The 110,583-nt window shown below is 72.9% G+C and carries 113 protein-coding genes and 3 pseudogenes; 64 read left to right on the top strand and 52 right to left on the bottom strand.

The features are described from left to right. Positions 1-56: 56 nt before the first annotated feature. The 3 genes from ABD249_RS15250 to ABD249_RS15240 form a co-directional block, all read right to left on the bottom strand. Complete coding sequence (locus tag ABD249_RS15250) at positions 57-1,244, bottom strand: ElyC/SanA/YdcF family protein (protein ID WP_344344899.1); 1,188 nt, start codon at positions 1,242-1,244, stop codon at positions 57-59. A gap of 49 nt (positions 1,245-1,293) precedes the next feature. Next, a complete protein-coding gene (nagE, locus tag ABD249_RS15245) occupies positions 1,294-3,216 on the bottom strand; it encodes an N-acetylglucosamine-specific PTS transporter subunit IIBC (protein WP_344344898.1) in 1,923 nt (640 codons plus the stop codon). A gap of 90 nt (positions 3,217-3,306) precedes the next feature. After that, the gene (locus ABD249_RS15240) at positions 3,307-4,023 is read right to left on the bottom strand and encodes a GntR family transcriptional regulator (RefSeq protein WP_344344897.1); all 717 of its coding nucleotides are present in this window, start codon (positions 4,021-4,023) and stop codon (positions 3,307-3,309) included. Between the two features lie 131 nt (positions 4,024-4,154). On the opposite strand from ABD249_RS15240, the gene ABD249_RS15235 reads away from it, so the two are divergent. Further along, positions 4,155-4,997 (top strand): HAD family hydrolase, encoded by an 843-nt coding sequence (locus ABD249_RS15235; RefSeq protein WP_344344896.1) that lies wholly within the window; start codon positions 4,155-4,157, stop codon positions 4,995-4,997. A gap of 275 nt (positions 4,998-5,272) precedes the next feature. Here the strand turns inward: ABD249_RS15235 and ABD249_RS15230 are convergent, their stop codons facing one another. Further along, on the bottom strand, positions 5,273-7,810 hold the full coding sequence (locus ABD249_RS15230) for an MMPL family transporter (protein WP_344344895.1): 2,538 nt from the start codon (positions 7,808-7,810) through the stop codon (positions 5,273-5,275). Positions 7,811-7,922: 112 nt separating this feature from the next. Between ABD249_RS15230 and ABD249_RS15225 the strand changes: the two genes are divergently transcribed. Beyond that, positions 7,923-8,540, top strand: a complete 618-nt coding sequence (locus ABD249_RS15225; protein WP_344344894.1) for a TetR/AcrR family transcriptional regulator — start codon at positions 7,923-7,925, stop codon at positions 8,538-8,540. 246 nt (positions 8,541-8,786) lie between these two features. Then, a pseudogene (dnaB, locus tag ABD249_RS15220) lies at positions 8,787-10,130 on the top strand (replicative DNA helicase); the annotation flags it as partial. A gap of 99 nt (positions 10,131-10,229) precedes the next feature. On the opposite strand, the gene ABD249_RS15215 reads toward dnaB, so the two are convergent. The 3 genes from ABD249_RS15215 to ABD249_RS15205 all read right to left on the bottom strand — a co-directional run bounded on the left by ABD249_RS15215 (position 10,230) and on the right by ABD249_RS15205 (position 12,570). Further along, positions 10,230-11,063: an aldo/keto reductase gene (locus ABD249_RS15215; protein ID WP_344344893.1), complete on the bottom strand. Its 834-nt coding sequence runs from the start codon at positions 11,061-11,063 to the stop codon at positions 10,230-10,232. 183 nt (positions 11,064-11,246) lie between these two features. Beyond that, entirely contained in the window at positions 11,247-11,525 is a 279-nt protein-coding gene (locus tag ABD249_RS15210; protein WP_344344892.1) for a hypothetical protein, read from the bottom strand. A gap of 100 nt (positions 11,526-11,625) precedes the next feature. Then, positions 11,626-12,570, bottom strand: a complete 945-nt coding sequence (locus ABD249_RS15205) for a DUF2510 domain-containing protein (RefSeq protein ID WP_344344891.1) — start codon at positions 12,568-12,570, stop codon at positions 11,626-11,628. Positions 12,571-12,749: 179 nt separating this feature from the next. On the opposite strand from ABD249_RS15205, the gene ABD249_RS15200 reads away from it, so the two are divergent. The 4 genes and pseudogenes from ABD249_RS15200 (at position 12,750) to ABD249_RS15185 (ending at position 16,675) form a co-directional block, all read left to right on the top strand. After that, positions 12,750-13,871: an NYN domain-containing protein gene (locus ABD249_RS15200; RefSeq protein ID WP_344344890.1), complete on the top strand. Its 1,122-nt coding sequence runs from the start codon at positions 12,750-12,752 to the stop codon at positions 13,869-13,871. Positions 13,872-13,954: 83 nt separating this feature from the next. Then, positions 13,955-14,635 (top strand): annotated as a pseudogene (locus ABD249_RS15195) (ABC transporter ATP-binding protein); the annotation flags it as partial. A 230-nt stretch (positions 14,636-14,865) separates the two neighbouring features. Beyond that, positions 14,866-16,182: an FtsX-like permease family protein gene (locus tag ABD249_RS15190; RefSeq protein ID WP_344344889.1), complete on the top strand. Its 1,317-nt coding sequence runs from the start codon at positions 14,866-14,868 to the stop codon at positions 16,180-16,182. Positions 16,183-16,246: 64 nt separating this feature from the next. Then, positions 16,247-16,675: a nitroreductase/quinone reductase family protein gene (locus tag ABD249_RS15185; protein WP_344344888.1), complete on the top strand. Its 429-nt coding sequence runs from the start codon at positions 16,247-16,249 to the stop codon at positions 16,673-16,675. Positions 16,676-16,699: 24 nt separating this feature from the next. Here the strand turns inward: ABD249_RS15185 and ABD249_RS15180 are convergent, their stop codons facing one another. The 7 genes from ABD249_RS15180 to ABD249_RS15150 form a co-directional block, all read right to left on the bottom strand. Then, positions 16,700-17,941, bottom strand: coding sequence for an amidohydrolase (locus ABD249_RS15180; RefSeq protein WP_344344887.1), 1,242 nt, complete (start codon positions 17,939-17,941; stop codon positions 16,700-16,702). A gap of 59 nt (positions 17,942-18,000) precedes the next feature. Further along, positions 18,001-18,273 (bottom strand): YciI family protein, encoded by a 273-nt coding sequence (locus ABD249_RS15175; protein WP_344344886.1) that lies wholly within the window; start codon positions 18,271-18,273, stop codon positions 18,001-18,003. Between the two features lie 58 nt (positions 18,274-18,331). Next, positions 18,332-19,144 (bottom strand): nitroreductase family protein, encoded by an 813-nt coding sequence (locus ABD249_RS15170; RefSeq protein WP_344344885.1) that lies wholly within the window; start codon positions 19,142-19,144, stop codon positions 18,332-18,334. Between the two features lie 2 nt (positions 19,145-19,146). After that, on the bottom strand, positions 19,147-19,479 hold the full coding sequence (locus ABD249_RS15165; RefSeq protein WP_344344884.1) for a hypothetical protein: 333 nt from the start codon (positions 19,477-19,479) through the stop codon (positions 19,147-19,149). After that, positions 19,476-20,171, bottom strand: a complete 696-nt coding sequence (locus ABD249_RS15160) for a methyltransferase domain-containing protein (RefSeq protein WP_344344883.1) — start codon at positions 20,169-20,171, stop codon at positions 19,476-19,478. Before ABD249_RS15160 ends, ABD249_RS15165 begins: the two co-directional genes overlap by 4 nt. Continuing rightward, positions 20,168-21,274, bottom strand: a complete 1,107-nt coding sequence (locus ABD249_RS15155) for a type III polyketide synthase (RefSeq protein ID WP_344344882.1) — start codon at positions 21,272-21,274, stop codon at positions 20,168-20,170. Before ABD249_RS15155 ends, ABD249_RS15160 begins: the two co-directional genes overlap by 4 nt. Positions 21,275-21,386: 112 nt before the next feature. Continuing rightward, the gene (locus ABD249_RS15150) at positions 21,387-21,956 is read right to left on the bottom strand and encodes a TetR/AcrR family transcriptional regulator (protein ID WP_344344881.1); all 570 of its coding nucleotides are present in this window, start codon (positions 21,954-21,956) and stop codon (positions 21,387-21,389) included. Positions 21,957-22,061: 105 nt separating this feature from the next. Here ABD249_RS15150 and ABD249_RS15145 point away from each other — a divergent pair, with 105 nt between their 5' ends. The 11 genes from ABD249_RS15145 to ABD249_RS15095 all read left to right on the top strand — a co-directional run bounded on the left by ABD249_RS15145 (position 22,062) and on the right by ABD249_RS15095 (position 31,268). Next, complete coding sequence (locus tag ABD249_RS15145; protein WP_344344880.1) at positions 22,062-22,889, top strand: alpha/beta fold hydrolase; 828 nt, start codon at positions 22,062-22,064, stop codon at positions 22,887-22,889. Between the two features lie 297 nt (positions 22,890-23,186). Next, on the top strand, positions 23,187-24,074 hold the full coding sequence (locus ABD249_RS15140) for a DNA-formamidopyrimidine glycosylase family protein (protein ID WP_344344879.1): 888 nt from the start codon (positions 23,187-23,189) through the stop codon (positions 24,072-24,074). Between the two features lie 15 nt (positions 24,075-24,089). Beyond that, on the top strand, positions 24,090-24,656 hold the full coding sequence (locus ABD249_RS15135) for an NUDIX domain-containing protein (RefSeq protein WP_344344878.1): 567 nt from the start codon (positions 24,090-24,092) through the stop codon (positions 24,654-24,656). Between the two features lie 145 nt (positions 24,657-24,801). Further along, on the top strand, positions 24,802-26,472 hold the full coding sequence (locus tag ABD249_RS15130) for an Ig-like domain-containing protein (protein ID WP_344344877.1): 1,671 nt from the start codon (positions 24,802-24,804) through the stop codon (positions 26,470-26,472). A gap of 94 nt (positions 26,473-26,566) precedes the next feature. Next, positions 26,567-27,409, top strand: a complete 843-nt coding sequence (locus tag ABD249_RS15125; protein WP_344344876.1) for a thioesterase family protein — start codon at positions 26,567-26,569, stop codon at positions 27,407-27,409. A gap of 97 nt (positions 27,410-27,506) precedes the next feature. Beyond that, positions 27,507-28,406 (top strand): pyridoxal 5'-phosphate synthase lyase subunit PdxS, encoded by a 900-nt coding sequence (pdxS, locus tag ABD249_RS15120; RefSeq protein ID WP_344344875.1) that lies wholly within the window; start codon positions 27,507-27,509, stop codon positions 28,404-28,406. Next, a complete protein-coding gene (gene pdxT / locus ABD249_RS15115) occupies positions 28,403-28,978 on the top strand; it encodes a pyridoxal 5'-phosphate synthase glutaminase subunit PdxT (protein WP_344344874.1) in 576 nt (191 codons plus the stop codon). Before pdxS ends, pdxT begins: the two co-directional genes overlap by 4 nt. 41 nt (positions 28,979-29,019) lie before the next feature. Then, positions 29,020-29,625, top strand: coding sequence for a hypothetical protein (locus ABD249_RS15110; RefSeq protein WP_344344873.1), 606 nt, complete (start codon positions 29,020-29,022; stop codon positions 29,623-29,625). Beyond that, entirely contained in the window at positions 29,622-29,858 is a 237-nt protein-coding gene (locus ABD249_RS15105) for a hypothetical protein (protein WP_344344872.1), read from the top strand. The genes ABD249_RS15110 and ABD249_RS15105 overlap by 4 nt, the downstream gene beginning before the upstream one ends. A gap of 4 nt (positions 29,859-29,862) precedes the next feature. Beyond that, the gene (locus ABD249_RS15100) at positions 29,863-30,456 is read left to right on the top strand and encodes a hypothetical protein (RefSeq protein ID WP_344344871.1); all 594 of its coding nucleotides are present in this window, start codon (positions 29,863-29,865) and stop codon (positions 30,454-30,456) included. Next, positions 30,453-31,268 carry a sulfurtransferase gene (locus tag ABD249_RS15095; RefSeq protein WP_344344870.1) on the top strand — a complete coding sequence of 272 codons (816 nt, stop codon included), beginning with the start codon at positions 30,453-30,455 and terminating at the stop codon, positions 31,266-31,268. Before ABD249_RS15100 ends, ABD249_RS15095 begins: the two co-directional genes overlap by 4 nt. A gap of 150 nt (positions 31,269-31,418) precedes the next feature. Here ABD249_RS15095 and ABD249_RS15090 read toward each other — a convergent pair whose 3' ends face one another. From ABD249_RS15090 to ABD249_RS15045, 10 genes are all read right to left on the bottom strand, one after another. Then, a complete protein-coding gene (locus ABD249_RS15090) occupies positions 31,419-31,637 on the bottom strand; it encodes a hypothetical protein (RefSeq protein WP_344344869.1) in 219 nt (72 codons plus the stop codon). A gap of 163 nt (positions 31,638-31,800) precedes the next feature. Continuing rightward, positions 31,801-31,947 (bottom strand): hypothetical protein, encoded by a 147-nt coding sequence (locus ABD249_RS15085; RefSeq protein WP_344344868.1) that lies wholly within the window; start codon positions 31,945-31,947, stop codon positions 31,801-31,803. Positions 31,948-32,287: 340 nt separating this feature from the next. Further along, entirely contained in the window at positions 32,288-32,848 is a 561-nt protein-coding gene (locus ABD249_RS15080; protein WP_344344867.1) for a GAD-like domain-containing protein, read from the bottom strand. Between the two features lie 288 nt (positions 32,849-33,136). Then, a complete protein-coding gene (locus ABD249_RS15075) occupies positions 33,137-33,568 on the bottom strand; it encodes a hypothetical protein (protein ID WP_344344866.1) in 432 nt (143 codons plus the stop codon). Between the two features lie 51 nt (positions 33,569-33,619). Next, a complete protein-coding gene (locus ABD249_RS15070; RefSeq protein ID WP_344344865.1) occupies positions 33,620-34,057 on the bottom strand; it encodes a hypothetical protein in 438 nt (145 codons plus the stop codon). Positions 34,058-34,095: 38 nt separating this feature from the next. Next, positions 34,096-34,533: a hypothetical protein gene (locus tag ABD249_RS15065; RefSeq protein WP_344344864.1), complete on the bottom strand. Its 438-nt coding sequence runs from the start codon at positions 34,531-34,533 to the stop codon at positions 34,096-34,098. Beyond that, complete coding sequence (locus ABD249_RS15060; RefSeq protein WP_344344863.1) at positions 34,530-34,961, bottom strand: hypothetical protein; 432 nt, start codon at positions 34,959-34,961, stop codon at positions 34,530-34,532. The genes ABD249_RS15065 and ABD249_RS15060 overlap by 4 nt, the downstream gene beginning before the upstream one ends. A gap of 57 nt (positions 34,962-35,018) precedes the next feature. Then, entirely contained in the window at positions 35,019-35,486 is a 468-nt protein-coding gene (locus ABD249_RS15055; RefSeq protein WP_344344862.1) for a hypothetical protein, read from the bottom strand. An 11-nt stretch (positions 35,487-35,497) separates the two neighbouring features. Continuing rightward, a complete protein-coding gene (locus ABD249_RS15050; RefSeq protein WP_344344861.1) occupies positions 35,498-36,070 on the bottom strand; it encodes a hypothetical protein in 573 nt (190 codons plus the stop codon). Positions 36,071-36,072: 2 nt separating this feature from the next. Then, positions 36,073-36,795 (bottom strand): WXG100-like domain-containing protein, encoded by a 723-nt coding sequence (locus tag ABD249_RS15045; protein WP_344344860.1) that lies wholly within the window; start codon positions 36,793-36,795, stop codon positions 36,073-36,075. Positions 36,796-36,942: 147 nt separating this feature from the next. On the opposite strand from ABD249_RS15045, the gene ABD249_RS15040 reads away from it, so the two are divergent. After that, complete coding sequence (locus ABD249_RS15040; protein WP_344344859.1) at positions 36,943-37,938, top strand: alpha/beta hydrolase; 996 nt, start codon at positions 36,943-36,945, stop codon at positions 37,936-37,938. Between the two features lie 13 nt (positions 37,939-37,951). Here ABD249_RS15040 and ABD249_RS15035 read toward each other — a convergent pair whose 3' ends face one another. From ABD249_RS15035 to ABD249_RS15020, 4 genes are read right to left on the bottom strand one after another with little or no spacing between them, the layout of a single operon-like run. After that, positions 37,952-38,749: an ABC transporter permease gene (locus tag ABD249_RS15035; protein ID WP_344344858.1), complete on the bottom strand. Its 798-nt coding sequence runs from the start codon at positions 38,747-38,749 to the stop codon at positions 37,952-37,954. An 8-nt stretch (positions 38,750-38,757) separates the two neighbouring features. Beyond that, positions 38,758-39,651 carry an ABC transporter permease gene (locus ABD249_RS15030; RefSeq protein WP_344344857.1) on the bottom strand — a complete coding sequence of 298 codons (894 nt, stop codon included), beginning with the start codon at positions 39,649-39,651 and terminating at the stop codon, positions 38,758-38,760. A 28-nt stretch (positions 39,652-39,679) separates the two neighbouring features. Beyond that, a complete protein-coding gene (locus ABD249_RS15025) occupies positions 39,680-40,855 on the bottom strand; it encodes an extracellular solute-binding protein (protein WP_344344856.1) in 1,176 nt (391 codons plus the stop codon). A 24-nt stretch (positions 40,856-40,879) separates the two neighbouring features. Next, on the bottom strand, positions 40,880-41,956 hold the full coding sequence (locus tag ABD249_RS15020; RefSeq protein ID WP_344344855.1) for an ABC transporter ATP-binding protein: 1,077 nt from the start codon (positions 41,954-41,956) through the stop codon (positions 40,880-40,882). A gap of 117 nt (positions 41,957-42,073) precedes the next feature. On the opposite strand from ABD249_RS15020, the gene ABD249_RS15015 reads away from it, so the two are divergent. The 5 genes from ABD249_RS15015 (at position 42,074) to ABD249_RS14995 (ending at position 44,852) form a co-directional block, all read left to right on the top strand. After that, the gene (locus tag ABD249_RS15015) at positions 42,074-42,808 is read left to right on the top strand and encodes a FadR/GntR family transcriptional regulator (protein ID WP_344344854.1); all 735 of its coding nucleotides are present in this window, start codon (positions 42,074-42,076) and stop codon (positions 42,806-42,808) included. Further along, a complete protein-coding gene (locus tag ABD249_RS15010; RefSeq protein ID WP_344344853.1) occupies positions 42,805-43,467 on the top strand; it encodes a cache domain-containing protein in 663 nt (220 codons plus the stop codon). Before ABD249_RS15015 ends, ABD249_RS15010 begins: the two co-directional genes overlap by 4 nt. Then, positions 43,464-43,901 (top strand): dihydrofolate reductase family protein, encoded by a 438-nt coding sequence (locus tag ABD249_RS15005; protein ID WP_344344852.1) that lies wholly within the window; start codon positions 43,464-43,466, stop codon positions 43,899-43,901. Before ABD249_RS15010 ends, ABD249_RS15005 begins: the two co-directional genes overlap by 4 nt. Next, on the top strand, positions 43,898-44,044 hold the full coding sequence (locus tag ABD249_RS15000) for a hypothetical protein (RefSeq protein ID WP_344344851.1): 147 nt from the start codon (positions 43,898-43,900) through the stop codon (positions 44,042-44,044). The genes ABD249_RS15005 and ABD249_RS15000 overlap by 4 nt, the downstream gene beginning before the upstream one ends. Positions 44,045-44,120: 76 nt before the next feature. Beyond that, positions 44,121-44,852 (top strand): hypothetical protein, encoded by a 732-nt coding sequence (locus ABD249_RS14995; protein WP_344344850.1) that lies wholly within the window; start codon positions 44,121-44,123, stop codon positions 44,850-44,852. Between the two features lie 21 nt (positions 44,853-44,873). On the opposite strand, the gene ABD249_RS14990 is transcribed toward ABD249_RS14995, so the two are convergent. Together ABD249_RS14990 and purB are read right to left on the bottom strand one after the other, a co-directional pair. After that, positions 44,874-45,458 carry a GNAT family N-acetyltransferase gene (locus ABD249_RS14990; RefSeq protein ID WP_344344849.1) on the bottom strand — a complete coding sequence of 195 codons (585 nt, stop codon included), beginning with the start codon at positions 45,456-45,458 and terminating at the stop codon, positions 44,874-44,876. 13 nt (positions 45,459-45,471) lie between these two features. Beyond that, positions 45,472-46,851 (bottom strand): adenylosuccinate lyase, encoded by a 1,380-nt coding sequence (purB, locus tag ABD249_RS14985; protein ID WP_344344848.1) that lies wholly within the window; start codon positions 46,849-46,851, stop codon positions 45,472-45,474. Positions 46,852-46,875: 24 nt separating this feature from the next. Here purB and ABD249_RS14980 point away from each other — a divergent pair, with 24 nt between their 5' ends. Both ABD249_RS14980 and ABD249_RS14975 read left to right on the top strand, forming a co-directional pair. After that, positions 46,876-47,019 (top strand): hypothetical protein, encoded by a 144-nt coding sequence (locus ABD249_RS14980; protein ID WP_344344847.1) that lies wholly within the window; start codon positions 46,876-46,878, stop codon positions 47,017-47,019. A 127-nt stretch (positions 47,020-47,146) separates the two neighbouring features. Continuing rightward, positions 47,147-47,686, top strand: coding sequence for a CGNR zinc finger domain-containing protein (locus ABD249_RS14975; protein WP_344344846.1), 540 nt, complete (start codon positions 47,147-47,149; stop codon positions 47,684-47,686). 4 nt (positions 47,687-47,690) lie between these two features. Here the strand turns inward: ABD249_RS14975 and ABD249_RS14970 are convergent, their stop codons facing one another. Then, entirely contained in the window at positions 47,691-48,215 is a 525-nt protein-coding gene (locus ABD249_RS14970) for a low molecular weight protein-tyrosine-phosphatase (RefSeq protein ID WP_344344845.1), read from the bottom strand. Positions 48,216-48,320: 105 nt separating this feature from the next. Between ABD249_RS14970 and ABD249_RS14965 the strand changes: the two genes are divergently transcribed. Continuing rightward, entirely contained in the window at positions 48,321-48,593 is a 273-nt protein-coding gene (locus tag ABD249_RS14965) for a hypothetical protein (protein ID WP_344344844.1), read from the top strand. Next, on the top strand, positions 48,590-50,056 hold the full coding sequence (locus tag ABD249_RS14960) for a hypothetical protein (protein WP_344344843.1): 1,467 nt from the start codon (positions 48,590-48,592) through the stop codon (positions 50,054-50,056). The genes ABD249_RS14965 and ABD249_RS14960 overlap by 4 nt, the downstream gene beginning before the upstream one ends. Positions 50,057-50,073: 17 nt before the next feature. Here ABD249_RS14960 and ABD249_RS14955 read toward each other — a convergent pair whose 3' ends face one another. After that, positions 50,074-51,009, bottom strand: coding sequence for an NADP-dependent oxidoreductase (locus ABD249_RS14955; RefSeq protein ID WP_344344842.1), 936 nt, complete (start codon positions 51,007-51,009; stop codon positions 50,074-50,076). Positions 51,010-51,068: 59 nt separating this feature from the next. Then, a complete protein-coding gene (locus tag ABD249_RS14950; RefSeq protein ID WP_344344841.1) occupies positions 51,069-51,476 on the bottom strand; it encodes a phage holin family protein in 408 nt (135 codons plus the stop codon). A 66-nt stretch (positions 51,477-51,542) separates the two neighbouring features. Here ABD249_RS14950 and ABD249_RS14945 point away from each other — a divergent pair, with 66 nt between their 5' ends. The 6 genes from ABD249_RS14945 to ABD249_RS14920 all read left to right on the top strand — a co-directional run bounded on the left by ABD249_RS14945 (position 51,543) and on the right by ABD249_RS14920 (position 58,214). Next, positions 51,543-52,601 carry a histidinol-phosphate transaminase gene (locus ABD249_RS14945; protein ID WP_344344840.1) on the top strand — a complete coding sequence of 353 codons (1,059 nt, stop codon included), beginning with the start codon at positions 51,543-51,545 and terminating at the stop codon, positions 52,599-52,601. Beyond that, a complete protein-coding gene (locus ABD249_RS14940; RefSeq protein ID WP_344344839.1) occupies positions 52,598-53,722 on the top strand; it encodes a thiamine pyrophosphate-dependent enzyme in 1,125 nt (374 codons plus the stop codon). Before ABD249_RS14945 ends, ABD249_RS14940 begins: the two co-directional genes overlap by 4 nt. 2 nt (positions 53,723-53,724) lie before the next feature. Then, positions 53,725-54,711 carry an alpha-ketoacid dehydrogenase subunit beta gene (locus ABD249_RS14935; RefSeq protein ID WP_344344838.1) on the top strand — a complete coding sequence of 329 codons (987 nt, stop codon included), beginning with the start codon at positions 53,725-53,727 and terminating at the stop codon, positions 54,709-54,711. Between the two features lie 10 nt (positions 54,712-54,721). Next, a complete protein-coding gene (locus ABD249_RS14930; RefSeq protein ID WP_344345132.1) occupies positions 54,722-56,047 on the top strand; it encodes a dihydrolipoamide acetyltransferase family protein in 1,326 nt (441 codons plus the stop codon). After that, positions 56,047-57,552, top strand: coding sequence for an alpha,alpha-trehalase TreF (gene treF / locus ABD249_RS14925; protein ID WP_344344837.1), 1,506 nt, complete (start codon positions 56,047-56,049; stop codon positions 57,550-57,552). Before ABD249_RS14930 ends, treF begins: the two co-directional genes overlap by 1 nt. A gap of 311 nt (positions 57,553-57,863) precedes the next feature. Further along, positions 57,864-58,214 carry a nuclear transport factor 2 family protein gene (locus ABD249_RS14920; RefSeq protein ID WP_344344836.1) on the top strand — a complete coding sequence of 117 codons (351 nt, stop codon included), beginning with the start codon at positions 57,864-57,866 and terminating at the stop codon, positions 58,212-58,214. 89 nt (positions 58,215-58,303) lie between these two features. Here the strand turns inward: ABD249_RS14920 and ABD249_RS14915 are convergent, their stop codons facing one another. Beyond that, positions 58,304-58,666: a hypothetical protein gene (locus tag ABD249_RS14915; RefSeq protein WP_344344835.1), complete on the bottom strand. Its 363-nt coding sequence runs from the start codon at positions 58,664-58,666 to the stop codon at positions 58,304-58,306. A 204-nt stretch (positions 58,667-58,870) separates the two neighbouring features. Here ABD249_RS14915 and ABD249_RS14910 point away from each other — a divergent pair, with 204 nt between their 5' ends. From ABD249_RS14910 to nhaA, 5 genes are all read left to right on the top strand, one after another. Beyond that, positions 58,871-59,086 (top strand): hypothetical protein, encoded by a 216-nt coding sequence (locus ABD249_RS14910; RefSeq protein WP_344344834.1) that lies wholly within the window; start codon positions 58,871-58,873, stop codon positions 59,084-59,086. A gap of 293 nt (positions 59,087-59,379) precedes the next feature. Further along, positions 59,380-60,456, top strand: a complete 1,077-nt coding sequence (locus ABD249_RS14905; protein WP_344344833.1) for an aldo/keto reductase — start codon at positions 59,380-59,382, stop codon at positions 60,454-60,456. A gap of 513 nt (positions 60,457-60,969) precedes the next feature. Then, positions 60,970-62,577 (top strand): serine/threonine-protein kinase, encoded by a 1,608-nt coding sequence (locus tag ABD249_RS14900; protein WP_344344832.1) that lies wholly within the window; start codon positions 60,970-60,972, stop codon positions 62,575-62,577. Between the two features lie 172 nt (positions 62,578-62,749). After that, positions 62,750-64,162, top strand: a complete 1,413-nt coding sequence (locus tag ABD249_RS14895; RefSeq protein WP_344344831.1) for a serine/threonine-protein kinase — start codon at positions 62,750-62,752, stop codon at positions 64,160-64,162. 117 nt (positions 64,163-64,279) lie between these two features. After that, positions 64,280-66,112 (top strand): Na+/H+ antiporter NhaA, encoded by a 1,833-nt coding sequence (nhaA, locus tag ABD249_RS14890; RefSeq protein ID WP_344344830.1) that lies wholly within the window; start codon positions 64,280-64,282, stop codon positions 66,110-66,112. A 24-nt stretch (positions 66,113-66,136) separates the two neighbouring features. On the opposite strand, the gene ABD249_RS14885 is transcribed toward nhaA, so the two are convergent. Further along, positions 66,137-67,825: an NAD(P)/FAD-dependent oxidoreductase gene (locus ABD249_RS14885; protein ID WP_344344829.1), complete on the bottom strand. Its 1,689-nt coding sequence runs from the start codon at positions 67,823-67,825 to the stop codon at positions 66,137-66,139. Positions 67,826-68,069: 244 nt separating this feature from the next. On the opposite strand from ABD249_RS14885, the gene ABD249_RS14880 reads away from it, so the two are divergent. After that, entirely contained in the window at positions 68,070-76,604 is an 8,535-nt protein-coding gene (locus tag ABD249_RS14880) for an SdrD B-like domain-containing protein (RefSeq protein ID WP_344344828.1), read from the top strand. A 68-nt stretch (positions 76,605-76,672) separates the two neighbouring features. On the opposite strand, the gene ABD249_RS14875 is transcribed toward ABD249_RS14880, so the two are convergent. From ABD249_RS14875 to ABD249_RS14845, 7 genes are all read right to left on the bottom strand, one after another. After that, complete coding sequence (locus tag ABD249_RS14875; RefSeq protein WP_344344827.1) at positions 76,673-77,650, bottom strand: zinc-binding dehydrogenase; 978 nt, start codon at positions 77,648-77,650, stop codon at positions 76,673-76,675. A gap of 35 nt (positions 77,651-77,685) precedes the next feature. Continuing rightward, entirely contained in the window at positions 77,686-78,138 is a 453-nt protein-coding gene (locus ABD249_RS14870) for a DoxX family protein (protein WP_344344826.1), read from the bottom strand. Position 78,139: 1 nt separating this feature from the next. Beyond that, positions 78,140-78,562 carry an organic hydroperoxide resistance protein gene (locus ABD249_RS14865; RefSeq protein WP_344344825.1) on the bottom strand — a complete coding sequence of 141 codons (423 nt, stop codon included), beginning with the start codon at positions 78,560-78,562 and terminating at the stop codon, positions 78,140-78,142. Between the two features lie 44 nt (positions 78,563-78,606). Beyond that, a complete protein-coding gene (locus tag ABD249_RS14860) occupies positions 78,607-79,038 on the bottom strand; it encodes a MarR family winged helix-turn-helix transcriptional regulator (protein WP_344344824.1) in 432 nt (143 codons plus the stop codon). Between the two features lie 101 nt (positions 79,039-79,139). Beyond that, positions 79,140-79,529: a hypothetical protein gene (locus ABD249_RS14855; RefSeq protein ID WP_344344823.1), complete on the bottom strand. Its 390-nt coding sequence runs from the start codon at positions 79,527-79,529 to the stop codon at positions 79,140-79,142. 86 nt (positions 79,530-79,615) lie between these two features. Then, entirely contained in the window at positions 79,616-79,981 is a 366-nt protein-coding gene (locus tag ABD249_RS14850; protein ID WP_344344822.1) for a hypothetical protein, read from the bottom strand. Positions 79,982-79,992: 11 nt separating this feature from the next. Then, positions 79,993-80,562 (bottom strand): DnaJ family domain-containing protein, encoded by a 570-nt coding sequence (locus ABD249_RS14845; protein WP_344344821.1) that lies wholly within the window; start codon positions 80,560-80,562, stop codon positions 79,993-79,995. A 237-nt stretch (positions 80,563-80,799) separates the two neighbouring features. Between ABD249_RS14845 and ABD249_RS14840 the strand changes: the two genes are divergently transcribed. Further along, the gene (locus ABD249_RS14840) at positions 80,800-82,146 is read left to right on the top strand and encodes an APC family permease (RefSeq protein WP_344344820.1); all 1,347 of its coding nucleotides are present in this window, start codon (positions 80,800-80,802) and stop codon (positions 82,144-82,146) included. Positions 82,147-82,216: 70 nt separating this feature from the next. Here ABD249_RS14840 and ABD249_RS14835 read toward each other — a convergent pair whose 3' ends face one another. Further along, on the bottom strand, positions 82,217-83,764 hold the full coding sequence (locus tag ABD249_RS14835) for an APC family permease (RefSeq protein ID WP_344344819.1): 1,548 nt from the start codon (positions 83,762-83,764) through the stop codon (positions 82,217-82,219). Positions 83,765-83,890: 126 nt separating this feature from the next. After that, on the bottom strand, positions 83,891-84,823 hold the full coding sequence (locus ABD249_RS14830) for a LysR family transcriptional regulator (RefSeq protein ID WP_344344818.1): 933 nt from the start codon (positions 84,821-84,823) through the stop codon (positions 83,891-83,893). A 139-nt stretch (positions 84,824-84,962) separates the two neighbouring features. Here ABD249_RS14830 and ABD249_RS14825 point away from each other — a divergent pair, with 139 nt between their 5' ends. The 17 genes from ABD249_RS14825 to rpsN all read left to right on the top strand — a co-directional run bounded on the left by ABD249_RS14825 (position 84,963) and on the right by rpsN (position 98,323). After that, positions 84,963-85,460, top strand: coding sequence for a YjbQ family protein (locus tag ABD249_RS14825; RefSeq protein WP_344344817.1), 498 nt, complete (start codon positions 84,963-84,965; stop codon positions 85,458-85,460). A gap of 1 nt (position 85,461) precedes the next feature. Beyond that, a complete protein-coding gene (locus ABD249_RS14820) occupies positions 85,462-86,934 on the top strand; it encodes an FGGY-family carbohydrate kinase (RefSeq protein WP_344344816.1) in 1,473 nt (490 codons plus the stop codon). Positions 86,935-86,991: 57 nt separating this feature from the next. Beyond that, positions 86,992-87,798, top strand: a complete 807-nt coding sequence (locus ABD249_RS14815; RefSeq protein WP_344344815.1) for a sugar phosphate isomerase/epimerase family protein — start codon at positions 86,992-86,994, stop codon at positions 87,796-87,798. Then, entirely contained in the window at positions 87,795-88,583 is a 789-nt protein-coding gene (locus ABD249_RS14810; RefSeq protein ID WP_344344814.1) for a triose-phosphate isomerase, read from the top strand. The genes ABD249_RS14815 and ABD249_RS14810 overlap by 4 nt, the downstream gene beginning before the upstream one ends. Further along, complete coding sequence (locus ABD249_RS14805) at positions 88,580-89,347, top strand: SDR family oxidoreductase (RefSeq protein WP_344344813.1); 768 nt, start codon at positions 88,580-88,582, stop codon at positions 89,345-89,347. Before ABD249_RS14810 ends, ABD249_RS14805 begins: the two co-directional genes overlap by 4 nt. 342 nt (positions 89,348-89,689) lie before the next feature. Further along, complete coding sequence (locus ABD249_RS14800; protein ID WP_344344812.1) at positions 89,690-90,838, top strand: metal ABC transporter substrate-binding protein; 1,149 nt, start codon at positions 89,690-89,692, stop codon at positions 90,836-90,838. Further along, the gene (locus tag ABD249_RS14795) at positions 90,835-91,653 is read left to right on the top strand and encodes a metal ABC transporter ATP-binding protein (protein WP_344344811.1); all 819 of its coding nucleotides are present in this window, start codon (positions 90,835-90,837) and stop codon (positions 91,651-91,653) included. The genes ABD249_RS14800 and ABD249_RS14795 overlap by 4 nt, the downstream gene beginning before the upstream one ends. A gap of 2 nt (positions 91,654-91,655) precedes the next feature. Beyond that, the gene (locus ABD249_RS14790; protein WP_344344810.1) at positions 91,656-92,510 is read left to right on the top strand and encodes a metal ABC transporter permease; all 855 of its coding nucleotides are present in this window, start codon (positions 91,656-91,658) and stop codon (positions 92,508-92,510) included. Next, positions 92,507-93,346, top strand: coding sequence for a metal ABC transporter permease (locus tag ABD249_RS14785; protein WP_344344809.1), 840 nt, complete (start codon positions 92,507-92,509; stop codon positions 93,344-93,346). The genes ABD249_RS14790 and ABD249_RS14785 overlap by 4 nt, the downstream gene beginning before the upstream one ends. 5 nt (positions 93,347-93,351) lie before the next feature. Further along, complete coding sequence (locus tag ABD249_RS14780) at positions 93,352-93,744, top strand: Fur family transcriptional regulator (RefSeq protein ID WP_425546350.1); 393 nt, start codon at positions 93,352-93,354, stop codon at positions 93,742-93,744. Further along, positions 93,741-94,544 (top strand): type I methionyl aminopeptidase, encoded by an 804-nt coding sequence (gene map / locus ABD249_RS14775; RefSeq protein ID WP_344344807.1) that lies wholly within the window; start codon positions 93,741-93,743, stop codon positions 94,542-94,544. Before ABD249_RS14780 ends, map begins: the two co-directional genes overlap by 4 nt. A gap of 9 nt (positions 94,545-94,553) precedes the next feature. Next, positions 94,554-95,180 carry a hypothetical protein gene (locus ABD249_RS14770; RefSeq protein ID WP_344344806.1) on the top strand — a complete coding sequence of 209 codons (627 nt, stop codon included), beginning with the start codon at positions 94,554-94,556 and terminating at the stop codon, positions 95,178-95,180. A gap of 58 nt (positions 95,181-95,238) precedes the next feature. Further along, complete coding sequence (locus ABD249_RS14765) at positions 95,239-96,237, top strand: magnesium and cobalt transport protein CorA (RefSeq protein ID WP_344344805.1); 999 nt, start codon at positions 95,239-95,241, stop codon at positions 96,235-96,237. A 117-nt stretch (positions 96,238-96,354) separates the two neighbouring features. Next, the gene (locus tag ABD249_RS14760; protein WP_344344804.1) at positions 96,355-97,431 is read left to right on the top strand and encodes a hypothetical protein; all 1,077 of its coding nucleotides are present in this window, start codon (positions 96,355-96,357) and stop codon (positions 97,429-97,431) included. Positions 97,432-97,609: 178 nt separating this feature from the next. Next, complete coding sequence (gene rpmB, locus ABD249_RS14755; protein ID WP_344344803.1) at positions 97,610-97,846, top strand: 50S ribosomal protein L28; 237 nt, start codon at positions 97,610-97,612, stop codon at positions 97,844-97,846. After that, complete coding sequence (gene rpmG, locus ABD249_RS14750; protein ID WP_092503806.1) at positions 97,846-98,016, top strand: 50S ribosomal protein L33; 171 nt, start codon at positions 97,846-97,848, stop codon at positions 98,014-98,016. The genes rpmB and rpmG overlap by 1 nt, the downstream gene beginning before the upstream one ends. Position 98,017: 1 nt before the next feature. Further along, positions 98,018-98,323: a 30S ribosomal protein S14 gene (gene rpsN, locus ABD249_RS14745; RefSeq protein ID WP_092503804.1), complete on the top strand. Its 306-nt coding sequence runs from the start codon at positions 98,018-98,020 to the stop codon at positions 98,321-98,323. Between the two features lie 257 nt (positions 98,324-98,580). Here rpsN and ABD249_RS14740 read toward each other — a convergent pair whose 3' ends face one another. The 3 genes from ABD249_RS14740 to yczR form a co-directional block, all read right to left on the bottom strand. After that, on the bottom strand, positions 98,581-99,120 hold the full coding sequence (locus ABD249_RS14740) for a YaeQ family protein (protein ID WP_344344802.1): 540 nt from the start codon (positions 99,118-99,120) through the stop codon (positions 98,581-98,583). A gap of 95 nt (positions 99,121-99,215) precedes the next feature. Next, on the bottom strand, positions 99,216-99,725 hold the full coding sequence (locus ABD249_RS14735; protein ID WP_344344801.1) for a hypothetical protein: 510 nt from the start codon (positions 99,723-99,725) through the stop codon (positions 99,216-99,218). Between the two features lie 45 nt (positions 99,726-99,770). Further along, complete coding sequence (gene yczR / locus ABD249_RS14730; protein WP_344344800.1) at positions 99,771-101,174, bottom strand: MocR-like transcription factor YczR; 1,404 nt, start codon at positions 101,172-101,174, stop codon at positions 99,771-99,773. Between the two features lie 96 nt (positions 101,175-101,270). On the opposite strand from yczR, the gene yczE reads away from it, so the two are divergent. Continuing rightward, complete coding sequence (yczE, locus tag ABD249_RS14725; protein ID WP_344344799.1) at positions 101,271-102,011, top strand: membrane protein YczE; 741 nt, start codon at positions 101,271-101,273, stop codon at positions 102,009-102,011. A 63-nt stretch (positions 102,012-102,074) separates the two neighbouring features. On the opposite strand, the gene ABD249_RS14720 is transcribed toward yczE, so the two are convergent. Continuing rightward, the gene (locus tag ABD249_RS14720; protein ID WP_344344798.1) at positions 102,075-102,353 is read right to left on the bottom strand and encodes a DUF7882 family protein; all 279 of its coding nucleotides are present in this window, start codon (positions 102,351-102,353) and stop codon (positions 102,075-102,077) included. A gap of 309 nt (positions 102,354-102,662) precedes the next feature. Here ABD249_RS14720 and ABD249_RS14715 point away from each other — a divergent pair, with 309 nt between their 5' ends. The 4 genes from ABD249_RS14715 to ABD249_RS14700 all read left to right on the top strand — a co-directional run bounded on the left by ABD249_RS14715 (position 102,663) and on the right by ABD249_RS14700 (position 106,501). After that, entirely contained in the window at positions 102,663-102,947 is a 285-nt protein-coding gene (locus ABD249_RS14715; protein WP_092503791.1) for an HU family DNA-binding protein, read from the top strand. A gap of 105 nt (positions 102,948-103,052) precedes the next feature. Then, a complete protein-coding gene (locus tag ABD249_RS14710) occupies positions 103,053-104,981 on the top strand; it encodes a bifunctional copper resistance protein CopD/cytochrome c oxidase assembly protein (RefSeq protein ID WP_344344797.1) in 1,929 nt (642 codons plus the stop codon). After that, positions 104,978-105,739, top strand: a complete 762-nt coding sequence (locus ABD249_RS14705) for a histidine phosphatase family protein (RefSeq protein ID WP_344344796.1) — start codon at positions 104,978-104,980, stop codon at positions 105,737-105,739. Before ABD249_RS14710 ends, ABD249_RS14705 begins: the two co-directional genes overlap by 4 nt. Before the next feature lie 129 nt (positions 105,740-105,868). After that, entirely contained in the window at positions 105,869-106,501 is a 633-nt protein-coding gene (locus ABD249_RS14700) for a TetR/AcrR family transcriptional regulator (RefSeq protein WP_344344795.1), read from the top strand. 46 nt (positions 106,502-106,547) lie between these two features. On the opposite strand, the gene ABD249_RS14695 is transcribed toward ABD249_RS14700, so the two are convergent. Beyond that, positions 106,548-107,360 (bottom strand): class II glutamine amidotransferase, encoded by an 813-nt coding sequence (locus ABD249_RS14695; protein WP_344344794.1) that lies wholly within the window; start codon positions 107,358-107,360, stop codon positions 106,548-106,550. A 241-nt stretch (positions 107,361-107,601) separates the two neighbouring features. Here ABD249_RS14695 and ABD249_RS14690 point away from each other — a divergent pair, with 241 nt between their 5' ends. Beyond that, complete coding sequence (locus tag ABD249_RS14690; protein ID WP_344344793.1) at positions 107,602-107,847, top strand: hypothetical protein; 246 nt, start codon at positions 107,602-107,604, stop codon at positions 107,845-107,847. Between the two features lie 33 nt (positions 107,848-107,880). Here ABD249_RS14690 and ABD249_RS14685 read toward each other — a convergent pair whose 3' ends face one another. The 3 genes and pseudogenes from ABD249_RS14685 to ABD249_RS14675 all read right to left on the bottom strand — a co-directional run bounded on the left by ABD249_RS14685 (position 107,881) and on the right by ABD249_RS14675 (position 110,522). Further along, positions 107,881-108,138, bottom strand: a complete 258-nt coding sequence (locus ABD249_RS14685) for a hypothetical protein (protein WP_344344792.1) — start codon at positions 108,136-108,138, stop codon at positions 107,881-107,883. Positions 108,139-108,200: 62 nt separating this feature from the next. Further along, positions 108,201-108,458, bottom strand: a pseudogene (locus tag ABD249_RS14680) (YihY/virulence factor BrkB family protein); the annotation flags it as partial. A 291-nt stretch (positions 108,459-108,749) separates the two neighbouring features. Then, positions 108,750-110,522 carry an Ig-like domain repeat protein gene (locus ABD249_RS14675; protein ID WP_344344791.1) on the bottom strand — a complete coding sequence of 591 codons (1,773 nt, stop codon included), beginning with the start codon at positions 110,520-110,522 and terminating at the stop codon, positions 108,750-108,752. Between the last annotated feature and the right edge of the window lie 61 nt (positions 110,523-110,583).

Below are 110,583 nucleotides of genomic sequence, written 5' to 3'. Positions count from 1 at the left end.
CACGTCTGACACTCCGCTGAGCCTTCCTCGACTGAGGCCCGGAGCGCCCCCCAGCGTCAGCGCTGCAGGCCGGGGAAGGCCCACACCCCCGAGGCGCGCAGCAGGTCGCGGTAGATGACGAGCTGCTCCTGCGGCGTGACCTCCGCGGCCTCCTCCGGCGAGTCGAAGTCCATCGCCACGACGTTCGTGAGCTCGTCGCCGTCGACCGCGAGGCCCATGGCCGGGCCGAGCGAGCCGGCGACCTCGTCGAAGATCGTGATCGCTCGTCGGATGTGCGAGGCGCTCGAGATGACCGTGACGGTCTCGACGTCGTGGTCGGCGGCGAGCTGCAGCGAGAAGAGCGCGTTCTCGACGGTGTCCGTCGCGAGGCCCTCCTGCAGGATGCGGTCCTCGTCGACGCCCTGCTCGACGAGCCACTCGGCCATGGCGCTCGACTCCGTGACGCCCTCCTGGGGCACGCCCCCGGAGACGATGAGGGTGGAGTCCGGGTACGCCTCCGCAGCCTCGAGCGCGACGTCCAGGCGATCGAGCAGGGTCTGCTCCATCGAGCCGTCCTCGGCGAGCGCGTAGCCGAGCACGACGAACGCGTGGTCCTGCTCGGGCAGGTCGGTCGGCACGTCCTCCGCCATGACGAGGCTCGAGGCGGCCGCTGCCGCGTCGAGGCTCGCGACGTCGTCGGCCGCCCGCTCCGGGTCGATGCGCTGCAGCTCCACCACGTGCTCGGCGTAGCCGGCCTCGTCGCCCGAGGCGCGGCTGTACGCGGCGGCACGCAGGTGGGCCTCGTAGGCGTCCGGCTCGATCGCGAGGATGCCGTCGAGCGTCTCGAGCGAGGCTGCGACGTCGTCCTGCAGCAGCTGCGCCGACGCGAGGCCGTAGCGCAGGTCGAGGTCGTGCGGATCGATCTCGACCGCCTGCGCCATCGCCTCTGCGACCACGTCGTAGTCGCCGTGCAGGGTCACGCCCTGGAAGAACTCCTCCTCGACCTCCGCGAGGTCGCCGCCGTCCCAGTAGTAGTGCATGGCGATGTCGGTGAGGGCCTGCACGCGCTCGGCGGTGGGCGAGGCGTTGTCGACGGCGTCGAACAGCTCCTCGACGGTCGGCTCGCCCTCCGCAGCCGGTGCGGCGTCGCCGCCGTCGTCGGTGCAGCCGACGAGCGCGACGGCCGTGACGGCCACGAGCGGGATCGCGAGCGACGCACGAAGGCCCCGCCTCCGGCGATCGGTTCGGATGATGGTCGAGCGCATGCGCTGTCCTCCTCGGATCGGTTCGGGGGCGGGGCCTCTCGGCACGCGGCTACCGGAGCCGCAGCTCGGTGTCTCCGCCGTTCAGCACGATGACGGGCGTCACCGTCGGGTGGCCGGCGGCGCGGATCGCGTCGAGGTCGAACCGCAGCAGCGGGGCGCCCTCGCGGACGGCGTCGCCGACCTCGACGAGCGTCTGGAAGCCGCGACCCTCCATCTCGACGGTGTCGATGCCGACGTGCACGAGGATCTCGACCCCATCGGCGAGCACGAGCGCCACGGCGTGACCGGTGGGGAACACGTGCGCGACGGTGCCGTCGGCGGGTGCGACGACCGTGTCGCCCGTGGGCTCGATCGCGACGCCGGGGCCCATGATGCCGTCGGCGAAGGTCGCGTCCGGCACCTGCGTGAGCGGCACGATGGTGCCCACCACGGGCTGACGGAGCGTGAGCACCGTCGCGGTCGCGGTGGCGGTGCCGCCGCCCATGCTCGACGGAGCGTCGACGACCGCCTGGACCTCCTCCGCCGACGGCGCCTCGACGCGACCGGCGATGAGATCCTCCATCGCGTCCTTCACGAACTGCACCTCGAGCCCGTAGATGACCTGCACCGACTTGCCGCCGGGCTTCATGACGCCGGCGGCGCCCGCCCGGCGGATCGCCGCGTCGTCGACCTTCGCGACGTCGGCGACCTGCATGCGCAGTCGCGTCGCGCAGTTGTCGAGCTCGACGACGTTCGACGAGCCGCCGAGGCCGTCGAGGATCGCCGACGCCTGGGCGTGGAACTTCGAGCCCTTCGAGCCGCTGCCGGCGACCTCGAGGTCCTCGTCCTCGCGACCGGGGGTCTTGAGGTCGAAGCGCTTGATGATGAAGTAGAAGGCCACGAAGTAGATGACGAACCAGAACACGCCCATGACGGGGATGAGCCAGGGGTTCTGCGCCAGCGGGTTCGCGAGGTTCACGACGAGGTCGATGAATCCGCCCGAGAAGCCGAAGCCCATGCGCACGGGCAGCATCGCGCTGATCGCCATCGAGATGCCCGTGAACACCGCGTGCAGCAGGTACAGCGGGGGAGCGAGGAACATGAACGCGAACTCGAGCGGCTCGGTGACGCCGACGAAGAAGGACGCGAACGCGGAGGCGATGAGGATGCCGGCCGTGACCTTGCGACGCGTGGTCTTCGCCGTGAGGTACATCGCGAGGGCTGCGCCCGGCAGGCCGAACATCATGATCGGGAAGAACCCGGTCATGTACTGGCCCGTGACGCCGAAGGTGCCGGTGTTGTTCAGGAAGTTGCCGAGGTCGTTGATGCCCGCGACGTCGAACCAGAACACCGAGTTCAGCGCGTGGTGCAGGCCGGTGGGGATCAGCAGGCGGTTGAGGAAGCCGTAGATGCCGGCGCCGACGGGGCCGAGGCCCAGCAGCAGCTCGCCGAACGCGACGAGGCCGCCGAAGACGAGGGGCCAGACGAAGAAGAGGACGAGCGCGACGACGAGCGATGCCCCGGCCGTGACGATCGCGACGGAGCGCTTGCCCGAGAAGAACGAGAGCGCGAGCGGCAGCTTGACGTCCTTGAAGCGGTCGTAGCAGAGCGCACCGATGAGGCCCGAGAGGATGCCGATGAAGGCGTTCTCGATGTTGCCGAACGCCGGGTTCACGGCCTCGACGTCGGCGGCGCCCGTGAGGCCCATGACGGTCTCGGGCGACAGCAGCCGCGTGATGACGAGGTAGGAGACGAGGCCGGCGAGCGCGGCCGTGCCGTCGGACTTCGATGCCATGCCGAACGCGACGCCGATGGCGAAGAGGAGCGGCAGGTTGTCGAGCAGCGCACCGCCGGCGGCTGCGAAGAACGCGGATGCGACGTTCGGGCCGGCGACGGACGAGATCCAGTAGCCGATGCCGGAGAGGATCGCCGCGACGGGCAGGACGGCGATCGGCAGCATGAGCGACTTGCCGAGCCTCTGGAAGAACTTCATGGTGCGACTCCATGGGGGTGCAGGGGAGGGATTGGGGGGACTCTACCCCTGCGCAGGGCGCCTGGTCTAGACCAGTGACCCGATCGTTGCTCAGCCGAGCGGCAGCGAGAGACGCTCGGCGAGCGGGAACGTGAGCTCGTACCGATCGGCCGGGAACGTGACGCGCGAGAACTCGACGGGCACCCCGTCCGACACCGCCGTGCGCGACAGGCGCAGCACGGGATACGTCGGCGCGATCTCGAGCAGCTCGATCTCCTCGAGCGTCGGCAGCGCGGCGGTCACGACCTCCACGCCCTCCGTCGGCAGCAGCCCGAGGCCCTCGAGCAGCTCGTACAGGCTGCCCTCCGCCGCCTCGCGATCGAGCTGCGGCACGAGCGCGACGGGCAGCCACGCGTCCTCGAGCGCCAGCGGCCGGTCGTCGCCGAGCCGCAGCCTGCGCAGGTGCACCGTCTCGGCGTCGTCGGCGAGCCGCAGGTGGTCCGAGACCTCCGCGGGCCGCTCGGTGCTGCGTGCGTACGACAGCACGCGCGTCTCGGGCCGCATCCCGTGCTCGCGGACGGCGCTCGCGAACGACCGCAGCCGCACCTGCAGCGACACCGGCGGCGTGAGGCGCTCGGTGCCGACGCCGCGGCGCGTGCGCACGAGGCCCTCGCGCTCGAGCACGTCGATCGCAGCGCGCACGGTCATGCGCGCGACGCCCAGCTCGGCGGCGAGCGCCCGCTCCGACGGCAGCAGCTCGCCGGGCGCGAGCGCCGTCGCCAGCGCACGCACGCCGTCGAGCGCCGTGGTCCCGCTGAGCCGTGCCATGGCACCAGCATCGCACCGACCCGATCCGCAAGACGGATGCGTGGGACCATGGACGACGACGACCACGGCTGCGACGGTGCAGACCATCCATCGGGCCACGCCCGCGACCGCACCCAGGAGCACCCCCTTCCATGACGTCGACCGACGCCCTCCCCACCGTCCACCCTCTCGACGGCGCCGACATCCGGCTCATCGTCACGGACATGGACGGCACGCTGCTCGACGAGCGCGGAGACGTGCCCGATCGGCTGTGGGGGCAGCTCGAGCGGCTGCGCGAGCGAGGCATCGTCTTCGCGCCGGCGAGCGGGCGGCAGTACGCCGCGCTGCACCGCCTGCTCGAGCCGGCGATCGAGGGCATGGTCGTCATCGCCGAGAACGGGTCGATCGTCATGCAGGACGGCGTCGAGCTGTCGTCCGTGACCATCGATGCCGAGGGCGCAGCCGCGATCGTCGGCACGCTGCGCGGGCTCGCCGCCGACGGAGCCGACCTCGGCGTCGTCGTGTGCGGCAGGCGCGGGGCCGTCGTCGAGCGCACCGACGAGCGCTTCCTCGACGCCGCGAGCGAGTACTTCGCCGACGTCGAGGTCGTGCCGGACGTGCTCGCGCACGACGACGACATCCTCAAGCTCGCCGTCATCGACTTCCACGACGCCGCGGCGGTCGCGGCTGCGCTCGCGCCGTTCGGGGCGACGCACCAGATCGTCGTGTCGAGCGAGCGCTGGGTCGACGTCATGTCGCACTCGATCGACAAGGGCGTCGCCGTGAGAGCGCTGCAGGAGCGCCTGGGCGTCACGCCCGCGCAGACCGTGGTGTTCGGCGACTACCTCAACGACCTGCAGATGCTCGACGCTGCCGAGCACTCGTTCGCCATGGCGAACGCGCACCCGACCGTGCGCGAGCGCGCGCGCCACGTCGCGGGCTCGAACGCCGAGCACGGCGTCGTCGAGGCGATCGAGCGGCTGCTCGCGCGCTGACCCGCCCTGCAGCTCCCTGGGGTGCGGGCTGACCCGCCCTCCCGCTCCCTGGGGTGCGGGCTGATCCGCCCTGCCGCTCTCTGGGGTGCGGGCTGATCCGCCCTGCCGCTCTCTGGGGTGCGGGCTGATCCGCCCTCCCGTTCCCTGGGGTGCGGGCTGATCCGCCCTCCCGCTCCCTGAGGTGCGAGCGGAGCGAGCCTCGAAGGGGACGACCCGATCGCCGCCCTTCGAGGCTCGCTGCGCTCGCACCTCAGGGAGCGGTGGAGCGTTCGGGGTCAGTCGCGGCTGGGCGCCGAGCGCACCTCCTGCGCGGCGAGCTCCGCCGTCGTCGGGTGCGCGCCGCGGCCGGCGTCGCGCTCGAGGCTCGAGCCCTCGACGTCGACGTTCGGCAGGATGCGGTCGAGCCAGCGCGGGATCCACCAGGCCGAGCGCCCCAGCAGGTGCATGACCGCGGGGATCAGCACCATGCGCACGATGAACGCGTCGAACAGCACGCCGATCGCGAGGCCGAAGCCGAACGGTCGGACCATCGACATGTGCGAGAAGACGAAGCCGCCGAAGACGGAGATCATGATGATCGCCGCGGCCGTGACCACGGGGGCGCCGTTGCGCAGGCCCGCGACGACCGCCTCCTTCGCCCGGGAGCCGTGCACGAAGGCCTCGCGCATGCCCGACACGAGGAAGAGCTGGTAGTCCATCGCGAGGCCGAACAGCACGCCGGTGATCACGACGGGGGCGAAGCTCAGCACGGGGCCGGGGTCGTGCACGCCGAACAGGTCGCCGAGCCAGCCCCACTGGTACACGGCCGTGACGGCGCCGAGCGCCGCGAAGAGCGACAGCGCGAACCCGATCGTCGCCACGAGCGGCACGAGGATCGAGCGGAACACGACCAGCAGGATGAGGAACGACAGGCCGATGACGATGGCGACGTAGGTCGGCAGCGCGTCGCCGATCGTCTCCGACAGGTCGATGTTGCCGCTCGCGGTGCCCGCGACGCCGTACGACTCGACGCCGTCGATCGGGGTGGCGTCGCGCAGCTCGTGCACGACCTCCTCGGTCGAGACGCTCGCGGGGCCCTCGGCGGGCACGACCTGGAAGACGAGGAAGTCGTCGTCCTCGCCGACGCCGACGGGCGCGACGCCCTCGACGTCGTCGAGCGCGAGCAGCTGCTCGGCGATCGCCGCCTGCGTGGGCACGACGTCGTCCTCCTCCAGCGGGGCGTCCAGGCGAGCCGACACGACGAGCGGCCCGTTGAGCCCCTCGCCGAACTCGGCGGCCGTCGTCTGGTACGCCGCGTACTGCGTGGAGTCCTCGGGCTCGGCGGAGCCGTCCGGCAGCCCGAGACGCATCGAGAGCGCGGGGATGGCGATGACGGCGAGCGCCGCGACCGCGAGGACGACGCGCAGCACGGCCATGCCCGAGCGCATCGGCGTCGGGTGCGACTCCTGCACGGGCGCCGAGGTGACGCGTGCGCGCTCCTTGCGGGTGAGCACCTTCATGCCCATGAGCGAGAGCGCCGCGGGCGTGAGGGAGATGGCGACGAGGACGGCGACCGCGACGCACCATGCGCCCACGGAGCCCATCACGCCGAGGAAGCCGATGCCCGTGACGTTGAGGGCTAGGAGCGCGATGACGACGGTCGAGCCCGCGAAGACCACCGCGGTGCCGGAGGTGCCGTTGGCGAGCGCGATCGACTCGCGCACGTCGATGCCGCGCCGCAGCTGGGTGCGATGCCGGTTGACGATGAAGAGCGTGTAGTCGATGCCGACCGCGAGGCCGAGCATGACGCCGAGCACGGGCGTGATCGAGGTCATCTCGACGACGCCCGAGAGCGCGAGCGCCGAGGTGACGCCGACGCCGATGCCGATGAGCGACGAGACGATCGGCAGCATGGCGGGCAGCAGCGCGCGGAGCATGATGAGCAGCACGATCGCCGCGACGACGACGCCGATGATCTCGGCGGGGCCCACGAGGTCGTTGATGTTCGTCGTGAGCTCTGCGGAGGCGTCGATCGTCACGCCGTCGATGTCGGCGCCCTCGATGAGGTCGACGATCGCCGTCTTGTCCTCGGTGGGCACCTCGTAGGAGCTCGCGTCGAACTGCACGATGACGATGGCGGCGCTGCCGTCCTCGGAGACGAACTGGAGGGCGTCGGACGCCTCGAGCAGCGTGGTGCCGGCCTCGAGCTGCGTCGCGCCCGCGTCGAGCTCGTCCTGGCTCGCGTCGAGCTGGGCCTGCTGGTCGTCGAGCTGCGCCTGGCCGGCGTCGAGCTGCGCCTGCTGCGCGAGCAGCTGCGCCTCGAGCGGCGTGCCGGCGGCCTGCGCGAGCGCACCCTCGAGCTGCGCGCGGGATGCGTCGAGCTGCGCCTGGCCGGCATCGAGCTGGTCCTGGCCGGCGTCGAGCTGCGCCTGGCCGGCGTCGAGCTCGGCCTGCCCGGCCTCGAGCTGCGTCGCCTGGTCTGCGCGCTGCACCTCGGTCTCGAACGGATCGACCGTCGCCTCGACGGAGCCGACCTCGCCGATCTCGTCGAGCAGCGTCGCGATGTCGGCGCGCTGCGCGTCGGTGAAGGCCTCGCCGTCGTCCGTCGACAGCACGATGTTCGCGGTGCCGGTGCTGCGACCGCCGAGCTCCTCGGCGATCTCGTCGCCGACGAGCTGCGTCTGCGTGCCGGGGATCGTCACGTTGGTCGCGAGGGTGCCGCCGAAGGCGAGGAACGCGCCGACGCCGCCGGCGAGCAGCACGACCCAGGCGGCGATGACGACCCATGCGCGACGCGCTGCGAAGCGCCCGAGACGGGCGAGGAGGACGGCCATGGATGCCTTTCGACGGCGTGGATGCGTGCGGCACGACGTCGGGCCGATCCCGATGCTATCCGACAAGTGTCGGAGAAGCGACACCTGTCGGATGCGTGGCAGGATCGTCCGCATGGATCCGAGGATCGCGCGCACGCGTCGGAGCCTCCAGCAGGCGCTCCTCGCGCTCGCCCGCGAGGAGGCGCTCGACGCGATCTCCGTCGCGGACATCGCCGCGCGCGCCGGCGTGCACCGCTCGAGCTTCTACCAGCACTACGCCGACAAGGAGACGCTGCTCGCCGACGCGATCGACGCCGCGGTCGACGAGGCCGCCGAGCGCTCGCTCGCGACCGAGCTCGCCCGTGACGCGGCCGTCGCGCCCGACGAGCAGCAGATCCTCAGGACCCTCCAGGTCTTCCTGGAGCACGCGAGCGACAACGCGGCGCTCTTCCGGCGCGTGCTCGGTCCGCACGGCTCGGCGCTCGCGACCGCGCGCATGCGCGAGCGCATCGAGGCCATCGTCCGCGAGGGCGTCGAGCACGCCCGCTCGGGAGGCTCGGTGCCGGGGAGCCCCGTGCCGATCGACCTCGAGGTCGCGGCCGTCTCCGGCGCCGCCATCTCGGCCGTCGGCGTGTGGCTGCACATGCGCCCCAGGCCCTCGACGACGCAGGCCGCAGCCTGGATCTGGACGTTGCTGTCCACGTCGCTCATCCCCAGGGCTGTGGAGACCGCAACCTTCGACGTGCACTGAAGGTCGATTCCCACAGTCTGCCTGTGGAAAGTGAAACGCCCGGTCAGACCCCGATAGTCGCACTTTCGCCGCAAAGTTCCCACAGCATTGTCCACAGGGGACGGTGCGATGTGGGCGGTTCCGACCACAGTTGTCCACACGTCATCCACAGGCGCACCGCGTGTCGTCAACAGGCTCGGCTTGGCGGCTCGCGGCGGTGACTCCTACAGTGACGTGTTCGTGTCGATCGAGGGTGGGGAAGGTGCGATGACCGACCTGGCAGAGCTCGGCACGGACGAGTATCGGCGCGATCGCACGCCGCCGCACGACATCCTCGCCGAGCAGTCCGCGCTCGGCGGCATGATGCTCTCGAAGGACGCGATCGCCGACTGCATCGAGGTCGTGCGCGGCCCCGACTTCTACCTGCCGAAGCACGAGCTCGTCTACGAGGCGATCCTCTCGCTCTACTCGCACGGCGAGCCCGCCGACGTCATCGCCGTCTCCGACGAGCTGCAGAAGGCCGGCCAGCTCTCCCGCGTCGGCGGCGTCGAGTACCTCTACTCGCTCACGTCCGTCGTGCCGACGGCTGCGAACGCCGGCTACTACTCGACGATCGTCGCCGAGAAGGCCGTGCTGCGCCGCCTCGTCGAGGCCGGCACGCGCATCGTGCAGATGGGCTACGCCTCGGAGGGCGAGGTCGTCGACCTCGTCAACAACGCGCAGGCCGAGGTCTACGCCGTCAACGGCGGCCAGCAGTCCGAGGACTACGTGCCGCTGTCGGTGGCCATGGTCTCCGCGATCGAGGAGATCGAGGCGGCCAAGGGCCTCGACGGCCAGATGACGGGCGTGCCCACGGGCTTCCGTCAGCTCGACGAGCTGACGAACGGCTTCCACCCCGGGCAGCTCATCATCGTCGCCGCACGACCCGGCTTCGGCAAGTCGACGATCGCGCTCGACTTCTCGCGCTCGGCCGCCATCAAGAACGACGTGCCCACCTGCTTCTTCTCGCTCGAGATGTCGAAGTCCGAGATCGCGATGAAGCTGCTCTCGGCCGAGTCGAGCATCCACCACCACAAGATGCGCAAGGGCTCCATCGAGTCCCGCGACTGGACGACGCTCGCGCAGGTGCGCGGTCGCATCAACGACGCACCGCTCTACATCGACGACAGCCCGAACCTCACGCTCGTCGAGATCCGTGCGAAGTGCCGTCGCCTCAAGCAGCAGATCGGCCTCGGCATGGTCGTCGTCGACTACCTGCAGCTCATGACGAGCGGCAAGAAGGTCGAGTCGCGTCAGCAGGAGGTGTCGGAGTTCTCGCGCTCGCTCAAGCTGCTGGCGAAGGAGCTGCAGGTGCCGGTCATCGCGCTGTCGCAGCTGAACCGTGGCCCCGAGCAGCGCGCCGACAAGAAGCCGGCCGTCTCCGACCTCCGTGAGTCCGGCTCGCTCGAGCAGGACGCCGACATGGTCATCCTGCTCCACCGCGAGGACGCCTACGCCCCCGACATCCGCCCCGGCGAGGCCGACATCATCGTCGGCAAGCACCGTGGCGGCCCGACGGCCACGATCGCCGTCTCGTTCCAGGGCCACCTCGCGCGCTTCGTCGACATGGCGAGCGACGGCCCGTCGTTCGGCGGCGGCCCGCCGCCGATGCCCCCGGGCGGTCAGGCCGGCGGCATCGGCGCACCTCCGCCCACGGGCGGCGGCTACTAGCTACATCTCCTCGTGCGTCTCGGGGTCGCCGCCCCACAGGCGCCCGCGGGCGAGACCCGAGATCGCGCGCATCTCGTCGTCCGAGAGGGCGAAGCCGAAGACGTCGGCGTTCTCGTGCTGGCGCTCGGCGCTCGACGACTTCGGGATGGGTGTCGAGCCGAGCTGCGTGTGCCACCGCAGCACCGCCTGCGTCGGCGTGACGTCGTGCGTGCCGGCGACGTCGGCGACGACGCGCTCGGTCAGCAGCTCGCTGCGGCGTGCGAGCGGGCTCCACGACTCGGTGCGGATGCCGTGCTCGGCGTGGAAGTCGCGCAGGTGCGACTGCGGGAAGTAGGGGTGCAGCTCGACCTGATTCACGGCCGGCATGACGCCGGTCGCGTCGGCGACGCGCGTCAGCATCTCCTCGGTGAAGTTCGAGACCCCGACCGAGCGGACGACGCCCTCGTCGCGCAGCGCGACGAGCGCACGGAACGTGTCGACGTAGCGGTCGACCGACGGGTTCGGCCAGTGGATGAGCTGCAGGTCGATGCGGTCGAGCCCGAGCCGCTCGAGCGAGCCGGCGACGCTCGCCCGGGTCTCGTCGTAGCCGTGGTCGCGACCGGGCACCTTCGACGTGACGAGCAGCTCGTCGCGCGCGACGTCGCTCTCGCGCACGGCCCGCCCGACCTCCTCCTCGTTGCCGTAGTTCACCGCGGTGTCGAGCAGTCGGTAGCCGACGTCGATCGCGGACCGGATCGCGGCGACGCCGTCGTCGCCGGTGAGCTTGTAGGTGCCGAAGCCGAGCTCGGGGAAGGCGGTGCCGTCGGCGAGGGTCACGGTGGGGATGGTGAGCATGCCCCCATCCTCGCCGCTGCACGAGCGCGGCGACAGGGGTCGTGCGTCCAGACGCCCGAGGTCATGGGGTGCCGTGGTCGCTGCGGGGCGAGGACGGCCGCGTCGGCCGGCGTCGGATGGTCCGAGCGGACATGCGAGAGGGGCGCAGGCCCATGGCCCGCGCCCCTCTCGCATCGTCTCGCGTCAGCCCTGCTGGGCGATGGTGAACGTCACGCGGCCGGCGTCGTCCGGTGCTGCGTCGAGCACCTTGTCGTCGAGCGCCGTCGTGGCGGCGTCGTCGAGGAAGACGCGCGCGCCCTGCGCCTCGAGCACCTGGTCGCCGTCGGTCGGCGCCGGCGCGACGCCGACGTTGAGCTGGTCGCCCTCGGCGGCGCTGATGCGCAGCCCGCCGGTGTCGGCGACGTCGGACTGGTCGACGATGCCGGTGATGATGGTCTGGGCGGTCTCGGTCAGGGTGAGCATGAGGCTCCTCTCGGATCGCGAGCACGCCACGATGCCGAGATTCGGCGGACCATGCAACCCCGCGACGACGACCTCGGGCGTGTCGGTCGGCGCCCGCCGGCTAGGAGACGGTGACCTGCACGACGAGCGGGTCGCCCGAGTACTCCTCGACCATGAGCGTGTACGTGCCCGGGTCGAGCGACTCGGTGAGCATGGAGTCGAGGCCGTCGCCGCCGTCGTCGTCGGAGTACGACTGCCCGTTGCCCGTGAGCTCGATGCGCGGGTCCTCGCTGTTGAGCGACTCGACCGAGATGACGTACGTGCCCGCCGTCGTGATCTCGATGTCGGTGTACGTCTGGCCGTTGGCGGGCACGGTGACCTCGAAGGAGGAGCCGGGCGTCTGCGTGCCGCCAGCACCGCCGCCGCCGCCGCCCTGCGTCTGCGTCTGCTGCGTCGCGTTGCCGATGAGGTTCGTCACGAGGAACCCGCCGCCGACCACGAGCAGGAGCACGAGCACGAGCGCGCCGGCCGCGATGCCGATGATGAGGCCGGTGCGGCTCTTCTTCGGTGCTGCTGCGCCGTACTGGTTCCACTGCTGCGTGCCCGTCTGACCGGCATCCTGCTGCCCGACCTGGCCGTAGGCGGGCTGCCCGCCCTGCTGACCCCAGGCGGGGGTGCTCGCGGACTGCGACCAGCTGGGCTGCTCGGTCGAGCCGGCGTCCTGCGCGCCCCACGTGGGCGTCGACGCCGCGTCGGCCGTGCCTGCCGCGCGATCCCAGCCGGCGCCGTCCTGCTGCTGGCTCCACTGGCCCGCGGGCGAGTCCTGCTGCTCCCACGCGGTGCCCGGGCCCTCGTACGGCGTCGGCGACCATGCGGCGTCCGCCGCGGTGTCGCCGCTCGCGCCCGCCGCTGCATCCGAGCCGGCGTCCGAGTCGTCGCGCGGTCGGAAGCGGTCGTCCGTCGCCGCCTCCGCGTCCTGGGAGGGCGCCCACTGCGCACCGTCCCACCAACGCGTGGCGCCTTCGCGCTCGGGGTCGGGATACCAGCCTGCGGGCGTCGTGCTCACGTCGAGACTCCTCATGCGGTCGTCGCCATCCGCGACGTCGGGACGGCCGTCGAGGGCGCGACGGCTCGAAGCGGATGCTACTCCGGACCCCCTGGGAGGCGCAGGTGCGCGACGCACGGGGTCGTGGCGACGAGCCCCGAGGCACGGGTGCGAGACTGGGGGCTGCCGAAAGGGGCTCCATGATCGATCCGGCCGACTCGCGCGTCGCCGTCTACATCGACTTCGACAACATCGTCATCTCCCGATACGACCAGCTGCACGGCAGGGGCACCTTCCACCAGCAGCGCGTCAAGTCGGTGCAGCGTGGCTCGTCGGACTCGGCGCTCGTCACGCGCATGGAGCAGGCGACGGTCGACGTCGGGGCGATCCTCGACTACGCGGCGTCGTTCGGCACGCCCGTGATCTCGAAGGCGTACGCCGACTGGTCGGTCGCGGTCAACGCCGGCTACCGGCAGCAGCTCCTGTCGCGCGCCGTCGACCTCGTGCAGCTCTTCCCCACGACGCGCGGCATCAAGAACGGCGCCGACATCCGCCTCGCGGTCGACGTGATGGAGGACCTCTTCCGCCTGCCCGACATCACGCACGTCGTGATCGTCGCGGGCGACTCCGACTACATCGCGCTCGCGCAGAAGGCGAAGCGCCTCGGCCGGTTCGTCGTCGGCATCGGCGTCGCCGGCTCGACGTCGAAGTCGCTCGCCGCCGCGTGCGACGAGTTCGCCGACTACGACGACCTGCCCGGCGTCGAGCGCCCCGTCGTCCCGCCGCGCACGGGTCGTGGCGACCGCCCCGCCAAGGCCGACTCGACCGCCGTCACCGAGCAGGTCGAGCAGACCCCCGCGCAGGAGCAGCCCGCCGCCGAGCAGCCCGCGCAGGCGGAGGAGCCGAAGACCGGTGGCCGCCGCCGCCGCCCGAAGGCCGAGCAGGAGGCGCCCGCGACGTCGGTCGCCGATCCCGTGGTCGCTCCGGCCGATCCCGTGGTGGAGTCGAGGCCGGCCGCCTCTCGCGACATCGTCGAGTTCGACGACGAGGACGACGACGACGGCGCCGATCCCATCGGCGACGCCGAGGAGGCCGCGGCCGCGCTGCTCGAGCGCGCCCTGCGCGTGAGCCACGCGAAGGACGACGACGAGTGGCTGCACGCCAACGTCGTGAAGGCGCAGATGAAGCGCATGGACCCGTCGTTCAACGAGAAGACGCTCGGCTACCGCACCTTCACCGACTTCGTCACCGCGCACGAGCAGCTCATCCAGATGCGCGTCGAGGGCCAGGCCCGCCTCATCCGCCTGCGGTCCAAGGAGTAGTCCTCCGAGCGGATGAGGCCGGCCCGCCGACCTCGTCCGCTCGCCCGACGCGACGGGATGCCGCACGCGGTGAGGCTTGCAGCATGCAGGCCATCGAAGCGCGCGCAGTGCGCAAGACATACGGACCCACGACCGCCCTCGCCGGCGTCGACCTCGCGATCGCACCCGGCGAGGCCGTGGCGATCATGGGCGCGTCGGGCTCCGGCAAGACGACGCTCCTCCACGTGCTCGCCGGGATCGTGACGCCCGACGCGGGCGCCGTGCACCTGGCGACGCCCGCCGGCGTCGTCGACGTCGCACGGCTCTCGGACGGTGAGCGGACGCGGCTGCGGCGCGAGCGGTTCGGCTTCGTGTTCCAGGAGGGCATGCTCGTCCCCGAGCTCACCGCGGTCGAGAACGTCGCCCTCGCGCTCATGCTCGTCGGCTCGTCGCGAGCATCGGCCATCCAGGAGGCCGCGATGTGGCTGGGGTCGCTCGGTCTCGCCGGCATGGAGGATCGCCGCATCGGCGAGCTGTCCGGCGGGCAGGCGCAGCGCGTCGCGATCGCGCGGGCGCAGGTGACGGGCGCATCCATCGTCTTCGCCGACGAGCCCACGGGCGCGTTGGACTCCGTGACGAGCGGCGAGGTCATGACCGCGCTGCTCGGCGCCACGGTCGGCCGCGGCCGCACGCTCGTGCTCGTGACGCACGACGAGCAGGTCGCCGCCCGGTGCACGCGGGTCGTGCGCATGCGCGATGGGCTGCTCGTGGATGCGGGGGCGTCGCAGGCGGGTCCCGCCCGTCCTGCTGCGGGCATGCTGCCGCCGCCGGCACCCGGCACGGCCGTCGGCGCACCGTCGCACGGCTGGGCCGCGCAGCCGCAGGCCGCCGCGTACGCGCAGCCCGTGGCGCATCCGCAGTCCGCGGCGTACTCGCAGTCCGCCGCGTACTCGCCGACCTCGGCGCACGCGCCCGCACCCGTCGCGCCCACGCAGCAGCAGTGGCAGGGCCGAGCATGAGCGCCGTCCGCCTCGCCCCCATGCTGCTGCGCCCGTCGACCCAGGGCGCTGCGGTGCTCGCGCTGCCCGTCGTCGCGTTCGGCGTGACGTCGTGGCTGCTCGGCATCGTCGTCGGCGGCGCGCGCGCCTTCTTCACGTGGACGATCCCGGACGCGCCGCTCTACCAGCTGCTCGCCGTCGTCGCCCTCGCGCTCCTCGCCGTGCCGCTCGTGACGCTCGGCGGCTCGGCCGCCCGTCTGTCCGCGCGGCGCCGCGACGACCGTCTCGCCGCGCTGCGGCTCCTCGGCGCCACGAGCGGCACCGTGCTGGCGCTCGCGGTCGCCGAGGCGACGATGCTCACGCTCGTCGGGGCCGTCCTCGGCGTGCTGGGCGCCGCGGCCACGAGCCCGCTCATCGGCCTCATCCCCTTCGCCGGCGCGCCGCTGGGCACGAGTGCGCTGCTGCCTCTCACGTGGTCGATCGCGCTCGTCGTCGCGGTCACGCTGCTCGCCGCGTCGAGCGCGCTGCTGTCGATGCGTCGGGTCATGGTGACGCCGCTGGGCGTCGCGCGTCGCGAGCAGCCCGCGCGCGTGCACTGGTTGGTCGTCGTGCTCGCCGTCGCAGCCGTGGCGGTGGTCGCCGGCGCGTTCTCGTCGTTCTCGAGCATCGGCGCCGCGCTCGGCGTGCTGGCCATGGTCGTCGTGCTCGGCATCGGCTTCGGCATCGCGATGCTGGTGCTCAACCTCCTCGGCCCGTGGATCCTCGGGGTGCAGGCCCGCATCCAGGTCCGCCGCGCCACGACCCCCGCGCGCCTCATCGCAGCCCGCACGGTGCTCGAGTCGCCGAAGGCCGCCTGGCGGCAGGTCGGCGGCGTCGCGCTCGTCACGTTCGTCGGCGTCATCGCCGGCGTCGGGTCGGCGCTCATGGGCGACGGCGCCGGTGGTGCCGATGCCATCCTCGCCGGCGACATCCGCACGGGTCTCGTCATCACGATCGTGGGCTCCTTCCTCACGGTCGCGTGCACCGTCGGCCTCCAGCAGGCGGCGGCGATCCTCGACGGTCGCGCCCTCTCGCGCGCGCTGCACCACGCCGGCATGGACGTCGCGACCATGGACGCCGCGCGACGCTGGGCCGTGCTGTCGCCGCTGCTGCTCGTGGTCGCGGTGTCGGCGATCGCCGCGAGCGCGCTCGTCGTGCCGCTGCTCGGCATGGCGCTGCTCTTCGAGCCCATCGCCATCGTCATCACCGCGGGCGTCGTCGTGGCCGGCGTCGCGATCGTGGCCGCGGGCCTGCTCACCACGAGGCCGTTGCTGCGTCGGGTCGCCACTGCCTGAGCGGGCGATGGCCTCCCCCGGCGCCGCCCGGAACACGGGCGGCGCCGCGGGCGTTGACGGTGACATGGCCTTCAACGACATGATCATCGACGCGTTCCGTGCAGGCGATGGCACCGTGCGCGAGCCGGTCGACTTCGGCAGGAACCTCGGCCTGCTGCACATCCCGCGCAAGGACGGCACGGTCGCCCTGACGCCGCTCTTCGCCCTCCAGCAGGACGGCGCGTGGTTCGTGGTGGCGAGCGCCGCCGGCTCCCCGCGGCATCCCGCGTGGACGTTCGGGCTGCGTCGCACCGACGAGATCGACCTCGAGGTCGCCGGCGACCTCGGCGAGCCGATCCGCATGGTGCGCGTCGCCGTCGCCGAGATCGAGGGCGACGAGCGCGACCGCATGTGGGCCGAGTTCAAGCGCCAGGGCTCGAGCTTCGCCGGCTACGAGGCCACGGCGGAGGGCCGCGAGTTCCCGATCTTCCGCCTCACGCCCGTCGAGGGCTAGCCCCGGCGCGCGCGATGCGCGGCGTCAGCGACCGAGGTGCGCGAGCACCGCGGTGGTCATGGCCCGCACGGCGGTGTCGAGCGTGGGCTGCAGCACCGGCACGAACCCGGGGGAGTGGTTCGAGGGGATGTCGGTGAGCAGCGTGCCGGCGGCCTCGGCCGCCGCGTAGCGCTCGTCGGCGGTGCCGCCGGTGAACCAGAACGTGTACGGGGCGTCGTAGGCGGCCGCGAGCTCCGAGAAGTCCTCCGAGCCCGACAGGCGCTCCATGGGCACGACGTCGGCGCCGAACTCCGCGTCGAACGCGGGCTGCAGCGTGCCGACGACGCCGGGGTCGTTGTCGGTGACGGGCGCCCACAGGGTGCGCTCGATCGTCGCGGGCTGCGGGGCGCCGGCCGCAGCGCACTCGCCCTGCACGATGCGCTCGACGGCCTCGCGGATCCGGGTGCGCAGCGTCTCGTCGTACGTGCGGATCGAGAGTCCGAGGCGTGCGGTGTCGGGGATGATGTTCGACTTCGTGCCGGCGTGGATCGTGCCGACGGTCAGCACGGCCTGCTCGCTCGAGGGCACCTCGCGGCTCACGATCGTCTGCAGGCGCAGGACGATGGATGCGGCGAGCACGACCGGGTCGACCGTCGTCTCCGGCTGCGATCCGTGGCCGCCTCGGCCGTGCACCGTGACGATGAGCTCGTCGCATGCGGCCATGATCGGACCGGCCGAGAGGCGCACCTGCGATGCGGGGTAGGGGGCGACGTGCTGACCGAGCGCGACGTCGATCGACGGCACGAGGGCGCGCAGCGCATCCGTCATGCCGCGGGCACCGCCCACGGTCTCCTCCGCGGGCTGCAGCACGACGACGAGCGTGCCGCTCCAGGCGTCGCGGTGCTGCGCGAGCAGGCGCACCGAGCCCTGGAGGCTCGCCATGTGCACGTCGTGGCCGCACGCGTGCATGACGCCCACCGTGCCGCCGTCGATCTCGGCGGTCTGCGTCGACCGGTACTCGACGACGTCGTCCTCGACGACGGGCAGGCCGTCCATGTCGGCGCGCACGAGGATCGTGGGGCCCTCGCCGTTGCGCAGGATGCCGACGACGCCCGTCGAGGCGCCGACGCCCTCGTGCACCTCGTCGACGCCCGTCGCGCGCAGCTCGTCGGCCATGCGCGCCGCCGTCGCGTGCTCGCGGTCCGACAGCTCGGGGTGCGCGTGGAGGTGCTTGTAGAGCTCCTCGGTGAACGGACGGACGGAGGCCAGGTCATCGAGCACGCGCATGCCTCGACGCTACCGGCCGGCTGCGCGCGCGGCGAGGGGCTGCCGCGTCGGGGGCCGGATCAGGCGGCGCGGATGCCGCCGACGCCCGGGTTCCACTCCTCGATCGCCGTGATGACGACGCCCGGGTGCGACATGTAGGGGTCGGCGTCGATGGCCTGCTGCACGCGCTCGCGGTCGGCGGCGAACAGCAGCAGCGCGCCCTCGCCGTGCTCGTAGGGCCCGGCGGCGATGAGCACGCCCTCCTCGACGAGCTCGGCGAGCAGCTCGCGGTGACGGGGACGCAGCTCGAGGCGGCCGGGGGCGTCGGTGTAGCGGACGTGCAGGGCGATCATGCCCCGAGCCTAGGCGTGCGCATCACCTCGACCGGTGGCGCCGCGCACGACGAGGACGTCAGGCCCGCGCGTCGCCCGGCGCGTCGTCCCAGCCCTGCTGCGGGGTGTCGCACGTGTCGCGGAAGACGATCTGCGACGGGCGCTTGCGCTCCGAGCTCGACCAGTCGATGCGGGGTCGACGCGCCTCCTCCGGCACGTAGCCGATGCGGTAGACGGCCATGAGCTCGAGGTCGTCGGGCACGCGGAAGAGCTCGACGATGCGCTCCCACTGGCCGGGCACCTCCATCGGGAACGACACGAACTGGATGCCGAGGCCCAGCTCGACCGTCGACAGCCACAGGTTCTCCATCGCCGCCCCCATGCTGAACAGCGAGTAGAACGACGAGAGCTCGCCTGGCCGGTGCTCCGCGCGGTCGAGCATGACGCCCAGCAGCAGCGGCGAGCCCGCGACGAGCCTCCGGTTCTCCTCGCCGAGCGTCTGCGGCACCTTGAGCGTGTTCATGAGCCGCTGCCCGCGCGGCGTCATCGCCTGCCCGGTGAACGGACGCAGCGGGGCGGGCAGCCGATCGAAGAGCATGCCGTCGCGGCGCTCCTCCATCTCGCGCTTCGAGAAGCGGAAGTACCGTCGGTACCGCTCGAAGAACGATCCGTTCGACATCGCCTCGGTCATGCTGCCGCCGCTGATCGCCGCGACCTGCTCGATCGTGTCGCGCTCCTCGGTGATGACGAACCGCCACGGCTGGCTGTTCAGCTGCGACGGCGCACGCCCGGCCATCTCGATGAGCAGGCGCTGGTGCTCCTCGCGCACGGGGTCGGGCAGGAAGGCGCCGTTCGTCGTGTGCCGGCGGCGGATGGCGTCGAAGAGCTCCATGCTCACTCCTTGCGGTCGGGGCGGGCGACGGCGGCGACGAGCCACGGCGCTGCCGTGAGCGCGACCGTCGGGTGCCAGCGGGATCGGGTGCGGATGCGCGGCAGGGCCGCGAGGGGCAGCAGCGCGGGGGCGGCGGCGAGCGCGCGCCCGGGGGCGTCGCGCAGGCCGGCGACGACGGTCGCGGCCGTCAGGGTCGTCGCGGCGATGAAGCCGACGTGGTGCACCCAGCGGTGCCGCTCGTTGCGCCATGCGCCGGTCGCGAGCCCGACGCCCATCGTCGCCGTCGTCGCGTACACGGCGAGCGCCCCGATCGCGAGCCCGCGGGAGAGGCTCACGCGCGGCGCTCGCGATCGAGCACGAGCAGCAGCCGGTACGGGAAGAGCCGCTCGACGCGCCACGGCGCGGGCACGAGCTCCTGCAGCTCGTCGACGCGGTGGCTGCGACGGATGGATGCCGTGCCGTCGTCGTGCAGGAGCGACGAGCGGCGCAGGGCGCGGGTCGCGAGCCCGAACGCGACGAGCGGCACGCGGGCGCGCGCGAGGTCGGCGTGCAGCGCGAGCCGGCTCGCGAGCGCGTCGGAGTCGGCGACGACCGAGGCGAGGGCCGCGTCGTCGAGGTGGTGCAGCAGGTGGTTCGACAGCACGACGTCGAAGCGGCGTCCCTGCGCGACGAGGTCGGTGCTCGTCGCGCGCTCGAACCGCACGCCGTCGGCAGGGTGGGCCGTGGCGAAGTCGTGGGCGCGCGGGTCGGGGTCGACGCCCGTGATCTCGGCGTCGATGCCGTCGCGGCGCATCCAGCCGGCGAGGCTCCTGGCGACGTCGCCACCGCCGGAGCCGACGTCGAGCACCGTCGCGGTGCGATCCGTCGGCAGGGCCGGCCGGATGCGACGCACGTAGAGCGCGCGCCAGCGCGACACGAGCGCGTTCACGGTCTCGAACTGCTCGTATGTGCGCGTGAGGAGACCCAGGTCGACGTCCGGGTCGTCCATGCGCTCGAGCTCGTCGGAGCGCGTCGCGAGCGACCTCATCCGGCGACCTGCATCGTCAGCAGCGCCGACTCCATCGTGAGGCCCGGCCCGAACGCCATGGCGCACACCTGCTCGCCGTGGGCTCGGCTGCGCAGCTGGCGCTCGAGGATGTGCAGCACCGTGGCGCTCGACATGTTGCCGCGCTCGGCGAGCACGGCGCGCGAGTCGGCGAGCTGCCCGTCGTCGAGCTCGAGGGTGCGCTGCACGGTGTCGAGGATCGACCGGCCGCCCGGATGGATGGCCCAGCCGGCGACCGCGGGCCACGCGGCGGCGTCGCGCTGCCCCTCGAGCGGCGCGATGGCCTCGACGACGTGATGGCCGATCAGCCTCGGCACCGCACCCGAGAGCACCATCTCGAAGCCCTCGTCGCCGATGGTCCAGGCCATCTCCTCCTCGCTCGAGGGGGCGATCGCCGAGGCGAGCGCGTCGATGCGCAGACCGCGCGGGCTCGGCTGCGCCGTCACGAGCGCGGCACCGGCGCCGTCGGCGAAGACGGAGGAGGCGACGATCGTGTCGGGGTCGCTCGACGAGCGCAGGTGCAGCGAGCACAGCTCGACGCACACGACGAGGACGACGGCGCTCGGGTCGGCGCGGCAGATGGCGTCGGCGGCGCGCAGGGCGGGGAAGGCGGCGTAGCAGCCCATGAAGCCGACGTGCAGTCGCGGCGTCGGCGTGGGCAGGCCGAGGTCGCGCACGAGGATGTGGTCGAGGCCGGGCGCGAAGAACCCGGTGCACGAGGCGGTCACGACGTGCGTGACGGCCTCCGGCTCGAGCCCGCCGTCGCGCAGCGCCGCACGCGCGGCCTCGAGGGCGAGCTCGGGCGCGCGCTCGGCGTAGCGATCGTTGCGCACCCGCGTGCTGGGGCTGCGCAGCGTGCCGGTCTCGGCGTCGAGGAAGGGGGAGTCGGTGCGGTCGACGAGCTCGTCGAGCACGACGGACCGCGTGGCGATGGCCGAGCCGTCGAAGGCGGCACCCACGAGGCGTCTGCCGAGCGGCGTGAGACCGGGCTGCGCGGCGATGAGGTCGCGCGCGACGGTCTGCTCGAGCGTCGTGGGCGGCACGGCGGTGCCGATCGCCACGATGGCGGGTGCGGTCGTCGGCACGTCATCCCCTCGTGCGCCGGGTCGGGTGGGGCGCAGGTCCCAGCCTGGCGTGCCCGGCTGCGCTTCGGCAGGGGTCGCATCGTCGTGCTCGATCGTGCACACTCCGAGCCGCCTAGACCCGCGCCGGCAGGGCTGCGTCGATGAGCACGGTCGCCGCCTCGCGGGCGTGCCGCGCGGCGTCGGGCGTGCCGCCGATCGCGGCGGTCGTCTGCGCGCCCTCGGCGAGGAGCGACAGCTGCGCCGCGAGCGACGGCGCGGCGCCGAGCCGGTCGACGAGCTCGGCGACGTACGCCTGGAACGACGCCTTCTGCTCCTGCGCCAGGTGGGCGACGGCGGGCGAGACCGCTCCGAGCTCGCCGAACGCGTTGATGAAGCCGCAGCCGCGGAAGCCGTCGTCGCGGAACCAGTCGTCGAGGAAGTCGTAGATCGCCAGCAGCCGCTCGCGCGGGGTCGTGGCGCTCGCGGCGGCCGCGGCGATCCCCGCATCCCAGATGCCCATGCGGTGGCGCATGACGGCCTCGACGAGCGCCTCCTTCGACGGGAATCGCGCGTAGATGCGCTTGAGCGGCACCCCGGCCTCGGCTCGCACGAGGTCCATGCCGACGGCCTGGATGCCGCGGCCGTAGAAGAGGCGATCCGCGGCCTCGACGATGCGCCGGCCGTCGTCGGAGGGATCGGGCATGCAGCACTCCTCGGACTCGGGCTTGCGAAAGAGAACGTCGGTTCTCTAGTGTAGCCCCCAGGGGCGAGAACGACCGTTCTCGACCACGATCGCCAGGAGGGCACCATGGGAAGCATCACCGTCGGCCAGGAGGGCTCCGCCCCCATCGAGCTGCACTACGAGGACCACGGCAGCGGCCAGCCCGTCGTGCTCATCCACGGCTATCCGCTCGACGGCACGTCGTGGGAGCGCCAGTCGCGCGAGCTCCTCGACGCGGGCTTCCGCGTCGTCACGTACGACCGCCGCGGCTTCGGGCAGTCGTCGAAGGTCGCCACCGGATACGACTACGACACGTTCGCCGCCGACCTCGACGCCGTGCTGACCACGCTCGACCTGCGCGACGTCATCCTCGTCGGCTTCTCGATGGGCACGGGCGAGCTCGCCCGCTACGTGCACCGTCACGGCGCCGACCGCGTCGCACGCCTCGCCTTCCTCGGCTCGCTCGAGCCCGGCATGCTCGGCCAGGGCGTGCCGCAGTCGCAGTTCGACGGCATCGCCGCGACCGCGAAGGCCGACCGCTTCGCGTGGTTCACGCAGTTCTACGCCGACTTCTACAACCTCGACGAGAACCTCGGATCCCGCATCTCGCAGGAGGTCGTGACCGCGAGCTGGAACACGGCCGTCGGCAGCGCCCCCGTCGCCGCCTACGCCGTCGTCCCGACGTGGATCGAGGACTTCACCGAGGACGTCGCGGCCGTGCGCGCCAGCGGCATCCCGACCCTCATCGTGCACGGCACCGCCGACCGCATCCTGCCGATCGACGCCACGGGCCGCCCGTTCCACGCCGCCTTCCCCGAGGCGCGGTACGAGGAGATCGAGGGCGCGCCGCACGGCATGCTCTGGACGCACGCCGACGAGGTGAACGCGATCCTCCTGCCCTTCGTCCAGGGCTGAGGCAGCGCCCTTCGAGACGGCGGCTCGCTGCGCTCGCGGCCTCCTCAGGGACCGGGTGGGACTCGCGGCCTTCCCCGCCCCCCGCTCCCTGAGGTGCGAGCGCAGCGAGCCTCGAAGGGCCGGCCTGCTCAGCGACCGAGTGGGCACTCCACCCCCCGCTCGCGGAGGCGCTCCACCCCGCGCTCGCGGAGGCGCTCCACCCCCCGCTCCCTGAGGTGCGAAAGCAGCGAGCCTCGAAGGGTCCACCCCGAGCACCCAGGGGTCGCGCATGTCGGCGGTGCGCGGCAGACTGCTCGCATGCCGGAGCTGCCCGAGGTGGAGGCGCTGGCCGCAGACCTGCGCGGCCGCCTCGTGGGCAGGCGCGTGCGCAGGCTCGACACCTACGCGATCTCGGCGCTCAAGACCTTCGACCCGCCCGCGCGCGCCATCGACGACGGCGAGGTCGTCGGCGTCGAGCGTCACGGCAAGTGGCTCGACCTCGCGATCGCGCCCCCGGCCGCGGCCGGCGAGCCGTCGCCCCTGCACGTGTGCATCCACCTCGCCCGCGCCGGCTGGCTTCGCTGGCGCGACGAGGCGCCGAAGGTGCGTCCCCGGATGGGCAAGGGGCCGCTCGCGGCGCAGCTCATGCTCGACGACGACGCCGGCATCGACCTCACGGAGGCCGGCACGAAGAAGGGGCTCGCGATCCACGTCGTTCGCGACCCGCACGACGTCCACGACATCGCCACGCTCGGTCCCGACCCGCTCGCCGACGCCTTCACCGAGGAGGCCTTCTCCGCGATCCTCGCCGAGGCCGGCCGCGCGCAGGTCAAGGGCGTGCTGCGCAGCCAGCGGCGCATCGCCGGCATCGGCAACGCCTACTCCGACGAGATCCTGCACGTCGCGCGCATGTCGCCGTTCGCGCCTGCGTCGATGGGCGCGGACGACGTGCATCGCCTCTACGTCGCGCTGCGCGAGACCCTGCAGGCCGCCGTCGAGGCGCGGCAGGGCGTGCCGGCGACGAGCCTGAAGTCCGAGAAGCGCTCCGACATGCGCGTGCACGGCCGCACGGGCGAGGCGTGCCCGGTGTGCGGCGACGTCGTGCGCCAGGTCGAGTACGCCGACTCGACGTTCCAGTACTGCGCGACGTGCCAGACCGGCGGCAGGCCGCTGTCGGATCGCGTGCTGTCGCGTCTGCTGCGCTAGCGCGAGGATGGCCTGGTGAGCGACGCACCCGACACCGGCTGGACGACCCTCGCGAGCCGCGAGGTCTACGCGAATCGCTGGCTGCGGCTGCGCGAGGACGACGTCATCCGACCCGACGGCGGGGAGGGCATCTACGGGGTCGTCGAGGTGCTGCAGCCGGCCGTGTTCGTCGTCGCGCTCACGGAGGACGACGAGGTCGTGCTCGTCGACCTCTTCCGGTACACGACCGGGCGGTGGTCGACCGAGGTGCCCGCGGGGTCGACCGACGGCGAGGATGCGCTCGTCGCGGCCCGCCGTGAGCTCGCGGAGGAGACGGGGCTCGTCGCCGACGACTGGGTCGAGGTCGGCGGCATGTCGTCGCTCAACGGCATCTGCGACGCGCCGGAGCACGTCTTCCTCGCTCGCGGCCTGCACGCGGTCGACGGCGGGGCGGCGGCGACGCAGGCCGAGGAAGGCATCGCGCGTGTCCGACGCGTGCCGTTCGCCGAGGTGCTCCGCATGGTCGCGCGCGGCGAGATCGGCGATGCCGAGACGCTCGCGGCGCTGCTGCACGTCGCGGTGCATCTGGGACGCGTGGCCTGACGACCGGCCCGCGACGTATCGATGGTGAGGATTCCTTGCCATCTCCGCGTGTGCCCCATATGGTGAGGATCGCTCGGGATGCGAGGTCCGATCGCGAGCGTCGCGGGCCGCTCGGCCGCGACGATCCCCGAGTCGAGGTCGACCCATGGCACCCCGCCCCCGTTCCCTGCGCGCCAGCGCGCTCCTGCCCGCATCCGCAGCCCTCGCGCTCGTCGCCGGCCTCGTGCTCGCCCCGGCGACCGGCGCGTCGACGGCGTCCGCCGCGGCCGTCGTCTGCCCGCCGACCGCGGCGCTCTGGGTCGCGGGCCCCGATCGCGCGCTCGTGCAGGTCGACCCCGCCGACGGCACCGAGCTGCGCCGCCTCGCGGTCGAGGCGATCTACACCGACATCGCCTGGAGCGCCGACGGCATCGCGCTCTACGGCCTCACCTTCAGCACGATCGACACCCTCGACCCGGCGACGGGCGCCGTCATCCGCTCGCTGCCGATGGCGCGCGGCGGCAACTGGAACGGGCTCACGGCGCTGACCGACGGCAGGCTGCTCGCGAGCGGCAACGCCACGAACGAGGTCGTCGCGGTCGATCCCGCCACGGGTGCGCTCGAGACGGTGCTCCGGATGCCGGAGGGTGCGACGAGCAAGGGGGACCTCCTGCAGCTGGCGGACGGCGACGTGCTCGGCGCCTTCTTCGTGCCGGCGATGGGCGGCCAGCAGTTCCCGGGCACCACGATGCTCCGGCTGGACCTCGACGCCTTCACCGTCTCGCAGGCCGGGTCGGTCGAGGCGGAGGTCTACGGGCTCGCGCAGGTGGGCGACGTCACCTACGCGCTGCTGTCCGACGGCACGCTCGGCACGATCGACGTGCCGCCGACCACCTCGGGCGCCGTCATCGCGTTCGAGCCCGTCGGCTCCGTGACGGCCGGCCAGTCGTACGGCGCATCCTTCGCGCCCACGGGCTTCGCATGCGGCGCGCCCACCGCGGCGCCCGTGTCGACGACGATCCAGGCGGGCGAGGTGGCCCGGCTGACGCCGCTCGCCGGCACCGACGCCGCCGACGACGCGTTCCCGATCGACCCCGCGTCGCTCACCCTGCTGACCCCGGGCACGGGCACGCCCACGGATCGCATCGAGATCGCCGAGCAGGGCGTCGTCGCGCTGGCCGAGGACGGCACCGTGTCGTTCACGCCCGCTGCGGGCTTCATCGGTCGCGTCGACCAGGTGCGCTTCGAGGTCGCGGACACGCTCGGCAACGTCGCCTCCTCGACGATCGACGTGCTCGTGCTCGGCGACGCACCGGTGGCGAACGACGACGCGGTGACGACGCCGTTCGAGACGACCGTCGCGATCGACGTCCTGGCGAACGACGTCTCGGGCGAGCCCGGCCCGTCGGAGACGCCCGCGCCGCCGACCGAGGCGGACGCACCCACCGCCGACCCCTCCGAGCTGACGGTCGCGATCGTCGACCTGCCCGACGAGGGCTCGGTGGAGGTCGCCGACGACGGCACGCTCACGTACGCGCCGGCCGCGGGCTTCTCCGGCATCGACGTGCTCTCGTACGAGATCACGGGTCGCGACGGGCAGACGGACGTCGCCGACGTCACCATCACGGTCGCAGCGCCGTCCGCACCGCCCACGGCGCCGGCGCCCTCGGTGCCCGCAGCGCCCGACGCTCCGGCCCCGACGACGCCCGCCGCATCCACGCCGACCGGCGGACTGCCGGTCACGGGCGGCGCGGCGGCGCTGCCGCTGCTGCTCGCCGGCCTGGGCCTCGCGCTCGTGGGCGTCGGCGCGGTCGCCGTGCGCCGCCGCCGCGCCTGAGCCCGGCCCGCGGCGGTCGTCGAGCGACGATCGCCGCGGGTGCTCGCGCGCCCATCCTCGACCCGGCGCTCCGGGACGGGCAGGATCGATGACGATGCGCGACGACGCCCGGACCCCGCCCGCCTACTTCCTCCCCGCAGGGATGCACGAGGATGCCGAGGTGCTGCAGCCGACGGCGCACACCGGCAGCCCGTGGAGCGCGGGCATCCAGCACGGCGGCCCCGTCGCAGGGCTGCTGTGGCGGGCGTGCGAGCAGGCGCCCGGTGCCGACGGCTTCCTGCTCGTGCGCCTCGCCGTCGAGCTGCTCGGACCCGTGACGCTCGACGAGGTCGCCGTGCGCGCCGACGTCGTGCGCTCGGGCCGGTCGGCGGAGCTCGTCGAGGCCGAGATCCTGCAGCGCGGCCCCGGCGGCGCCTGGCGGCCGGCGGCTCGCGCCCGCGGCTGGCGCATGCGCGTCGCCGACACCGCGTCCGTCGCCTACCGCGCCGGTCGCACCCGCGCCCTGCCGCCCGAGGGTGCGCCGACGCTGCACGACGCCCCCGTGCCCGCGCTGTGGCTCGCCGGCTTCGTCGGCTCGCTCGACTGGCGCTTCGCGACGACCTTCGGCGAGCGTGGCGCGCCGACGGTCGCGTGGGCGCGGCTGCGGATGCCGTTCGTCGCGGGCGAGGAGCCGAGCCGGTCGCTGCGTGCGATCCTGCCGATCGACGCGGCGAACGGCGTGGGCGCGCGGCTCGACACGAGCGCGTGGACGTTCATCAACACCGAGCTCGCGATCCACCTCTTCGAGCAGCCGACGGGGGAGTGGGTCGGCATCGAGGCGGAGTCGTCGATCGGCACGCAGGGCATCGGCCTGAGCCAGGCGATCGTGCACGACGAGCAGGGTCCCGTCGGTCGCATCGCGCAGTCGCTGCTCGTCTCGCCGCTGCCGCAGCCCTAGCCGCGCACCGGCGCCGGCCATGTGGACTGCGATGCGAAGTCCACTCGCGACCACTCCAGGCCAAGTGGCGTGCGCCCATCCGCGTACCGTCCGATCCATGAGCGAAGATCAGGTCACCTCCCGCGCGAGCGACGGCGTCAAGCGCGGCCTCGCCGAGATGCTGAAGGGCGGCGTCATCATGGACGTCGTCACCCCCGAGCAGGCACGCATCGCCGAGGACGCCGGCGCGGTCGCCGTCATGGCCCTCGAGCGCGTGCCCGCCGACATCCGGGCCCAGGGCGGCGTCGCGCGCATGTCCGACCCGGACCTCATCGACGCGATCACGGCGGAGGTCTCGATCCCCGTGATGGCGAAGGCGCGCATCGGCCACTTCGTCGAGGCGCAGGTGCTGCAGGCGCTCGGCGTCGACTACGTCGACGAGTCGGAGGTCCTCAGCCCCGCCGACTACGTCAACCACATCGACAAGTGGCGCTTCGAGGTGCCCTTCGTGTGCGGGGCGACGAACCTGGGCGAGGCCCTGCGCCGCATCACCGAGGGTGCGGCGATGATCCGCTCGAAGGGCGAGGCCGGCACGGGCGACGTCTCGGAGGCGACCAAGCACATCCGCACGATCCGCGGCGAGATCGCGGCGCTCGCGGCGAAGAGCCCCGACGAGCTGTACGTCGCGGCGAAGGAGCTGCAGGCGCCCTACGCCCTCGTCGCCGAGGTCGCCGCTGCCGGCCGTCTGCCCGTCGTGCTCTTCACCGCGGGCGGCGTCGCGACGCCCGCCGACGCGGCGCTCATGATGCAGCTGGGGGCCGACGGCGTGTTCGTGGGCTCCGGCATCTTCAAGTCCGGCCAGCCCGAGCGTCGCGCCGCGGCGATCGTGCGGGCCACGGCGCAGTTCGACGACCCGCAGGCCGTCGCCGACGCGTCGCGCGGGCTCGGCGAGGCGATGGTCGGCATCAACGTCTCCGACCTGCCCGCACCCCACCGCCTGGCCGAGCGCGGCTGGTGACGCGCGTCGGGGTGCTCGCGCTCCAGGGCGACGTGCGCGAGCACCTCGCCGTGCTCGCGAGCCTCGGCGCGCAGGCGATGCCCGTGCGCAGCGCCGCGCAGCTCGACGCGGTCGACGCGCTCGTCATCCCCGGCGGCGAGTCGAGCGTCATCGACCGGCTGAGCGGCATCCTCGGCGTGCGGGAGCCGCTGCGCGAGCGCATCGCGGGCGGCATGCCCGTGCTCGGCACGTGCGCGGGGCTCATCCTGCTCGCCGACCGCATCCTCGACGCGGCGCCGGGTCAGCGCACCCTCGGCGGGCTCGACGTGACGGTGCGGCGCAACGCCTACGGGCGGCAGCTCGACTCGTTCGAGGCGGCGGTCGTCCTGCCGGCCATCGGCGCCGAGCCCGTCGCGGCGTCGTTCATCCGCGCGCCCGTGGTCGAGGAGGTCGGGGCGAGCGTGACGGTGCTCGGCGAGCACGAGGGTCGCATCGTCGCCGTCGAGCGCGACGGCGTCATCGGCGTCGCCTTCCACCCCGAGCTCCACGGCGACGACCGGCTGCACCGGCGCCTGCTCGAGCGCGTCGGGTAGCGCGGCACGCCACCCCCGCCATGCCGGATACCCTGGATGCGGTGAGCACGATCGAGCAGCACGACGGCCAGGCGCCGTCCTCCTCGAGCGAGCGCCCGGCCTGGCACCTCCCCGCCGCCCGCGCGGCCGTGGCGGTGCCCGTCGGCGTCGCCGTCACCTTCCTCCAGGCGCACGACGCGCGCGTGGGCCTCGCTGCGTTCGCGGTGCTCGCGCTCGGCACGGGCGCCGCGCTGCTCGTGCTGCGCCGAGGCGTGCCCGTAGCCGTCGCCCGCTTCCCGCTCGTCGCGGGCGCGACGGGCGTGCTTGCGGGCGTCGTCGCCGCGGGCCTCGCCGCGGCAGCGCCCTCGGGCGATGCGCTCAAGGTCGTCGTCGCCGCATGGGCGCTCGTCACCGCGGTCGTCGAGGGGTGGGCGTGGCTCCGGCTGCGGGCCACCACCGACCTCCGCATGCGCCGCATCGCAGCCGACTGGCGCGCCGTCGCCGTGCTCACGCTCGCCGCAGGCATCGCCTTCGCCCTCCTGCCCGTGCACGACGTCGTGCTCGTCGGCCTGCTGGGCGCGTACGCCATCGTCGTGGGCGTGTTCCACGGCATCGCCGCCGCCTCCGCGCGCATCGTCGCGAAGGACGCTCGAGAGGCCACCCGATGACCCCGTCGCGCCGCGACCGCCTGAAGCCCGTCGAGTACGTCGGGTTCGCCGGCGGCATCGGCATCTTCTCGGGGCTCGTCGTCCTGCTCGTCATCCGCGAGCCCATCCACGCGCTCGTCATCGGCGGGGTCGCGTTCATCGTGTCCCTCGTGGTCATCGCGACGCTCACGCTCGCGATGCAGCCGGCGAAGCCCGGCGAGGGCGACGACGACGGTCGGCCGCGGGGCCACTGAGCCGATGACGCTCGCGCGACGGCGGACGCGGCTGCTCGCAGCGGCCGCGCTCGTGGCCTCGGCGGCGCTCGCGGGCTGCTCGTCGCCCGGCGTCGCAGCACCCGGTGCGCCGACGCCTGCGGCCGCCGCCCCCGGCGGTCCCGTGCTGCAGACGGCGACCGCGACGTTCGATCCCGTCGCGGACGACGTGCCCGGCACCGAGGCGTGCGACGGCCTGTCGGGTCGCGACGAGCTCGAGGTCTTCGACCGGGCCGCCTGGGCGCAGCTCGACGTGCCGGCCGGCGACGCGACGCTCACGTGCGGCAACGCCGACGGCGCAGGGTGGCGCCACATCGCCGACGGCCACACGGGCGACTTCGGCGAGCTCGCCGACGAGGTCGGGTCGTCGTGGGAGGACGTCGCCTGGTTCGCGATCGACCAGGCGCTCGAGGCTCCGACGGCCGTCGAGGAGTACCGCTCCGACATCGTGAACTACGACGTGCGCGTCGAGCTCGTCTCCGACGCGGGCGAGGTCGAGCGTGCATGGATCGTCACGGTCGGCTACGGTCTCTCGTCGGGCAGCATCATCACGTCCTTCCCCGATGAGGTGGATCCATGACCCTTCCTGACCTCGTGTCGGCATCCTGGCTCGCAGGGCACCTCGGCGACCCCGGGCTCGTCGTCGTCGACGCGTCCGTCGGCGCGCATCGCGGCGCGGACGGCATCCCCGGCGCGCTGCGCTTCGACCTCGACGGCGCGATGTCGCGGCACGACACGACGGGCGTGCACGACATGCTCGACCCCGCCGAGTTCGAGGAGCGCCTGCGCGAGCTGGGCATCCGCGACGGCGACCGCGTCGTCGCCTACGACGCGCAGGGCGTCTTCTCGAGCGCGCGTGCCTGGTGGATGCTCGAGGCCGCGGGTCTCGAGGCTGCGGTGCTCGATGGCGGGCTGCCCGAGTGGACCGCAGCCGGCGGCACGACGCAGCCGACGGGCGGGCGCGCCGAGCAGGCCGGCGACGTGACGGTGCGGTGGCGCGACGACGCGTTCGTCGGCGCGGACGAGGTGGCGCGCGCGATCGCCTCCGACGAGGCCGTCGTGCTCGACGCGCGCTCGTTCGACCGCTTCGCGGGCATCGCGCCCGAGCCGCGCGCGGGGCTGCGCGGCGGGCACATCCCGGGCAGCGTCTCGCTGCCGTTCGCCGCCCTCGAGTGCGACGGCCGGCTGCAGGAGGTCGGCTGCCTCGCCGACCGCATCGACGAGGCTGCGGGCGACGCCCCCATCATCACGACGTGCGGCTCGGGCGTCACCGCCTGCGTCGTGGCGCTCGCCGCGACCCTCGCCGGTCGCGACGACGTGCGCGTCTACGACGGCTCGTGGTCCGACTGGGGCCGCGCCGACTCGGGCCGCCCGGTCGACGTCGGCGACTGACCGTCAGGCGCGCGGCGCGTTCGCGATGGACCGCATCGTGGCCGCGGGGCGGGCTCGATCGTCGGCTGCCTCTTCGACGCAGGTCTGAAGCGCGTCGTCGTCGCGCTTCGGGTCGATGACGACGACGCGTTCCAGAGGCGGACGGATCCATCAGCGGGGGCTGATCATGGCGCCGATTCGTTGCACGCGGTCGCCAGCGAACGAGATGGTGAGGAAGCGCGACCCGACGTTCCACGTGTCGCCGGTGGATCGAGCTCGATCGGGCGCGCCCAGGACGTCCGCCGCCTGCTCCCACGTCGTCTCCGGGCCGATGCCGTCGACCAGCAGCGCGGGGCGCGGATAGGGGCGGGCGGCCCGCTCCGTGCGCATCGCGACGATGACCTTGAGCAGTCGCCCGTCCTTCCAAGTGAAGGAGGTGCCGTCGTCCGCGCACTTGGGCCGCGCAGGGGTGGACGCCGCTTCGAGTCGAAGTCGATGCCATCGCCGAGACCGCCCGCGACCTCGGGCTCGATCCGGATCCTGCGCATGGTCGTCATCGCTCGCTGACGTCGCTGGCCATGACGGTGATCTTCCAGATGAGGCCTTCGTCGAAGGTCACGTGCACGACGCGTTGGTCCTGGATGCGGAACAGGTCGAAGCTCTCCTCGGAGCGGTACGGCTCGCCGAGGACGGCCCGCACGTCGTCGCGACTCGAGGAGGCGAGGTCGACGCCATCGATGAAGCCGGTCGCGTCGGCGTACGGGGTGAAGCCGTCGTCGTCGAGCGCGGAGACGAAGACGGAGGACAGCCGGCCTGCTGTGAAACGCAGCGATACCCCGATCGCATGTACTTCACGAAGTCGATGGTGGGTCCGGTGAACGAGGCGCGCTCCGGTTCCTCGCCGTAGCCGGCGACGGTCGCCTGCACCCTGGGATCGTGCTCCGGCAGGTCGAAGGCCGCGGCGATCGTCGCGATGTGGCCGGTCGCCGTCCGCATGGAGCTCATGTCGTCGATGTGTCTGGATCTCGGGCGGGCGGCGTTCAGTGCTCGATGACGCCCTGGAACTCGACCATGATCTGGATGCCCGTGATCGTGTCGCGAGGCTTGACGCCGGCCGCGGTGCGCGCGCCGCCGAGGGAGAGCAGCGGCACGTGGATGAACGACTCGTCGAAGGCGAGCGGGCCGTGCGCTGCGACCGCGTCCGGGTACGGCTTCCAGTCGAAGTCATCGTCGATCTGCTCCGCGCCGTCCATGACGGTGAGATCGACGAACCCCTCGAGCGTGCTGCCGAGCCCGACGACGCGTTCCTTGCGGTGGAGGATGCCGCTTACGCCGTCACCCGGTTCCCAGGTCACGAGGTCGCCGAGTCCGGTGACCATGAGCGGGATGGCGACGCCTTGTCCGGTGACCTTGCCGAGGCAGTCGGCGAGCGCGTCGGCGTAGTGCTTCGGGTCGATGACGCGCAGGAAGCCCTCAGCCCAGGTGCCCTGTCCGAACTGCGTCCAGAGCTCGACGACGTCGTCCGGGACGACGCCTCGGAAGTGGTCGATGACTGCCGGATCGATGGGTGCGCGCGGCGTGAAGTCCGGGATCTCGAGCATGCTGGGCAGCCTAGACGACGCCTCGGCGGCGGCGTCGCTGCTCTCCACCGCGATCCTCCGAGACGTCGCTGACGGTGGTCAGTGCTGCTGGGAGCGATACGGCGGCATCGACCCCGAGGCCCGAGTGCGGGTGCGGCCCCCGGCGGCATCCGTCCTCGCGACGAGGACGTGATCGGTCGAGATCCCCGTCCAGCGTCAGGCGCTCCGCATCGAAGCAGCCTCCAGTCGCGCTGAGAGCGGCGCCGCTCGAGATGATCGATGCTCCGTCGCCGAGCTCGCGGTTGCGTCTCAGCGCTCGCTGACGTCCCTGGACATGACGGAGATCTTCCAGATGAGGCCTTCGTCGTAGGTCACATGCACCACTCGCTCGTCCTGGATGCGGAAGAGGCCGAAGTCCTCGGCGCGGTAGGGCTCACCCAGCACCGCCCGCACGTCCTCGCGGGAGGACGTGGCGAAGTCGATGCCATCGATGAACCCCGTGGGGTCGCCGTACGGCGTGAAGCCATCGTCATCGAGGGCGTAGACGAAGACCGTGTCGAGCTTGGATCGCTCGAACATGAGCGAGACCCCGACCGAGCGGTAGTGGAGGTACTCGATGGGCGGGCCGCTGTACGTCGACCGCTCGGGTCGCTCGTCGACCCCTTCGACGATCGCCTGCACCTTCGGATCGCTCTCCGGCGGGTCGAACGCTGCCGCGATGCTCGCGATGTGGCCGGTCACGGTCTGCATGATGCTCCATCCGGTGCGGGGTCCTCGAGGCTTCGGCGCGGCTCAGAGCTCGACGCCGCCGAGGGCCGTGGCGACGTCGCTGAGACGATCGTCGGCGAAGTCGAGACGAAGGTAGCGCCCATCGAGCCGCCAGAGGTCCATCCGCTGGCTCGACCGGGTCGGCTCGCCGATCGCCGTGACGAGCGAGGCTCGGTCGCCGGCGAGGTCGACGCCATCGATCAGGGTGTCGACCCCGTCGTAGGACGGCCCCGCGGCACGCGCGATCGGAAGGACGATGGCGACGATCTCGCCGCCGCGCAGCAGGAACCCGGAGCCGGTCCGCCGGAAGTGCCAATGCTCGTCCGCGACCTCGGGCCGCCCGAACGCCTCGATCTCGAGACCAGGACCCATGAGCCCGATCGCCCTGCCGAGCGCCTCCGGATGGTCAGCTGGAGAGCCGAGTGCCTCGAGGAACGCGGAGATGTCGCCGGAGAGGGTCATGATTCCCGTGATCGGCCACGCCCGTCGGCGGCGTGCAGTCAGGACTCGTCGGCCACGAGCGTGAGCCGCGTCGCGACGCCGTCCGCATAGTCGACGAGCGCTGCCGACTCGCCCACGGCGAACAGATCCTGCCCGTCGAGGTCGGCGGGCTCGCCGAGGCGCTCCGAGAGGTCGCTTCGCGTGAGGGTGGCCCCGCCACCTGGCAGGAGGCGTTCGATTCGCGGATACGCCGAATGGTCGGCTCCGGGTGCCAGGTGCACGACCACTGCGGAGACGACGTCGTGCTTCATGACCAGCTCGACGCCGCCGGGACCGAAGACGATGAAGGTGAGCTCGGCGCCATCCGGCGCGGGCAGACGGCGCATGTCGCTCGGCGGCCCGACGAGTCCGCGGACGATGCTCGCCCGCGGCTGCGAGCCATCCATCCCCACGACCTGGGCGAGGACATGCAGCTCGCCCGCAGGCGCCTCCGTCATCGGGCGCTCACCATGGCGACGACGCGCCGCACATGGTCGCCCGCGAACGACACGGCGAGGTAGTGCGACCCGACATTCCACGTGTCGCCGGTCGAGCGTTCGCGGTCGGGTGCGCCGAGCGCCGCCGTGACCTGCGCGCGAGACGAAGCAGGGAGGACGCCCTCGACGAGCCGGTCGGGCCGGGGATACGGTCCGGCGGCGCGCTCCTGCTGCATGGCGATGATGATCTTCAGCAGGCGACCGTCCTTCCAGGTGAACGAGGTGCCGTCGTCGGCGCACTTGTCGAGCGCGTAGGTGGCGCCATCCTGGCGATACGGCTCCCCGAGCTCCATCGGGCCGACGAGCGCAAGCGCTGCCGCGACCTTCGGGTCGTCACGCTCGGCACCCAGCGCCTCGAAGAACGTCGTGATCTCGCCTGCGATCGCCACGGCGACCCCTCTCTGTCGTCTACGCCTCTACTCTGCCGCACCGGGCGGTGGCGTCGCTCAGCCTCCACGTCGCGCGAGGTACGTCCGCATCGCTCCGGACAGCGGGGCGGGCTGATCGGCCCACGTGATCTGCGCGTGCTCGATGCGATGGCGGCGAAGCAGCTCGAATGCGCGCTCGCTGACGAGCAGCGTCGATGTGCGCTCGAGCTGCAGATCCTCCTCGCCGGCTCCTGTCGGGATGAGGCGCCGCCAATCCTCAGCGAGAGGGTCGCGACCGGATGACAGGAAGCCCTCCTCCAATGACACGACTACCTCGTCGAGCACGAAGCCCGTGAGTCCACTGCGCTCGAGCGCACCCGCGAGCTCGGATGTCACGATCCAGAAGCCCGCCGTCTCCACGAGCTCGTCGCCGAGCCACCCCGCGAAGGCGTAGTGCAGGGGGCCGCGCAGCTGGGGTCGGCGCGCAGCGTCGAAGTCGATCCCCTCGCCGAGCCCGCCCGCGACCTCGGGCTCCACCCTGATCATGCGCACCGTGATCACCGCACCGGCGGGTCGAACAGGTCACCGAACGCGTCGTCGACGAGTCGTGCGTACTCCGCGAGGTCGTCGACGGTCGGGACCGTGCCCGAGTCGGCGTGATGCCGGTAGAACTCGTTCCACATGCGGCGGATGCCGCTCAGGTGCACGCGGGAGTTGATCTCCGCGGGAATGCCGCGAAGATTCTGCACCGAGTCCATCTCGCTTCGTGTGATGTTCAACGACGGATACCGCCGCATGACGTTCTGCTCGATCGCGTGATGGACGACAGCAGCCTCGGACTCGGGGTACTCGTCGAAGAACTCGTCGCGGTACCGCTGATCGGCATCGCCGAACCAGTCGCCTCGCCCCGTCGCGCCGAAGCCGGGGTCGATGACGTCGGCGTCGACGTCGACGTCGGGCGCGCCACCGTTCTGCGACATCTGACGATCGCGCATCCTGGTCTCCTCGACGATCTCGAGGAGCTTGCGGCGCTGCGCCTCGGATCGGTCGCGCAGCGACCGAGACATCCGGTCCCCGACGCGGTCGAGCGCGTCGAGCACGTCGTCTGCGAGCTTCTTGTACTGGGACATGATCAGCCTGCCGTCGAGATCTGGAGGGTGGAGAGCTGGCCGAGGAACTCCTGGCCGATGGTCTCCTGGTCGGATCCGCTCGAGTCGATGTCGGACGCGGCCTGCTCGAGCGCGGCGAAGTCGGTCTGGTAGGCCTCCACCTCGCCCACTGCGGCCACGACCACGGGCGCGTCCATGAGGGCCAGGATCACGGTCTCCGCGAGGTTCGTGAGTGGATCGATCACCATCTCGGCGATCTGCACGATGAGCGCGGCGATCGCCTCCTCGACGATGATGTCGAGCACCTTCTTGCGCGCGGCGATGATCGCGACGTTGGCCGCTGCCGACAGGCCGAAGGTGAAGGCTGCGGCAGCCAGGGCCGCGGCGATCTGCGCCGCTGTGATGACGAGCTCGGCGATGACCTTGAGCTTCAGCGCGAGCACGGCGTCGGCGAAGAGGTCGATGCCGGTGCCGGCAGGATCGAGCAGATCCATGAGCTGCGTCATGTGCTGCTCACGGGCCTCGTTCCAGCCGTCGGTGTACGATTGCGCGGCCTTGGCGGAGAACGCTGCCGGCACGTCGTCGTTCACACGCGAGCCCACCTGCTCGATCGTGCCCTCCAGGTCATCGCGGAACTGGCGCACCATGTGCGCTGCGCGGTGGATCTCGTCCTCGTCGAGCTGCGGCCACTCGAAGCCGAGCAGGTCGAGGACGAAGGCCAGCTCGCTCGGGATGTTGAGCGCCATGACGGTCTCCTCACTGTCTGGTCGCGAGCGTATGTCGGCGAGCCGGACGGCACCATGGGGAGAACTGCCCAAGGGCTGCGAACGCGTCGGGGAGCCGTCGCCGATGGAACGAGCGCTCCTTCAGGACGCACGGATATCGTGGCGGACATGGAGGTCGGCTGGCGCGAGGATGTGCTGGGCGACGGCTTCCAGCAGCGCACCCTGCCGCTCGGCACCGACGACGAGGGCGACGTCGTCGCGACGCTCGTGCGGGCGCTGCCGTCGCGTCGCAGGATCTGGCAGCGCGAGCGCGACCTCGAGGACGTCGACGTGCTGTACGTCCACGGCTGGTCGGACTACTTCTTCCAGGGCCGCCTCGCGCGCTTCTTCACCGATCGCGGAGCAAGGTTCTTCGCGCTCGACCTGCGCAAGTACGGCCGCAGCATCCGCCCGCGGCAGACGCTCGGGTTCGTCGCCGACCTGCGCACCTACGACGAGGACATCGACGCGGCGCTCGCGGTCATGCGCGAGGACGGCGGCGCCGACGGTCGGCGGCTCGTGCTGCTGGGGCACTCGACGGGTGGCCTCACGCTCAGCCTGTGGGCGCACCGGCATCCGGGCGTCGCCAGCGCGCTCATCCTCAACGCGCCGTGGCTCGAGCTGCAGTTCGGAGCCCGCTCGCGCGCCGCGATCACGCCCGTCGCCGAGCTGCGCGGCCGGCTCTCGCCGCTCGCGCCGGCGCCGCAGATCGACCTCGGCTACTACGCGCGCGCGCAGCGCATCGTCTTCGACGAGGAGGACCCGTACGTCGTCGACCACGCGTGGCGTCCGGAGTTCGCGATGACGGCGCACGCCGGGTGGATCCGCGCGATCCTCGCCGGCCACGCGCAGGTGGCAGCCGGCCTCGCGATCGACGTGCCCGTGCTCGTGCTGCTCTCGACGCGGTCGATCCTCCCCACGCGCTGGTCGGAGGACCTCACGCGCGTCGACACCGTGCTCAGGGTCGACCCGGTGGCGCGCGCCGCGCTGCACCTCGGCCCATCCGTCACGATCGAGCGCATCGACGGGGCCCTGCACGACGTCTTCATCTCGCGGCGCGAGGCTCGAGCCGACGCGTACGCGAGGCTCGAGCGCTGGGTCGACGGCATGGTGGCGCTGCGCTGACGCCCCGTCGCGGTCAGCGGGCCTCGGCGCGCGCCTCGAGCCGCTGCGCGAGCGCGATCGGCACGATGGAGATGACGACGAGCACGACGGCGACGACGTTCACGATCGGCGCCTGACCGGGGCGGAACATGTTCTGGAAGATCCAGATCGGCAGCGTCGTCACGCCGGGGCCCGCCGTGAACTGCGTGACGATGATCTCGTCGAACGACAGGCCGAACGCCAGCAGCGCGCCCGCGAAGAGCGCCGAGCGCAGCTGGGGCAGCGTCACGAGCCGGAACGTCGTGAAGCGGTCGGCGCCGAGGTCGGTCGAGGCGTCGACGAGGTTCGGGCTCAGCCTGCGCATGCGCGCGAACGCGTTGTTGTAGACGGTGACGATGCAGAACGTCGCATGCGAGGCGATGAGGGTGCCGAGCCCCAGCTGCAGGCCGAGGCCCGTGCGGAAGAGGTTGTTCAGCACGATGCCCGTGACGATGCCGGGCAGCGCGATCGGCAGCACGACCAGCAGGTTCACCGCCTCCTTGCCGAAGAACGCATAGCGGTCGAGCGCGATGGAGCAGAGCGTGCCGAGCACGAGCGCGATGGCCGTCGCGCAGGCGGCGACGAGCACCGACGTCCCCACAGCCTCCCAGGCGCCGGCGTTCGTCGCCGCACGGCCCCACCATTCGAGCGTCAGCGAGCGCGGCGGCCACGCGAGCGACTGGCTCGTCGAGAACGCGTTGACGAGCACCACGAGCAGCGGCACGTAGACGAAGACGAGGGCGAGCGCGACGATCGCGACGAACGTCGCGCGCACGGGCTTCGAGATGCGCATCGTGCCTCCTAGAGGTTCCGCAGGGCACCCGTGCGGCGCACGGCGAGCAGGAAGAGCAGGATGATGACGATCGGCACGAGCGCGACGGCGGCGGCCATGGGCACGTTGCCCGCGACGCCGACGTTGTCGTAGATGATCGTGCCGAGGAACTGCGTCGACCCGCCGACGATGCGCACCGCGATGTAGTCGCCGAGCGTCAGCGAGAACGAGAAGATCGCGCCGGCGATGATCGCCGGGTACATGAGCGGCAGCACGACGGAGGCGAAGGTGCGCAGGTTGCGCGCCCCCAGGTCGCTCGAGGCCTCGACGAGGGAGTCGGGCACGCGCTCGAATCCGGCGTAGATGGGCATGACGACGTACGGCAGCCAGATGTAGGACAGCGTGACGACCGTGGCGATCTCGCCGAAGCCCGGCGTGATGCCGAGCGACGACAGCAGGCCGCCCTCGATGAAGATCGACCGCCACGCGTACGCCTTCACGAGGTACGACGCCCACAGGGGCATGAGGAAGGCGATGACGAGCGCGGCGCGGGCGCGCGGCCCGAACACCTTCGCCATCGCGTAGCCGACGGGCAGGGCGATCGCGACGTCGATGAGCGTGACGAGCACGGCGGTGCCGAGCGTGCGGAAGGTGACGGCGCGGTAGAGCTCCTGCGAGACGACGCGCGCGACGTTGTCGAGCGTCCAGTCCATGCGGACCTCGTTGGTGAACGAGTCCGTCTGCCAGAGGGCCGTGATCAGCAGGAAGCCGAGGCTCACCACGTAGACGGCGACGAGCCAGCCCACGGGCAGGCCCAGCAGCATGCCGAGCCCGACCCGCGGGTGCCTGTCGAATGCGCGCGACGCCCGCCGCACCCCCGTCTCGGGGGGTGCGGCGGCCGTCGCCGGTGCGGTTGCGGTCATGTGCGCTGGTGCGGTGCGGTCCGGGGCGTCAGCCCTGGATCTGCTGCCACGCCTCGGTCCAGGCCGAGTAGTCCGTGCACTCGACGTCGGTGCGACCGTCGAGGCACTCGGCGATGGGCGTCGTCCAGTAGTAGATCTGCGACGCGTACTCCTCGTCGCCCGCGTGGTACGACTCGCAGTGGCCGGGGTCCTGCGTGAAGTCGCACGCCTCGGCGTTGTTCGGGGCCTCGCCGAAGTACTCGGTGGCCATCGCGTTGCCCTCGGGGCTCGCGATCCAGTCGAGCCAGGCGTAGGCGCACGGCGTCTGCTCGGTGCCGGCCGACACCATCCACGAGTCGCTCCAGCCGGTGGCGCCCTCCTCGGGCAGCACCACGTCGACCGGGGTGCCCTCGGTGAGGGAGTTCACGACGACCTGCCAGGTCGTGCCCGCCACGATCGAGCCGGCCTCGAGCCCCTGCACCTCGAGCAGGTAGTCGCTCCAGTACTCGCCGATGTGCTGGCGCTGGCCCTCGAGCAGGTCGACGGCTGCGGCGAGCTGCTCCTCGTCGAGCGCGTACGGGTTCTCGATGCCGAGGTCGGGCTCGTGCGTCATGAGGTACACGGCCGCGTCGGCGATGTAGATCGGCGAGTCGTAGGCCGTGATGGCGCCCGTGTTGGCCTCGGCGTCGTCGAAGACGACCGACCACGACGTCGGCGCCTCGGAGAAGACGTCGGTGTTGTAGGCGAGGAGGTTGGCGCCGTAGCCGTGCGGGATGCCGTAGACGGCCCCGTCGACCGAGTTCCACTCCTGCTCCTTGAGGAACGGGAAGATCGCGTCGTACGACTCGATGAGGTCGGTGTTGAGCTCCTGCACGGCCTCGGACGCGATGAGCCGCAGCGTGAGGTCGCCGGACGCGGCGATGACGTCGAAGCCGCCCTCGCGCGTCAGGTTGAAGGCCTCGTCGCTCGTGCCGTACGTCTGCGACGTCACGGAGCAGCCGGTGGCCTCCTCGAAGGGGCTCACCCAGTCGACGGCCGGGTCGTTGGTGCCGTCCTCGACGTAGCCGGGCCAGGCGAGGATCGAGACCTCGCCGCCCTCGGTCTCGCCGAGCTCGGTCGCGGGTCCTTCGGCTGCGGTGCCTCCGCCCGACGCACCGCACGCGCTGAGCGCGAGTGCGGCGACGCCGAGACCGGCACCGAGCGCTGCATGACGACGCTTGAGCATGATGTCTCCTTGCTGTGGTGTGGCCTAGGCGGATGCCGGGGCCGGTGTGGGGGATGTGGGGTCTGCGACCGCGGCCTCGGCCACGGCGGGCTCGACGAGGTCGCGCACGTCGGCGTCGGCCCAGGCGAGCCGCACGCGGTCGCCGCGCGCGACGCTCGCGTGGCCGGACGACGACTGCTCGAGCACCGTCATGCGCATGCCGGCGTCGGTGTCGACGACGCAGCGCACGCTCGCGCCCGCGTAGATGACCTCGGCGACGGTGCCGGCGAGTCCGTCGTCGGCCTTGCCGCGGCGGATCTGCACCTTCTCGGGGCGGATGGCGTGGATGCCGCCGTGGCCGAGCACCGCGCGGCTTTGCGCGTCGTCGAAGAGGTTGGAGGTGCCGACGAAGGTGGCGACGAAGGGCGTCGCGGGTCGCTCGTACACGTCGGCGGCGGCGCCGACCTGCTGGATGCGGCCGGCATCGAACACGGCGATGCGGTCCGACAGGGTCAGCGCCTCGTCCTGGTCGTGGGTCACGAACACGAACGTGATGCCGAGGTCGCGCTGCAGCTGCTTCAGCTCGACCTGCATCTGCTCGCGCAGCTTGAGGTCGAGCGCGCCGAGCGGCTCGTCGAGCAGCAGCGCGCGCGGCTCGACGACGATGGCACGCGCGAGGGCGACGCGCTGCCGCTGCCCGCCGGAGAGCTGCGTCGGGCGGCGGGTGGCGAAGTCGCCGAGCCGCATGCGCTCGAGCGCCTCGGTGGCGCGGCGCGTGCGCTCGGCCTTGCCGACGCCGCGCACGCGCAGCCCGTAGGCGACGTTCTCGATCACCGTCATGTGCGGGAAGAGCGCGTAGTCCTGGAAGACGGTGTTGACGGGTCGGTCGTAGGGGGCGTCGGCGGAGACGTCCTTGCCGAAGAGCTCGACCGATCCGGCGGTCGGCGTCTCGAAGCCCGCGATGAGCCGCAGGACGGTCGTCTTGCCGGAGCCGGAGGGGCCGAGCATCGAGAAGAACTCGCCGCTGGCGATGTCGAGGTCGATGCCGTCGACGGCCGTGACGGGCCCGAACTCGCGGCGGAGCCCGCGCAGGCGTATGGCCGGCAGCTGTGCTTCGGTCACGACTGCTCCCTCGTGCTGTGTGGACGCTGTGACATGAGGATCATCAAACATGTGGAACCGAAGGTTTGGAAGTCGTGGATGTTACGATCGCGTCACGAAGCCGAGACGGGGGAGCCGATGGAGCAGCCGGCGACGCTCGCGCGCTCTGCCGTGTTCGCCCCCATCGACGAGGTCGGTCGCGCCGAGGCCGTGACCGCCAGGCTCGAGGAGGCGATCGTGCTCGGCATGCTGCATCCCGGCGAGCGGCTGCCGGCCGAGGCGCGCCTCGCCGAGCGCTTCGGCGTCTCGCCCGCCACCGTGCGGGAGGCGCTCGCCGACCTTCGCGACCGCAGCCTCGTGACCACGCAGCGCGGCAGGCGGGGTGGCTCGTTCGTCACCCTCGACGAGGCGGATCGGCTCGAGGCCGTCGAGCGCCGCATCCGCGCGCTCTCGAGCGCCGAGCTCGCCGACCTCGGCGTCCATGCCGTCGCGATCGAGGGCACCGCAGCCACGCTCGCCGCCGAGGAGGCGTCCCCCTTCGAGGCGGATGCGCTGGCGCGCGACCTCGCCTCGATCGACTTCGGCGACGAGCTCGCGGCCCGCCGTGGCGTCGGCGGCTTCCACCTGCAGGTCGTCGCGCTGAGCCGATCCGTCCGCCTCGCGCGCGAGCAGGTGCGGTTCCAGCACGCCGACGGCCCGCTGCTGTGGGCGTCGCTGCACGACGCGGAGGAGCGGATCGCGGCTCGCGCGGGCGGCGAGCGGCTCGTCGCGGCGATCCGCGACGGCGACGGCGCGCGTGCGCGCGCCGAGGTCGAGGCGGCATGCGACCGCGCCGTGCGGTGGCTGCTCGAGGCGAAGCGGAGGCTCGGATGAGCGCGATCGATGCGGTGCGGCAGGTCGTCGGCGAGGCGGATGCGGTGATCGCGAGGCTGCGCGCCGCGCTCGCAGACCCCGCGATCGTGCTCGACCCGGCCGCGGCCGTCGCGGTCGTCGAGCGCGTGATGTCGGCGGAGCTCGCCGCCCGCCCCGTCGTGTTCGGCGGCGGCCTCGTCGTCGCTCCCGAGCGCCTCGGGCAGCCCCTCATGGCCTGGTGGCAGGCGATCGGCGCCGCGCGCGACGTCCGCAGGCTCGACGCCGGCGCCACGGACGGCGGCTACGTGCGCTCGTACGAGGACCTCGAGTGGTATCGCGTGCCCGCCGACTCCGGCGAGCCGCACATGACCGGCCCCTACGTCGACCTGCTCTGCACCGACCAGGCGACCCTGACGTTCACGGCGCCGCTCATGGTCGACGGCGCGTTCGCAGGCGTCGTCGGCGCCGACGTCACGGTGCCGACGTTCGAGCGCGCCGTCGGCGCGGCGCTGCGCTCGGCGGGGGAGGGTGCGCTCGTCGTGACGGCCGAGGGTCGCGTGGCTGCGTCGACGGACTCGTCCGTGCTCGTGCAGCGCCGCGTGCGCGACGAGGTGCTCGCGCGGTACGACGTGGAGCACGTGCCGGGCTCGCGCCTGTCGGTGGCGGTGCCCCGCCCATGAGCGCCGTCTACACCTGGGACGTCTTCTCGACGTTCGACGGCTACGGGTCGCTCGGCGAGGGGTCCGACTGGGGTGGGTACTGGGGCAAGCAGGGCCCCGAGCTGCTCGCGCACCGCGCCGCGCTCTTCGCCGAGCCGCAGCGCATGGTCTACGGCGCGACGACGTTCCGCGAGGTCGCGAGCATCCTCGGCGCGGGCACCGACCCGAACGCGCTCGACGAGTGGAACCAGCTGCTCATGCGCATGCCGACGACCGTCGTGTCCTCGACGCTGCGCGACACCCTCGGCTGGCCGGACGCCACGATCGCGTCGGGCGACGGCGTCGAGATCGTGCGACGCCTCAAGGAGGACTCCGACGTGCCCCTGCGGTCGCAGGCGAGCCTGTCGCTCAACTGGGCGCTCATGGCGGCCGGCCCCTCGACCGGCTGCAGGTGACGATCTTCCCGGCGATCACCGGCCGCACGGGCGCGAGCCCCATCCTCCGCGGGGCCGACGACCTCGACCTCGAGCTGCTCGAGAGCCGCACGCTCGACGGCGGCACGCTGGAGGTCGTCTACCGGCCGACGCTCCATCGCTGACGACGGGCCCGCGCGCCCAGGCGAGGCTGGGCGCGACCCGAGAGGGATGCGGCCGGTCGGTGGGTATCGTGCACGAGTGCCTCACCGTCCCCGCCGGCTGCTGCTCGTCATGCCCGTCGCGCTCCTCGCGACGCTCGCGATCGCCGGCTGCGTGGTGACGCCGTCGCCGGCGCCGGTCGAGACGCCGGCGGCCTCGCCCGTCGCATCCGAGACGCCCTCGCCGACGCCCTCTGCGACGCCGACCCCCACGCCGACGGTGCCGCAGGAGGACCCGGCCAACCCCGTGCCGCTCCCCGACTCCACCCCGCCGGGGACGAGCCTCGCCATCGGCGACTCGATGCTCGTGCGCAACGCCACGGGCGTGCTGGAGGAGTCGGAGGCCTGGAGCATCATCCGCTACACCGTGACGGGCATCGAGCGCGGCGACGACGCCTACCTGCAGGGCATCGACGACGCGGAGGCGTACCAGGGCGGCGGCAGCGTCTGGTACGTCCGCGGCCGCGTCGAGGTCGTCGCGCTGTTCGGTCGCGCGATCGACGGCGTCGTCGGCGGCACGATCGCAGGCATCCAGTCGGATGGGCAGGGCGCCGCGGGCGTCTTCGCCGTCGGCGCGGAGGCGCCGGGATGCTCCGGCAACTTCATGGTCACGGCCGCCCAGGTGGGCACGGCCGAGGACACCTGCACCGTCGCGCTGGCGCTGCCCGGCACCGAGGTCGTCGGCGCGTACTTCTACGGCGATGGCACGGTGCCGAATGGCGGCTCGAGCACGGACCCGTACTGGGTCGACCCGATCGTCTGGCGCGCCTGAGGTCGAGGAGCGACTCGCGCGTCAGCGCACGCGCTCCTCGCGCAGCACCCCGTAGACGAGCGCATCGTGCACGCCACCCGACCAGCGGCGGGCCGAGCGCATGCGCGCCTCGAGCGTGAAGCCGGCCGCCTCGGCCGCGCGCTGCATGCCGACGTTGCCCGAGTAGGTCGCGAGGTCGAGGCGCAGGGCGTCGGTCACGGCGAAGAGGTGGTCGGTCCACAGCGCGAGCGCCTCGCGGCCGATGCCCCGGCCGCGGGCTCGGTCGTCGTAGAGCACGATGCCGATGCGACGCCAGTCGGTGTCGCGGCTCTCCCAGTACCAGGAGACGCAGCCGACCACGGCGTCGGTGACCGGGTCGGCGATCGCCAGCGACGGTCGAGGCAGCGGCACCTCGGAGGCGGGCATCGCCGCGAGGGCGAGGTAGCCCGCCCGCGTGCGCGCCATGTCGTCGGCCGTCGGGCGACCGAGGTACGGGCCGTTCGTGTCGTGCCACGCGGCGCGCGGGTCGAGCAGCGCCCGCAGCGGCTCGGCGTCGCCGAGCGCCCAGTCGCGCAGCACGCACCGCTCGCCCACGATGCGCACGCGCTCGGACCGCTCGCCGGCCATCAGCGGCGCGCGGTCACGGGGCGAGGTCGGTGAGCTCGGGCGCGAGCCCCACGTACGTCGCGGGCGTGAGCGCCTTCAGTCGCTCCTTCGCCGCATCCGAGATGTCGAGGCCATCGACGAACTGCGCGAGCTCGGCCTGCCCGACGCGATGCCCGCGCGTGAGGCCCTTGAGCTGCGCGTACGGATCCTCGATCGACGACGTGCCGGCGAGCACCTCGGCCCGGATGACGGTCTGGATGGCCTCGGCGAGCACCTCCCAGTTGCCGTCGAGGTCGGCGGCGAGACGCTCGGGCGCCACGGCGATCTCGCCGAGGCCCTTCCGCAGGTTGTCGAGCGCCAGCAGCGAGTGGCCGAGGGCGACGCCCACGTTGCGCTGCGTCGACGAGTCGGTGAGGTCGCGCTGCAGACGGCTCGTGACGAGCGTCGCCGCGAGGGACTCGAGCAGGGCGCTCGCGATCTCGAGGTTCGACTCGGCGTTCTCGAACCGGATGGGGTTGATCTTGTGGGGCATGGTCGACGAGCCCGTCGCACCCTCGACGGGGATCTGCGTGAAGTAGCCCATCATGATGTACGTCCACACGTCGGTGGCGAGGTTGTGCAGGATGCGGCCCGCGTGCGAGATGCGCTGGAAGAGCTCGGCCTGCCAGTCGTGCGACTCGATCTGCGTCGTCAGCGGGTTCCACGTGAGCCCGAGGCCCGCGACGAACTCCTTCGCGAGCACCGGCCAGTCGGCGTCCGGGTCGGCGACGACGTGGGCCGAGAACGTGCCGGTGGCGCCGGCGAACTTGCCGAGCACCTCGACGTCCTCGATCTGACCCGCGATCCGCTCGAGGCGCCACGCGAACACCGCGATCTCCTTGCCGAGCGTCGTCGGCGTCGCCGGCTGCCCGTGCGTGTGGGCGAGCATCGGCTGGTCGCGGTGCTCGACGGCGAGGCCCGACAGGCGGCCGATGACCTCGCGCAGCGCCGGCATCCACACCTCGTGGACGGCGTCGCGGATCGTGAGCGCGTAGGAGAGGTTGTTGACGTCCTCGCTCGTGCAGGCGATGTGCGTCGCCTCGGCGAGCGCCTCGAGGCCCTGCGTGGCGAGGCGGTCGCGCACGAGGTACTCGACGGCCTTGACGTCGTGACGCGTCACGGCCTCCTTCGCCGAGAGCCAGTCGATCTCGGTCTGCCCGAAGCCTGCCGCCCACTCGCGCAGGCTCGCGGCATCCGCCGCGGCGATCGCCGGCGTGCCGAAGAGGCCGCGCTCGGCGCAGAACACGAGCCACTCGACCTCGACGTGCACGCGCGCCCGGTTGAGGGCAGCCTCCGACAGGTGCTCGCCGAGCGCGCCGACCTGCGGGCGGTAGCGGCCGTCGAGCGGGGAGAGGGGCTGCGGGGGAAGCGTCATGACGTCCTCATGGATGGTGTGCTCGTGCGCGAACGCGCGTGGACGTGCTCCATCATCGCACCGGCGCGCGGCGGGCCCGGGATGACCGCGCTCGCGGCCACCGGCGAGCTGGTCTCGGTCGGCGAGACGTCGAAGCGCCTCGCGCCGCATCCGGTGCAGCGCACGTAGCGCACCGTGCCCGCCGAGGTCGGGTGCGCCGACTCGGTCGCCCATCCGTGCTCATGGGTCGCGTCGGCGCGGATGGCGGTCTGGCTGCGGATCGTCTCCATGGCCCCGAGCGTGCTGTAATGCCGTTGTGCAACTCAACCCTTACGGCGAGTACGCCGTGCTGCTCGCCGCGTCGCTCGCGAACGACTGGCCAGCGGACCGGTCCCGGATCGTCGAGCGCGCTCGCGATGCGGGCATGACGATGGACTTCACGCCCGCCTCCGACGAGGACCACGCCCGCACCCGCGAGGTCGTCGACGGCTGGCTCGCGATCGTCGACGCACCCGACGACCATCGCCGCGCCGCGCTGCTGAACGCCGAGATGGCGGCAGTCGCCGCCTACCCGCGGCTCACCGACCACGACGGCCAGGGATGGCACCTGCACTACCGCGACGAGCTGCAGACCCTGCCGCACGTCCTGCGCGCCGTCATCGCCGTCGGCACCGCGCTGCACGTCACGACGCGCGGGATGCATCGGCTCGGTCGGTGCGCGGCCGGGCTCGCGCCGGGCGACGACTGCCGCCGTGTCGTCGTCGACGTCACGCGCAACGGCCGACGCCGGTACTGCTCGGTGCGGTGCGCGAACCGCGACGGCGTGCGCCGGCACCGCGCCCGACGACCGGCGTGACCCGTCAGGCGCGTCGCGTCGCGGCGAGGACGGGGTGGATCTGGCGGAAGAGACGCCTGCACGCCGACTCGATCTGCGCGAGCACGGCGTCGAACGTCTCGGGCTCCGAGTAGTACGGATCGGGCACGTCGAGCGTCGACGGATCGGACTCGAACGCCATGAGCAGGCGCACCTTCGACCGGGCCTCGTCGTCGCGCGCGAGCTGTCGCAGCACGCGCTCCTGGCCGCGGTCGAGCGCGATCACGAGGTCGAACCGGTCGAACCACTTGCGCGTGAAGTGCTTCGCGCGATGGTCGGATGCGGGATAGCCGCGGCGCTCGAGGGCCGCGATCGTGCGCTCGTCGGCGGTCTCGCCCACGTGGTAGTCGCTGACCCCGGCGCTCGTGACGAGGATGCCGTCGGCGACGCCGTGCTCGGCGGCGAGGCGTCGCAGCACCGCGGACGCCATCGGCGAGCGGCAGATGTTGCCTGTGCACACGAAGCAGATGCGGAACCGCGAGGCGTCGAGGAACGCCCGGTCCATGGTCATGGGGACATCATGGCAAGGATCCTGCACACCCGACGCGAGACGTCGATCATCCACAGGCGGCGTCCAGCCGGCGACGCGCGCGGCACGGTGCGGCACGGTGCCCGCATGCAGATCGCACCCGTCTCCGATGCCGACCCGGCCGTCGCCATCGTGCGTGCCGCGGCACGCGCATCGCTCCAGTCGCTGCACGACGAGCTCGTGCTCGCCCGGAGGGCCGCGCGGCTCGCGCTCGACGCCCTGCCCACGACGTCGCTCGACTGGCTCGGCGGCGCCTCGCTCGCGTTCGTCGAGCGCGCCGCGATCCTGCGACGCGACCTGCAGGCCGTGCGCGATCCGCTCGTCGCCGCGGTCGCCGCGACCGCGGCGGAGCTCGCATGACCACGACGGCGTGGAGCCCGTCGGTCGGCGCCGACCTCGTCGCGATGCTCGACGACGCCGACGTCGAGCTCGAGCGTGCGCACGGCATCCTCCGCGCCCGCACCGTCCCGGTCGTCGCGCAGTCGTCGCCGGCCGCCGCGCGCGGCGTGCTGCACGCCGTCGCGCTCGCCGACGAGGCCGAGGTCGCCTGCGCGCAGGCTCGCGCACGGCTCGCGGAGGTGCGGTCCGCCGTCGCGTTCGCCGCGTGGTCGTACACGACGTCCGAGCAGCTGGCCTCGGCGGCGATCGAGACGCTCGGCGGCGTCGTCGCGACCGGCCTCGGCACGCTCGTGCTGGGCGGGCTGCTGCTCTCGGTCGCGGCGCTGCCGGCGAACCTGCCCGGCATCCTGCTGGCCGCCGGGCTCGCGCAGACCCCGGTGCCCGACGTGCTGCTCGACGCCGCGGCGCGCGTGCTGGCGCCGCTCGCGCCGATGCTGCCCGACCTGCTGAGCGACCCCGCGTTCGTCGACGCGCTGGCGCTCGCGATCGAGTCGGCCGACGAGGCCCTCGCGGGGCTCGCCGGCCTCGGGCTCGCGCAGCCGCTCGAGCCGCTGCCGTCGCAGCGCGGCGCCGACGACGAGGCGCTGTCGACCGGCGCGGGCGTCGCGCTCGCCCTCGCGCTCGTCGCCACCGGCCACGCGCCACGGCTGCCGGGCGCGTCGCCCACGCGTGCCGCCGAGACCGCGACGCCGCCCGCCGTGCAGCCGCCGATCGGCTCGTACGGCACCGCGTTCGAGCGGCTGTCGGCAGACGGACCCGCCATCGAGGTGCAGCGCTACGAGCACCCCGACGGCTCGGTCGTCTGGCAGGTGCTCGCCCGCGGCACAGAGTCGTTCGCGGTCGACGACCCCTCGACGGCCTACGACCTCACCGCCAACGTCGAGAACGCCGCGAACGCCGCCGGGCGGCCGCTCGTCGGCAGCGCCGCCGCCGTCGAGCAGGCGCTCGTCGCCGCCGGCGCGCAGGAGGGCGACGTCGTGCAGCTGTTCGGCTACTCGCAGGGCGGCGCGGCCGTGGCCGCGGCGGCGGCCTACGGGCGCTTCGCCGTCGACACGGTCGTCACGTTCGGCGCACCGATCGGGGCGACGCCCGTTGGCGACGCCACGACGGCCGTCGCCGTGCAGCACGACTCGGATCTCGTGGCGGCGCTCGGCGGTCGGCACGGTGGCGACCGCATCGTCATCGAGGCGTCGCCCGACCTCGACGCGCTCACGACGACCCGCTACGACCCCGACGGGCAGCCGCTCGCCGACGTCGCGGTCGGCGGGCACCATCCCGAGGCCTACGCCGACACGGCCGCGCGGCTCGACGTCGCCGACGACGACCTCGTGGAGGTCGCATGGGTCGAGGTCACGGCCGCGACCGACGGCGCGCTGCCCACGACGGCGACGGGCTTCGCCGTCGAGCGACCCGGGCAGCCGTGAGCCGCCCGGGCCGGAGGTCAGTCGGCGACGTGGATGACGATCTTGCCGCGCGTCGTGCCCGACATGCTCTGCTCGAAGGCACCCGCGACGTCGGACAGCGGGAAGGATGCCGCGATCTCGACGTCGATGCCCTCGTCGACCACGCGCTGCGCGAGCGCCTCGAGGCGTGCGCCGTCGGGACGCACCCACACCCAGCGCCCGCCGTGCTCGCCGGCGCCGTGGTCGGTGATCGATGCGTGCCTGCCGCCCTCGCGCAGCACCGCGAGCGTCTGCTCCATGACGCCGCCCACGAGGTCGACGACCGCGTCGACGCCGTCGGGGGCGAGCTCGCGCACCGCGTCGACGAGGCCGTCGCCGTACGCGACGGGCTCGGCGCCGAGGGCGCGCAGACGGTCGTGGCCCGAGGGCGAGCCCGTCGCGATCACACGTGCGCCGCGGAGTCGTGCGAGCTGCACGGCGAGGGTGCCCACGCCGCCGGAGGCGCCGTGCACGAGCACGGTGTCGCCCGAGCCGGCCTCGACCGCGTCGAGCACGCGCTCGGCCGTGAGTCCGGCGAGCGGCAGGGCGCCGGCCGCATCCCACGACAGGCCTGCGGGCTTGCGCGCGACGTCGACGGCGCGCACGGTCACGAGCTCGGCGAACGTGCCCTCCTGCACCCAGTCCTTGCGGGCGTACGACAGCACCTCGTCGCCCACCGCGTACTCGGGCACGTCGGGGCCGACGGCGTCGACGACGCCCGCCGCATCCCAGCCGGGCACGATCGGGGTGACGTGCGTGAGGAGGCCGCGCAGCCCGCCGCTCAGCACCTTCCAGTCGACCGGGTTCACGCCGGCGCGCAGCACGCGGATGCGCACCTCGCCCGGCCCGGGCGTGGGGGCGGGGACGTCGCGCAGCACCAGCTGCTCGGTCCCGCCGAAGTCGTCGTAGACGATCGCCTGCATCGTGTCGCTCATGCCTGCATCCAACGCCCTGCGGGCACCGGCATTCCAGGGCTGGACGCGGAGGGGGCTCGTCAGGCGCGATCGCGCTTGCGGTCCTTGCGCCACAGCGGGCGCGTGACGATCGTGACGAGCCACGTGCCGAACGACACGAGGATCGCGCCGAGGAAGCCCCACCAGAAGCCGTCGACCTGCAGGCCGAAGCCCGCCGCCTCCGACAGCCAGTGCACGCTCATGAGCAGCAGCGCGTTCACGAAGAGCGCCGCGATGCCGAGCGTCAGCAGGTAGATGGGGAACGCCACGATGCGGATGAGGTTGCCCACCGTCGCGTTGATGACGCCGAACACGACCGCGACGAGCAGGAGCGTCGCCACCTCGGGGCCGGTCCCGGCCTCCCACGGCACGATCCTGATGCCGGGGACGATGAGCGTGACGACCCAGATGGCGAGGGCCGTGCCCACGAGCCGCAGCAGGAAGCGCATGGCCCCATCATCGCATCCGAGCCCCTGCATGCCCCATGGGACGGCCGCGAGACATAGCCTGGGAGGGTGCCAGCACGACTCCGAGACGCGATCGCGGCGATCCCCGCCTACAAGCAGGGACGCCCTGCCCCCGAGGGCGGATTCAAGCTCTCGAGCAACGAGAACCCGTTCCCGCCGCTGCCGTCGGTCGTCGACGCCATCGTCGAGCAGGCGGCGACCGTCAACCGCTACCCCGCGGCCGGTGCCCCCACGCTCGTCGCCGCCCTCGCGGCCAAGCACGGCGTCGATCCCGAGCGCGTGATGGTCTCGGACGGCTCGGTCTCGGGCATCATGCAGCTCGTCTCGGCCGTCGCCGGCCCCGGTGACGAGATCGTCTTCGCCTGGCGCTCGTTCGAGGCGTACCCGCTGCTCGTGCAGGTCTCCGGCGCGACGCCGATCATGGTGCCGCTCACCCCCGCCGCCGAGCACGACCTCGACGCGATGGCCGCGGCGATCACCGAGCGCACGCGCGCCGTCTTCGTGTGCAGCCCCAACAACCCCACCGGCCCGATCGTCACCCAGGAGGCCTGGGACGCGTTCATCGCCAAGGTGCCCTCCGACGTGCTCGTCATGCTCGACGAGGCGTACATCGAGTTCGTGCAGGTGCCGACGGTCGACGGCCTCGCCGCGCAGGCCGCGCACGACAACGTCGTGATCCTCCGCACGTTCTCGAAGGCGTACGGCCTCGCCGGCCTCCGCGTCGGCTACGCCATCGGCGACCCGTCGATCATCGGCGCCGCGACGATCGCGGGCATCCCGCTCTCCGTCACGGGCCTCGCGACGGCCGCCGCGCTCGCGAGCATCGACGCCGAGGGCGAGCTGCTCGCCCGCGTCGAGGAGCTCGCCGCCGACCGCGACGCCCTGCAGCAGCGCCTCGCCGACGCGGGCGTGCCCGTGCCCGCAGCGCACGGCAACTTCGTCTGGGTCGCCGCACGCCCCGACCAGGCGGCGCAGATCACCGAGATCCTCGACGACGTGCGCATCGTCGCGCGCCAGTTCCCGGACGGCGTGCGCATCACGGTCGCCGAGCGCGAGGCGCACGACGGCATCGTCGACGCGGTCCGCCGCATCCGGGCGCTCGCATGACGCTGCTCGCGACCGAACGCGCCGAGCCCCTGCGGCTGCTCGATGCCGAGGGTGCGCTCGTGCACGACGCCGACACCGAGCGGTGGCATGCCATCGCCGACGAGCTCACGATCGACGACCGCATCGCGATGCAGCGGGCCATGGTGCTCACGCGCGCCGTCGACATGGAGGCGCGCAACCTGCAGCGCCAGGGCAAGCTCGGCCTGTGGGTGCCGTCCGTCGGCCAGGAGGGTGGCCAGGTCGGCGTCGCCTTCGCGATGCGCGACCAGGACACGGTCTTCCCCTCGTACCGCGAGCACGTCATCGCCCACGTGCGCGGCGTCGAGTGGATGCAGATCATCGACGTCTTCCGCGGTGCGAGGCATGGCGGCTGGGATCCAGCAGACACCCGCGGCTGCCGCATCTACTCGCTCGTCATCGCGACGCAGGCGCTCCACGCGAACGGCTACGCCATGGGCATCCGCATGGATGGCGCGGTCGGCACGGGCGACGTCACCGCCGACGAGGCCGTGCTCGTCTGCTACGGCGACGGCGCCTCGAGCCAGGGCGACGCGAGCGAGAGCCTCGTCTTCTCGAAGACCTTCGACGCGCCGCTCGTGACGTACATGCAGGACAACAAGTGGGCGATCTCCGTGCCGTCGAGCACGCAGTCGAGCACGCCGCTGCACCTGCGCGCCGCCGGCTTCGGGCACCGCTCCCACTGGATCGACGGCAACGACCCGCTCATCGCCTTCGCCGTGGGCCGCGCCGAGCTCGACGCCGCCCGCGCGGGCGAGGGGCCCGGCTACATCGCCGCCGACACGTACCGCATCGGCGCGCACACGACGAGCGACGACCCGACCCGCTACCGCACGAGCGCCGAGGAGGAGTCGTGGCAGCGCCGCGACCCGATCGCGCGCCTCGCCGCGCACCTGCGGGAGCAGGGCGTCGAGGACGCGCTGCTCGTCGCGCTCGACGAGGAGGCTGCCGACACCGCCGCCGACGTGCGCCGCGGCACGCTCGCAGGCGGCAGCCCCGCGAGCGACATGATCTTCGACCACGTCTACACGGATCCGCACGCCCCGCTCGCCGAGCAGAAGCTCGCGCTGGCGGAGTTCGAGCAGTCCTTCGGGGAGGCGTGAGCATGGCGACGACCACGACGCAGATGCCCATCGCGAAGGCCCTCACGGCCGGCATGCGCGCCGCGATGGCCGCCGACGACAAGGTCGTGCTGCTCGGCGAGGACATCGGACCGCTCGGCGGCGTCTTCCGCGTGACCGACGGCCTGCAGGCCGAGTTCGGCGCGCACCGCGTCATCGACACCCCGCTCGCGGAGTCCGGCATCGTCGGCTCCGCCATCGGCCTGGCGATGCGCGGCTACCGGCCCGTGTGCGAGATCCAGTTCGACGGCTTCGTCTACCCGGCGTTCGACCAGATCGTGTCGCAGCTGGCCAAGCTCACCTCGCGGCACGCGGGCGCCGTGACCTTCCCCGTCGTCATCCGCATCCCGTACGGCGGTCACATCGGCGCCGTCGAGCACCACCAGGAGAGCCCGGAGGCGTACTTCGCCCACACCGCCGGCCTGCGGGTCGTCAGCCCGTCGACCGCGAACGACGCCTACTGGATGATCCAGCAGGCGATCCTCGGCAACGACCCGGTGATCTTCCTCGAGCCCAAGGCGAAGTACTGGGCGAAGGGCGAGGTCGACACGACCGCGGCCCCCGGCCCGCTGCACCGCTCGGTCGTCGCGCGCGAGGGCTCCGACGTCACGCTCGTCGGCCACGGCGCCATGGTGCACGTGCTGCTGCAGGCGGCGCAGATCGCCGAGGGCGAGGGCACGAGCTGCGAGGTCGTCGACCTGCGCTCGCTGTCGCCCATCGACTGGGCGCCGGTCGTCGCCTCGGCCCAGCGCACGGGTCGCGTCGTCGTCGCGCAGGAGGCGCCCGGCCACGTGTCGGTCGGCAGCGAGGTCGCCGCGACGATCCACGAGCGCGCCTTCTACTCCCTCGAGGCGCCCGTGCTGCGCGTGTCGGGGTTCGACGCCCCGTTCCCGCCCGCCGCGCTCGAGGCCGTGTACCTGCCGGACGCCGACCGCGTGCTCGACGCCGTGGATCGCGTGCTGGCCTACTGATGGAGGCATGATGCAGGAGTTCCGACTGCCGGATCCGGGCGAAGGCCTCACCGAGGCCGAGATCGTCGCGTGGAAGGTCGCCGTGGGCGACGAGGTCGCCGTCAACGACGTCATCCTCGAGATCGAGACCGCGAAGTCGCTCGTCGAGCTGCCCAGCCCGTTCGCCGGCCGCGTCGAGGCGCTGCTCGCCGAGCCCGGCGACACCGTCGAGGTGGGCTCGCCCATCATCCGGATCGCGGATGCCGCCGATGCGGCCGCGGCCCAGGAGCCCGTCGACCCGTCCGCGCTCGAGACGAGCGAGGCCGTCGCCGACGTGCAGGCGTCGATCACGCGCGACGAGCCGGGTGCCGTGCTCGTCGGCTACGGCGTGCGCGGCGATGCGCAGACCCGGCGTCGCAAGCCGCGCACGATGGAGCAGCCGCCCGTGCGCACCGAGCCCGCTCGGCCCGCGTCGGTGCCCGCAGCATCCGCGTCGCCCATCATCGCGAAGCCGCCGATCCGCATGCTCGCGCGCGACCTCGGCGTCGACCTCTCGACCGTCGTCGGCACGGGGCTCGCCGGCGAGGTGACGCGCGACGACGTCGTGCGCGCCGCCGAGCAGCCCAGCGTCTTCAAGAACCTCGAGACGCCCGCCGCGTGGGAGGGCGACCGCGAGGAGCGCATCCCCGTGAAGGGCGTGCGCAAGGCGATCGCGCAGGCCATGGTCGACTCCGCGTACTCGGCGCCGCACGTCAGCGTCTTCGTCGACGTCGACGCGACCCGCACGATGGAGTTCGTGCAGCGCCTCAAGGCGTCGACGGACTTCGCGGGCGTCAAGGTGTCGCCGCTGCTCATCATGGCGCGCGCAGTGCTGTGGGCCGCGCGGCGCAACCCGCGCGTGAACTCCACGTTCACAGGCGACGAGCTCGTCGTGCACCACTACGTGAACCTCGGCATCGCCGCCGCGACGCCGCGCGGCCTGCTCGTGCCCAACGTGAAGGATGCGCAGGACATGTCGCTGCTCGAGCTCGCGAAGGCGCTCGAGCACCTCACCGTCACGGCCCGCGACGGCCGCACGCAGCCCTCCGACCTCGCGCGCGGCACGATCACGATCTCGAACATCGGCGTGTTCGGCATGGACACGGGCACGCCCATCCTCAACACGGGCGAGACGGGCATCATCGCGCTCGGCACGATCAAGCAGAAGCCGTGGGTCGTCGACGGCGAGGTGCGACCGCGCTACGTCACGACGGTCGGCGGCTCGTTCGACCACCGCGCGATCGACGGCGACATCGTCTCGAGGTTCGTCGCCGACGTGGCGTCGATCCTCGAGGAGCCGGCGCTGCTGCTCGACTGATGGCCGCCGACACCCTCTCTCCAGCCGACCGCTACCAGGAGCTGTTCCTCGCCGTGCAGACCGGCGACGTCTTCCCCGACTCGAAGACGTTCGTCGACTGCGTGCCGCTCGACGATCCCGAGCAGATCCTGCGCGACTACCGCAGGCACCGCCACGACGACGACTTCGACCTCGTCGCGTTCGTGCACGCGCACTTCGACGAGCCCGTCGCCGCCCACAGCGCGTTCGAGCCGCACGCGAGCGACGACCTCGCGACGCACATCGAGCGCCTGTGGGATCCCCTGACGCACGACGTCTCGCCGCGACGCCTCGGGTCGCTCATCGACGTGCCGAGGCCGTACCCGGTGCCCGGCGGGCGCTTCCGCGAGCTCTACTACTGGGACACGTACTTCTCGATGCTCGGCCTCGCCGCGAGCGGTCGCCACGAGCACATCCGCGACGCCCTCGCCTCCTTCGCCTCGCTCATCGAGCGCTACGGCCACGTGCCGAACGGCAACCGCACGTACTACCTGTCGCGGTCGCAGCCCCCGATGCTCGCCTGCATGGTCGAGCTCGCCGAGCGGCACGGCGCCGCCGATCCGCTCGACATGCTGCATGCGCTGCGGCGCGAGCATACGTGGTGGGTCGAGGGGGCCGACGCGCTGCGCGCCGGCGAGACGCATCGGCACTGCGTCGCGATGCCCGACGGTGCGGTGCTGCAGCGGTACTGGGACGACCGCGACACCCCGCGCGAGGAGTCGTACCGCGAGGACGTCGCGACGGCCCGCGGATCCGACCGCCCGGCGCACGAGGTCTACCGCGACCTGCGCGCAGGCGCCGCGTCGGGCTGGGACTTCTCGTCGCGCTGGAACGACGAGCCCGACGACCTCGGCACCATCCGCACGACCTCGATCGTGCCGGTCGACCTCAACGCGTTCCTGCTCGTGCTCGAGCGGCTGCTCGCCCGGCTGAGCGAGGCCGACGGCGACGTGACGTCGGCCGCGGCGTTCGCCGAGATGGCGGATGCGCGTGCGGCGGCGATCGACCGCTGGCTGTGGAGCGAGGAGGAGGGCGTCTTCCTCGACTACGACCTGCAGCTCGGCGGCCTGCGCGCGTCGCTCAACGGCGCATGCGTCGCCCCGCTCTTCGTCGGCTGCGCGAGCGTCGAGCAGGCCGCGCGGACCGAGCAGGCCGTGCGCGCGCGGCTGCTGCGGCGCGGCGGGTTCGGCACGAGCGAGCACGAGACGGGCGACCAGTGGGACCGCCCGAACGGGTGGGCGCCGCTCCAGTGGCTCGCGATCGAGGGCTTCCGTCGCTACGACCTGCCGCTGGGCGACGACATCCGCACCCGCTGGCTCGCGACGGTGCAGGCCGTCTTCGACCGCGAGCACAAGCTCGTCGAGAAGTACGAGATCAGCGGCGACGGAGATCTGGGCGGCGGTGGCGAGTACGAGCTGCAGGACGGCTTCGGCTGGACGAACGGCGTCACGGCCGCGCTGCTCGCCGAGATCACCGCCGAGGGCTGAGCCCTTCGAGGCTCGCTGCGCTCGCACCTCAGGGAGCGGGTGGCGGCACCCCGGAGGGCGCGCTTCCTCCACCCCGGTCCCTGAGGAGGCCGGGAGCGGAGCGAGCAGCCGTCTCGAAGGGCCGGGGGGCTTCCTCCACCCCGCTCCCTGAGGAGGCCGGGAGCGGAGCGTGCAGCCGTCTCGAAGGGCGACGCTACGCTCGCGCACCCCGGGGAGGGGGCGCTTCCTCCACCTCGGTCCCTGAGGAGGCCGGGAGCGGAGCGAGCAGCCGTCTCGAAGGGCGACGCTACGCTCGCGGGGGAAGGGGTGCGATGACGCGGGCCGAGGACTTCGTGAAGCGCTACGTCGAGGCGTGGCGCACCGAGGACGACGACGTCATCCGCGCGACCTTCGCCGACGACGCGATCTACCGGGGGTATCCGTCGGACGACGAGCCGGCGATCGGCATCGAGGCGATCGTGCGCATGTGGCACGACGAGGCGGATGCGCCGGGCTCGTGGACCTTCGAGTGGCACATCGTGGCCGAGCAGGGCGACGTCGCCGTCATCCAGGGCGTCACGACCTACGCCGAGGGCTCGACGTACGACACCCTGTGGGTCGTGCGCCTCGACGACCTGGGCCGCGCGTGCGACTTCACCGAGTGGTACGTGCGCCGCGACTGAAGCGTCGCGGGCCGCCGCATCCGCGCGAGAGCGGGACGCCGAGGACGCATTCCATCCGACGCCCCGCTCAGGCGCGGATCCGGCGGCGGTCAGCGGAACGTGCGGCCGTCGTCGCAGGAGACGGCGTCGTCGAACTCGCGGTCGTCGATGCGCTCGTCGAGGTCGCTCGGCGGATCCACGGCTGACACCACCGCCACCTCGACGGTCGTCGCGTCGAACACGTCCGCAGCGTCGGCGCAGGCGGCGACGATGATCCACGCTGCATCATCTCCACTCCCGTCGTAGGCCGGCATCCCGCCGACCAGCGTCGAGACGTCCTGGACGAGGAGCACCGTGTTCTCGGACAGCTCGTACGACAGGAGGTCGAGCTCGAGACCGACGAAGGAGCTAGGCACCACATCGGGTTCGGAGCCGCAGCCGGCAAGAACGCACGCCAGGATTGCGGTCGCCACGACGATCGGCGAGCGATCTATCCGCACGAGAGCTGGCTCGAAGAGGGATTGAACGCCTGCACGCGGTTCAGGCTCGTCTCGACGGTGACCCAGCGCGAAGGGCCGACGCGGGGCCGCTGCAGCTCCTGCCTCGCCACGTTGTAGTGATAGCGGGTGCCCATCGCCCAAGCCCTCCACGTCTGCCCCGCTCGCATCGGAGGCGACGTGCAGGTGATGTCCGTGGTGACTGTAGATCCTGCGCTGATCCCGAGACTCGCGGCGATCTCTGCGCGGGTCGCGCCGATCTGTGCGGTGATCGTTCGGCTGACGCTCCTGCCGCGCGTGATCGTGCAGATGCCGTTGTTCGTCGTGACGCTGCACCGCGCGACCTCATTCCCGACAGCGTTCGGCGTGGTCGTCGTGACGTTCGTGGCGATGTGACGCTACGCCGCAGCCTCAGCGGTCGCCGCAGACGGGAGGGTGATGATGAAGCTGAGCAGGAGGGCTCCAGCGGCGAGCGAGAGTCGTCGAGCAGGGCGTCGGAGAGCGGTCGAGTCGGGCATGGGGTCCGTTCCGGTCGGGTGACTCCGATGCTCCAGCCCGCTGGCTCCTCCGGGCCGCGGAGGATCCCGATCGGCAACCTCCGGTGACACGACCTTCGAGCGGCCCCGGTCGCGCGGGCAGCGGCGCAAGGGCCTGGGAGGGGCGGCGCTCGGCTCGCTAGCCTGGGTCGAATGAGCGACGACGCACCCCGCTGGAACCCCGACACCTACGAGCTGCACCGCCCCTACGAGGCGTCCCCGGACCGCTATCGCGGCGCCGAGTACCGACAGGTCGGCACGTCCGGCCTGTACCTGCCGCCCATCTCGCTGGGCCTGTGGTGGAACTTCGGCGACAACATCCCGTTCGACGACCAGCGCGCCCTGCTGCGCCACGCCTTCGACCGCGGCATCTCGCACTTCGACCTCGCGAACAACTACGGCCCGCCTCCCGGCACCGCCGAGACGAACTTCGGCCGCATGCTGCGCGAGGACCTCGGCCGCTACCGCGACGAGCTGATCATCTCGTCGAAGGCCGGCTACCCGATGTGGCCCGGCCCGTACGGCTCGTGGGGCTCGCGCAAGTACCTGCTCGCGAGCGCCGAGCAGTCGCTGACGCGCATGGGCATCGACCACGTCGACGTCTTCTACTCGCACCGCGCCGACCCGGTGACGCCGCTCGAGGAGACCATCGGGGCGCTCGACACGCTCGTGCGCCAGGGCAAGGCGCTCTACGTCGGCATCTCGTCGTACTCCGCCGAGCGCACCGAGGAGGCGAAGGCCATCGCCGACCGCCTCGGCACGCCGCTCGTCATCCACCAGCCCGCGTACTCGATGCTCAACCGGTGGGTCGAGGACGGGCTGACGGACTCGCTGCGCACCGCCGGCATGGGCGCGATCGCGTTCACGCCGCTCGCGCAGGGCCTCCTCACGGGCAAGTACCTCGGCGACGGCACGGCCGAGCGGCGCATGCAGCGCGGCTCGCTGTCGGACAAGCCGCTGCTCGAGGAGACCGTGCGCATCCTCAACGCGGTCAACGACCTCGCGAAGGAGCGCGGGCAGTCGCTCGCGCAGCTCGCGCTGCAGTGGGTGCTGCGCGAGGACGTCGTGGCGTCGGCGCTCATCGGCGCATCGCGCGCCGAGCAGATCGACGAGAACCTCGCCGCGCTCGAGGCGCCCGCGCTGACCGCCGAGGAGCTCACGCGCATCGACGAGGCCGTGGAGGGCGTCGACGTGGGCCTGAAGGTCTGGCAGGACTCGGCGAGCCGCTAGCCCCCGACCCGGCCGGTCGCGCCCCGCGTCGACCGGCCGGGCCTTCGGCGAGCCGCTAGCCCCAGACCCGGCCGGTCGCGCCCCGCGTCGACCGGCCGGGTCCCACGTCGACCGGTCACGTTCAGCGCCGACTGGTCACGTCGTGCGTCGACTGGTCAGCTTCTGCGCCGACACTGGTCGCTGTTGCACCTGGATCGACCCCGATGAGGTGCAACAGCGACCACCGTGGGTGCGAACGTGACCAGTCAGGGTGCAACGGTGACCAGTCCGGGTGTAACGGTGACCAGTGCGGGTGCAACGGTGACCAGTGCCGGTGCGAACGTGACCAGTCAGGGTGCGATGGTGACCAGTCCGGGTGCGATGGTGACCAGTGCGGGCGCGATGGTGACCAGTGCGGGTGTGACGGTGACCGGTGCGAGTCCTCGTCGAGACGGGACCGGGAGCACGCGCAACCCCGCGCACCGCGGCCGCGGCGCGCCTAGGCTCGGTGCGGGATCCGAGGAGGCTCGACGCATGGACATGGGCGATGGCGACGACGCGCTCGCACCCGGCGCGCTGCTCGCCGGGCGGTACCTCGTCGGCGAGCGCATCGGCCGCGGCGGCACGGCGACCGTGCATCGCGCTCGCGACCAGGTGCTCGGACGCGACGTCGCGATCAAGGTCGTCGGCGGCGGCGAGGCGGATGCCTCGGCGCGCGACCGGGAGCGGCTCGAGATCGACCTGCTCGCGACGCTGAGCCACCGCTCGCTCGTCACGATCTACGACGCCGTGCCCATGGGCGTCGACGGTGCCGACGGCCTCGTGCTCGTCATGGAGCTCGTCGACGGACCGACGCTCTCGCAGCGCCGCGCGGAGGGCCCCATCACCGACGCCGAGCTCGTGCGCATGGCGCAGGACCTCGCAGAGGCGCTCGCCGTCGTGCATGCCGCGGGCGTCGTGCACCGCGACGTGAAGCCGTCGAACATCCTGCTCGCCCCGTCGCCGCTGCCCGAGCACGAGTTCGACGCGCGCCTGGCCGACTTCGGGATCGCCGTGATCGACGGCGCCGAGCGCCGCACCGCGACCGGCGCCGTCCTCGGCACTGCCGCCTACCTCAGCCCCGAGCAGGCCGCCGGCGGCGACGTCGGCCCGAGCGCCGACGTCTACGCCCTCGGTCTCGTGCTGCTGGAGGCGATGACGGGCGAGCGCGCCTTCCCCGGCCCCATGCTCGAGGCGCTCACGGCGCGCATGCTGCGCGATCCCGTCGTGCCGCCGACCGTCGACCCGGCATGGACGGCGCTGCTGCGCGCCATGACGTCGCGCGATCCCTCGCAGCGCCCCACGACCGACGAGCTGCGCGCCCGTCTCGCCGCGCTCGGCGATGGCGACGTCGCCACCCGCGTCGTCGCCGATCCCGGCTCCGACGTCGCGACCGCCATCATCCCCGCGGCGCCGACGGCCGCCGCGACGGCGCTGCTCGCCTCGGCGACGACGGCGCCGCAGGACGTCGCGACGTCCGCGACCAGCACGGTGCGGGCGGATGCGGTGCAGACGGATGCGGTGCGGTCGGACGCGACGCGCCCTGCCGCGGCCGGTGCCGTAGGCGGTGCAGCCGGGGTCGCCGCGAGCGCCGCCGGCGGAGCCGTGGGCGCGAGCGCCGAAGACGGCTCGACCGCCACGAGCGTGCTGCCCGTGGTCGGCCCCGCCGCCGACGAGGATGCACGGTCGCGCCGCCGCCGACGCGGCATCCTGCTGGGATCGATCGGCGTCGTGGCGGCGGCGGCCATCGTCGTGGTCGCTGCGATCGCCGTGCAGTCGCTGCCCGGCGACGACCCGTCGCCCAGCGCTCCCGCCGAGGTCGCCGATCCGCCCGTCGAGTCGTCCGACGCCCCCGAGCCCTCGCAGGCTCCCGCCTCGACCGAGCCGACGCAGCAGCCGACGCAGCCGCAGCCGAGCCCGACGGTGACGCCGACCGAGACGGCCCCCGCGACCGAGCAGCCGACGGAGCAGCCGACGCAGGCCCCCGCGCCGCAGCCGACCCAGGAGCCCGTGCCCGAGCCGACGCAGGTGCCAGAGCCGAGCGCGCCGGAGCCGGTGCCCTCGGACGCAGTCCCGGTGCCGTCCGTCCTCCCCACCCCGTAGCCCGGAGCGGACCGGGCGCGAGCCATCGATCGTGCGCACGCCGCGCGCAGCATCACCTCATCAGGCCGGACGCCGTCGCGACGCACCCCACCGTCGCCGCGTGCATGCACGCACCGCACCACCCCCGCAACCCTCCTCGCGTCCTCCCCGCGCGGGCTACGCTCGCCACGACATGGACGACCATCCCGCGCTGCCGACCCTCGAGGCCGGGACGCTGCTCGCGGGGCGCTACCGCCTCGGCCCGCTGCTGGGCGCGGGCGGGATGGCGAGCGTGCATCGGGCGACCGACGAGGTGCTGCGCCGCGACGTCGCGGTGAAGGTGCTCGCGCACACGACCGAGGATCCCGTCGCACGGCAGCGCGAGCGCGCCGAGATCGACATGCTCGCGACCCTCGGCCACCGCTCGCTCGTGACGATCTTCGACGCCGCGACCGTGCGGCTCGCGAACGGCATGAGCACGATCATCGTCATGGAGCTCGTCGACGGGCCCACCCTCGCTCGCCGTCGCGCGCAGGGACCGATCGCGGACGCGGACCTCGTGCGGCTCGTGCAGGACATGGCCGAGGCGCTCGCCGTCGTCCACGCTCGCGGCATCGTGCATCGCGACGTGAAGCCGTCGAACATCCTGCTGGCGCCGTCGCCGCTCGCCCGTCGCGAGTTCGACGCGAGGCTCGCCGACTTCGGCATCGCCGCCCTCGAGAGCAGCGCGCGCCTGACCGTCACGGGCACGGTGCTCGGCACCGCCGCCTACCTGAGCCCCGAGCAGGCCGAGGGCGCTCGCGCGACCCCGGCAGCCGACATCTACGCGCTCGGCCTCGTCGTGCTCGAGACCATCACGGGCGAGCGCGAGTTCCCCGGCCCCATGCTCGAGGCGCTCACCGCCAGGATGCTGCGGGATCCCGTGGTGCCGTCGACCGTGCATCCGCGCTGGGGCGAGCTCCTCACAGCCATGACCGCGCGCGCCCCGGAGGATCGGCCGACCGCGGAGGACCTGCTCGACGCCGTCTCGGCCCTCGCGAACGACCGCGTGCCCACGCTCGTGGAAGAGGCGCCGGCGCCGACCGCGATCCTGCCCGTCGCGGGGGCGGCCGCCGCGGTCCTGCCGGCAGCGACCGTCGCCGCCGCAGCCGCCGCGACCTCGTCGAGCTCGGTCACTGCCACTGCCACCGCCACCGCACCGGTCGCGATCGCCCCCGACGCGCGGCGCCGTCGCATCCGCCGCGGCGTGCTCGTGGGAGCGGCCGCCGCCTCGTTCGCCGCGGTCGCGCTCGTCGTCCACGCCATCGCGCTCCAGCCGCCCGCGACGCCCGACGCACCCGTCGAGGTCGCCGAGACGGCGCAGCCGTCCATCGCGCCCTCGCCGACGACCGTCGCCGATCCGGCCGAGGCCCCCACCGTCGCCGATCCGGTCGAGACCCCGACCACCGTCGTCGACGTCACCCCGCAGCAGCCGGTCGTCACGGACGCCCCGGCGACGGGCGGCGGCTCCGGCTCGAGCAGCGGCACGGGCAACGGGAACGGGAACGGCAACGGCAACGGCAACGGCCCCGGCTCGAACAGCGGCAACGGCAACGGGAACGGCTGATCCGGAGCCAGGACCCGCCAGGGCCTCCCTCGCCGGGAAGCGCATCCCCCGTCCACGCGTTGCCGCACCCTGACGGGTACCGTGCAAGCACGGTCGGATGCGGCGAGAGGGCACTGCATGGCACGTGGAACCGGGTGGGCGCAGGCCGTCATCGATCGGCTGCGCACGGAGTCGGGGAGCGCGCTGCTGCTCGTCGCGGTCGCGATCGTCGCGCTCGCGTGGGCGAACTCGCCGTGGTCCGACGCGTACGTCGGCCTGTGGGAGACGCATGCCGCGGTCACGGTCGGCGACTTCGCGATCGACCTGAGCCTCCACCACTGGGTGAACGACGGCCTCATGGTGATCTTCTTCTTCCTCATCGGGCTCGAGGTGCGCGAGGAGCTCGCCGTCGGATCCCTGCGGCAGCGAAGCAGAGCCATCGTGCCGCTCGTCGCCGGGCTCGTCGGCGTCGCGCTGCCGGCCGTCATCTACCTCGCGATCGCGGGCCGCGAGGCGGCGAGCGGATGGGGCGTGGTGATCGGCACCGACACCGCGTTCCTCCTCGGCGCCCTCGCGCTCGTCGGTCCGCGCATCTCGGGCCAGCTGCGCGTGTTCCTGCTGACGCTCACCGTCGTCGACGACTTCCTCGCCGTCGCGATCATCGGCGTCTTCTACACCGACGACGTGCAGCTCATGCCGCTCGGCATCGCGCTCGTCTGCCTCGCGCTGCTCTTCTGGCTCGGCCGCGCCAGGCAGTGGCGGTCGAGCCCGTACGTCACGGTCATCGTCGTGCTGTGGGCCGCGACGCTGCTGTCGGGCATCCACCCCTCGCTCGCGGGCATGGCGGCGGGTCTGCTCGTGCCCGCCGCGGCGACCGAGCGCAGCGACGTGCTGGCCGCGAAGCACCTCTTCCGCGACTACTGGCAGTCGCCGGACGCTGGGGTCGCACGACTCGTGCAGCGCGGCCTGTCGCGATCCATCTCCGTCAACCAGCGCCTGCACGAGGTGCTGCGCGGGCCCGTGTCGCTCGTGATCGTGCCGATCTTCGCGCTCGCGAACGCGGGCGTCGACCTGCGTGGCGGCGTGCTGGCCGATGCGTTGACGAGCCCCGTGACGTGGGGCGTCGTGGCTGGCCTCACGCTCGGCAAGCTCGGCGGCATCGCCCTGGGCGCGTGGGCAGCCGTGCGCGCCAACCTCGGCAGCCTGCCCGACGGCGTCGGCCCGGGCAGCGTCGCGGGCGGCGCGGCGCTCTCCGGCATCGGCTTCACGATGTCGCTGCTCATCATCTCCCTCGCGTTCGAGGGGGCGACGGCGGATGCCGCGACGGTCGGCGTGCTCATCGCGCTCGTGCTGTCGTGGGTGCTCGGCTGGATCGTCTTCCGCGTCGCACGCACACGCATGGGCGAGACGGAGGCCGACCTGCCCTCGACGCTCGAGCCCGAGGTCGACCTCGAGCGCGACCACGTGCGCGGCACGGAGGATGCCGTGCTCACCGTCGTCGAGTACCTCGACTTCGAGTGCCCCTTCTGCGCGCGCGCCACCGGCATGTGGAAGGACATGAAGGACCACTTCGGCGACCGCGTGCGCTACGTCGTGCGTCACCTTCCCCTCGACGACGTGCACCCGCACGCGCGCGGCGCCGCGATCGCCGCCGAGGCCGCCGGCAGGCAGGGCCGGTTCTGGGAGATGCACGACGTGCTCTTCGCGAACCAGTCGGCCCTCGAGGCGGACGATCTGCGCCGATACGCCGAGCAGGTGGGGCTCGACCTCGAGCGGTACGACGAGGACATCCGCGACGAGGCGCTCGCGCGCAGGGTGCGCACGCACGCGCGATCGGCGCACGAGTCGGGTGCGCGCGGCACGCCGACGTTCTTCCTCAACGGCACGCGGCATCGCGGCCCGCACGACGCCCGCACGCTCATCGCGGCCCTCGAGGCATGGCAGCCGGTGCTGGAGCGTCGCCGCTCGTAGCGGTCGGAGGGCGCCGCCGACCGATCAGGCTCGCAGCTGGAGCGCGCGCAGGCGGGCGAGCTCCGCGTGCACGAGCGGGAGGGCGGAGGCGCCCTCGCCCGCGGCCGACGCGACGCGCTTCATCGAGCCGGCGCGCACGTCGCCGACGGCGAAGATGCCGCGCACCGTGGTCTCGAGGCTCGCAGGTGGCACGTCGTCGATCCACGCCTCCCTCGGCACGTCGCGGCCGGTGACGACGAAGCCGTGATCGTCGCGCGCGATGTCGTCGGGCAGCCAGTCGCACGACGGCTCGGCGCCGAGCATGCAGACGAGCCCGTCGGCGGGCAGCGTCTCGCGTTCGCCGGTGTCGAGATCCTCGACCGTGAGGTGCTCGAGCCGGGCGGCGCCGCCGCCGTCGACGACGACGGTGCGGCAGCGCACGTCCACGGCGGGCGTCGCGGCGATCTCGCGGATCAGGTAGTCGGACATCGTCTCGGCGAGGCTGCCGCGACGCACGAGCATCGTCACGGAGCGCGCGAACTTCGCGAGGTGCACCGCGGCCTGCCCGGCCGAGTTGCCGGCGCCGACGACGAACACGTCGCGGTCCTGCATCTCGCGCGCCATCGTCGTCGCCGAGCCGTACGTGACGCCATTGCCCACGTGCTCGTCGACGCCGTCGACGTCGAGCCTGCGGTACTGCACGCCGGTCGCGAGCACGACGGTGCGGGCGCAGATCTGCGCGCCGTCGACGAGCACATGGTGGTGCTCGGGCTCGTGCTCGGGGCCGCGCTCGATGCGCACGGCCGAGCGCCCCGTGTAGAAGCGCGCGCCGAAGCGGCCCGCCTGGATGCGCGAGCGCTGCGCGAGGCGCATGCCCGAGATGCCGCGGGGGAAGCCGAGGTAGTTGCGGATCATCGACGACGAGCCCGCCTGCCCGCCGATCGCATCGCGCTCGAGCACGATGGTCGACAGCCCCTCGGACGCGGCGTACACGGCGGCCGCCAACCCCGCCGGTCCCGCGCCCACGACGACGACGTCGGCGACCTCGCCGTCGGGGATCGCGTCGAAGCCCCCGTACATCGCCTCGCTCACCATGGCGGGCGTCGCATCCTGCAGCACCTGCCCCGTGAACGAGCGCACGAGCGGGAGGACGGGGTCGGGGCCGGCGAGCTCGAGCATGCCGAGCGCCTCGGGGTCGTCGGGTGCGAGCGTGCGGTTCGGCATGCCGAGCCGGTCGAGGAGGTCGCGGATGGCGCCGACGCGGCGGTCGCCGGGCTCGGCCACGATGTCGGCGGAGGAGACCACGGGACCCGCGACCGACCATCCCCACTCGGACAGCAGCTCGGTGAGCGCGATGTGGAACTCCTCGTCGCGCTTGCCGCGCGGCACCCCCACGAACGTGTCGATGTCGCGACGCAGGATCGCACGACGCATCTCGTCGATGGCGCCGGCGTACTCGCCGGTCACGAGCAGCGCGACGCGTCGTGCCGCGGGCGCGAGCCGCTGGCTCTCGTGCAGCAGCTCGAGGCCCGTGGAGTCGGGCAGGTGGCGCTCAGCGCCGAGCATCGCGATGGGCGAGCCGGCCGCGACGAGCTCGGCGAGCAGCGTGAGGGCCGAGGCCGCGTCGGGCGCGACCTCGATTCGGTAGTCGCGGTCGTAGCGGGCGCGGAACTCGCGCTCGATCGAGTCGGCGGCGTCGTCGGTCGCGAGGAGGATCACCGGGCGCGCATCCATGTGGACAGGATAGGTCGGGGCACCGTCGGGCAGGGGCATCGATGGGCCCGTGCGCATCCTCTGTGCCCCCCGCTCGGGGTACACGGGCACGTGAGACACGCCGTCTCTGGTGCGACGAGGGATCCTCGATATATGGTGAGCATCGGTCACCGAATGGTGAGCAAAGATCGCCCTTTCCCTCACCGTCTTCTCTCGCCGCGCAGCCACGCGCCGCCGCGAGAGCGCGTCACGCCTTCGGAGCCCCATGTCTCGCCGCATCCGCCCTGCCATCACGGCCGCCCTCGCGACCGCCGCGCTGCTCGCCACGACGCTCGTGGCACCCGCGCTCGCGCCCGCCGCCGCCGCCTCCGCCGCCGAGCCGCGTCCCGCGGTCGAGACGCTCGTCGCGGCCGGGCCGCAGGGCGCGATCGCGATCGGTGCCGAGGCGTCGCTGCCCGCATCGGTGCTGCTCGGCGAGGTCGTGCCGCTCACGCTCACCGCCACGAACGGCACGGGCACGGACGCCTACAACCTGTCGTTCCGCGCGATCCTGCCCGCAGGCTCGACCGGCGTCGCATCGACGAGCCCCAGCGACCCCGCGCCCGTCGTGACGACGCTGGCCGACGGTCGCGTGCTCGCCGTGTGGACGAACGTCGCCGACCTCGTGCGCGGCGCGAGCGTCTCGCTCGAGGCCACCTTCCAGGCGCCCGCCACCGCCACGATCGGCTCGACGGTCGGCGTCGAGATCGCCGCGGCAGCCTCGACCAACCCGCGGACGCTCGCACGCTTCGACGCGCAGGGTCAGCCGCAGCTGAACGACACGACCGGTGCGAACACCGACGACGCGAGCACGACGATCGCCGCGTTCGAGGTCTCGAAGTCCGAGCCGAGCGCCGAGGCGGAGCTGCTGCGCGGCGCACAGGATCACGCGACGGTCTACACGATCACGGTGCGCAACAACCTGACCGTGCCGACGACCGGCCTCTCCGTCGTCGACCACCTGCCCGCCGGCCTCGAGTTCCTCGGCTGCGGCACGGTCGACGCCAGCCCCGCGGACACCGAGGAGTACCCGGGATCGGGTCGGATGGTCGGCGTCGGCGCGACGGCGAACCCCTGCATCGAGCCCACGAGCGTCACGACGGTCGACACCGACCCCGATGGCGAGGGCCCGCTCGCCGCGGGCGTCTACACGCGCGTCGAGTGGAGCGCCCAGGCGCTCGCCGCCAGCGGCGTGGGCTCGAGCGTCGGCGCGCGCTCGGAGCTGCGCTTCGACTACGTTGCCGCCATCCCGCTGCGACAGAACGTCGTCGCCGAGCTCGACGTGCACACGGCGAACCTCGCGAACAACACCGGCGCCCTGACGGTGGACGAGCAGTCGCTCGTCAACGGCGTCTCGGCCACGGGCACGACGCTCGGCGCCGCGCGCACCGTCTCGTCGACCTACACGGTCTCGGCCGAGGACGTCTCGATCCACAAGTCGGTGCGCTCGGGCGACGAGGTCACGAGCCAGGGCACGCTGAGCCAGTGGGGCCTGCTCGTCGAGTCGAGCGAGTACGCGCTCTCGACCGGCGAGATCACGGTCGTCGACACGCTGCCGACCTCGCTCGAGTACGTCTCGTCGACCGTGCAGCCCGTCGAGGTCGTCGTGCTGGGCGACGGGACGCAGCGCATCACGTGGGTGCTGCCCGGCTTCACGACGCCGGATGCCTCGACGGTCATCGAGTACACGGCACGCACGCTCGCCGACTACCGCGACGCAGGTCCCATCGCCGCGAACGACGGCTGGACGAACGCCGTCGAGCTCTCGACGACCGCGACCGTCATCACGGCGAACGACGGCACCACGTCGCAGCTGCCGATCCTGGACGCCTCGAGCGCCGGCCAGACGACGGGCACCGTCACCCTGTCGAAGGACGTCTCCGACGCGCCGGCGGCCGGCGGCAGCCTCGACTGCGCGAGCGCGGCATGGTCGCCGGAGGTCGCCGCAGGCGCCTTCGCGGTCGGCGACCGCGTCTGCTGGCGCGTCACCGCGACCTTCCCGAGCCGACTCGACACGCTCGACGTCGTCGTGCGCGACTTCCTGCCCGCCGGCTTCGCCTTCGAGGGCGTCGCGTACACCGGCTCGATCGTGCCGAACGAGAGCGCGTTCGTCGTCGACGGCCAGACGCTGACGTGGGATCTCGCCGACGTGCCCGACGCCGCGCAGGGCGAGGTCTTCCAGGTCGTCATCTCCACGACCGTCACCGGCGAGACGGGCCTCGCGAGCGACGACCTCGTCGCCAACCTCGCGAAGCTGGCCTACCGCAACACCGACGGCGACGTCCTGCAGCTGCGCGACGACGCCTCCGCGACCTTCGCCGCGCCGCTCGTGACGCTCGACAAGTCGACGACCGCGACCGTCGTCAACGGCGGCGACGTCGTGCCGTACACGGTCACGATCCGCAACGCCGGCGGCGTCGACGTCACCGGGCTCTCGGTCCGCGACCTCCTGCCCACCGGCATCGGCTGCGAGGCCGTGTCGGTCGACGGCGCGACGTGCACCGTCGTCGGCGGCCGTGCGCAGCTGCAGTGGGACGACCTGGCGATCGCCGCGGGCGGCTCGCTCGCGCTGCCGTACACGGTGCGCATCCCCGACACCTACGCGCCGAGCACCGCGCTGACCAACACGGCGGGCGTGCGCCAGTACGTCACGACGTCGAACGTCGGCGCCTCGACCACCCACGTCCCGGCGAGCAACGTCGACACGACCCTCACGCCCACGGCCGGCACCCCGGCCGCGCGGGACGACGCTCGCGTCACGATCGACGCACCGACGGTGACGAAGAGCAACACCACGAGCGTCACCGAGGCAGGCAACGCGCTCGCCAACCAGGCGACGATCGGCGAGGTCGTCACCTACACCGTGACGGTCGTCGTGCCCGAGGGCACCACGATGCAGCGCGGCTTCGTCGTCGACGCGATGAGCGCTCCCAACACGGGCTACACGATCCTCGATCGCTCGGGCACCCTCAACGGCGGTCCGCTCCTCGAGACGATGTCCGTGACGGGCGGCGTGAACGACGGCCGGATCGAGCTCGGGCAGACGTACACGAACCCGGCAGGCAGCGGAGACGACGTCCTCGTGCTCACGATGCGCGTGCGCATCGACGACGTCGCCGCCAACGTCCACGGACGCACCATCGGCAACAGCGCGACCGTCACGTGGTACCCCCAGGGCGGGACGACGGCGGTCTCCGGCCCCCGCGCCACCAACTCGGTGCGGATCGTCGAGCCGAGCCTGAGCATCCGCAAGGGCCACGACGACGCCGACGGCGTCGTCTCGCCCGGCCAGCAGCTGACCTACACGGTGACCCCCGCGAACGCGACGAACCGCTCGACGGCGCACGACCTGCAGGTCGTCGACACGCTGCCGGTCGACCTCACGCCCCTCGACGCGGCCAACCGGCCCGTCGTCGGCGACGCGACGCTGCCCGGCGGCGGCGCGTGGGACGAGTCCGCACGCACCATCACATGGACGATCGCGTCCCTCGCTCCCGGCGCATCGCAGCCGCTGAGCTACCGCGTCGTCGTCGCCTCGCCGCTCACGGCGGGCACGACGCTGCGCAACACCGTCGCGGTCACGGGCACGTCGCTGTCGGGCGTCGTCGCCGGCGAGCGCACGAGCGCCTCGACCGCAGGCGGCTACGCGGGCACGAACGGCATCCAGGTCGTGCCCGCGAACCCGACGATCGCGAAGACGGCGCTCACGCCGTCGGCGACCATCGGCCAGACCGTCGAGTACCAGGTGGTCGTCACGATCCCCGCGAACACGCAGACGTTCGACACCACGGTGCTCGACCGGCTCCCCGCCGGCATCGTCTACGACCGCTTCGTCTCGGCGACCGGCCCCATCGCGGTCGACCCGCTCTCCGAGCAGGGCGACACGGGCACGATCGGCTTCTTCCTCGGCGACCTCCAGGCCGTGCCCACGGAGCGCGTCGTGACCATCCGGTACGCCGGGTACGTCGCGAGCCCCGCCGCATCCGGCCAGACGGTCACGAACACGGCGGCCGTGCACTTCGACACGACCGACCGCGTCGCCGGCACCCCCGAGGGCGTGCCCGCCGCCGGCTCCTTCGACGCCGCGACCCCGAGCTCGCCGGCGAACGTCGGCATCGTGGCGCCCGTGCTCGTCCTCGACAAGGACGTCGTCGGGCAGGTCGGCGACGCCGACACGCGCCGCGCGAAGCCGGGCGAGACGCTGCAGTACACGATCGCCGTGACCAACACCGGCACCTCGCCGGCGTACGACGTTGCCGCCCTGGACTCGATCGACGCACGCCTCGAGGGCTACGTCGACGCGACCGACCTCACGCAGGCCGGTGACATCGATCGCGTCGACGAGGACATGGCGGACGGCACGCTCGTCTGGCAGATCGCGGGCCCCATCGCGCCGGGCCAGACGGTGACGATCGCGTACTCGGTCGTCGTGCCGTCGGCATGGGACGAGTCGCAGGAGGTCGACGGCGCCGAGGTCGTGAACACGGCCGAGGCATCCGGCTACGGCCTGCCGCTCGACTCGAGGATGGACGCCGATCAGCGCGTGCACCCGGTGTACGAGGCCGCGGACGACGTCGTCGAGGTCGAGGTCGACCTCGCCTCCATCGGCGACACCGTCTGGTACGACGTCGACGGCGATGGCGTGATCGACGAGGGCGAGCCGCTGCTCGCAGGCGTGACGGTCATCGTCACCCGTCAGGGCGGCGGCGAGCCCGCACGCACCGTCGTGACCGACGAGCAGGGTCGCTACCTCGTGGAGCACCTGCCCGGCGGCACCTACGACGTGCGCATCGATCGCGCGTCGCCCGTGCTCGCGACGAACGGCCTCGTGCCGTCGTTCGACGGCGATGGCAGCGCGGCGGACGGCATCCTCGCCGTCGTCCTCGACGAGGACGAGGCGCACCGCGATGCCGACGTCGGCGTCCGCGGCGCCGGCTCGCTCGGCGACCTCGTCTGGTTCGACCAGGATCGCGACTTCGTGCAGGACGAGGGCGAGGCCGGCATCCCCGGCGCGACCGTGACCGTCGTCTGGGCAGGCCTCGACGGCGACCTCGGCACGGCCGACGATGTCACGCGCACCACGACCACCGACGAGGCCGGTGCGTGGTCGATGACCGGCGTCCCCGCCGGCGACGTGCGCGTGCGCGTCGCCCTGCCCGCGGCGCTCGACTCGTACGGTCCCGTGACCGAGCTCGATTCGACCGTGGACGGCGAGACGACCATCGTGCTCGGCGCCGCCGAGCGTCGCGTCGACCTCGACTTCGGCTACGCGGGCACCGGCTCGCTCGGCGACCGCGTGTGGCTCGACCGCGACGGCGACGGCGTCGACGACGCAGGTGAGCCCGGACTCGAGGGCGTCGTCCTCGAGCTCGTGCTCACCGGCCCCGCAGGCGAGGTGTCGACCTTCCGGACGACGACCGACGCCGACGGCGCGTACGGATTCGCGAACCTCCCGGCCGGCTCCTACGTCGTCCGCGTCGTCGGACCGCTGCCCGAGGGCATCGCCAACACGTTCGACCCCGACGCCGAGGAGGACGCCGACGGCGACTCGCAGGCGGCGGGCAGCATCGGCGACGGGGAGACGCTCGACGACGTCGACTTCGGCTTCTTCGCCGACGTCGTGCTCGGCGACCGCGTGTGGCTCGACCTCGACGGCGACGGCGTGCAGGATGCGGGCGAGCCCGGCATCGAGGGCGTGACGCTGCGCGCCGACGGCCCGAACGGCCTGTCGTTCACGACCGTGACCGACGCCGACGGCGGCTACCTCTTCGCGCAGGTCGTGCAGGGCTCGTGGACCGTCACGGTCACGGGTGGCCTGCCTGCCGGCGTGCAGCAGACGTTCGACGCCGATGGCCTCGCGTCGAGCGGCGCCTCGACGGTGACGCTCGACGGCGCGGGCTCGCTCGCGCAGGACTTCGGCTACGTCGGCACCGGCTCGATCGGCGACCTCGTGTGGCTCGACCGAGACGGCGACGGCGCGCAGGGCGTCGACGAGCCGGGGCTCGAGGGCGTCGTCGTGACGCTCACGTGGCAGCGCGAGGGCTTCGAGGACGTCGTGCTCACCACGACGACGGCCGCCGACGGCTCCTACGGCTTCGCGGGCCTTCCCGCGGGCACGTTCGTCGTCGCCGTCGACGCCGAGTCGCTCCCGGCCGGCGTGACGCCGACGTGGGACGTCGACGGCCAGTCCGTCGAGGACGCCGACGGCAGCGCGACCATCGAGCTCGGCGCGGGTGGCTCGCGCACCGACGTGGACTTCGGCTTCGGCGGCTCCGCCTCCATCGGCGACCTCGTGTGGCTCGACCTCGATGCCGACGGCGAGCGCTCGGAGGCCGAGCACGGCCTCGAGGGCGTGCGCGTGCTGCTGACGTGGGAGGGCGAGGACGGCGAGCTCGGCACCGCAGACGACGAGGTCTTCTCGACCACGACCGACGCCTCCGGCGCGTACGGCTTCGCAGGGCTGCCCGCAGGCGACTACGTCGTCGCGGTCGACCTCGCCACGCTGCAGGCCGGCCTCCTGCCGACCTACGCGGAGTCGGGCGTCGCGCTCGGCGTCGCGAACGTCGCGCTCGAGACGGGCGAGGCGCACGCCACGGCAGACTTCGGCTTCCGCGGCGCAGGCTCGATCGGCGACCTCGTGTGGCTCGACCTCGACGCCGACGGCGCGCAGGGCACGACGGAGCCGGGCGTTCCCGCCCAGCCCGTGCAGCTCACGTGGGCCGGCCGCGACGGCGTGCTCGGCACCGCCGACGACCTCGTCTTCGCGGCGACGACGGACGCCTCCGGCGCCTACCGCGTCGACGGCCTGCCCGACGGCGCGTTCTCGGTGACGATCGTCGGCGGCATCGCCGACCGCGCCGCCAACGTGACCGACCCCGACGACGGCGACCCGTCGACCGCGCTCGTCGCGCTCGGCGACACGGGCCGCGAGCGGCTCGACGTCGACTTCGGCTACCAGGGGCTCAATGCGCTCGGCGACGCCATCTGGTGGGACGACGACGCGAACGGCGTCGACGACGAGGGCGAGCCGCGGCTCGTCGGCGTCTCGACGGTCGTGACCTGGCTCGGCCCGGACGGCGAGCTCGGCACGGCGGACGACGTCGTGATCCCGACCCTCCCGACGGATGCGGACGGCCGCTACGGCGCGACCGGCCTGCCCGACGGCACCTACGTCGTCGCGGTCGCGGACGGCGTGCCGGCCGGCCTCGCGCCGAGCGTCGACGCGGGTGTCGTGGAGGGTGCCGATGGCGTCGCGACCGTCGAGCTCGTCTCGGCGGACGGCGTGGGCGTCGAGGATCTCGCCGTCGACTTCGGCTTCGCCGGCTCCGGCGTGCTGGGCGACCTCGTCTGGCTCGACCTGGACGGCGACGGCGAGCGCGGGGACGGCGAGCCCGGCCTCGAGGGCGTGACCGTCACGGTCACGTGGCACGGCGTCGACGGCGAGCCCGGCACGGGCGACGAGCGCACGTGGACGACGACCGTCGGAGACGACGGCGCGTGGAGCGTGGGCGGCCTCCCGGCAGGCTCGTTCGACGTGGTGCTCACGGGCGTGCCCGCGGGTCTCGTGCCGAGCGCCGATCCGGACGGCGGGGACGACTCCCGTGCGGTGACGACGCTCGAGCCCGGCCAGACGCGGGACGAGCTCGACTTCGGGTTCGTCGGTGGCGCCTCTGTGGGCGACACCGTGTGGCTCGAGGTGGATGGCGACGGCGCGCAGTCGGCGCTGGAGCCCGGCGTGCCCGGCGTCGCGGTGACCGTGGTCTCCGCCGGCGTCGACGGCATCCTCGGCACGGACGACGACCTGGCCGTCGTCGTCACGACCGATGCCGACGGGCGCTACCTCGTCGAGGGACTGCCCACCGGACCGACCCTCGTCTCCTACGACCCCGAGTCGCTGCCCGCGGGCACGGCGCCCTTCGGCGGCGCGCTCGAGGAGCCGGTGACGAGCGTCGAGATCGTGCTCGCCGATGGCGACGCACGGGACGACGTCGACTTCCCCGTCGTCGGCACGCAGACGCTGGAGGGCGTCGTGTGGGTCGACGGGGATGGCGACGGCGTGCGCGACGACGACGAGCCGGGCATCCCGGACGTCACGGTCGTCGTGACGTGGCAGGGCCCGCTCGGCCCGATCGAGCTGACGGTCGTCACGGATGCGAACGGCGCGTGGACGCTGCCGAACGTGCCCGCCGGCGACTGGTCGGTGCGCATCGACCTCGACACCGTGCCGCCGCACCTCGTGGGCTCGACGCCCGCCGAGGTCGTCGTGCAGGTGCCGGTCGACGGCGTCGGCTCGGTCGAGCACGGCCTCGTGCCCACCGGCTCGGTCGGCGACGTGGTCTTCCACGACGAGGATCGCGACGGCGTGCAGGATGCGGGGGAGCGCGGCCTCGGCGGCGTGACCGTGCAGCTGCTCGACGCGCAGGGTCGCGTCGTGGCCGAGACGGTCACGGCCGAGGACGGGTCGTACCTGTTCGAGGACGTCGCGCCGGGCCGGTACACGGTGCGGATCGACATGGCGACGGCGCCCGCGGGCTACGTCGTCACGACGGGCGACGAGTCCGTCGCGGTCGAGGTGGGGCCGGGCGAGTCGGTGCTGACGGCGGACTTCCCGCTGGCGGCACCGGTGGTCGCCCCGGCGCCCATCCCGGGCGTCGACCTGCCGCGCACGGGTGGCGAGCTGCCGCTCGCGCTGCTGGGCGTGACCCTGCTCCTGCTGCTCGCGGGTGCGGTGCTGCTGCTCGTGCGTCGCCGCCGGGCGTAGCGCCGCAGCACGACGAAGGGCCCCGATCCGCAAGGATCGGGGCCCTTCGTCGCATGTGCGAGGGTGCGTCAGGGACGCAGCAGCACCTTGCCGACGCGGCCGGCCGTCATGCTGGCGCGCACGGCGTCGCGCACGTCCTCGAAGGCGTGGATGCCCGACACCGGCAGCGTGAGCACGCCCTGGCCGATGCGCTCCGCGAGCTCGCCGAACAGCGCCTGCCTCGTGGCCGCATCCATGGTGCGGCTCACGACCGCGCCCCAGAAGCCGCGCACGGTCGCCTGCTTGAAGATGAGGTCGCCGGAGCGCAGCTCGAGCACGGGGGAGTCCATCGCGCCGAACGCGATGAGCGTGCCGCCCTCGCCGAGCACCGAGAGCACGTCGCCGGCCGATGCGCCGCCGACGGAGTCGACGCCGGCGACGATCGGGGCGCCGCCGGTGATCGCGGTCACCTGCTCGCGCCAGTCGTCGCCCTCGGTCGCGACGATGCGCTCGATGCCTGCCTCGCGCAGCTCGTCGATCGCCGCGGCGCGCCGCACGAGGCCGACGACGTGCACGCCGCGCGCCTCGGCGAGCTGCGCGACCATGCGGCCGACGGCGCCGTTGGCGGCGTTCTGCACGATCCACTGGCCGGGCTCGAGGTCGAGGTCGTGCAGCAGGCTCACGGCGCTGAACGGCATGGCCACGAGCTGTGCGGCCGCCTCGTCGGGCAGGCCGTCGGGCGCGGGGATGAGCGACGAGGCGTCGGCGACGAAGTGCTCCGCCCAGGCGCCGAACGTGCCGCCGGTGATGACGCGGTCGCCGACGGCGAGGGAGTCGACGCCCTCGCCGAGCGCGTCGACGACGCCGACGGCCTCGGTGCCGCTCGCGGCGGGCAGCTCGGGCACGAAGCCGTAGGTGCCGCGCACCGTCCAGAGGTCGTGGTTGTGGATGGTGGCGAGCAGGGTGCGCACGCGCACCTGGCCCGGGCCGGGCTCCGGGGTGGGTCGCTCGGCGACGGTGAGGACGTCCTCGGGCTCGCCGAAGGTCTCGTGCACGACTGCACGCATGGGGTGCTCCTCTCGGAAGCGGTGGATGGGATGGATCAGCGGCTGCGGCGGGCGCGGAGGCGCGCGAGCAGCGTGTGCCCGGCGCCCGTGGACCACAGGGCGCCCGCGACGAGCAGCGGCTGGAAGAAGAGGCGGCCGAGGCGGGCGGCATCGGTGTCGAGGCCGAAGCCATCGCGTCCGTGCACCCACTGCGCGACGTTGCCGGGGAAGATGGCGACGAAGAACGCCGCCGCGACGGCGCCCACGATCGTGCGCCGCCTCCTGGCGACGACGAGCGCGGAGCCGAGCGCGATCTCGACGACACCCGATGCGAGCACCGTGACGTCGGGGTCGAGCGGCACGAACTCGGGCACCTGGGCCTGGAAGTCGTCGCGCGCGACGGTCAGGTGGGCGATGCCCGCGCCCACGAGCGCGACGCCCATGAGGACGCGCACGATCGTCTGGGCCGGTCGGCGCCCGTGCAGGCGGTCGTCGCGCGCGTCGGCCACGTCAGTCGTCCGAGACCGTGACGGTCACGTCGATGTTGCCGCGCGTCGCGTTCGAGTACGGGCACACCTGGTGGGCGGCGTCGGCGAGCGCCTGCGCCTGCTCGTGCGGCACGTCGGGGATGACGACCTCGAGCTCGACGGCGAGGCGGTAGCCGCCGGAGCCGTCGGGGCCGATGTGCACGCGGCTGCCGACGCTCGAGTCGGCGATGCGCACCTTCTGCGCGCGGGCGACGCCCTGCAGCGCCGAGTGGAAGCACGCCGCGTAGCCGGCGGCGAAGAGCTGCTCGGGGTTCGAGCCCTCGCCCGATCCGCCCATCTCGGCGGGCACGGCCATGTCGAGGCCGAGGCGGCCGTCGGGGGTCGAGACCTTGCCGTCGCGGCCTGCGCCGGTCGAGAGCGCCTCAGCGGTGTAGAGCACGTCCATGGTGATCCTCCTGGGATGTCGGGATGGGAAGTCGGGTGGGGGCGTCAGGCGCGGGCGGCGTGCATCGACGCCGTCAGGTCGTGCAGCCGCGCGAGCAGGCGCTCGTCGTCGCGGTCGCCGACGACGCCCATCGCGCCGGCGATCGCGGCGGGCACGTGGGCGAGCTCGCCGCGGAGGGCGATGCCGCGCTCGGTGGGGGCGACCTCGACGATGCGCGCGTCGGCGGTGCTGCGCGCGCGCTGCACGAGGCCGTCCTCCTCCATGCGCTTGAGGAGCGGCGAGAGCGTGCCGCTGTCGAGCTGCATGCGCTCGCCGAGGCCGCTCACGGTCTGCGGCCCCTCGACCCAGAGGGTGACGAGCACGAGGTACTGCGGGTACGTGAGCCCCCACGGCTCGAGGAGCGAGCGATAGGTCTGCGTCGTCGCACGCGTCGCGGCGTACAGCGCGAAGCACAGCATCTCGTCGGTCACGGCCATGGAAGAAGCATTGCACGCAATCAAATCGTGCACAACCGTTCGATGCTGCCCGGGCGCATCGCGACGACGCGAGGAGCGGCGGCCCTCGGTCGGCCACGACGTCACCGCTGCGCCCGACGATCGCGGCGAGACGGCCCCCACACGGTGTCGAGGCCGCGCGGGATGGTGCCAGGGCCGATGCCCGGCTCGCCGGGCGAGCGTCCAGGGAGCGGCCTCTGCGGCGTCGCGGCGCGCGGGACGACCGACGTCGACGTGCCCGTGGCCATCCACGCGCTCGGCAGTCGATGCTCGACGTACGCGAGCGCGTTGTGCGCCGCCTCCTCGAGCGAGCCCCAGTAGCCGATGAGGCGCCGTCGCGATCGATCGTCCTCGCCGGTGACCACGCGCCAGAAGCCGTCGTCCCCGGCGATCGTCACGCGTCGGATGACGGCGTACGCGCGCCGGTGCACCATCACGACCCACTCGCTGGGCTCGACGCTCAGCTCGGGCACGATGCGCCCCCGCGTGACCCCCGTTCGAACATGCGTTCGAACGTACGACGTCGACGCGTGGCGCGCCAAGGCCGGCGGGGCGCGTGTCAGCGCGGTCGTGCTGCCACGGCGACCACCGCGTCGAACGCGAGCAGCCCGCACATGACGGCCGCGCCGACCGGTCGTCTGTCGCGCAGATACTCGCGGGCGTAGGGGAGGTGCATCACGCTGTGCGCGGCGAGCGGCAGCCATCGGCGTCGCGAGCCTCGCATGCCGAGGATGGCGACGCCGAGCGTCAGGTCGACGATGCCCAGGGTGCGTCGCCGGCGGATGCTCGTCGCGTCCAGGCGCAGCCAGCGGCCACCCCTGCGCGGTGCCGCGGTCAGCAGGGTGCCGAATCCGACGCCGACCAGCCCGACGCCCGTGACGACGACGGTGGTGGCGGGATGCCGTGCAGCAGTCGTGCGCATCATCGGGCGACGCGTCACTCCGACGACCGGCGCGACCGTCGGCGGCGCCACCACGGCGTCGCCCGGTGCTCCGCGGCGGCGCGCGCGGCCGCCTCGTCGGCGTCGCGCTGCCGCTGCGCGCGGCGATCCCGCCACGCCGCGACCTCGGCATCCACGTCCCGCAGCTGCGTGACGACCGGTGGCCCTCCCTGCAGCTGTCGCCTGGCCTCGATGACGCGGCGGTCGAAGTCCTCGAGCGCCGCTCGCACGTCGGCCTCGCGGTGCATCCGGTCGAGGCGCGCATCGAGCTGGGCATCCTCGGTCCGGAGGGAGAGCGCGGGCGGCGCGAGCCCCGTGAGCTGCTCGCGCTCGATCTTCCGACGGATCCACCAGTTCGGATCGTGCGCCGCCTCCAGGAGGTCGGTGAGCGGCTTGCCGGCGCCGGGCAGATCGTCGAACTCGCCGCGCCGCATCGCCTGCTGCAGAGCCGTCTCGACGTAGGCAGCCCGCTGGGCTGCCGTCGGCACGGGTGCCTCCGGGTCGGCCGGGCCGTCGTCGACGCCGATCCGGTAGCGCGCCGCGCGAAGCCGCGGATCCTCGGTCATCGGGCACCTCCTCGCCGACCAGGCTACGACCGGCCGATCGCCGCTCGCCAGGGGTCGACGGCGCACCGCGGCTCTGCGCGACCGACGGCGTGACGCCGCCCGCCCACTACCGCATCCTGCGGCTCCACGCCCCCCGGGTGCGCGGGCGCGGTCGTGGGTGGGAGCCTGTCGCGGCCGCAGTCGACACCGCTCGGCCGCCCGTCCGCGACCCCACGCCGCCGCACCCGAGGAGCACCCATGGCAGCCACGACGACCGACAGCGACGCCGACGCCGCGAAGCCCGGCCTCGCGAGGCGGATCACCGGCCCGCTGCTGTTCCTCTTCATCCTCGGCGACGTGCTGGGGGCGGGCATCTACGCCCTCACCGGCACGTTGGCCGGCGAGGTCGGCGGTGCGATCTGGATCGCGATGCTCGTCGCGCTCGGTCTCGCGCTGCTCACCGCCGGGTCGTACGCCGAGCTCGTGACGAAGTACCCGAAGGCGGGTGGTGCTGCCGTGTTCGCGCAACGGGCGTACCGCACGCCGCTCGTCGGCTTCCTCGTCGGCTTCTGCATGCTCGCCGCGGGCGTCACGAGCGCCGCCGGGCTCGCGCTCGCCTTCGCCGGCGAGTACCTCTCGACCTTCCTCGACGTGCCGGCGGTGCCGGCCGCGATCGCCTTCCTCGTGCTCGTCGCGCTGCTGAACGCGCGCGGCATCCGCGAGTCGCTCGGCGCGAACGTCGGCATGACCGCGATCGAGCTCACCGGCCTGCTGCTCGTGCTCGTGACCGTCGCGATCATGGTGGGCGCCGGAGGCGGCGAGCCAGGCCGTGCGCTCGAGCTGCGCCCCGACGTCGCACCGGGCACCGCGATCCTCGGCGGCGCGATCATCGCCTACTACTCCTTCGTCGGGTTCGAGACGTCGGCGAACGTGGCCGAGGAGGTGCGCGACCCCAGCCGCGTGTACCCGCGTGCGCTGTTCGGCTCGCTACTCGTCGCCGGCATCCTCTACGCCCTCATCGGCGTGGCGAGCGCCGTGGCGCTGCCCGTCGACGAGCTCGCGGCGTCCTCGGGGCCGCTGCTCGCTGTCGTGCAGGCCACCGGCGTGGGCGTGCCGGCGTGGCTGTTCAGCGCCATCGCGCTCGTCGCGGTCGCGAACGGCGCGCTGCTGACGATGATCATGGCGAGCCGGGTCGCGTACGGCATGGCGGGGGAGGGGCTGCTGCCCTCGCCGCTGTCGCGCGTGCTGCCCCGCCGCCAGACGCCCTGGGTCGCGATCGCTGCGACGACGCTCGTCGCCGTGCTGCTCACGTCGCTCGGCGACCTCGCGCTGCTGGCCGAGACCGTCGTGCTCCTGCTGCTCGTCGTCTTCATCAGCACGAACGTCGCGGTGCTCGTGCTGCGACGCGATCGGGTCGAGCATGCGCACTTCCGCGTCTGGCGCATCGTGCCGATCCTCGGGGTCGCGTCGTGCGTGCTGCTGCTCACGCAGCAGTCGCCGCGCGTGTGGCTGCTCGGCGGGGCGCTCCTGGCCGGCGGCGCGCTGCTGTTCGGCATCCAGCGCCTCGTGCAGCGTGCTCGGGGCAGCGCGGGCGACCGCGCCTGACCATGCCGCGCCGGCGGCGACGCATGCGAATGCGCCGGGCGCGACCGCCCGGCGCATTCGCGTCCTCGGACTACGGCGTGCGGATCGTGACCTCCGCGCCGGCGTCCGGGTGCTCCTTCGCGTAGTGCGGACCCGCCTCGCCCGAGGCGATGCGCTTCCGCAGCACCAGCAGCCACCACGCTGCCCCCACGGCCACGATGCCGGCGAAGACGGCGCCGTTGCCGGCGAACGCCGGCAGGAGGAGCAATGCCGCCTCGACGACGAGGAACATCACGAGCCCCAGCACGAGCACCGGGATGCGTGCGCGACCCAGGTCGAACGTGCCCGGCTCCGGTGCGGGGATGCGGCCCTTGCTGGCGGCGATGAGCAGACCGATCGTCTGCAGCGCGTACGTCGTGAAGAACGCGAGCGACGCGATGCCCAGGAAGTAGTTGAACGCCTGGAACGACACGAGGGCCGACAGCAGGAGCAGGGCCGAGAGCACGCCGAGCGTGATGACGGCGGCCGACGGCGACTTGCGCCGCGGCGCGATGTGCCGCAGCTGCTTCGAGAACGGCATCATGTTGTCGCGTGACAGCGAGTACAGCAGGCGGGTGCCGACGAGCACGTTCGCCAGCAGGCAGACGAGGATGTTCGTCAGCGCCACCGCGATCACGATGCGGGCCACGACCGGGCCGAGCTGCTGCGAGATGATCTCCTCGATCGGAGCCGCGGACCCCTCGAGCGCTGCGGGATCCCTGATCGCCAGCACGTACACGAGGTACATGAAGAACTCGATGACGCACGACGCCGCGAACGCGTAGAACATCGTGCGTGGGATGACCCTTCGGGCGCTCTTCGTCTCCTCGGCGACGTCGGCCACGGCCTCCACGCCGACGAGCCCGAAGAACGGGCCGAGGGCGGCAGCGAACCACGCCACGATGTACGGCGTCGCGTCGTCGCCGGCGACGCCCTCGAACAGCGACGACAGCGGCTGCGCGTTGCCGGGCACGCTGAACGCGACGATCGCGACCAGCGCGGTGACCACGATCGTCACGACGAGCTCGAGCGCGACGCCGATGTTGTTGATGAACGTCGCGAGCCGCACGCCGTACGCGTTGATGAGCACGCAGACCGCGACGACGCCGATGGCGATGAGGATCTGCGTCGTCTGCGTCAGCTCCCAGCCCATGACGCTGCCGAAGTAGCCGGCGAACACGTAGCCGAGGCTCGTCATGCCGCAGATCCAGCCGAGCAGGGCGATGAACCCGGTGAACCATCCGAAGCTCGAGCCGTTGAGGCGGCTCGTCCATTGGTAGGCGTAGCCGGCGAGGGGGATCTTCGCGGCGACGTCCGCGGCGATGAGCGTCCACACGAGGAACACCGGGATCGCGAGGAACAGCGTCCAGATGAACGGCGAGCCGGCGTTGAGGTAGCCGGCGCCGAAGCCGAGGAAGACGGCCGTCGTGGCGCTGATCGTCGAGAACCCGATCGCGAACGACGCGATCTTGCCGACGGAGCGGTCGAGGCGCTGCTCGTAGCCGAACTCGGCGAGCCGGGCATCCTCGTCCTCGCCGATCATGCGCGGCGGCGGAGCCAGGTCGGGTCCAGGGCCGGGAGGCGTCGCTGATGCCGTCATGGGGTGCTCCTCGATGCTTCGTCGCTTCGCTGGGGCCGTGGCCACAGCCGGGGTCGTTGTCGGCAGTGAACCCGCCGACCCCGCGTGCCGGGAAGGACCAAGGCGCTATCGGCTGACAACCGGGGGTTATCGCGAGGGTGCTCGAGGCCCGGGCGTCGAAGGACCGTCATCGCTCGTGAGCGTGCTCAGCATGTGCTGGAGCAGCAATCGTGCCGACGTCGACAGCCGCCCGCGGCGCCATGCCAGCGCGGTGAGGCTGACCGGTCGATCGACGATCGGCACGAAGCGGATGCCGGGCCGGTCGTAGAGCCGGGCGAGCGATGACGTCGTGAAGCTGATGCCCACGCCGCGGGCGACGAGCGTCGTCTCCGCCTCGTACGTCGCCGCCTCGGCGACGACGTTCGCCGGACGACCCCTGCGCGCATCCGCGGCCATCCAGTAGTCGCGCCATGGGCCCGCGGATGCGGGAGCGACCACGATCGGCTCGTCGAGCAGCTCGTCGATCGTCAGCTCGGTGCGCTCGGCCAGCCGGTGGGTGCGTGGCAGGCACGCGACCCACGACTCCTCGGCGACGGTGACCATCTCGACGGCGTCGACGTCGATCGGAGGGCGCAGGAGCGCGATGTCGGAGGTGCCGCCCGCGAGGCCCGCGCTCGGATCCGAGAAGTCGTGCTCGACCGTCTCGATCGTGAGGCCGGGGAATGCCCGGTCCGCATGCTCGAGCAGCTGGAAGAGCAGGTCGGCGCCCGTGCCGATGAGGTAGCCGATGCGCACGTGCTCGTCGTCGACGAGCGTCGCGAGGGCGTCGATCGCGTCGTCGACGCCGTGCAGGGCGGCGCGCACGAGCGGCAGCCACTCGCGGCCGAGGGGGGTCAGCGAGACCGAGTGCGTGTCGCGGTCGAAGAGCCGTCCGCCTGCGTGGCCCTCGAGCTGCCGGATGGCCGCCGAGAGCGCCGGCTGCGAGATGAACAGCCGTTCGGCCGCCCGGCGGTAGTTGAGCTCCGAGCCGAGCACGTCGAAGTACCGCAGCAGCCGCAGCGTGATGTCGTGCCGTGCCATCGCATCCACCGTCCTCATGCCGGTCCGGAGGCCGCCTGATAACCCCCGGTTATCGAATCATCGCACCTTCGACCTTCCCCTCCCGGCTGCGCCTCGGGATGGTGAGGCGGACGAACGACGACGCTCACCGGAGGACCGCATGGCACGCCAGCACACGACGATCTCGATCGAGACGCCTGCCCGCCAGGAGTTCTTCGACGTCACCGAGCAGCTGCAGGCGTTCGTCGCCGCGAGCGACGTGCGCGACGGCATCGCGGTGGCGTACTCGGCGCACACGAGCTGCTGCGTCATCCTGCAGGAGGAGTCGGAGGACGTCACCTACTTCGGCACGCAGGCGCTGCTGCAGGACACCCTCAACGTCCTCGCGAAGATCGCGCCGCCGACTCGCAACGAGGGGCAGTACCTGCACCCCGGGCCCATCCACATCCGCAACGCCGCCGAGCTGCGCGACGAGCACCCGTCGTGGGGGCTGAACACCGACGGGCACATCGTCTCGTCGATCCTCGGCCGATCCGAGACGGTGCCGATCGTCGACGGTGCGCTGCTGCTCGGCGAGTTCGGCCGCGTCTACTTCGGCGACCTCGACGCGGTGCGCGCGCGCACCCGCACCGTGCACCTGCTGGTCGTCGGCGGCTGACATGCGCGTCTACGCCGTCGACCTCGGCACCACCAACACCAAGGTGGTGCTGTTCGACGAGCGTCTGCGCAGGCTGGCGATCGCATCGGCGCCCACCGACCTCGTGCGCTCCGGCGACCGGGTCGAGCTGTCGGCGCCCGATCTGCTCGAGACGGTGCTGCGGCTCATCCGCTCGTGCGCATCGCGGGCCTCGGACGCGGGCGACATGGATGCCGGATCCCATCACGCCGTGATCGCGCTCACCGGGCAGGCGGAGTCGCTCGTGCTCGTCGACGCCGACGGCCGTGACGTGCGGCCCGCCATCTCGTGGCTCGACGATCGGGCGAGCATCGAGGCCGCCGAGCTGGGCGAGCGGTTCGACGCCGCGGAGGCGTTCGCCATCACCGGCGAGCCGACACCCTCGACCACGTGGCCGGCGGCGAAGCTGCGCTGGCTCGCGCGGCACGAGCCCGACGCGCTCGAGCGCACGGAGCGCGTGCTCATGCTGAAGGACGACCTGGTGCGGCGCCTCACCGGCAGGGCCCTGGGAGAGCGGACGACCCGCGGCTTCACGTACCTCCACGACGTGCTCGCAGGCACCCCGTGGTCGGCGATGCTCGACTTCGTCTCGATCTCCGCCGAGCAGCTGCCGACCGTGGTGGCCGCGGGCGCGGACGCCGGCGTCGTGCGGGAGGCCGTCGCCGCCGCCATGCCGCCTGCCGCATCCTGGCGGGTGAACGTGGGCGCGCTCGACCACTTCTGCGCGATGGTCGGCACCGGCTCGTACCTGCCGGGCGTCGTCAGCGAGTCGGCGGGCACCGTGCTGTCGCTGTCGATGCTCGCAGGCGACTTCGCGTTCGACCCGGCCCACTCGGCGTCGTTCCACGCGGGGATCGCCGACGGCGACGTCGTGCTGTTCTCGGGGGTCGATGGCGGTGGCATCTCGCTCGAGTGGTTCCGACGAGAGGGACTCGCGGGAATGCCGTACGACGAGCTCGAGACGGCGCTCCTCGCACGCGGCCGTCGCGTCCGCCCGTCGTCCGCCCCGGTGTTCCTGCCCTACCTCACGGGCGTCGCGCCACCCGACCTCTTCGCCTCCGCGCGCGGCGCGTTCCTCGGGCTCGACCTCGCCCACGACCGCATCGACATGGCCTACGCCGTGCAGGAGGGGGTCGCGCACATCCTCCGCCGCAACGTCGACGCGTTCGGCGGGGCCCGCCAGATCGTCTCGACCGGCGGTGGCACCGCATCCGCGCACTGGAACCAGCTGAAGGCCGACGCGTGCGGCGTCGACCTGCTCGTGCCCGACGAGGAGGAGGCGACATGCCGCGGCGCCGCCGTGCTGGCGCTCGTCGAGGCGGGGGAGCTCGCCACGCTCGCCGACGCAGACGACCTCGCCCTGCCCACGGTCACGCGCTACCGACCGCGCGACGCGTCCGTGCACGACGAGCGCTATCGCCTGTTCGACGACGGGCTCCGTCGGCTGTTCGGCTGAGCCGCCGTCCGCATCCCCGAGACCCCCGACCCGACCCCAGACCGAGAGGACACCCCCATGCAGATCGCCTGCTCGTCGCCCATGGTGCCCGGCGCGACCCTCACCGAGAAGGCCGAGTCGCTCGCGCGATGGGGCTACGACGCCATCGCCGTCTTCCAGCCGCTCGACGAGTGGAGCGACGCCGTGCGCCGCGAGCTCGCCACCCTCGAGCGCGCCACCGGGGTGCGGCCCGTCGAGCTCGTGCTCACCGACGCCATCTACGGCAAGGCGATGGATGCGGACGCCGACCTGCGAGCCCGCTGCCGCGCCATGTACCTGCAGGCCGCGGAGGCGTGCGCGGAGCTCGGCCTCGTCACCGAGATCGAGTTCGAGTACGGTGCGCAGGACCCGTTGCCGCTCTTCACGCCCTACGCCCGCCTCGACGACGAGCAGACGGCCGAGTTCCTCGACTTCTACCGGCAGATGCTCGACGTCGTCGCAGGCTCCGACGGGCGTGTGCTGCTCGAGCCGCTCAACCGCTACGAGAGCCGCTACCTGAACCTCGTCGAGCACAACCTCGAGCTGGTCGACGCCGTCGACCACCCGAACGCGGGGCTGCTGCCCGACACGTTCCACATGTCGATCGAGGAGGCGGACCTGCCGGCGGCGCTCCGACTCGCAGCCGACCGCATCGCGCACGTCCACCTCGGCGACAGCAACCGCCTCCTGCCCGGGAGCGGTCACCTCGACTGGCAGGGCATCTTCGGCGCCCTCCGCGACGTCGGGTACGACGGCACCGTCAACCTCGAGTGCTCCACCGAGGGCGATCCCGAGGTGTCGCTGCCGGCCGCGGCCGACCGCATCCGAGCGCTCATCGGCGCATGAACGGGCTCCTCAGGGCCGGGATCACCGCCCCGTTCTTCGAGATCGGCCCGAAGAACCTCCTGCGCCGCGACGCGATCGAAGCCGTCGCGATCGCCGCGGGCGCCGCGGGCGCGACCCACGGGGTCACGGTGCTCGTCACCGTGCCGACGGCCATGATCGCGCCCGTCCACGACCTCGGCGCCGGGGTGCTCGTGCTCGCGCAGGGCATGGGCACGGCCGGCCTCGGACCGAGCATGGACGTCGTCACGCCCGAGTCGCTCATCGACGCCGGGGCCGCCGGCGTCATGCTCAACCACGACGCGAACCCGCTCGACGACGCGCAGCTCGCGCTCGCGATCGAGCGGGCGCGCGGCGTCGGCCTGCTGACCGTCGTCTGCGCGGACACCGATGCGGATGCGGTGCGCTTCGCCGCCCTCCAGCCCGACGTCGTGCTCCTCGAACCACCCGCGCTCATCGGTGCCGATGCCGCGGATGCCGTGCGGCCCTGGATCCCGGCGTCGAGCGCGGCGATCCACGTCGCAGGTGGCGACCGTCGCGTGCACGCGATGCACGCAGGCGGGGTCGCGTCGGCCGCGATCGCGGAGGCGATCATGGCGGCTGGCGCCGACGGCACCGGATCCACGAGCGGCGTGCTCGGCGGCGCCGGCACGTCGGCCGCCGACCGCGCCGACGCCGCGCACGCCTTCATCGCGGCCACCCGACTCGGCTGGGACCGCGCACGCGCGGGCTCGGCGCACCCCCACCAGATCCGCGACACCCGCACGACCACGAAGGAGACATCATGACCAGCACGCTCGAGGGCCGCACCGCCATCGTGACCGGAGGAGCCCGCGGCATCGGCCTCACCCTTGCCCGCACGTTCGCCGCGGCGGGGGCGAAGGTCGCGGTCCTCGACCTCCTCGACACCGTCGAGGACGCCGCAGCCGCGATCGCCTCGGAGTTCGGCGTCGAGACGTACGGGCAGCGCGTCGACGTCACCGACCAGGCGGGCGTCGCAGCAGCGTTCGCCGCCGCCACGGAGCGCCTCGGCACGCCGCAGGTGCTGCTCACCGCCGCTGGCATCGAGATCAACGGCGACTCGATCGACGTCACCGCCGAGCAGTGGCGACGGGTGATCGACGTCAACCTCACCGGCACCTTCTTCTCGGCGCAGGCGTTCGGTGCGGGACTCCTGCGCGAGGGCCTGCCGGGCAGCGCCGTCCTCATCGCCTCGATGTCGGGCTCGATCGTCAACGTGCCGCAGTGGGCGGCGTCCTACAACGCGTCGAAGGCGGCGGTGTCGCACCTCGGCAAGTCGCTCGCGGTCGAGTGGGCAGCGTCGGGCATCCGGGTGAACTCGATCTCGCCCGGCTACGTGCTCACCGACCTCACGCAGGCGATCCTCGACGAGGAGCCCCAGCTGCACGACGACTGGGTCGCTCGCATCCCGCAGGGTCGGATGGCGAAGCCCTCCGACCTCGCGGGGCTCGTGGAGTTCCTCGCCTCGGACGCCTCGGCCTACCTCACGGCACAGGACATCGTCATCGACGGCGGGTACACCGCGGTCTGACCACCAGCTCCCGGGGGCCTTCGCGACCAGCGACACGCGAGGGCCCTCGGGCCTGCGCGCCCTGCATCGCGAGGGCGCGACGCCGGACGGGAGGCGCCGCGACGCGCGTGACACCGCCGATCTCGCTCAACGTGACCGGTGGTGCGTCGACCGGTTGAGACCGCCATCGTTTTCGGCACACCGGCCGGCGAGACGGCTCGGGTCGCGACACGCCGAGCGTCCGTGTGCCGAGACGCAGCGCCGAAACCGATTCGGGCCGAAACGACGCGGCACCCGGTTTCGGGGCGCTCCAGCGGACACGCATTTTGACAACGGTTCTCATTCGCGAGTAGCGTCGCCTGCATGCCTCGCCTCTCCACCCGCATCGCCCTGCCTGCCGTCGTGCTGGCATCCGCCGTCGCCCTCGCGGGCTGCTCGGCGTCGGCCGGCGCAGGAGCGGGCGACGACGGCTCGCTGCGGATCGTCGCGACGACGACGCAGATGGGCGACGTCGTGCGCGAGATCGTCGGCGACGACGCCGAGGTGACGCAGCTGCTGCAGCCGGGCCAGTCGGCGCACTCGTACGACCCGACGCCCGAGGCGCTCACGGCGCTCGCGAACGCCGACGTGCTCGTCATCAACGGCGCGGGGCTCGAGGAGTGGCTCGACGACACGATCGAGGCCTCGGGCTTCGACGGTGAGCTCGTCGACGCATCCGCCGACGTGCACCTTCACGAGGGACAGGGGCACGAGCACGGCGAGGAGGGGCACTCCGAGGAGGAGCACGCGGAGGAGGAGCACGCCGACGAGGCGTCCGCCGATCCCGCCGCATCCGGAGCATCCGCCGAGCCCGCCGCGTCCGAGTCCGCCAACGAGCCCGCCGAGTCGGAGTCCGCCGACGAGCACGCCGAGGAGGAGCACGACCACGACCACGGCGGCTCCGACCCGCACGTGTGGAGCGACCCGCACCAGGTCGTGCACATGGCCGAGACCATCGGCACGGCGATCGCCGCGGCCGACGGCGCGGACGCCGACGCGATCGACGCCGCGACCGACGCGTACGTCGCGCAGCTCGAGGAGCTCGACGCCTGGGTGCACGGCTCCATCGACCAGGTGCCCGCCGAGCAGCGTCTGCTCGTCACGAACCACGACACGTTCTCGTACCTCGCCGAGGCGACGGACATGACGATCGTCGGCAGCGTCATGCCGTCGTTCGACGACAACGCCGAGCCGAGCGCCGCCGACATCGACGCCCTCGTCTCCGCGATCCGCGACTCCGGAGTGCGCGCCGTGTTCTCGGAGACGAGCATCGACCCCCAGATCGCCGAGACGATCGCGAGCGAGGCGGACGTGCAGGTGTACTCGGGCGAGGACGCGCTCTACGCCGACTCGCTCGGCGCCGAGGGCACGCCCGGCGCGACCTACGTGGGCAGCGTCGTGCACAACGTGACCCTCATCGTCGAGTCGTGGGGCGTCGAGCCGCTGCCGGTGCCGGATACGCTCGCCGAGTGAGCGTCGTCCGCATCGATCGTGCGTCCTTCCGCAGGGGAGGGCGCACGGTGCTGTCCGGCGTGACCTTCGCGGTGGAGCCGGGCGAGGCCGTCGCGCTCGTCGGCCCGAACGGCGCGGGCAAGTCGACGCTGCTCGACGGCCTGCTCGGCCTCGTGCCGCACGACGCGGAGCGCTTCGACGTGCCGACGGGGCCGGGTGCGATCGGCATGCTGCCGCAGTCGACGACGACCGACGCCGCCTTCCCCATCTCGCTCGAGCAGGTCGTCATGCAGGGCCGCACCGCGCGGCTCGGCCTGCGCTGGCCGGGTCGAGCCGACCGCGAGGCCGTCGCCGCCGCGCTCGACACGGTGCGCCTCGCCGCGCACCGCAAGGCGCGCTTCGGCGACCTCTCCGGCGGCCAGCAGCGCCGTGGCCTCCTCGCGCGCGCCATCGCGGGCGAGCCAGCGCTGCTGCTGCTCGACGAGCCCTTCAACGGCCTCGACGCCTCCAGCCGCCAGTCGCTGCTCGACGCCATCGAGCGGCTCAAGGCGGCGGGCGTCGCGCTCGTCGTGACGACCCACGACCTCGAGCTCGCGCGCGCCGTGTGCGAGCGCACGCTCCTCATCGACCGCGAGCAGATCGCGTTCGACGTCACGGGATGCGTGCTCACGCTCGAGCAGGTGCGCAAGACCTTCGAGCACCACGCGATCGAGATCGACGGCCACACCCTCGCCACCGCCGAGCACCACGCGGCGGAGCACGGCCACGAGCACGACACGCACCGCGAGCACGGCGCGCGCGACGACGTCGACCCGCGCGCCGCCGACCGACGCTGATCGTGCTCGACCTCGTCACGCCCTTCCAGCTGCCGTTCATGCTGCGGCCGCTCGTGCTGCTGCTCGTGCTCGCCGTCGCCGCGGGCACCGTCGGCACCGTCGTGAACCTGCGCAGGCTCGAGTTCGCCTCCGACGGCCTCACGCACGCCGTCTTCCCCGGCCTCGTCGTCGGCTTCATCGTCGCCGGCGCCGCGGGCGTGCTGCCCGGGGCGCTCGTCGCGGCCGTCGTCGCCGCCCTGATCCTCGTCGTCGTCGCCCGTCGCACCGGCACCGAGACGGGCGTCGCGATCGTGCTCACCGCATGCTTCTCGCTCGGTGTCGTGCTCGTGTCGCTGCGCTCGGAGTGGGCGGGGCAGATGGAGTCGTTCTTCTTCGGCAGCCTGCTGACGGTGACGGATGCGCAGCTGGGCATCTCGGTCGCGATCGTCGCGCTCGCGGTCGCCGCGGTCGTCGTCACGTGGCGCTGGCAGGTGCTGCGCGCGTTCGACGAGCACGCCGCCCGCGTCGCCCGCGTGCCGGTGCGCGTCACCGACGTCGTCGCGAACGTCGCGATCGCGCTCGTCGTGGTGGCCGCATCCGCCGCCGTCGGCACCCTGCTCGTGCTCGCGGTGCTCATCGTGCCCGCCGCGGCCTCCCGCGCCCTCACGCGTCGCGTCGTGCCCGGCGCGATCGTCGCCACGGGCATCGCCGCGGTGGCGTCGTGGCTCGGGATGTCGCTCGCGTTCGCCGCATCGTCGGCGGGCGTGCAGGCGTCGCCGTCGTCGATCGTCGCCCTCACGATGCTCGCCGCGTACCTCGTGGCGCTCGCAGGCGGGGCGCTGCGCGACGGCGCCATCGCGCGGAGGGCGACCGCATGATGCTCGACTACTTCACCCGCGCCCTGCTCGAGGCCGTGCTCGCCGGCGCCCTCGCCGGGCTCGTGGGGGTGCTCGTCGTGCTGCGTGGCCGTGCGTTCTTCACCATGTCGCTCACGCACGCGACCTTCCCGGGCGCGGTGCTCGCCGCGATCCTCGGCATCTCGATCCCGCTCGGCGCCGCCGCGACCGCCGTCGCGCTCGTGCTCGTGGCGACGCTCGTCGGCCGCATCCCCACGCAGGGCTCGGCCGTCGCCTCCGGCATCATGCTCACCGCCGGCTTCGCCGTCGGATCCTTCGCCGAGACGTCGACGCACGTGCCCGTCGACGTCGGCTCCTTCCTCACCGGCACGATCCTCGCGACGACGACCGACGACCTGCTGCTCACCGCCGTGGTGCTCGTCGTCGCCGCGATCGTGCTCGGCGTCTACGGCAGGCATCTCCTCTTCGCGTCGTTCGACGAGGCGGGGTTCCGCGCCGCCGGCCTGCGGCCCGCACGCGCGGAGGCCGTCTCGCTCGCGCTCATCGCCGCGACGGTCGTCGCGATCATGCCCGCGCTCGGCGCGATCCTCGCCGTCGGGCTCATCGTCGCGCCCGCGGCCGCCGCGCGCCGCCTCGTGCGCTCGGCCACGACGATGCTGTGGGTCGCCCCGCTCATCGGCATCGCCTGCGCCGTCTCCGGCCTCCTCGTGTCCCGGGCGTGGTCGGTGTCGGCGGGCGGCGCGATCACGCTCATCGCCGCGGCGGTCGTCGGCATCGCCCACCTCGTGCCGCGCCGCTCGGCCGCGCCCGCGTCGACCGCGCCGTCGGCCGCCGCCGGTAGCGTGGTCGCATCATGACCGACGTGCGCCGACGATCCACGAAGCAGCGCGAGGCCGTGCGCGACGCGCTCGACGCGGCCGACGGCTTCGTGTCCGCGCAGTCGCTGCACGCCGCCATGCGCGACGGCGGCTCGACCGTCGGCCTCGCGACCGTGTATCGCGCCCTCGCCACGCTCGAGACCGACGGCGTCGCCGACGCCGTGCAGCACGACGGCGAGACGGTGTACCGCGCGTGCACCCCCACGCACCACCACCACCTCATCTGCCGCGAGTGCGGTCGCACCATCGAGCTCGAGGCCGACCGCATCGAGGCCTGGACGCAGCAGGTCGCGGCCGACCACGGCTACCGCGACGCACGGCACACCATCGAGATCACCGGCATCTGCGACCGGCACGCACCCGGAGGCGACGCATGATCGAGATCCTGTCCCAGAGCGAGGTCGAGGCGGCGAAGCCCGCCGGCGAGCTCGTCGGCCGCATCCTGCAGACCGTCCGCGATCGCGTCGTGCCCGGCACGAACCTGCTCGAGATCGACGCGTGGGCGGCCGAGATGATCCGCGACGCCGGCGCGACCTCCTGCTACGTCGACTACGCGCCGTCGTTCGGCCGCGGACCCTTCGGCTTCCACATCTGCACCGCCGTCGAGGACGCCGTGCTGCACGGCAAGCCCTACGACCGCGTCGTGCGGCAGGGCGAGCTGCTCACGCTCGACCTCGCCGTGATCGTCGACGGCTGGGCGTGCGACTCGGCGCTGACGTTCGGCGTCGGCGGCACGCGCCCCGAGGACGTCGCGCTCGTCGACGCCACGCGCGTCGCGCTCGAGGCCGGCATCGCGCAGGCCGTCGTGGGCAACCGCATCGGCGACATCTCCCACGCGATCGGCGAGGTGCTGCGCGGCGCGGGCTACTCGGTCAACGGCCAGTTCGGCGGCCACGGCATCGGCTCGACCATGCACCAGGATCCGCACGTCGCGAACGACGGCGCCGCCGGCCGCGGCTACACGCTCCGACCGGGCCTCCTGCTCGCGATCGAGCCGTGGGTCATGGCGGGCACCGACGAGCTGCGCATGGATGCCGACGGCTGGACGCTGCGCTCGGCCGACGGCTCGCGCACCGCCCACTCCGAGCACACCGTCGCCATCACCGAGGACGGCCCCGTCGTGCTCACGCGTCGTGCCGACGAGGTGCCGCCGACCGTCGGGCTCGCCGCCGCCTGAGGCTGCGCGATGCGCTGGGTCGAGGTCGATGCGAAGGCGTCGTGGGCTCGCGAGGACGCGCGGTATCGCGTCTTCGTGTTCGCCGGGCCGAGCCTCGACGTCTCGACGACCGACGTCGCCGAGGCCTCCGTGGAGCAGGCGCTCGACGCAGCGCGCACGCTGGCGATCCACGACGAGCACCTGTGGTCGCTCGCGCTCGTCGCGCTCGATGCGGGCGGCGAGGAGGGTCTCGTCTGGCTCTCGGGGATGGACTACACCCGTGTGCCCGAGACGCAGGCGCAGTGGCGTCGCCGCGGCGAGATGCAGAGCAGGCTCCTGTCCGCGCGGTCGCGAGCGGGTCGACCGCTGCTGCTGCCGAACGGTCTGCGCGTCCTCCGCATGTTCCCGGAGTGGTTGCCAGGCTCGCCGCTCTGGGAGTCGTTCGGCGACGACTACCGGCTGCCGCTCGACGGGCTCGGACTGCCTCCCGAGCTCTGCGACGCCCTCCGCAGGTGGAACGACGCCTGGTCGGAGCGGGACGTCGAGGATCCACTCCCGGACGAGGAGGCGTGGACCGCCGAGGGCCTGCGGCTGCACGCCGCGGTGCAGCGCGTGCTCGCCGGCGTCGCCGAGGTGCGGCGCGAGTTCGGACCCTGACGTTCGGATGCCGTGAGGACGTCGGTCGAGGACGTCGCCGAGGCACCATGATGAGGCCGTGCCCATCATCGACAACGCCGTCTACGTCGACGGCCACCGCATCGACGACCCCTCGAGCCTCGAGCAGACCTTCGAGCACATGCGCGACGCGCACGGCATGGCCTGGATCGGCCTCCTGCGGCCGACCGAGGAGGAGCTGCAGCAGGTCGCGGCCGAGCTGTCGCTGCATCCGCTCGCCGTGGAGGACGCGCTCGAGGGGCACCAGCGGGCCAAGCTCGAGCGCTACGGCGACACCCTGTTCGTCGTGCTGCGTCCTGCGCGGTACGTCGACGAGCGCGAGACGGTGGAGTTCGGCGAGCTGCACGTCTTCGTCGGCGCCGACTTCGTCGTGACGGTGCGGCATGCGGAGGGCCCCGACCTCGCCGCCGTGCGCGCCCGGATGCAGACGGCGCCCGACCTCCTGCGCCTCGGCCCCGAGGCGGTGCTGTACGCGATCCTCGACCAGGTCGTCGACGACTACGCCCCCGTCGTGCGCGGCCTGCAGGCGGACATCGACGAGATCGACGACGCCCTCTTCCAGGGCGGCGACACGGGCCTCGCGCGCCGCATCTACGAGCTCGCGCGCGAGGTGGTGAGCTTCCAGCGCGCCACGACGCCGCTCGTGGCGATGCTCGAGGCGCTGCGCGACGGCGCAGACCAGCACGCCGTCGACGTCGAGCTGCGGCGCTCGCTGCGCGACGTGCTCGACCACGTCATCCGCGTGAACGAGCGCGCCGCATCCTTCCGGGCCGTGCTGCACAACGCGCTCACCGTCAACGCGACGCTCGTGACCGAGCGCCACACGGAGACGGCGCTCGCGCAGAACGAGAGCGTGAAGAAGATCTCCGGATGGGCTGCCATCCTCTTCGCGCCGAGCCTCGTCGGCACCGTGTACGGCATGAACTTCGAGCACATGCCCGAGCTCGACTGGACGTTCGGCTACCCGATGGCGCTCGGGCTCATGGCCGCGACGAGCGTCGGCCTCTACCTCGCCTTCCGCCTCAAGCGCTGGCTCTGATCGCCCCGCCGGCCTGACGCGCAGCCTCTCCACAGGAGCGTCGAACGTCCATCCATGCACGGCTCGCAGCCCCCGCGGAGGCGCGCGTGATGGGCTGACGTCGTCGAGAGGACGGTCATGACCGACGATGCAGCACGCCGCCAGCAGCCCATGTCACCGCAGCCGGCCGGGGCCGCGCTCGGCCACGGCCCGGGACACGCGCCGGGGCAGGCGCCGGGGCACGCGCCGGGGCAGGCGCCCGGGGCTCCGTCCGGCGGGCGGCCGCCGAGGCGCGTGCTCGGCATCCAGCCCGTGCTGCTCGTCGGGATCGTGCTGCTCACCCTCGTGACGCTGCTGACGATCGTGCTCATCTTCATCGGCGACATCGAGACGCAGGCGCCACGCGTCGTCTGGACGGTCATCGCCTTCCTCGGCTTCACGGCGCTCCTCGCCCTCGACCTCGCGCTCGCTCGCCGCTCGGCGCTGCCGCTCGTCATCGGCGTCACCGCGAACGTGTACCTGCTCGCGATCCTCATGCTCGCCACGTGGGTCGACGTCCGCAGCGTCGAGCACGCCGGCTCCTACGATCCGTACGCGTACGAGTACGAGCCGCCGCTCGGCATCCGCCTCATCGGCGTCTACCTCCTCGCCCTCGTCGTCGTGCGGGCTGCTGCCGCCGGCGCGTGGGCGCTCATCGCGCTCGGGCGCCGCGGCATGCTCGCCGTGTCGCGCGTCGTGGGCGTCGTCGCCGCGGTCCTGCTCGGCCTCGCGGGCGTGCTGCTCACCCTGCACCTCGCGATCACGCCGTTCGGCATCGAGGTGGGCGACCTCTACTGGCGCTGCACCGTCGCGATCGTCGTGCTCGCCGCGCTCGCGGCGTGCGTCACGATCCTCCTGTACTGGAGCCGCAGGCAGCTCGAGCCTCGTCCGGCGCTCGTGCCGGCCGCGACGCTGCCGGACGCCGGGCGGGGATGGCCCGCGCCCGGCCCGCAGCAGGGATGGGCGCCGCAGCCGGGAGCGCAGCAGGGCTGGGCGCAGCCCGGCGGGCAGCAGGGGTGGCCTGGCCAGGGCGGCGCGCAGCAGGGGTGGCCTGGCCAGGGCGGCGCGCAGCAGGGCTGGCCGCAGCCGCAGCAGCAGGCACCGCAGCAGGTGCCGAATCCGATGCAGCCCGCGCCGCAGGACCCGCAGCAGCCATGGGGGCGTCCGCCGGCGTGAGCCTCGCTCGCACGGTCGCGAGCCCGCGGTAGCGCGTCCCGCCGGGCGTGTCGTAGGATGGTCGTTTGTGTGGCGTCGCCGCACGGCGCATCCCAACCCCCCTTTCGAGGGGGAAGTGGGCGCGCAGGCAAGTGATCTTGGGTGAGGCCTTCGGCCTCACGGTACCCCTGGAGGAACCATGGCAGCAGTGTGCCAGGTGACTGGAGCCGTTCCCGGCTTCGGTCACAACATCTCGCACTCGCACCGCCGGACGAAGCGTCGCTTCGACCCGAACGTGCAGAAGAAGACGTACTACGTCCCCTCGCTCCGCAAGAACGTCACCCTCACGCTGTCCGCCAAGGGCATCAAGGTGATCGACGCTCGCGGCATCGAGTCCGTGGTCCGTGACCTGCAGAAGAAGGGGGTGAAGCTCTGATGGCCAAGAAGGCTCAGGACGTTCGTCCGATCATCAAGCTCCGCTCGACCGCGGGCACCGGCTACACCTACGTGACGAAGAAGAACCGTCGCAACAACCCCGACCGTCTCGTGCTGAAGAAGTACGACCCCGTCGTGCGCAAGCACGTCGAGTTCCGAGAGGAGCGCTGACATGGCCAAGAAGTCCATGATCGCGAAGAACGAGCAGCGCAAGGTCATCGTCGCGCGCTACGCCGAGAAGCGAGCCGCCCTGAAGAAGGCGCTCGTCGACCCGAACGGCACCGACGAGTCGCGCGAGGAGGCACGCCTGGGTCTCCAGAAGCTGCCCCGCAACGCCTCGCCCGTGCGCGTGCGCAAGCGCGACGCCATCGACGGCCGCCCCCGTGGCCACGTCGGAGAGTACGGCATCTCGCGTGTCCGCTTCCGCTCGATGGCGCACCGTGGCGAGCTGCCCGGCGTCACCAAGTCGAGCTGGTAGCGACCAGCCGCAGCAGCACGAAGGCCCCCGTCCTAGGACGGGGGCCTTCGTCGTCCCCGGCTCGGCTCGCCTCGTCGACCGGTCACCTCGGCCCCGGTCGACGGTGGTCACGGTTGCACCCGGAACTGCCGTCTCGAGGTGCAACCGCGACCAGTCAAGGTACGACAGTGACCAGTCGAGGTGCGACGGTGACCAGTCAGGGTGCGACCGTGACCAGTCGGGATGCGACCGCGACCAGACAGGCCGGCCGGCGAGCGTCAGGCGGCGCGCAGCTCGTGCAGCGACGACGTCAGCGCGACGCCGTTCACCTCGGCGTAGACGACGCCCTCGGTGACGGAGAACGACATGGTCGTGCGGCGGGTCACGGCGTCGGCGACGGCGTCGACGAAGCCGGCGTCGAACGACACGAGCCGCACGGCCTCCGCCTCGTGGATGCGCTTGCCCGCCCACCGCGCGGCGACCTTCGCGGGGTCGCGATGCGTGTAGACGACGCAGCGCTCGGCGGCCATGCTGCCGCGGTGCACGCGCTCGGCCTCGGGGGCGCCGACCTCGATCCAAGCGACGAGCGCACCGGTCATGTCGCGCACGAGCACGGCCGGCTCGTCGCCGCCCGACAGGCCGTCGCCGAACGCGATGCCCTCCTCGTGCTCGAGCAGGTACGCGAGCACGCGCGTCGACATGAAGGCCGCGGTCTCCGACGGGTGCTGGGCGACCTTGAACGACAGCTCGTCGTACACGCCCCGGTCGACGTCGGCGAGCTGCACGTCGAACGTGTGGATGGTCGCGCCGATGCCCATGCGTCGAGCCTAGGCGTCGCCGTCGAGGTCGAGCGCCGCCGCGGGCGCACCCGACGCGAGCCCGGATGCTCCGGCAAGGCCCGCCGACGCAGCGGTCAGACCTGCGCGATCGTCATCGCGTACGCGGTGCCCGAGCCGTCGTCGCCCGTGAGCTCCATGCCTCCGGTCGCCGCCGGTCCCGTGAACACGATGTCGGCGATCGCACCCGAGGGTGCCTGCAGCTGCGAGATCGTGAGCGACAGCACGCCGTCGTCGACGCTCCACACGTCGGTCGGGGCGTCGAACGGCTCGCCGTTGAAGCTCGAGAAGTCGACGGTGCCGTCGGCGGCGAACGTGAACGTCACCTCTGCGACGCCCGCCGCCGTGCCGAACCACGTCGTGCCGGCGAGGATCTCCTCCGTCGCGCCCGGCACGATCTCGGGCGCGGGGGCGTCGCTCGGGGGTGCGCCGGACGCCGGCGGCTCCGAGGCGGGCGCGCTCGGCGACGGCGACGCGGACGCGGAGGGCTCGGCGCTCGCGTCGGGCTCCTCCGCGCCGCTGCAGCCGGCGAGGCTCAGCAGCCCGATCGCGACGAGCGCGGGCAGGGTCGCGGTTCGCATCCTCATCCGCGCGAGCGTACGCCCCGCAGCCATGCGTCGGCGACCCACGGCCTAGACGACCGCGAGCTCCTCGTACGCGCCACCGCGCGGCGTGCTGCCCGCGCGGACGTCGCGCCAGGCCGCGCCGAGGCGCACCATCGCCTCCGTGGTGACCTCGGTCTCCCACGTGATGGGGATGCGCGCGAAGCGGTCGAGCACGCCCGTCGCCGTGAAGCGCGGACCGGGAGGCAGCAGCAGGCCGCGCTCGCGGGCGGCGAGCGACAGGTTCGTCGACAGCGGAGCACCGAGGTCGACCCACGCCGCGAGCCCGCCCGGCACGGGCGGCATCTCGACGCCGGGCAGATGCTCGGCGAGGCCCGCGCGCACGGCGGCGCGGCCCGCGGACAGCCGCGTGCGCGTGTGGGCGAGCAGCCCCTCCATGTCGTCGAGCAGCTCGGTGGCGATGCACTGCTCGAGCAGGGCGCTGCCGAGATCGAACGACGGGCGGATGGCCAGGAGGCGCTCGACGTGCGGTGCATCTGCGCGGATCCACCCGATGCGCAGACCGCCCCAGGCGAGCTTCGACATCGAGCCGACGCTGATCGCGGGCCCGTGGGCGGCGAACGGCCGCGGCGTCCAGCCGCGGTCGACGTCGAGCTCGACGCACGTCTCGTCGACGACGACGAGCGCGCCGACGCTGCGAGCCGTCGCAGCGAGCTTGGCCCGCTCGAGGTCGGGCATCGTGGCGCCGGTCGGGTTGTGGAGGTCGGCGATCGTGTAGACGATCGCGGGGCGCGTCTCGCGGATGCGCCCGGCCATGTGCGTGATGTCCCACCCCTCGGGCGTGACGGGCGTGGGCACGAGTCGCATGCCGACGCGACGCAGCGCCTCCATGGCGTGCGGGAAGGTCGGCTGCTCGACGATGGCGGCGCGGCCGCGCTCGCCGAACGCGGCGGTGATGAGGGTGAGGGCCTGCATCGCGCCGCTCGTCACGATGATCTGCGACGGGTCGGTCGGCAGGCCGCGCTGCGTGTAGCGGGCGGCGATGCGCTCGCGCAGGTCGGCGAGGCCGTCGAGCGAGTAGCCGGGCGTGCCCAGCAGGCCCGCGAGCCGGTCGAGGGCGCGCACGGTCGCGGCGTGCAGGCCGGGCGTGGAGCCCACGGAGGCGATCGTGAGGTCGATGACGTCGTCGGTCGGGGCTGCGACGCGCGCCGCCGAGCGCCGCGGCAGGGCGACGCGCGTGCCGGAGCCGTGGACGCGGGCGAGGTAGCCGCCGTCGGCGAGCGTCTCGTAGGCCTTCGTGACCGTGGCGCGCGAGCGGCCGATCTCGGCGGCGAGGGCTCGCTCGCTCGGCACGCGCTCGCCGACGGTGATGCGGCCGTCGAGGATGAGCATGCGGATGCGGTCCGCGAGCGACTGCGCGACGGCGCCGCCCTGATACCACTCGCCGAGCTGGCGACCGAGTCGAGATCCCATCGCCCCATCATGCTCCTGGAGTGGACCGCTGCGCACGCGCCACTACCCGTGCCGTGGCCCGCGCGCACCGAGCCACTCCCACCGCATGCTGGCGTGATGGCCCCTTCCGCAGCATCCGCACGCCGACGCATCGCCATGCCGGCGTGGCTCTCGCGCATGGTGCTGCCGGTCACCGCCGTCTCGCGCCGCGACCTCGGCAGGCGGACCGTGCAGCTGATCGTCGGGCTGTGGCTCTACGGCGTGGGCATCGCCCTCATGGTGCGCGCCGAGATCGGCGTCTCGCCGTGGGACGTGCTGACCCTCGGCATCCAGCAGCAGACGGGTCTCGGCTTCGGGCTCATCATCGTGCTCACGTCGGCGGCGGTGCTGCTGCTGTGGATCCCGCTGCGACAGCGCGTCGGCGTCGGCACGCTCGTCAACGGCATGCTCGTCGGCCCGTTCGCCGAGCTGACGCTCGCGATCGTGCCGCCGGTGCCGACGGAGGATCCTGCGACGTGGTGGTTCCGCGTGCCGCTCTTCCTGCTCGGCCTCGTCGTGCTCGCGACCGCGACGGGCATGTACATCACGGCGAGCTTCGGGCCGGGCCCGCGCGACGGCCTCATGACGGGCGTCGTCCGCGTCACGCGGTGGCCCATCTGGGTCGCGCGCACCCTCATCGAGGGCTCGGTGCTCGTCGTCGGCGTGCTGCTGGGCGGACCGCTCGGCATCGGCGCCCTCATCTTCGCGTTCGGCGTCGGCCCGCTCGTGGGCTGGATCCTGCCGTGGTTCGAGCGCCGCCGGAGCGCCGCGGAGGGTCGCGAGGCTGCACGCGTCGAGGCGCGCGCCGCCGCCGCCTAGGTCGGCACGTCTCGACCCGCACCAGGCCGTCGTCGCGACCGGAGAGCGCGAGCGCCCCGCGCGTCAGTCGGCGGCGACCGAGCGCATCGTGAGGCCCTCGTCGGTGTGCGCGAACGCGAGCATGAGGTCGAGGTGCCACGGGTCGACGTCGCGCTCGCGCTCGACGTCGAAGCGCAGCTCGGCGGAGGGGTGGATCCAGAAGGATCGGCGCGTGTCGCCGTGGTCGAACGACGCCATGAACGACGTCGAGCACGCGAGCATCGTCGTGACGACGGCGCGCAGGAGCTCGAGGTCGGCGTCGTCGACGCCCTCGCGGCTCGGCCCGTAGTGGAACGTCCCCATGTGCTGCCTCTCCACGACCGATAGAACACCGTTCTGGAGGAGATGGCGAGCACTTGCGCGCCGTCGGTCGAGGTGCATCGCCTGCGGCGTCGGCCGAGCACGCGAGATGCATGGAAGGCCGGATTCGAGGCCGCATCCCACGGATTCCCCCTGAGATCCGCGGAATCCCGGGCGATTCTCGGCGTGTCGGGCCAGCCTGCACGGCGGGGCGCGGCGGCGCAGGTACCGTGGCGGTGCGGCACGGGGGCTTCCCTCGGGCCGCCGTGCACGTCCCGCCCTGGCGGGGAAGAACGAGTCCAGGAGGACACCATGGCAGAGACCATCAACAAGACGACGCTCGTCGCGAAGATCGCTGCGTCGACCGACGCCAGCCAGGCCACCGTCGGCGCTGTGCTCGACGCGCTGTTCGCCGAGATCTCCGGCGCGGTCGCCAAGGGCGACAAGGTGTCGATCCCCGGCTTCCTCACCGCCGAGCGCACCGCGACCGCTGCCCGCACGGGCCGCAACCCGCAGACCGGCGCCGAGATCAAGATCGCCGCTGGCCACCGCGTCAAGCTGACGGCCGGCTCGAAGCTCAAGGCTGCCGTCAAGTAGTCGAGCTCGATCCCGAGCGCGAAGGGCCCCGGAGCGATCCGGGGCCCTTCGTCGTCCGCGCCCGACACGTGCAGGATGCATAGCCTGCGCGGATACCCTGGAGGGGTGGCACGTGCTCGGCTGATCGGTCCCGGTGCCGTCGTCGCCGCAGGACTCGTGGCCGTCATCGTCGCCCTCGAGCTCGGCGGAGGCGCCGCACCGCTGTCCGTCGGCGACCCCGGTGCCGTCGTGCGCTGGGGCACCCCGATCGCGCGCCTCCTGCAGGACGTCGCGACGGCGACCGTCATCGGCGGCCTCGTGCTCGCCTGCTTCGCGCTCAAGCCCGGATCGCCGGCGTGGGATCGCACCATCGACGTCGCGGCGGCCGCCGCGGGCGTCGCGACCGCTGCGTACGCCGCCGTCGCCTTCCTCGCGTTCCGCACCGTCTACGACCGTCCCTTCTCGGTCGACGCGCAGTTCACCGACGGCTTCCTCTACTTCTTCACGCAGCTCGAGCGCGGCCAGTACCTCGGTGCGGCTGCGCTCGCGTTCGCGGTCGTGACGACGCTGCTCGTCGTGGTCCGCTCGCCGGCGGGCATCGCATGGATCACGGTGCTGTCGGCCGCGCCGCTCGTGCTGCTCGCAGCCGCGGGCCACGCCGGCACCGCCGAGAACCACACCCTCGCGACGAGCTCGCTGTGGCTGCACCTCGTCTTCGTGAGCATCTGGGTCGGCGGCCTCATCCACCTCGCGATCCTGCGGCTCGACCGCAGCCCGTCGCTGCACGACGCCATGCGCCGCTACTCGTCGCTCGCGCTCGTCAGCTTCGCGGTCGTCGGGTTCTCGGGCGTCGCGAGCGCGTGGGTGCGCACGGGCTGGGAGGGCCTCGCGACGCCGTACGGCGGCCTCGTGATCGCGAAGACCGTGCTGCTCGTCGTCCTCGGCGGCTTCGGCGCATGGCAGCGGACGCGCCTCATCCCGCGCGCGGTCGAGTCGGGCCGCGTGCGCTGGTTCCTCGTGGCCGAGCTCGCCTTCATGGGCGTGGCGATGGGCGTCGCGAACGGCCTCGCGCAGACCCCGACGCCCGTGTCCGAGGAGCTCGTCGACTCGAGCCCCGCGACGATCCTCACGAGCTCGCCCCTGCCGCCCACGTTCGAGCTCTCGCGTCTCGTCACCGAGTGGTCGCTCGACCCGCTGTGGACCGTCGTGTGCGGGCTGCTCGCCTTCTTCTACGTCGCGGGCGTGCTGCGCCTGCGCCGCCGCGGCGACGCGTGGCCGGCGCTGCGCACCATCTCCTGGCTCTCGGGCCTCGGCCTGCTGTGGTGGGTCACCTCCGGCGCGCTCGCCGTCTACGAGCACTACCTCTTCTCCTTCCACATGGCCGGCCACATGCTCCTCGGCATGGCCGTGCCGCTCCTGCTCGTGCCCGGCGCGCCCGTGACGCTCGGCATGCGCGCGATCGCGAAGCGCACCGATGGCACGCGCGGCGGCCGCGAGTGGCTGCTCGCCATCGTGCACTCCCGCTGGATGCACTGGGTGGGCCACCCCCTCGTGGCGACGGGCATCTTCGTCACGAGCCTCTGGATCTTCTACTTCTCCGGGCTCTTCCGGTGGGCGATGGAGAACCACCTCGGGCACGTGTGGATGGTCGTGCACTTCGTCGGCGCCGGCTACCTGTTCGTGCAGGCGCTCATCGGCACCGACCCCTCCCCGCACCGCACGCCGTTCCCGATGCGGCTCGTGATGCTGCTCGCGGCGATGGCGGCCCACGCGTTCTTCGGCATCACGATCATGACGAGCGAGGGCCTGCTGCTCGCCGACTGGTTCGGCGCGATGGGCAACGGCGTCGACGCGCTCGAGGATCAGCAGGTCGGCGGAGGCATCGCCTGGTCGATCGGCGAGTTCCCGACGATCGTCCTCGCACTCATCACGTGCGTGCTCTGGGCGCGCACGGATCGACGCGAGCAGCGGCGCGTCGACCGCAAGGCCGACCGCGACGGGGATGCGGACCTCCAGGACTACAACGCGATGCTCGAGAGGATGGCGGGACGATGACGCACGAGGCGACGACGGACGGGCAGCGACTGCCGAGCGAGCTGGCCGAGCTCGCGGGCGGCGTCGCCCTGACGCTGCACATCGTGCGGCATGCCGAGACCGAGTACAACGTCGCGCACGTCATGCAGGGATGGTCGAACTCGCCCATCACCGAGCGCGGCGAGCGGCAGATCGCCGACGCCGGACGGGCGCTCGCCCGCGTCCCGTTCGACGCCGCGTTCGCGAGCGACCTCGAGCGCACGCGCCTGACGGCCGAGGGCATCCTCGCCGCGCATCCCTCGCCTCCGTCGCTCCAGCTGCGCGAGTCGCTGCGGGAGTGGAACTTCGGCGGCAACGAGGAGGTGCCGTCGGCGGAGGTCTGGGGCCGGCTGTTCGCGCAGCACGGGCTCGAGGTCGACCGCGAGCTGTCGGCGATGCGGGTGCTCGCCGAGCGGATGTCGTGGAGCGACATCTTCGACGGCATCGCCGACCTGGATGCGTCGGGGCAGAGCGAGAAGGCGGCGGAGACGGTCGTTCGGGCCGACGGCGCGCTCGCCGACGTCATCGCGTCGACCGTGGCGGGCGCGTCGGCCGGAGACGTGCGGACGGCGCTGATCGTCAGCCACGGCGGGTTCATCACGACGCTGCTGCGCCAGCTGACGCCCGAGATGACGCCGACGACGATCCTGCCGAACTGCTCGATCTCGACCGTGCGGCTGCACGGCACCGAGTGGTCGCTCGACGGCGTGGGCGAGCGCGCGGAGGCGTTCTCGGGCTGAGCGCCAGGGGGTGCGGCCCGTCTCGGCGTCCCCCGCTCGTCGACGTCCGGGGGACGGATGCTTTCGTCGGTGAGACATCATGTTCGAGAAGGTGCGACGATGACGAGCACGCCGGCCGGGAGGAGGAGCGTGAGCCCCGACGGAGCGATGCTGCGCAAGCCGCCCGTGCAGTCGCGGGCCTCGCACCGCGTGGACGAGCTGCTCGACGCGGCGGCCGCGGTCGTCGACGAGGTCGGCTCCGAGCTGCTCACGACGACGCTGGTGGCCGCGCGGGCCGGCGCGGCGGTCGGCACGCTCTACCGCTACTTCCCCGACCGCATCGCGATCCTGCAGGGCATCGCGGATCGCAACATGCGTCTGATCGCAGAGCGGTTCGGCGAGACGCTCGCGACGCCGAAGGCGGACGTCGAGGATGAGCTCGACGCGCTCTTCCAGGCGTCGGTCGTCCTGCACCGATCCGTGCCCGGCTTCCGGGCGCTGCGGACGGGCGAGCACCTGCCGTCGTCGACGCGGCATCGCGCCGAGATCGTCGGCGCGCTCGTCGACGAGGTCCTGGCCGTCGTCGGTCCGCGGCACGGCATCCCCACGACGGGAGCCGCCCGGGAGGGCTTCGTCGACTGCTTCCACGTCGTCGACGCGCTCATCGCGGCCGCGTTCGTCGACGATCCCGCCGGCGACCCCCGTGCCCTCGGCCTCGCGTTCGACGTCGCGCGGACGATGGTCGAGCGCCTCGTGCGCGGCGAGGTGCCCGCCGCGCCCTGATCGCCGAGCCCTGCTGGCTCGAGCCCACCGGCTCGGGCCCGACGCCTCAGGCCGCGCGGCGCTGGGCCGTCGGCAGGTCGACGACCTCGAGCGCGAGCGTGCGCAGGTCGACGCGTGCGGCGGTGTGCTGCGCCATGGGCCGCCATCCCTCGCTCGCGAGGCCGCTCGACGTGAACGCGACGGCGCCGTCGGCCTCGCGGCGCCACGACAGCCGGTAGTAGTGGTCGACGTGGTCGCGCGGCAGGTCGGCGCCGAGCGGCGACGTGGCGAAGAGGTCGAGCGGCACGGGTGCGCCCTCGTTGGCGTGCACGGCGACGAGCTCGTCGGCGGACAGGACGAGCAGGTTGACCGCCGACGTCGGGAACCGGCTGCGGAGCCGAGCGACCGTCGTGGTCGTCGCCTCCAGGAGGGAGGCGCCGCGGGCGACCTCGCGCAGCACGAGCGCCGTGACGACCGCCGAGTCGGTCGTGCCGCCGACGCGGGCGAGCTCGTCGGGGCGCACCATGGCGCGCAGCTCCTGCACGGGCTGGATCGAGCCGTTGTGCGCGACGGCGATGCCGTCGACGACGAACGGATGCGTGTTGCCCAGCACGGTGCCCATGCCCTCGGTCGCGAGCCGCAGGTGCGCGATGCGCGCGGTCGACGCCTCCTGGACGAGGGCATCGGCGAGGTCGGCGCTCGCGGTGCCGTCGCTCGGGTCGCGACGTCGCCGCACGGTGCGGGCGTCGTCCACCCACGCGGTGCCCCAGCCGTCGGCGTGGAGGCGGCCCATGCGCTGCCACTCCCGTGCGTCGTCGGCGCCGAGCACGGCTGCGGCCGTCGTCGCACGGGGAGCGGCGTATCCGAGCAGTCGGCACATGCGCATCCCCTTCCGTCGCCTCCATCCTCGCCGCGGGTCGTCGGCCGGCGCGCGCCGCGCCGTCACGCGACGCAACGTGTGCGGTCGGCCCATCGTGGTCGTGTCCAGACCGAGGGAGGTCCGCCATGCGCAGGATCGTCGTCAGCACGATGCTCAGCCTCGACGGGTACGCGGAGGGCGCCGGAGGCGACCTGGGCGCGATGCCGATGGATCACGCGTTCAGCGCCACGACGTCGAGCGCATGCGCGCCGCGGGGCACCTGCTGCTCGGCGCGACCGGCTACCGCGGCATGATGCGGTACTGGCCGGGCAAGGTCGACGACCCCGACGCGACGCCCGACGACCGGTCCATCGCCTCGCGCTACGCCGCCGGCATCCCGATCACGGTCGTCTCCGACTCCCTGACGCAGGAGGACGTGGGGAGCCGTGATCGTGGCGCGAACGGCCGCGCGCGCGTCGGCGGCATGACCCTCATGGGCCCGGGCTGACGGGCGCCGCGAGCGGCCCGGCGCCCGTGGGCGCTACGCGGTCGCGAGCCTCGCCAGCGCCTCGTCGGCGGCCTGCTCGTCGAGGCCCGCGTGCGTGACGAGGAACGTCCTCGCGGCGGTCTCGTCGCCCTGCCGGTAGCGCATGTACGCAGCCTCCGCCTGCCGGATGGTCTCCGGCGTCACCGAGCCCTGCGCGCCGAGCGAGTCGGCGAGCTCCTGCGCGGTCGTGGCACCGAAGGCGGTCGCGACGTTCGCGGGGAGGCGGTACGAGGCGTACGGTCCGAGGTCCATGGTGTCTCCATCCTTGGGGTCGCGCCGGGCGGATGCCCCGCGCGGTGGTCGACGCCGCGTCGTCAGCCGCGGTCGTCGCGGTCGTGGTCGCGGTCGTGGCGCTCGCCGTGGCTGCCGCGCCTGCGACGCAGCCGGTAGCCCTCGTCGACGAGCCGCCGCCGCTTCTGCTCCTGCTTCTCGATCTGCCGGGTGTCGCGCGGCGGCAGCTGCAGCTCGTCCTCGGCCTCGATGCCGCCCTGCAGCTGTCGGCCACGCTCGAGCTCGGCGTCGAACTCCGCACCGAGCAGCAGCGCCAGGTTGACGATCCACAGCCACAGCACGGGCCACTTGGCGATGCTCCAGACCGTGACGGCCACCTCGCCGAGCCCGATCGCGTCGCTGCGCTGCGCGTCGGTCACGGGGACTCCCTCCGGGTCGGTCGTCGCCGTCCGGACGAGCCGTCGTCCGCACGGTGGGACCTCTACGGTCGGTCCGCCCTCGGCGTGGCGAGCACCCCCTGTCGCCGATGCGTCGGCGCGAATACGATGCCGCCGCGCGTCGGACGCAGGACGGGTCGCGATCCCGAGAGGGACCGCGACCCGTGCTGGTCGACCGTGACCGGCCGAGGAGCGTCAGCCCTGGCGCACGCGACGCGCGACGACCGGTGCCGCACCCGCTGCGACGAGCAGCAGCGCGAGGCCGAGGAGCCAGGACGCGGCGTCGCCGCCGGTGCGCGGCAGGCCGCCGACGCTCGCGGTGCCCGCGCCGGTCGCCCCGGTGGTGCCGACGGGAGCGGGCGCCGCGGGGTTCGACGGAGACGGGTTCGACGGAGCCGGGTTCGACGGAGCGGGGCTCGCGGGGGCCGCGATCGTCACCGTCGACGTGGCGGCGGCATCGACGTAGAGCGCATCGGCCTCGACGACGGCCGACACCTCGTGCGCGCCCGCCGGGATGCCGCTGATGATGCAGACGGCCGTGCCGTCCTCGTCGAACGGTGCCGACTCGCAGCCGGGCACGGTGATGCCGTCGACGAGGAACCCGGCCGAGGAGGGCGTCGCGCCGTCGGCGGCGGTCGCCGTGGCGGTGACGGTGCCGTCGCTCGCGACGACGGTCGCGAGGGTGAGGGTGAGCGGCAGCCTGGCGACGTCGACCCGGACGCCGTTCGAGGTCGACGGCGCGAAGCGGTCGCCGCCCGTGAAGGTCGCGGTCACCTCGTTGCTCCCGGCCGGCAGCTCGTCGGTGCGGCACACGGCCTCGGCCGTGCCCGAGTCGGCGGCCACGGGGACGGCGCACAGCGTCTCGCCGTCGACCTCGAAGCGCACGGTCCCGGTGGTCGGGAAGGCACCGTCCTGCGTGACGGTGGCGCGCAGCTCGACCTCGTCGCCGACCGTGAACGGTCCGGTCGACGCGTTCGTCAGCTCGATGGCGGTCGGCACGGGGTTCACGACGACGCTCGCGGAGCCGTCCGGGACGGGGGAGTACACGGCGTCGCCCGAGTACGAGTACGAGATCTGGTAGGTGCCGGGCGGCGGGGTGCCGACGACGCACGTGGCCGTGCCGTCGGCCTGCACGGGCATGTCCTGGCACTCAGGTCCGATGCCGAAGATCGTCACGGTGCCGGTCGGGATGGCACCCGAACCCGCCACGGTCACCGTCGCGCGAAGGTCGTCGCCGGTGATGATGGGTCCGCCGTCGAGGCCGGTGAACGTCGCGCTCGTCGTCGCGGTCAGGATGGTCGGCGTGGCGAACACGGATGCGCTGTAGTCGCTCGCGCCGCCCCCGTTGACCGCGCGGACGCGGAACTCGTACGTCGTGCCGTTCGTGAGCCCGCTCACGGTCGCGCTCAGACTCTGCGTCGACGCGACTTCGGCCCACAGGCCATCGCCCACCCGGCTCTGCAGTTCGTACGTCGGCTGCTGGCCGCCGTCGTCGGCGGACGCTCCCCAGGTCACGGTGACCGCCATGCTCGCCGGCGTCGCGTTGCCGATCGGGGGAGTGCTGGGTGCGCCGAGCACCTGGTAGCGCTGGATGTCGCCCTGCCTGCCGATCTCGTACTGGCAGGCGAGCAGCACGTTCTTCGACGTCGCGCCCGAGTACGTGAAGCGATAGCGCAGGTCGCCCAGATCCTGCACCGGCAGGGTCGAACCCTCGCCGAGGATCGCTGCGTCGGCGCTGACGAACGCTTGATCGCCATCCGTCGGGGTGCACGAGAAGTCGTACGTGACGGTCGTCCCGGGTGCGACGGGACCCGCCGGGGTGACGGTGACGTTCTGGGGGAAGTCGGCATGCGCCTGCGGGGCGCCCACGGTGGAGAGGGCGGTGGCCCCGGCCAACGTCACGAGCAGCAGCGCTGCAGGCCGGAGAAGTCGGCGAGCCCAGGTGGGCTCGGTGAGGGAGCGGGACATCGACGTCGACCTTTCGAAGGCAAGACACGAGGCGCCCTCATGTTGTGTCGAACACTACGGC

It is taken from the genome of Agrococcus versicolor, assembly GCF_039531815.1.
In the GTDB taxonomy this organism is placed as follows: Bacteria; Actinomycetota; Actinomycetes; order Actinomycetales; family Microbacteriaceae; genus Agrococcus; species Agrococcus versicolor.
This window is presented reverse-complemented; position numbering and strand designations above follow the sequence as displayed.

Coding starts and splice junctions, on each gene's coding strand:
- ABD249_RS14770 (WP_344344806.1), top strand. CDS start 94,554: ATGCGCTGGGTCGAGGTCGATGCGAAGGCGTCGTGGGCTCGCGAGGAC.
- ABD249_RS14900 (WP_344344832.1), top strand. CDS start 60,970: ATGGACATGGGCGATGGCGACGACGCGCTCGCACCCGGCGCGCTGCTC.
- ABD249_RS14885 (WP_344344829.1), bottom strand. CDS start 67,825: ATGGATGCGCGCCCGGTGATCCTCCTCGCGACCGACGACGCCGCCGAC.
- ABD249_RS14950 (WP_344344841.1), bottom strand. CDS start 51,476: ATGCGCTTCCTGCTGCGGCTCGTGGGCACGGCCCTCGCCATCTGGGTC.
- ABD249_RS15035 (WP_344344858.1), bottom strand. CDS start 38,749: ATGCGCATCTCGAAGCCCGTGCGCGCGACGTTCGTCGCGATCGTCGCG.
- ABD249_RS15160 (WP_344344883.1), bottom strand. CDS start 20,171: ATGAGGTCGCTCGCGACGCGCTCCGACGAGCTCGAGCGCATGGACGAC.
- ABD249_RS14810 (WP_344344814.1), top strand. CDS start 87,795: ATGAACGGGCTCCTCAGGGCCGGGATCACCGCCCCGTTCTTCGAGATC.
- nhaA (WP_344344830.1), top strand. CDS start 64,280: ATGGCACGTGGAACCGGGTGGGCGCAGGCCGTCATCGATCGGCTGCGC.
- ABD249_RS14880 (WP_344344828.1), top strand. CDS start 68,070: ATGTCTCGCCGCATCCGCCCTGCCATCACGGCCGCCCTCGCGACCGCC.
- ABD249_RS14930 (WP_344345132.1), top strand. CDS start 54,722: ATGCAGGAGTTCCGACTGCCGGATCCGGGCGAAGGCCTCACCGAGGCC.
- map (WP_344344807.1), top strand. CDS start 93,741: ATGATCGAGATCCTGTCCCAGAGCGAGGTCGAGGCGGCGAAGCCCGCC.
- ABD249_RS14740 (WP_344344802.1), bottom strand. CDS start 99,120: ATGGGCATCGGCGCGACCATCCACACGTTCGACGTGCAGCTCGCCGAC.
- ABD249_RS14695 (WP_344344794.1), bottom strand. CDS start 107,360: ATGTGCCGACTGCTCGGATACGCCGCTCCCCGTGCGACGACGGCCGCA.
- ABD249_RS14875 (WP_344344827.1), bottom strand. CDS start 77,650: ATGCGTGCAGTCGTGCACGAGACCTTCGGCGAGCCCGAGGACGTCCTC.
- yczR (WP_344344800.1), bottom strand. CDS start 101,174: ATGGGATCTCGACTCGGTCGCCAGCTCGGCGAGTGGTATCAGGGCGGC.
- ABD249_RS15055 (WP_344344862.1), bottom strand. CDS start 35,486: ATGATCAGGGTGGAGCCCGAGGTCGCGGGCGGGCTCGGCGAGGGGATC.
- ABD249_RS14935 (WP_344344838.1), top strand. CDS start 53,725: ATGGCGACGACCACGACGCAGATGCCCATCGCGAAGGCCCTCACGGCC.
- ABD249_RS14970 (WP_344344845.1), bottom strand. CDS start 48,215: ATGACCATGGACCGGGCGTTCCTCGACGCCTCGCGGTTCCGCATCTGC.
- ABD249_RS14825 (WP_344344817.1), top strand. CDS start 84,963: ATGGCACGCCAGCACACGACGATCTCGATCGAGACGCCTGCCCGCCAG.
- rpsN (WP_092503804.1), top strand. CDS start 98,018: ATGGCCAAGAAGTCCATGATCGCGAAGAACGAGCAGCGCAAGGTCATC.
- ABD249_RS14955 (WP_344344842.1), bottom strand. CDS start 51,009: ATGAGCGACACGATGCAGGCGATCGTCTACGACGACTTCGGCGGGACC.
- ABD249_RS14865 (WP_344344825.1), bottom strand. CDS start 78,562: ATGGACGTGCTCTACACCGCTGAGGCGCTCTCGACCGGCGCAGGCCGC.
- ABD249_RS14760 (WP_344344804.1), top strand. CDS start 96,355: ATGACCGACGATGCAGCACGCCGCCAGCAGCCCATGTCACCGCAGCCG.
- ABD249_RS15170 (WP_344344885.1), bottom strand. CDS start 19,144: ATGGAGCTCTTCGACGCCATCCGCCGCCGGCACACGACGAACGGCGCC.
- ABD249_RS15025 (WP_344344856.1), bottom strand. CDS start 40,855: ATGCTCAAGCGTCGTCATGCAGCGCTCGGTGCCGGTCTCGGCGTCGCC.
- ABD249_RS15070 (WP_344344865.1), bottom strand. CDS start 34,057: ATGACCCTCTCCGGCGACATCTCCGCGTTCCTCGAGGCACTCGGCTCT.
- ABD249_RS14905 (WP_344344833.1), top strand. CDS start 59,380: ATGAGCGACGACGCACCCCGCTGGAACCCCGACACCTACGAGCTGCAC.
- ABD249_RS14735 (WP_344344801.1), bottom strand. CDS start 99,725: ATGAGGATGCGAACCGCGACCCTGCCCGCGCTCGTCGCGATCGGGCTG.
- ABD249_RS15185 (WP_344344888.1), top strand. CDS start 16,247: ATGGCCTTCAACGACATGATCATCGACGCGTTCCGTGCAGGCGATGGC.
- ABD249_RS15095 (WP_344344870.1), top strand. CDS start 30,453: ATGACCCTTCCTGACCTCGTGTCGGCATCCTGGCTCGCAGGGCACCTC.
- ABD249_RS14835 (WP_344344819.1), bottom strand. CDS start 83,764: ATGACGGCATCAGCGACGCCTCCCGGCCCTGGACCCGACCTGGCTCCG.
- ABD249_RS15050 (WP_344344861.1), bottom strand. CDS start 36,070: ATGTCCCAGTACAAGAAGCTCGCAGACGACGTGCTCGACGCGCTCGAC.
- ABD249_RS15225 (WP_344344894.1), top strand. CDS start 7,923: ATGGATCCGAGGATCGCGCGCACGCGTCGGAGCCTCCAGCAGGCGCTC.
- ABD249_RS14800 (WP_344344812.1), top strand. CDS start 89,690: ATGCCTCGCCTCTCCACCCGCATCGCCCTGCCTGCCGTCGTGCTGGCA.
- ABD249_RS15210 (WP_344344892.1), bottom strand. CDS start 11,525: ATGCTCACCCTGACCGAGACCGCCCAGACCATCATCACCGGCATCGTC.
- ABD249_RS15180 (WP_344344887.1), bottom strand. CDS start 17,941: ATGCGCGTGCTCGATGACCTGGCCTCCGTCCGTCCGTTCACCGAGGAG.
- ABD249_RS14815 (WP_344344815.1), top strand. CDS start 86,992: ATGCAGATCGCCTGCTCGTCGCCCATGGTGCCCGGCGCGACCCTCACC.
- ABD249_RS15065 (WP_344344864.1), bottom strand. CDS start 34,533: ATGACGGAGGCGCCTGCGGGCGAGCTGCATGTCCTCGCCCAGGTCGTG.
- ABD249_RS14715 (WP_092503791.1), top strand. CDS start 102,663: ATGGCAGAGACCATCAACAAGACGACGCTCGTCGCGAAGATCGCTGCG.
- ABD249_RS14805 (WP_344344813.1), top strand. CDS start 88,580: ATGACCAGCACGCTCGAGGGCCGCACCGCCATCGTGACCGGAGGAGCC.
- ABD249_RS15015 (WP_344344854.1), top strand. CDS start 42,074: ATGGAGCAGCCGGCGACGCTCGCGCGCTCTGCCGTGTTCGCCCCCATC.
- purB (WP_344344848.1), bottom strand. CDS start 46,851: ATGACGCTTCCCCCGCAGCCCCTCTCCCCGCTCGACGGCCGCTACCGC.
- ABD249_RS14850 (WP_344344822.1), bottom strand. CDS start 79,981: ATGATGCGCACGACTGCTGCACGGCATCCCGCCACCACCGTCGTCGTC.
- ABD249_RS15150 (WP_344344881.1), bottom strand. CDS start 21,956: ATGCCCGATCCCTCCGACGACGGCCGGCGCATCGTCGAGGCCGCGGAT.
- rpmG (WP_092503806.1), top strand. CDS start 97,846: ATGGCCAAGAAGGCTCAGGACGTTCGTCCGATCATCAAGCTCCGCTCG.
- ABD249_RS15100 (WP_344344871.1), top strand. CDS start 29,863: ATGACGCTCGCGCGACGGCGGACGCGGCTGCTCGCAGCGGCCGCGCTC.
- yczE (WP_344344799.1), top strand. CDS start 101,271: ATGGCCCCTTCCGCAGCATCCGCACGCCGACGCATCGCCATGCCGGCG.
- ABD249_RS15105 (WP_344344872.1), top strand. CDS start 29,622: ATGACCCCGTCGCGCCGCGACCGCCTGAAGCCCGTCGAGTACGTCGGG.
- ABD249_RS14820 (WP_344344816.1), top strand. CDS start 85,462: ATGCGCGTCTACGCCGTCGACCTCGGCACCACCAACACCAAGGTGGTG.
- pdxS (WP_344344875.1), top strand. CDS start 27,507: ATGAGCGAAGATCAGGTCACCTCCCGCGCGAGCGACGGCGTCAAGCGC.
- ABD249_RS14705 (WP_344344796.1), top strand. CDS start 104,978: ATGACGCACGAGGCGACGACGGACGGGCAGCGACTGCCGAGCGAGCTG.
- ABD249_RS14675 (WP_344344791.1), bottom strand. CDS start 110,522: ATGTCCCGCTCCCTCACCGAGCCCACCTGGGCTCGCCGACTTCTCCGG.
- ABD249_RS15080 (WP_344344867.1), bottom strand. CDS start 32,848: ATGCTCGAGATCCCGGACTTCACGCCGCGCGCACCCATCGATCCGGCA.
- ABD249_RS14860 (WP_344344824.1), bottom strand. CDS start 79,038: ATGGCCGTGACCGACGAGATGCTGTGCTTCGCGCTGTACGCCGCGACG.
- ABD249_RS14845 (WP_344344821.1), bottom strand. CDS start 80,562: ATGACCGAGGATCCGCGGCTTCGCGCGGCGCGCTACCGGATCGGCGTC.
- ABD249_RS14720 (WP_344344798.1), bottom strand. CDS start 102,353: ATGGGGACGTTCCACTACGGGCCGAGCCGCGAGGGCGTCGACGACGCC.
- ABD249_RS15215 (WP_344344893.1), bottom strand. CDS start 11,063: ATGCTCACCATCCCCACCGTGACCCTCGCCGACGGCACCGCCTTCCCC.
- ABD249_RS15235 (WP_344344896.1), top strand. CDS start 4,155: ATGACGTCGACCGACGCCCTCCCCACCGTCCACCCTCTCGACGGCGCC.
- ABD249_RS15005 (WP_344344852.1), top strand. CDS start 43,464: ATGAGCGCCGTCTACACCTGGGACGTCTTCTCGACGTTCGACGGCTAC.
- ABD249_RS15190 (WP_344344889.1), top strand. CDS start 14,866: ATGAGCGCCGTCCGCCTCGCCCCCATGCTGCTGCGCCCGTCGACCCAG.
- ABD249_RS14685 (WP_344344792.1), bottom strand. CDS start 108,138: ATGGACCTCGGACCGTACGCCTCGTACCGCCTCCCCGCGAACGTCGCG.
- ABD249_RS15090 (WP_344344869.1), bottom strand. CDS start 31,637: ATGCGCACGGAGCGGGCCGCCCGCCCCTATCCGCGCCCCGCGCTGCTG.
- ABD249_RS14785 (WP_344344809.1), top strand. CDS start 92,507: ATGATGCTCGACTACTTCACCCGCGCCCTGCTCGAGGCCGTGCTCGCC.
- treF (WP_344344837.1), top strand. CDS start 56,047: ATGGCCGCCGACACCCTCTCTCCAGCCGACCGCTACCAGGAGCTGTTC.
- ABD249_RS15240 (WP_344344897.1), bottom strand. CDS start 4,023: ATGGCACGGCTCAGCGGGACCACGGCGCTCGACGGCGTGCGTGCGCTG.
- ABD249_RS15040 (WP_344344859.1), top strand. CDS start 36,943: ATGGAGGTCGGCTGGCGCGAGGATGTGCTGGGCGACGGCTTCCAGCAG.
- ABD249_RS14960 (WP_344344843.1), top strand. CDS start 48,590: ATGACCACGACGGCGTGGAGCCCGTCGGTCGGCGCCGACCTCGTCGCG.
- ABD249_RS15045 (WP_344344860.1), bottom strand. CDS start 36,795: ATGGCGCTCAACATCCCGAGCGAGCTGGCCTTCGTCCTCGACCTGCTC.
- ABD249_RS14920 (WP_344344836.1), top strand. CDS start 57,864: ATGACGCGGGCCGAGGACTTCGTGAAGCGCTACGTCGAGGCGTGGCGC.
- ABD249_RS14690 (WP_344344793.1), top strand. CDS start 107,602: ATGCGCGCCGCGGGGCACCTGCTGCTCGGCGCGACCGGCTACCGCGGC.
- ABD249_RS14895 (WP_344344831.1), top strand. CDS start 62,750: ATGGACGACCATCCCGCGCTGCCGACCCTCGAGGCCGGGACGCTGCTC.
- ABD249_RS14965 (WP_344344844.1), top strand. CDS start 48,321: ATGCAGATCGCACCCGTCTCCGATGCCGACCCGGCCGTCGCCATCGTG.
- ABD249_RS15010 (WP_344344853.1), top strand. CDS start 42,805: ATGAGCGCGATCGATGCGGTGCGGCAGGTCGTCGGCGAGGCGGATGCG.
- ABD249_RS14940 (WP_344344839.1), top strand. CDS start 52,598: ATGACGCTGCTCGCGACCGAACGCGCCGAGCCCCTGCGGCTGCTCGAT.
- rpmB (WP_344344803.1), top strand. CDS start 97,610: ATGGCAGCAGTGTGCCAGGTGACTGGAGCCGTTCCCGGCTTCGGTCAC.
- ABD249_RS15250 (WP_344344899.1), bottom strand. CDS start 1,244: ATGCGCTCGACCATCATCCGAACCGATCGCCGGAGGCGGGGCCTTCGT.
- ABD249_RS14990 (WP_344344849.1), bottom strand. CDS start 45,458: ATGGCCGGCGAGCGGTCCGAGCGCGTGCGCATCGTGGGCGAGCGGTGC.
- ABD249_RS14830 (WP_344344818.1), bottom strand. CDS start 84,823: ATGGCACGGCACGACATCACGCTGCGGCTGCTGCGGTACTTCGACGTG.
- ABD249_RS15230 (WP_344344895.1), bottom strand. CDS start 7,810: ATGGCCGTCCTCCTCGCCCGTCTCGGGCGCTTCGCAGCGCGTCGCGCA.
- ABD249_RS15175 (WP_344344886.1), bottom strand. CDS start 18,273: ATGATCGCCCTGCACGTCCGCTACACCGACGCCCCCGGCCGCCTCGAG.
- ABD249_RS15145 (WP_344344880.1), top strand. CDS start 22,062: ATGGGAAGCATCACCGTCGGCCAGGAGGGCTCCGCCCCCATCGAGCTG.
- ABD249_RS15130 (WP_344344877.1), top strand. CDS start 24,802: ATGGCACCCCGCCCCCGTTCCCTGCGCGCCAGCGCGCTCCTGCCCGCA.
- ABD249_RS15030 (WP_344344857.1), bottom strand. CDS start 39,651: ATGACCGCAACCGCACCGGCGACGGCCGCCGCACCCCCCGAGACGGGG.
- ABD249_RS14840 (WP_344344820.1), top strand. CDS start 80,800: ATGGCAGCCACGACGACCGACAGCGACGCCGACGCCGCGAAGCCCGGC.
- nagE (WP_344344898.1), bottom strand. CDS start 3,216: ATGAAGTTCTTCCAGAGGCTCGGCAAGTCGCTCATGCTGCCGATCGCC.
- ABD249_RS15140 (WP_344344879.1), top strand. CDS start 23,187: ATGCCGGAGCTGCCCGAGGTGGAGGCGCTGGCCGCAGACCTGCGCGGC.
- ABD249_RS15125 (WP_344344876.1), top strand. CDS start 26,567: ATGCGCGACGACGCCCGGACCCCGCCCGCCTACTTCCTCCCCGCAGGG.
- ABD249_RS15200 (WP_344344890.1), top strand. CDS start 12,750: ATGATCGATCCGGCCGACTCGCGCGTCGCCGTCTACATCGACTTCGAC.